This window comes from Hyphomicrobiales bacterium, assembly GCA_039973685.1.
In the GTDB taxonomy this organism is placed as follows: domain Bacteria; phylum Pseudomonadota; class Alphaproteobacteria; order Rhizobiales; family JACESI01; genus JACESI01.
On the sequence record JBDWKL010000021.1, the window covers coordinates 1 to 103,262 of the forward strand.

The 103,262-nt window shown below is 48.0% G+C and carries 101 protein-coding genes and 1 tRNA gene; 57 read left to right on the top strand and 45 right to left on the bottom strand.

The window, feature by feature from the left end; translation table 11 throughout:
* From ABJO30_06760 to ABJO30_06810, 11 genes are all read left to right on the top strand, one after another.
* Positions 1-494 (top strand): erythrose-4-phosphate dehydrogenase (locus ABJO30_06760; GenBank protein ID MEP3232511.1); only part of this gene is annotated, 494 nt, incomplete at its 5' end.
* A gap of 83 nt (positions 495-577) precedes the next feature.
* Positions 578-733 (top strand): hypothetical protein, encoded by a 156-nt coding sequence (locus ABJO30_06765; protein ID MEP3232512.1) that lies wholly within the window; start codon positions 578-580, stop codon positions 731-733.
* A 45-nt stretch (positions 734-778) separates the two neighbouring features.
* The gene (locus tag ABJO30_06770; protein ID MEP3232513.1) at positions 779-1,972 is read left to right on the top strand and encodes a phosphoglycerate kinase; all 1,194 of its coding nucleotides are present in this window, start codon (positions 779-781) and stop codon (positions 1,970-1,972) included.
* The gene (locus ABJO30_06775; GenBank protein MEP3232514.1) at positions 1,972-2,250 is read left to right on the top strand and encodes a hypothetical protein; all 279 of its coding nucleotides are present in this window, start codon (positions 1,972-1,974) and stop codon (positions 2,248-2,250) included. Before ABJO30_06770 ends, ABJO30_06775 begins: the two co-directional genes overlap by 1 nt.
* 194 nt (positions 2,251-2,444) lie before the next feature.
* Positions 2,445-3,512 carry a class II fructose-bisphosphate aldolase gene (gene fbaA, locus ABJO30_06780; protein ID MEP3232515.1) on the top strand — a complete coding sequence of 356 codons (1,068 nt, stop codon included), beginning with the start codon at positions 2,445-2,447 and terminating at the stop codon, positions 3,510-3,512.
* A gap of 218 nt (positions 3,513-3,730) precedes the next feature.
* Complete coding sequence (locus ABJO30_06785) at positions 3,731-4,468, top strand: alpha/beta hydrolase (GenBank protein MEP3232516.1); 738 nt, start codon at positions 3,731-3,733, stop codon at positions 4,466-4,468.
* A 133-nt stretch (positions 4,469-4,601) separates the two neighbouring features.
* Complete coding sequence (locus ABJO30_06790) at positions 4,602-4,952, top strand: nuclear transport factor 2 family protein (protein ID MEP3232517.1); 351 nt, start codon at positions 4,602-4,604, stop codon at positions 4,950-4,952.
* Positions 4,953-5,077: 125 nt separating this feature from the next.
* A complete protein-coding gene (locus tag ABJO30_06795) occupies positions 5,078-5,746 on the top strand; it encodes a thiamine phosphate synthase (protein MEP3232518.1) in 669 nt (222 codons plus the stop codon).
* A complete protein-coding gene (locus ABJO30_06800) occupies positions 5,739-6,830 on the top strand; it encodes a tetratricopeptide repeat protein (GenBank protein ID MEP3232519.1) in 1,092 nt (363 codons plus the stop codon). Before ABJO30_06795 ends, ABJO30_06800 begins: the two co-directional genes overlap by 8 nt.
* Positions 6,831-7,009: 179 nt before the next feature.
* Positions 7,010-7,738 carry a hypothetical protein gene (locus tag ABJO30_06805; protein ID MEP3232520.1) on the top strand — a complete coding sequence of 243 codons (729 nt, stop codon included), beginning with the start codon at positions 7,010-7,012 and terminating at the stop codon, positions 7,736-7,738.
* A 1-nt stretch (position 7,739) separates the two neighbouring features.
* Positions 7,740-8,594 carry an alpha/beta fold hydrolase gene (locus ABJO30_06810; GenBank protein MEP3232521.1) on the top strand — a complete coding sequence of 285 codons (855 nt, stop codon included), beginning with the start codon at positions 7,740-7,742 and terminating at the stop codon, positions 8,592-8,594.
* 17 nt (positions 8,595-8,611) lie between these two features.
* On the opposite strand, the gene ABJO30_06815 is transcribed toward ABJO30_06810, so the two are convergent.
* Positions 8,612-9,997, bottom strand: coding sequence for a DUF3179 domain-containing (seleno)protein (locus tag ABJO30_06815; protein ID MEP3232522.1), 1,386 nt, complete (start codon positions 9,995-9,997; stop codon positions 8,612-8,614).
* 791 nt (positions 9,998-10,788) lie between these two features.
* On the opposite strand from ABJO30_06815, the gene ABJO30_06820 reads away from it, so the two are divergent.
* From ABJO30_06820 to ABJO30_06840, 5 genes are all read left to right on the top strand, one after another.
* A complete protein-coding gene (locus tag ABJO30_06820) occupies positions 10,789-12,624 on the top strand; it encodes a diguanylate cyclase (GenBank protein ID MEP3232523.1) in 1,836 nt (611 codons plus the stop codon).
* A gap of 111 nt (positions 12,625-12,735) precedes the next feature.
* Positions 12,736-13,299: an elongation factor P gene (gene efp / locus ABJO30_06825; GenBank protein ID MEP3232524.1), complete on the top strand. Its 564-nt coding sequence runs from the start codon at positions 12,736-12,738 to the stop codon at positions 13,297-13,299.
* Positions 13,300-13,347: 48 nt separating this feature from the next.
* On the top strand, positions 13,348-14,148 hold the full coding sequence (locus ABJO30_06830; GenBank protein ID MEP3232525.1) for an inositol monophosphatase family protein: 801 nt from the start codon (positions 13,348-13,350) through the stop codon (positions 14,146-14,148).
* 192 nt (positions 14,149-14,340) lie between these two features.
* Positions 14,341-15,330: a flagellar motor protein MotA gene (locus ABJO30_06835; protein MEP3232526.1), complete on the top strand. Its 990-nt coding sequence runs from the start codon at positions 14,341-14,343 to the stop codon at positions 15,328-15,330.
* A gap of 6 nt (positions 15,331-15,336) precedes the next feature.
* Positions 15,337-16,368: a peptidoglycan -binding protein gene (locus tag ABJO30_06840; GenBank protein MEP3232527.1), complete on the top strand. Its 1,032-nt coding sequence runs from the start codon at positions 15,337-15,339 to the stop codon at positions 16,366-16,368.
* Positions 16,369-16,375: 7 nt separating this feature from the next.
* Here the strand turns inward: ABJO30_06840 and ABJO30_06845 are convergent, their stop codons facing one another.
* Both ABJO30_06845 and ABJO30_06850 read right to left on the bottom strand, forming a co-directional pair.
* A complete protein-coding gene (locus tag ABJO30_06845) occupies positions 16,376-16,906 on the bottom strand; it encodes a DUF1465 family protein (protein MEP3232528.1) in 531 nt (176 codons plus the stop codon).
* A 332-nt stretch (positions 16,907-17,238) separates the two neighbouring features.
* Positions 17,239-17,424 (bottom strand): DUF1192 domain-containing protein, encoded by a 186-nt coding sequence (locus tag ABJO30_06850; GenBank protein MEP3232529.1) that lies wholly within the window; start codon positions 17,422-17,424, stop codon positions 17,239-17,241.
* A gap of 104 nt (positions 17,425-17,528) precedes the next feature.
* Here ABJO30_06850 and ABJO30_06855 point away from each other — a divergent pair, with 104 nt between their 5' ends.
* On the top strand, positions 17,529-18,527 hold the full coding sequence (locus ABJO30_06855; protein ID MEP3232530.1) for an NAD(P)H-quinone oxidoreductase: 999 nt from the start codon (positions 17,529-17,531) through the stop codon (positions 18,525-18,527).
* 75 nt (positions 18,528-18,602) lie between these two features.
* Here the strand turns inward: ABJO30_06855 and galU are convergent, their stop codons facing one another.
* Positions 18,603-19,475: a UTP--glucose-1-phosphate uridylyltransferase GalU gene (gene galU, locus ABJO30_06860; GenBank protein ID MEP3232531.1), complete on the bottom strand. Its 873-nt coding sequence runs from the start codon at positions 19,473-19,475 to the stop codon at positions 18,603-18,605.
* Positions 19,476-19,602: 127 nt separating this feature from the next.
* Here galU and galE point away from each other — a divergent pair, with 127 nt between their 5' ends.
* The 3 genes from galE (at position 19,603) to ABJO30_06875 (ending at position 23,334) form a co-directional block, all read left to right on the top strand.
* Positions 19,603-20,592, top strand: coding sequence for a UDP-glucose 4-epimerase GalE (gene galE, locus ABJO30_06865; protein ID MEP3232532.1), 990 nt, complete (start codon positions 19,603-19,605; stop codon positions 20,590-20,592).
* A 202-nt stretch (positions 20,593-20,794) separates the two neighbouring features.
* Complete coding sequence (locus ABJO30_06870; protein MEP3232533.1) at positions 20,795-22,021, top strand: lytic murein transglycosylase; 1,227 nt, start codon at positions 20,795-20,797, stop codon at positions 22,019-22,021.
* 101 nt (positions 22,022-22,122) lie between these two features.
* Positions 22,123-23,334 carry a hypothetical protein gene (locus tag ABJO30_06875; GenBank protein ID MEP3232534.1) on the top strand — a complete coding sequence of 404 codons (1,212 nt, stop codon included), beginning with the start codon at positions 22,123-22,125 and terminating at the stop codon, positions 23,332-23,334.
* 27 nt (positions 23,335-23,361) lie between these two features.
* Here ABJO30_06875 and ABJO30_06880 read toward each other — a convergent pair whose 3' ends face one another.
* The 3 genes from ABJO30_06880 to ABJO30_06890 all read right to left on the bottom strand — a co-directional run bounded on the left by ABJO30_06880 (position 23,362) and on the right by ABJO30_06890 (position 30,567).
* The gene (locus ABJO30_06880; protein MEP3232535.1) at positions 23,362-24,804 is read right to left on the bottom strand and encodes a glutamate synthase subunit beta; all 1,443 of its coding nucleotides are present in this window, start codon (positions 24,802-24,804) and stop codon (positions 23,362-23,364) included.
* A gap of 45 nt (positions 24,805-24,849) precedes the next feature.
* Positions 24,850-29,565 carry a glutamate synthase large subunit gene (gene gltB / locus ABJO30_06885; protein MEP3232536.1) on the bottom strand — a complete coding sequence of 1,572 codons (4,716 nt, stop codon included), beginning with the start codon at positions 29,563-29,565 and terminating at the stop codon, positions 24,850-24,852.
* A gap of 534 nt (positions 29,566-30,099) precedes the next feature.
* Positions 30,100-30,567, bottom strand: a complete 468-nt coding sequence (locus tag ABJO30_06890; GenBank protein MEP3232537.1) for an Hsp20 family protein — start codon at positions 30,565-30,567, stop codon at positions 30,100-30,102.
* Positions 30,568-30,904: 337 nt separating this feature from the next.
* Here ABJO30_06890 and ABJO30_06895 point away from each other — a divergent pair, with 337 nt between their 5' ends.
* Positions 30,905-31,408 carry a hypothetical protein gene (locus ABJO30_06895; GenBank protein MEP3232538.1) on the top strand — a complete coding sequence of 168 codons (504 nt, stop codon included), beginning with the start codon at positions 30,905-30,907 and terminating at the stop codon, positions 31,406-31,408.
* A 198-nt stretch (positions 31,409-31,606) separates the two neighbouring features.
* The gene (locus ABJO30_06900; protein MEP3232539.1) at positions 31,607-32,671 is read left to right on the top strand and encodes an alpha/beta hydrolase; all 1,065 of its coding nucleotides are present in this window, start codon (positions 31,607-31,609) and stop codon (positions 32,669-32,671) included.
* Positions 32,672-32,679: 8 nt separating this feature from the next.
* Here the strand turns inward: ABJO30_06900 and hisN are convergent, their stop codons facing one another.
* Both hisN and ABJO30_06910 read right to left on the bottom strand, forming a co-directional pair.
* Positions 32,680-33,462, bottom strand: coding sequence for a histidinol-phosphatase (gene hisN, locus ABJO30_06905; protein ID MEP3232540.1), 783 nt, complete (start codon positions 33,460-33,462; stop codon positions 32,680-32,682).
* A 15-nt stretch (positions 33,463-33,477) separates the two neighbouring features.
* On the bottom strand, positions 33,478-34,371 hold the full coding sequence (locus ABJO30_06910) for an N-formylglutamate amidohydrolase (protein ID MEP3232541.1): 894 nt from the start codon (positions 34,369-34,371) through the stop codon (positions 33,478-33,480).
* Positions 34,372-34,590: 219 nt separating this feature from the next.
* Here ABJO30_06910 and ABJO30_06915 point away from each other — a divergent pair, with 219 nt between their 5' ends.
* From ABJO30_06915 to ABJO30_06935, 5 genes are all read left to right on the top strand, one after another.
* Complete coding sequence (locus ABJO30_06915; protein MEP3232542.1) at positions 34,591-34,953, top strand: response regulator; 363 nt, start codon at positions 34,591-34,593, stop codon at positions 34,951-34,953.
* A gap of 115 nt (positions 34,954-35,068) precedes the next feature.
* Positions 35,069-35,143: transfer RNA gene (locus ABJO30_06920), tRNA-Val, on the top strand.
* Positions 35,144-35,212: 69 nt separating this feature from the next.
* Positions 35,213-35,338, top strand: coding sequence for a type B 50S ribosomal protein L36 (ykgO, locus tag ABJO30_06925; protein MEP3232543.1), 126 nt, complete (start codon positions 35,213-35,215; stop codon positions 35,336-35,338).
* Positions 35,339-35,496: 158 nt separating this feature from the next.
* Positions 35,497-36,246 (top strand): tetratricopeptide repeat protein, encoded by a 750-nt coding sequence (locus ABJO30_06930; protein ID MEP3232544.1) that lies wholly within the window; start codon positions 35,497-35,499, stop codon positions 36,244-36,246.
* A gap of 33 nt (positions 36,247-36,279) precedes the next feature.
* Positions 36,280-37,284: an alpha/beta hydrolase gene (locus tag ABJO30_06935; protein ID MEP3232545.1), complete on the top strand. Its 1,005-nt coding sequence runs from the start codon at positions 36,280-36,282 to the stop codon at positions 37,282-37,284.
* A 3-nt stretch (positions 37,285-37,287) separates the two neighbouring features.
* Here the strand turns inward: ABJO30_06935 and pyk are convergent, their stop codons facing one another.
* The gene (pyk, locus tag ABJO30_06940) at positions 37,288-38,724 is read right to left on the bottom strand and encodes a pyruvate kinase (GenBank protein MEP3232546.1); all 1,437 of its coding nucleotides are present in this window, start codon (positions 38,722-38,724) and stop codon (positions 37,288-37,290) included.
* A gap of 4 nt (positions 38,725-38,728) precedes the next feature.
* Positions 38,729-39,256: a DUF1036 domain-containing protein gene (locus ABJO30_06945; GenBank protein ID MEP3232547.1), complete on the bottom strand. Its 528-nt coding sequence runs from the start codon at positions 39,254-39,256 to the stop codon at positions 38,729-38,731.
* Positions 39,257-39,378: 122 nt separating this feature from the next.
* Here ABJO30_06945 and ABJO30_06950 point away from each other — a divergent pair, with 122 nt between their 5' ends.
* From ABJO30_06950 to ABJO30_06960, 3 genes are all read left to right on the top strand, one after another.
* On the top strand, positions 39,379-40,182 hold the full coding sequence (locus ABJO30_06950; GenBank protein ID MEP3232548.1) for an N-formylglutamate amidohydrolase: 804 nt from the start codon (positions 39,379-39,381) through the stop codon (positions 40,180-40,182).
* Between the two features lie 74 nt (positions 40,183-40,256).
* Positions 40,257-40,562 (top strand): DUF1244 domain-containing protein, encoded by a 306-nt coding sequence (locus tag ABJO30_06955; protein ID MEP3232549.1) that lies wholly within the window; start codon positions 40,257-40,259, stop codon positions 40,560-40,562.
* Between the two features lie 96 nt (positions 40,563-40,658).
* Positions 40,659-40,928 (top strand): DUF2312 domain-containing protein, encoded by a 270-nt coding sequence (locus ABJO30_06960; protein ID MEP3232550.1) that lies wholly within the window; start codon positions 40,659-40,661, stop codon positions 40,926-40,928.
* A gap of 85 nt (positions 40,929-41,013) precedes the next feature.
* Here the strand turns inward: ABJO30_06960 and ABJO30_06965 are convergent, their stop codons facing one another.
* The 3 genes from ABJO30_06965 to ABJO30_06975 form a co-directional block, all read right to left on the bottom strand.
* Positions 41,014-43,212 carry a DUF882 domain-containing protein gene (locus tag ABJO30_06965; GenBank protein ID MEP3232551.1) on the bottom strand — a complete coding sequence of 733 codons (2,199 nt, stop codon included), beginning with the start codon at positions 43,210-43,212 and terminating at the stop codon, positions 41,014-41,016.
* Between the two features lie 318 nt (positions 43,213-43,530).
* A complete protein-coding gene (locus tag ABJO30_06970; GenBank protein ID MEP3232552.1) occupies positions 43,531-45,297 on the bottom strand; it encodes a L,D-transpeptidase family protein in 1,767 nt (588 codons plus the stop codon).
* A gap of 176 nt (positions 45,298-45,473) precedes the next feature.
* Positions 45,474-46,988, bottom strand: a complete 1,515-nt coding sequence (locus ABJO30_06975) for a sigma-54 dependent transcriptional regulator (protein ID MEP3232553.1) — start codon at positions 46,986-46,988, stop codon at positions 45,474-45,476.
* Positions 46,989-47,234: 246 nt separating this feature from the next.
* Here ABJO30_06975 and ABJO30_06980 point away from each other — a divergent pair, with 246 nt between their 5' ends.
* Positions 47,235-49,070, top strand: a complete 1,836-nt coding sequence (locus tag ABJO30_06980) for a M3 family oligoendopeptidase (protein ID MEP3232554.1) — start codon at positions 47,235-47,237, stop codon at positions 49,068-49,070.
* A gap of 10 nt (positions 49,071-49,080) precedes the next feature.
* Here the strand turns inward: ABJO30_06980 and ABJO30_06985 are convergent, their stop codons facing one another.
* Both ABJO30_06985 and phaR read right to left on the bottom strand, forming a co-directional pair.
* Positions 49,081-49,413, bottom strand: a complete 333-nt coding sequence (locus tag ABJO30_06985) for a hypothetical protein (GenBank protein MEP3232555.1) — start codon at positions 49,411-49,413, stop codon at positions 49,081-49,083.
* Between the two features lie 126 nt (positions 49,414-49,539).
* Positions 49,540-50,118, bottom strand: a complete 579-nt coding sequence (gene phaR, locus ABJO30_06990) for a polyhydroxyalkanoate synthesis repressor PhaR (GenBank protein MEP3232556.1) — start codon at positions 50,116-50,118, stop codon at positions 49,540-49,542.
* Positions 50,119-50,358: 240 nt separating this feature from the next.
* On the opposite strand from phaR, the gene ABJO30_06995 reads away from it, so the two are divergent.
* Both ABJO30_06995 and phbB read left to right on the top strand, forming a co-directional pair.
* Positions 50,359-51,537 (top strand): acetyl-CoA C-acetyltransferase, encoded by a 1,179-nt coding sequence (locus ABJO30_06995; GenBank protein ID MEP3232557.1) that lies wholly within the window; start codon positions 50,359-50,361, stop codon positions 51,535-51,537.
* A gap of 36 nt (positions 51,538-51,573) precedes the next feature.
* Complete coding sequence (gene phbB, locus ABJO30_07000; protein MEP3232558.1) at positions 51,574-52,305, top strand: acetoacetyl-CoA reductase; 732 nt, start codon at positions 51,574-51,576, stop codon at positions 52,303-52,305.
* Positions 52,306-52,349: 44 nt separating this feature from the next.
* Here phbB and ABJO30_07005 read toward each other — a convergent pair whose 3' ends face one another.
* Positions 52,350-53,270: a response regulator gene (locus ABJO30_07005; GenBank protein MEP3232559.1), complete on the bottom strand. Its 921-nt coding sequence runs from the start codon at positions 53,268-53,270 to the stop codon at positions 52,350-52,352.
* Between the two features lie 314 nt (positions 53,271-53,584).
* Between ABJO30_07005 and ABJO30_07010 the strand changes: the two genes are divergently transcribed.
* Both ABJO30_07010 and ABJO30_07015 read left to right on the top strand, forming a co-directional pair.
* On the top strand, positions 53,585-55,438 hold the full coding sequence (locus ABJO30_07010) for an ATP-binding protein (protein ID MEP3232560.1): 1,854 nt from the start codon (positions 53,585-53,587) through the stop codon (positions 55,436-55,438).
* Positions 55,435-55,851 (top strand): response regulator, encoded by a 417-nt coding sequence (locus ABJO30_07015; protein ID MEP3232561.1) that lies wholly within the window; start codon positions 55,435-55,437, stop codon positions 55,849-55,851. The genes ABJO30_07010 and ABJO30_07015 overlap by 4 nt, the downstream gene beginning before the upstream one ends.
* A gap of 1 nt (position 55,852) precedes the next feature.
* On the opposite strand, the gene ABJO30_07020 is transcribed toward ABJO30_07015, so the two are convergent.
* Positions 55,853-56,305, bottom strand: a complete 453-nt coding sequence (locus ABJO30_07020) for a cupin domain-containing protein (protein ID MEP3232562.1) — start codon at positions 56,303-56,305, stop codon at positions 55,853-55,855.
* A complete protein-coding gene (gloB, locus tag ABJO30_07025; GenBank protein MEP3232563.1) occupies positions 56,305-57,075 on the bottom strand; it encodes a hydroxyacylglutathione hydrolase in 771 nt (256 codons plus the stop codon). The genes ABJO30_07020 and gloB overlap by 1 nt, the downstream gene beginning before the upstream one ends.
* A gap of 168 nt (positions 57,076-57,243) precedes the next feature.
* On the opposite strand from gloB, the gene ABJO30_07030 reads away from it, so the two are divergent.
* Positions 57,244-58,008 carry a class I SAM-dependent methyltransferase gene (locus ABJO30_07030; GenBank protein MEP3232564.1) on the top strand — a complete coding sequence of 255 codons (765 nt, stop codon included), beginning with the start codon at positions 57,244-57,246 and terminating at the stop codon, positions 58,006-58,008.
* Positions 57,999-58,859 carry a metallophosphoesterase family protein gene (locus ABJO30_07035; GenBank protein ID MEP3232565.1) on the top strand — a complete coding sequence of 287 codons (861 nt, stop codon included), beginning with the start codon at positions 57,999-58,001 and terminating at the stop codon, positions 58,857-58,859. The genes ABJO30_07030 and ABJO30_07035 overlap by 10 nt, the downstream gene beginning before the upstream one ends.
* A gap of 90 nt (positions 58,860-58,949) precedes the next feature.
* On the opposite strand, the gene metW is transcribed toward ABJO30_07035, so the two are convergent.
* Positions 58,950-59,579, bottom strand: coding sequence for a methionine biosynthesis protein MetW (gene metW / locus ABJO30_07040; protein MEP3232566.1), 630 nt, complete (start codon positions 59,577-59,579; stop codon positions 58,950-58,952).
* 6 nt (positions 59,580-59,585) lie between these two features.
* Complete coding sequence (locus ABJO30_07045; GenBank protein MEP3232567.1) at positions 59,586-60,776, bottom strand: homoserine O-acetyltransferase; 1,191 nt, start codon at positions 60,774-60,776, stop codon at positions 59,586-59,588.
* Positions 60,777-60,982: 206 nt separating this feature from the next.
* Here ABJO30_07045 and ABJO30_07050 point away from each other — a divergent pair, with 206 nt between their 5' ends.
* Together ABJO30_07050 and ABJO30_07055 are read left to right on the top strand one after the other, a co-directional pair.
* Entirely contained in the window at positions 60,983-62,125 is a 1,143-nt protein-coding gene (locus tag ABJO30_07050) for a histidinol-phosphate transaminase (protein ID MEP3232568.1), read from the top strand.
* Complete coding sequence (locus ABJO30_07055) at positions 62,125-63,069, top strand: prephenate/arogenate dehydrogenase family protein (GenBank protein MEP3232569.1); 945 nt, start codon at positions 62,125-62,127, stop codon at positions 63,067-63,069. Before ABJO30_07050 ends, ABJO30_07055 begins: the two co-directional genes overlap by 1 nt.
* Positions 63,070-63,071: 2 nt before the next feature.
* Here ABJO30_07055 and ABJO30_07060 read toward each other — a convergent pair whose 3' ends face one another.
* A complete protein-coding gene (locus ABJO30_07060; protein MEP3232570.1) occupies positions 63,072-64,097 on the bottom strand; it encodes a DUF2125 domain-containing protein in 1,026 nt (341 codons plus the stop codon).
* Positions 64,098-64,163: 66 nt separating this feature from the next.
* On the opposite strand from ABJO30_07060, the gene ABJO30_07065 reads away from it, so the two are divergent.
* The 3 genes from ABJO30_07065 to ABJO30_07075 all read left to right on the top strand — a co-directional run bounded on the left by ABJO30_07065 (position 64,164) and on the right by ABJO30_07075 (position 66,443).
* Positions 64,164-64,754 (top strand): gamma-glutamylcyclotransferase, encoded by a 591-nt coding sequence (locus ABJO30_07065; protein MEP3232571.1) that lies wholly within the window; start codon positions 64,164-64,166, stop codon positions 64,752-64,754.
* A gap of 92 nt (positions 64,755-64,846) precedes the next feature.
* Entirely contained in the window at positions 64,847-66,229 is a 1,383-nt protein-coding gene (locus ABJO30_07070) for an AarF/ABC1/UbiB kinase family protein (protein MEP3232572.1), read from the top strand.
* Positions 66,230-66,311: 82 nt separating this feature from the next.
* Positions 66,312-66,443 (top strand): aa3-type cytochrome c oxidase subunit IV, encoded by a 132-nt coding sequence (locus ABJO30_07075; protein ID MEP3232573.1) that lies wholly within the window; start codon positions 66,312-66,314, stop codon positions 66,441-66,443.
* Positions 66,444-66,535: 92 nt separating this feature from the next.
* Here ABJO30_07075 and ABJO30_07080 read toward each other — a convergent pair whose 3' ends face one another.
* From ABJO30_07080 to purE, 4 genes are all read right to left on the bottom strand, one after another.
* Positions 66,536-67,363 carry a tetratricopeptide repeat protein gene (locus ABJO30_07080; GenBank protein MEP3232574.1) on the bottom strand — a complete coding sequence of 276 codons (828 nt, stop codon included), beginning with the start codon at positions 67,361-67,363 and terminating at the stop codon, positions 66,536-66,538.
* Positions 67,364-67,541: 178 nt separating this feature from the next.
* On the bottom strand, positions 67,542-67,766 hold the full coding sequence (gene rpsU / locus ABJO30_07085; GenBank protein ID MEP3232575.1) for a 30S ribosomal protein S21: 225 nt from the start codon (positions 67,764-67,766) through the stop codon (positions 67,542-67,544).
* A 181-nt stretch (positions 67,767-67,947) separates the two neighbouring features.
* The gene (locus ABJO30_07090; GenBank protein MEP3232576.1) at positions 67,948-69,060 is read right to left on the bottom strand and encodes a 5-(carboxyamino)imidazole ribonucleotide synthase; all 1,113 of its coding nucleotides are present in this window, start codon (positions 69,058-69,060) and stop codon (positions 67,948-67,950) included.
* On the bottom strand, positions 69,050-69,544 hold the full coding sequence (purE, locus tag ABJO30_07095) for a 5-(carboxyamino)imidazole ribonucleotide mutase (protein MEP3232577.1): 495 nt from the start codon (positions 69,542-69,544) through the stop codon (positions 69,050-69,052). Before purE ends, ABJO30_07090 begins: the two co-directional genes overlap by 11 nt.
* Before the next feature lie 196 nt (positions 69,545-69,740).
* Between purE and ABJO30_07100 the strand changes: the two genes are divergently transcribed.
* Positions 69,741-70,331 carry a GGDEF domain-containing protein gene (locus ABJO30_07100; GenBank protein ID MEP3232578.1) on the top strand — a complete coding sequence of 197 codons (591 nt, stop codon included), beginning with the start codon at positions 69,741-69,743 and terminating at the stop codon, positions 70,329-70,331.
* Between the two features lie 5 nt (positions 70,332-70,336).
* Here ABJO30_07100 and ABJO30_07105 read toward each other — a convergent pair whose 3' ends face one another.
* A complete protein-coding gene (locus ABJO30_07105) occupies positions 70,337-70,543 on the bottom strand; it encodes a DUF465 domain-containing protein (protein MEP3232579.1) in 207 nt (68 codons plus the stop codon).
* A 329-nt stretch (positions 70,544-70,872) separates the two neighbouring features.
* On the opposite strand from ABJO30_07105, the gene ABJO30_07110 reads away from it, so the two are divergent.
* The 5 genes from ABJO30_07110 (at position 70,873) to ABJO30_07130 (ending at position 75,814) form a co-directional block, all read left to right on the top strand.
* Entirely contained in the window at positions 70,873-71,052 is a 180-nt protein-coding gene (locus ABJO30_07110; GenBank protein ID MEP3232580.1) for a DUF465 domain-containing protein, read from the top strand.
* 293 nt (positions 71,053-71,345) lie between these two features.
* The gene (locus tag ABJO30_07115) at positions 71,346-73,232 is read left to right on the top strand and encodes a propionyl-CoA synthetase (protein MEP3232581.1); all 1,887 of its coding nucleotides are present in this window, start codon (positions 71,346-71,348) and stop codon (positions 73,230-73,232) included.
* 44 nt (positions 73,233-73,276) lie between these two features.
* Entirely contained in the window at positions 73,277-74,071 is a 795-nt protein-coding gene (locus tag ABJO30_07120; GenBank protein ID MEP3232582.1) for an SDR family NAD(P)-dependent oxidoreductase, read from the top strand.
* Between the two features lie 45 nt (positions 74,072-74,116).
* Positions 74,117-75,172 carry an FAD-dependent oxidoreductase gene (locus ABJO30_07125; protein MEP3232583.1) on the top strand — a complete coding sequence of 352 codons (1,056 nt, stop codon included), beginning with the start codon at positions 74,117-74,119 and terminating at the stop codon, positions 75,170-75,172.
* A 15-nt stretch (positions 75,173-75,187) separates the two neighbouring features.
* Positions 75,188-75,814, top strand: a complete 627-nt coding sequence (locus tag ABJO30_07130) for a hypothetical protein (GenBank protein MEP3232584.1) — start codon at positions 75,188-75,190, stop codon at positions 75,812-75,814.
* A 64-nt stretch (positions 75,815-75,878) separates the two neighbouring features.
* Here the strand turns inward: ABJO30_07130 and ABJO30_07135 are convergent, their stop codons facing one another.
* Both ABJO30_07135 and ABJO30_07140 read right to left on the bottom strand, forming a co-directional pair.
* Positions 75,879-76,631 carry a cell cycle transcriptional regulator TrcR gene (locus tag ABJO30_07135; protein MEP3232585.1) on the bottom strand — a complete coding sequence of 251 codons (753 nt, stop codon included), beginning with the start codon at positions 76,629-76,631 and terminating at the stop codon, positions 75,879-75,881.
* 161 nt (positions 76,632-76,792) lie between these two features.
* Positions 76,793-78,382 (bottom strand): outer membrane beta-barrel protein, encoded by a 1,590-nt coding sequence (locus ABJO30_07140; GenBank protein ID MEP3232586.1) that lies wholly within the window; start codon positions 78,380-78,382, stop codon positions 76,793-76,795.
* A 176-nt stretch (positions 78,383-78,558) separates the two neighbouring features.
* Here ABJO30_07140 and ABJO30_07145 point away from each other — a divergent pair, with 176 nt between their 5' ends.
* The 3 genes from ABJO30_07145 (at position 78,559) to ABJO30_07155 (ending at position 81,400) form a co-directional block, all read left to right on the top strand.
* Entirely contained in the window at positions 78,559-79,548 is a 990-nt protein-coding gene (locus ABJO30_07145; protein ID MEP3232587.1) for a KpsF/GutQ family sugar-phosphate isomerase, read from the top strand.
* A 187-nt stretch (positions 79,549-79,735) separates the two neighbouring features.
* Positions 79,736-80,509, top strand: a complete 774-nt coding sequence (locus tag ABJO30_07150) for a MotA/TolQ/ExbB proton channel family protein (protein ID MEP3232588.1) — start codon at positions 79,736-79,738, stop codon at positions 80,507-80,509.
* A gap of 30 nt (positions 80,510-80,539) precedes the next feature.
* On the top strand, positions 80,540-81,400 hold the full coding sequence (locus tag ABJO30_07155) for a flagellar motor protein MotB (GenBank protein ID MEP3232589.1): 861 nt from the start codon (positions 80,540-80,542) through the stop codon (positions 81,398-81,400).
* 90 nt (positions 81,401-81,490) lie between these two features.
* Here ABJO30_07155 and ABJO30_07160 read toward each other — a convergent pair whose 3' ends face one another.
* The 9 genes from ABJO30_07160 to ABJO30_07200 form a co-directional block, all read right to left on the bottom strand.
* On the bottom strand, positions 81,491-82,114 hold the full coding sequence (locus tag ABJO30_07160) for an SH3 domain-containing protein (protein MEP3232590.1): 624 nt from the start codon (positions 82,112-82,114) through the stop codon (positions 81,491-81,493).
* 459 nt (positions 82,115-82,573) lie between these two features.
* Positions 82,574-83,014 carry an NfeD family protein gene (locus ABJO30_07165; GenBank protein MEP3232591.1) on the bottom strand — a complete coding sequence of 147 codons (441 nt, stop codon included), beginning with the start codon at positions 83,012-83,014 and terminating at the stop codon, positions 82,574-82,576.
* 9 nt (positions 83,015-83,023) lie between these two features.
* Positions 83,024-84,010, bottom strand: coding sequence for an SPFH domain-containing protein (locus ABJO30_07170; protein ID MEP3232592.1), 987 nt, complete (start codon positions 84,008-84,010; stop codon positions 83,024-83,026).
* A gap of 227 nt (positions 84,011-84,237) precedes the next feature.
* Positions 84,238-85,302, bottom strand: coding sequence for a ferrochelatase (gene hemH, locus ABJO30_07175; protein ID MEP3232593.1), 1,065 nt, complete (start codon positions 85,300-85,302; stop codon positions 84,238-84,240).
* A 150-nt stretch (positions 85,303-85,452) separates the two neighbouring features.
* Positions 85,453-86,535 (bottom strand): nickel/cobalt transporter, encoded by a 1,083-nt coding sequence (locus ABJO30_07180; protein MEP3232594.1) that lies wholly within the window; start codon positions 86,533-86,535, stop codon positions 85,453-85,455.
* Positions 86,532-87,212: a DUF1007 family protein gene (locus tag ABJO30_07185; GenBank protein ID MEP3232595.1), complete on the bottom strand. Its 681-nt coding sequence runs from the start codon at positions 87,210-87,212 to the stop codon at positions 86,532-86,534. Before ABJO30_07185 ends, ABJO30_07180 begins: the two co-directional genes overlap by 4 nt.
* Positions 87,206-88,111, bottom strand: a complete 906-nt coding sequence (locus ABJO30_07190) for a LysR family transcriptional regulator (GenBank protein MEP3232596.1) — start codon at positions 88,109-88,111, stop codon at positions 87,206-87,208. The genes ABJO30_07185 and ABJO30_07190 overlap by 7 nt, the downstream gene beginning before the upstream one ends.
* A 3-nt stretch (positions 88,112-88,114) precedes the next feature.
* Positions 88,115-89,296 (bottom strand): amidase, encoded by a 1,182-nt coding sequence (locus tag ABJO30_07195; protein ID MEP3232597.1) that lies wholly within the window; start codon positions 89,294-89,296, stop codon positions 88,115-88,117.
* Between the two features lie 21 nt (positions 89,297-89,317).
* Positions 89,318-90,094, bottom strand: coding sequence for a creatininase family protein (locus tag ABJO30_07200; protein ID MEP3232598.1), 777 nt, complete (start codon positions 90,092-90,094; stop codon positions 89,318-89,320).
* 163 nt (positions 90,095-90,257) lie between these two features.
* Between ABJO30_07200 and ABJO30_07205 the strand changes: the two genes are divergently transcribed.
* Positions 90,258-90,497: a peptidoglycan-binding domain-containing protein gene (locus ABJO30_07205; GenBank protein ID MEP3232599.1), complete on the top strand. Its 240-nt coding sequence runs from the start codon at positions 90,258-90,260 to the stop codon at positions 90,495-90,497.
* Here ABJO30_07205 and ABJO30_07210 read toward each other — a convergent pair.
* The 5 genes from ABJO30_07210 to ABJO30_07230 form a co-directional block, all read right to left on the bottom strand.
* On the bottom strand, positions 90,481-91,818 hold the full coding sequence (locus ABJO30_07210; protein MEP3232600.1) for an 8-oxoguanine deaminase: 1,338 nt from the start codon (positions 91,816-91,818) through the stop codon (positions 90,481-90,483). The two genes, ABJO30_07205 and ABJO30_07210, sit on opposite strands and share 17 nt — an antisense overlap.
* A 56-nt stretch (positions 91,819-91,874) precedes the next feature.
* On the bottom strand, positions 91,875-94,181 hold the full coding sequence (locus ABJO30_07215) for a molybdopterin cofactor-binding domain-containing protein (protein MEP3232601.1): 2,307 nt from the start codon (positions 94,179-94,181) through the stop codon (positions 91,875-91,877).
* A gap of 2 nt (positions 94,182-94,183) precedes the next feature.
* Entirely contained in the window at positions 94,184-94,645 is a 462-nt protein-coding gene (locus ABJO30_07220) for a (2Fe-2S)-binding protein (protein MEP3232602.1), read from the bottom strand.
* Positions 94,646-94,731: 86 nt separating this feature from the next.
* A complete protein-coding gene (locus tag ABJO30_07225) occupies positions 94,732-95,499 on the bottom strand; it encodes an SDR family oxidoreductase (GenBank protein MEP3232603.1) in 768 nt (255 codons plus the stop codon).
* A 29-nt stretch (positions 95,500-95,528) separates the two neighbouring features.
* Positions 95,529-96,446, bottom strand: coding sequence for a DMT family transporter (locus tag ABJO30_07230; protein ID MEP3232604.1), 918 nt, complete (start codon positions 96,444-96,446; stop codon positions 95,529-95,531).
* A gap of 274 nt (positions 96,447-96,720) precedes the next feature.
* On the opposite strand from ABJO30_07230, the gene ABJO30_07235 reads away from it, so the two are divergent.
* Positions 96,721-97,878: an iron-containing alcohol dehydrogenase gene (locus tag ABJO30_07235; protein ID MEP3232605.1), complete on the top strand. Its 1,158-nt coding sequence runs from the start codon at positions 96,721-96,723 to the stop codon at positions 97,876-97,878.
* Here ABJO30_07235 and ABJO30_07240 read toward each other — a convergent pair.
* On the bottom strand, positions 97,875-98,750 hold the full coding sequence (locus tag ABJO30_07240; protein ID MEP3232606.1) for an EamA family transporter: 876 nt from the start codon (positions 98,748-98,750) through the stop codon (positions 97,875-97,877). The two genes, ABJO30_07235 and ABJO30_07240, sit on opposite strands and share 4 nt — an antisense overlap.
* 138 nt (positions 98,751-98,888) lie before the next feature.
* On the opposite strand from ABJO30_07240, the gene ABJO30_07245 reads away from it, so the two are divergent.
* From ABJO30_07245 to ABJO30_07255, 3 genes are all read left to right on the top strand, one after another.
* On the top strand, positions 98,889-99,443 hold the full coding sequence (locus ABJO30_07245) for a GbsR/MarR family transcriptional regulator (GenBank protein ID MEP3232607.1): 555 nt from the start codon (positions 98,889-98,891) through the stop codon (positions 99,441-99,443).
* A gap of 92 nt (positions 99,444-99,535) precedes the next feature.
* Positions 99,536-100,915 carry a cytochrome ubiquinol oxidase subunit I gene (locus ABJO30_07250; GenBank protein ID MEP3232608.1) on the top strand — a complete coding sequence of 460 codons (1,380 nt, stop codon included), beginning with the start codon at positions 99,536-99,538 and terminating at the stop codon, positions 100,913-100,915.
* A gap of 13 nt (positions 100,916-100,928) precedes the next feature.
* Positions 100,929-101,939 carry a cytochrome d ubiquinol oxidase subunit II gene (locus ABJO30_07255; GenBank protein ID MEP3232609.1) on the top strand — a complete coding sequence of 337 codons (1,011 nt, stop codon included), beginning with the start codon at positions 100,929-100,931 and terminating at the stop codon, positions 101,937-101,939.
* Between the two features lie 11 nt (positions 101,940-101,950).
* Here the strand turns inward: ABJO30_07255 and ABJO30_07260 are convergent, their stop codons facing one another.
* Positions 101,951-102,772 (bottom strand): PHB depolymerase family esterase, encoded by an 822-nt coding sequence (locus ABJO30_07260; GenBank protein MEP3232610.1) that lies wholly within the window; start codon positions 102,770-102,772, stop codon positions 101,951-101,953.
* 166 nt (positions 102,773-102,938) lie between these two features.
* Here ABJO30_07260 and ABJO30_07265 point away from each other — a divergent pair.
* On the top strand, positions 102,939-103,262 hold a 324-nt coding region (locus ABJO30_07265), incomplete at its 3' end, for a 2-hydroxyacid dehydrogenase (GenBank protein MEP3232611.1).

A 103,262-nucleotide genomic window follows, 5' to 3' on the forward strand; every position in this document is an offset into this window, starting at 1 on the left:
AAAAAGGCTACATGACAACAATTCACTCTTATACGGGTGATCAGCCAACATTGGATACAATGCACAAAGACTTGTATCGCGGTAGAGCGGCTGCAATGTCTATGATCCCAACATCAACAGGTGCTGCAAAAGCTGTTGGCCTCGTATTGCCAGAGCTTAAAGGCAAACTTGATGGTGCTGCGATCCGTGTTCCAACACCAAATGTTTCTGTTGTAGACCTCAAATTTGTGCCATCGCGCGATGTAACAGCTGAAGAAGTCAATGCAGCAATCATCAAAGCCGCTGACGGTCCTTTGAAGAACGTCCTTGGCTACACAGATGAACCGCTTGTAAGCCAAGACTTCAACCATGACCCACGGTCTTCAATCTTCGCTTTGGATCAAACCAAAGTGCTTGAAGGCAACCTTGTTCGTATCCTTTCTTGGTACGACAATGAATGGGGTTTCTCTAACCGCATGTCTGACACTGCGGTGGCTCTCGCCAAGTACATTTAACCATTTATTAAGAAAGCCGCCCCTCAAGGGCGGCTTTCTGCTAATATTACCGTCGATAAACGTTCAACAAATAAGGATACGTTATGTTCGACGATGTTTGGAAATTTGCTCTTATAGTCGCTGTTACTGCAGCGTTGGTTTCTGGGTATGATGCATTATTCAACAATGGAGAATGGGTTCGTTACGCCATTGTCGAACTTGATGTGCCAGACTTTCCAGATCTATTCGCTAGCCTCTAACTAACAAGGCGGCGATGAGGGCACTTGCAAGATCAGGTAAGCTGCATGACCGCTTTTAAAACACTCGACGACATCGACGTAACCGGCAAACGCTGCCTTGTTCGCGTGGATATCAATGTACCCATGAATGATGGCGTCGTGACGGATACAACCCGCATTGAACGGGTTGCTCCAACAATCAAAGAAATCTCTGACAAAGGCGGCAAAGTTATTTTGCTCGCTCATTTTGGACGCCCTAAAGGTAAGGTCGTGCCAGAAATGAGCCTTGCGCCTGTTGCCCCAGCATGTGCAAAGGTTTTTGGAAAACCTGTCGCTATGGTCGGCGCGAACGGACCGCAAGAAGTGATGGAAATGCTGTCTGCCATGCAAGACGGTGACATCGCACTGTTAGAAAACACACGCTTTCACCCAGGTGAAGAAGCAAACGATCCTGATTTTGCGAAAGCAATCGCAAGTATGGGCGACATCTTTGTTGCAGATGCTTTCTCAGCCTCTCACCGTGCTCATGCAACAACTGTTGGTCTGGCAAGTCATCTTCCAACTGTTGCTGGCCGCACCATGCAGGCAGAAGTTGAAGCACTAGAAGCAGCCCTTGCAAGCCCTGAACGCCCAGTGGTGGCCGTTGTCGGTGGTGCAAAAGTCTCTTCCAAAATCGACCTTCTAGAAAACCTCGTCTCACGGGTTGATAGCCTCGTAATTGGCGGCGGCATGGCAAACACCTTCCTTGCAGCCCAAGGCGTTGATGTTGGCAAATCCCTGTGCGAACACGACCTCGCACCGACTGCCTTGAAAATTTTTGCCGCAGCCGAAAAAGAAAACTGCGAAATCATTCTTCCAAGCGACGTGGTCGTTTCCAAAGAATTTGCAGCCAATGCGGACAACGAAGTGGTGGCTGCTGGAAACGTTCCATCAGACACAATGATCCTAGATGCAGGCCCAGACGCAGTAGCGCGGGTTGGCGTTGCCATTGATCAAGCCAAAACCCTCGTATGGAATGGTCCACTTGGCGCCTTTGAAATTTCACCTTTTGACAAAGCAACCGTTGCCGCAGCTCAACACGCGGCAAAAGCAACCAAAGACGGCAAGATCATGTCTGTTGCTGGTGGCGGCGATACGGTTTCTGCCCTCAACCATGCAGGTGCTGCGAAAGACTTTTCTTACGTTTCCACCGCAGGCGGCGCATTCCTTGAATGGCTAGAAGGCAAAGCCTTGCCAGGCGTTGAGATATTGCGGAACTAATGACAGACCTCACCATCATAGACATCGCTGGCATTCTCGGCGCGTTTTTGGTGGTTGGCGCATATTTCCTCAATCAAATCGGGCGCCTTCGTTCGGAGAGTTTGATTTTTCCAATCGTCAATATGGTCGGTTCTAGCCTTATTGTTTGGTCGCTCGTGTATGAATTTAATGCGGGCGCTTTTGTTATCGAAGCTTGTTGGGTGCTGATAAGTCTTATCGGCATTATCAGACATTTGATAATCCGACGAAGAAAGCCGTCACCAGATGAGACGCACTAAAATGCGGCACCATAATCGTGAGCACCAAAATAATGATATTAAAAAGGCTGCTCGCAAAAACGGCACTGGAAATTTGAAGAAAAAAAAGCTAATCATCATCTAACAAATTCAAACGCTGCCCCGCAGATTTCGGGCTGTAATTTGGTGATTTAAAGGCGTTTTTTGAAACCGCAATTATGTAATGGGGGATATAGATGACTAAACTCAAACCTGGTGTCGTAACCGGCGAAGAATATGTAACTTTGGTAGAGGCTTGTAAGAGCGGCGGATACGCCCTTCCAGCTGTCAATGTTGCAGATGTTAACTCACTGAATGCCGCGCTTGAATCAGCCGCAATGACCAAATCGGACATCATTATTCAAATGTCGAATGGTGGCGCTGGGTTTTTCGGTGGCCCATCAATTGGAACCATTGATATGAAAGTGAAAGGCGCAGTCTCTGCAGCCCGTCACGTTCACATGATGGCAGAAGATTACGGCGTTGCAGTTATCCTGCATACCGACCATGCGAACCGTAAGTTGTTGCCTTGGATCGATGGCATGATGGATTACAATGAAGCCGCTAAAAAAGAGACCGGCAAGCCGCTCTTTTCTTCTCACATGATCGATCTATCTGAGGAAGAACTCGACGATAACATTGGCACATGTGCCGATTATCTGAAACGTATGGCACCGTGCGATATCTCACTTGAAATCGAACTCGGCGTTACCGGCGGTGAAGAAGATGGCGTTGGGCATGACCTAGATGAAGGTGCTGATAGCGCTCACCTCTACACCCAACCAGAAGATGTTTTGCAGGCTTATGATGCGTTGAAAGACCTCGGTCACTTCACGGTTGCCGCGTCTTTTGGCAACGTGCACGGCGTTTACAAACCGGGCAATGTACAGCTTCGCCCAGAAATTCTGATCAACAGCCAAAAACTAGTTGAAGCCGAACGCGGCACTGGCTCTTTGCCATTGCATCTCGTCTTCCACGGTGGTTCAGGCTCTGAGAAAGAAAAAATTGCTGAAGCCTTGTCTTATGGCGTGTTCAAAATGAACATCGACACCGACACACAATTTGCATGTGCGAAAGGTATTGGCGATTATGTTGATGCCCACCCAATTGCCTTTAAGCATCAAATTTGCCCAGAGACCGGTGCGCCGCAGAAGAAATTCTACGACCCACGCAAATGGAACCGCGCGATCCAACAATCAATGGCCGCTCGTCTCGAAGAAGCCTTCCACGACCTACAAAGCCACGGTCGTTCTGTTTGTAATTAAAGCCGATAAGAATATTAATTTAAAACCCCCAGCCCTGTCTGGGGGTTTTTCTTTTTAGAGCGCCAATTGCCTCCTCCAATTTCACTTCTTGTATGAAAGCCAGATGATCACTACTTACCAATGTGAAATTTGCCTCGATCAAGAGTGGAGCTTTGCCTATTTTTAATTTTTCTCTCTTCACCCTCTTTTTTCTATTTGCAGTCGCATGCTGCGGGGTGATGGCAATCTACTTTGTGCAAGAACGCCTTATCTTTCCCGCACCTAATATTGCTGTTGAAGGGTTTGAAGATGAGATATTTGAGCGGGCCGCAATAACAACGCCAGATGGAGAAGAACTCTTTGCCCTCCATCATCCATCTGAAAAGGAAGAAGCTACAATCCTTGTTTTTCATGGAAATGGCGACGCAGCAATTTTTCAAAAAGAAAAAGGTGCGCATTTAGCCGAACAAGGGTTTGGCGTATTACTCGTTGAATACCGAGGCTATCCAGGAAGTTCAGGTGAACCATCTGAAACTGGTTTGTTCATTGATGGACAGGCTGCCTATGATTTTATTATCAATCAAAAACCCCAACGCGTTGGATTATACGCCCATTCCCTTGGAACAGGCGTTGCCGTAAACCTTGCAACGGAGCGGGACGTGTTTGCTGTTGTTTTGGAATCACCGTTCGATTCCCTTATGGCTGTTGCCCAAGACAGAATGCCGTGGTTGCCCGTTAGTTTGCTTCTTAAACACAAATTTCGATCAGATTTACGCATCCAAAATGTCACCGCACCCATCTTGATCATGCATGGTAATCGAGACGGTGTCGTCCCGATCAAACATGGCAAGCTATTGCATGATACAGCTTCATCAAAAGCTATTTTTGAAGAAATAAAAAATGCCGGACACAATGATTTAGCCAATTTTGGAACCGTTGAAAAAGCAGTAAAATTTTTCAAACATGGTTTGAAGTAAGACAATTGTAAAACAAAAGATTATCCAAGGCTTGAAACCTCAAACTTGATCCCAACACGTGCACCTTCATCTATAGCTTGCGATATTTTTGGCCAACGATTACCCTCACTCTAAAGGCTCAAAGGAGATTGTTATGAGTGAAGAAGTGGCTATCCGAGAAATGCTGGACGCGTATATTGAGAGTGGGCGAAAAGCAGATTCCGCCATCATGCGACCGATCTTTCATGCAGATGCCACAATGTATTGGGCAGCCGACGGCCAGATTGAAGGCGGTGGCATTGAAGAGTTATTTAAGCGTGTGGATGCTAGAGACCCCTCCCCTGATGTTGTCGCTGAAATAGGCCCCATTGATGTAAGCCATTCGACGGCAACCGTCCGTGTGGAATTGCATAATTGGGGTGGGAATAGGTTTTCAGATCAATTTACTCTCATCAAGACAAATGATGGTTGGAAGATCATGCAGAAGGTTTTTCATAAACACTGATGAAGGTGTTCATGGTGGATCAACTAGCGACATATATCTTCTGCGAAACAGGAAGTGTTCGCCAATTTTAATACAGTTTATGGCGCAAACTTGATCCCAACCTCATAGACGCCTAATAAGGCGTTATGACCAAAAAACATGACCCAGAAATTTATCGCACCCGCCTTTTCCTCATCACGCCAGCTGACTATGAAACGGCGGCGTTTGCGAAGGTATTATCCGAAACCCTTGCAGGCGGTGACGTTGCTTCGCTTTTGATCCTTCCGCCCAAAGACGGTAATTATCAAGAAGCGGCAAAAACGCTGATCCCGATTGCACAAGAGCACGAGGTCGCGACACTTATCCACAATGATAGCCAAGTGATGGGCCGCTCAGGCGCTGATGGTCTTCATCTTGATGGTGCGACCGAAGACATTGTTGAAACCGTAAAAGCCCATGCTGGCCGCGAGGTTATGGGTGTTGCAAGCGCCCCCACGCGCCATGAAGCAATGGAAATGGGTGAAGGTCCAATTGATTATCTTTTCTTTGGCCGCCTTGATGGTGACACAAAGCCGGATATCTTTCCAAAGATGTTCAAACTGGCTGAATGGTGGTGTTCGCTGTTTGAAGTTCCAGGTGTCGTTATGGGTGGAAGTAGTTTGGAAAGCGTCGAGCAAGCATCAAAAGCCGGCATTGATTTCGTCGGCCTTCGTACAGCAGTTTGGGATGCAGACGATCCCAAGGCGGCACTCGCGCAAGCAAACCAATTACTCGACACAGATTTTAAAGCCCGAAAGGCTGCTTTGGATGCGTAATTTTCGTTTATTCCTTCTTCCTCTTTTCACACTGATGTTTGCAGTCCCTCATGCGATTGCGCAAAGTGATGAAAAGGCCAACGTGGAAGCGGAAAATGAAAAGCCTGCGACAGTAAAATCAAATCCCAGCACACCCAATCCCGCTTTAGCAGAAAAAGCAAAAGAGGATACCGAACGCCGCCCTTCGCCTGGGGAAGTTGAACAAAAAATTCTAGATCGCGCCCGCGCATCCCTTGGTGAACTGGAGCCCGATGCTGATGTTGCCTATGGTTATTTTCAACGCGGCCTCTATCTCTCCGCCCTTGCCGTTGCGACCGATCTTGCAGAGATTGGCGACGGTGCGGCACAGGCTTTAATCGGCGAACTTTATCGCCAAGGGCTTGGTGTTGTAAAAGATCAAAAAATTGCGTTTTCTTGGTTCAAGTTGGGTGCAGATAACAATAACCGCGAGGCAGCGTTTCAATTGGGTTTCATGCATTTAGATGGCATTGGCACTGAACGAAACAAGCAGGAAGCCGCAAAATATTTTACCATTGCTGCCGAACAAAATCATGTACTCGGCCTTTATAATATAGGCCTCATGCGCCTTACTGGCGAAGTGCTAGAAAAAGACATCGAGCTTGCAGCGGATAGTCTTTTGAAAGCAGCAAAACTTGGTAATCATGATGCGCAATTTGCCATCGGCGAACTATACCGTGAAGGCCATGGCGTAAAGAAAGACCAAATTCTCGCAACCATCTATTTTGGACAAGCAGCCCGTGGCGGCCATGATACGGCACAAATAGAATACGCCACCCGCCTTTTAAACGGCATCGGCATTGGCAAAAACGAAGATGATGCAGCAAGATGGTTCCTTGTGAATGCGCGCGCTGGCAATGCCATTGCGCAAAACCGCCTCGCACATCTTTATCGCACAGGCGCTGGCGTTCCCTTAGATCCTCTCAGTTCAGCCCGTTGGCATCTCATCTCGAAGAAACAAGGTTTCAAAGACAAACACCTCGATGTCTTGTTCAATGAATTGGATGACGAAGCTAAAGCTGCAGCAACTAAATTGGCTGAAAAATGGGTGCCGACAGCACGCTGATCGAAGCCCATAAATTCCCACATCACAAACAATTTGGTTGATGCAAAACACCAAAGCGCAAATGATCTCTTATCGAAAAATTCCCTTAAAGGTATTCCATGCGCTTTCTGCTTTTATCTCTCGCTCTCTTATTGCTTCCAGCTAGTGCACACGCTTGCGGTGCAGAAAGCAGGTGCGAGGTGGAAGATGGATATTACCTTGCCGCTGAACCAGAAAATTGGGACGGCAAAACGCCCCTTCGCTTAGTTGTTTATTTCCATGGCTGGAATGGGACACCTGAGGGCACGTTTCGCAATCGTGGCATGGTAAGGGGTGCCACAACCAGAGGCGCGCTCTTTGTCGCCCCGTTCGCACAAACAGGTTATTGGCGCCAAATCGGCAAAGGCCGCGCGGAAAGTGGGCGTGATGAGGCGGCCTATATTCGCGACGTGATGAAAGACATCAAAAAACGCTGGCCAATTGACGAGAGCCAAACCCTCGCCTCTGGCTTTTCGCGTGGGGCTTCTATGGTGTGGAATGTTGCGTGTTATACAGGCGACCTCTTTCGCGCTTACGCCCCCATCGCAGGTGGCTTTTGGCGTTCCAACCCAGATACATGCGCAACTGGTCCTGTGAACCTTCGTCATATTCATGGTCTCAAAGATCGCGTCGTCTCCTTCGATGAAGTGGGCGTTTATAACTCCATGCCAATCCCTGAAGGTTTCGATATTCTCACCCGCGTCAACGGTGCATCAAACGATGCTCGCACCGTGAAAAGCGGTGACAAACGTCTTTCGTGTGAACGCTGGGATAAAAGCAGCAGCGGACGTGTTTTAGAATTATGCTTGCATAAACGCGGGCATTCCATTCCAGCAGAATGGGTCGGCCACGGGCTTGATTGGCTCGCCGCCTTGCCGGAAGGAAGTTAGCATGGGCATCGTTTCAATGAAGAAGATGAAATGGTCCTTGCTTCCCTTTGCTACCACTTTCATTTCGCTCAGTGCGAGCTTACCCCTCAACGCCCAACAATGCGGGCCAGAGGCTCCTTGTGAAATCGAGGGTGGAAGTTACCACATGCGCGTGCCTGCAGGAGACGGCCCTCATCCAGTTTTAATCTGGTATCACGGACACCGTGGCAATGGCGCATCCATTCATCGAAGTGGCGGCTTACAACGGGACTTCCTCAATCAAGGCTATGTCTTAATCGCACCAAACGGTTATCAGCGCTCGAAAGACGGGCCACGTTCCTACCCCGCCCGCGACGGGACACCGCGCGATGATGTGGATTTCACTTTCAAAGTTTTGAAAGCCGCCGGAAAACGCGCAAAGCTCGACCCCAACAAAATCTTCGTTGGCGGCTTTTCGGCTGGCGGTTCTATGGCTTGGCTTCTTGCCTGCAAGCAGGGCGAAAAACTTGCTGGAATGGTCAGTGTTGCAGGCGCATTACGACGACCGAATACAACCAATTGTGCGGGCCTCAAATCTCTGCCGATCATGCAAATACACGGCTTTGCCGACAGCCAAGTGCCGTTTGAAGGCCGCATCATACGTGATTGGCACCAAGGCAGTATTTGGGAAAGCCTTGACCGCGCACGCCAAGCAAATGGCTGCAGATCAAACCCTGATGAGATCAAAATTGACGCAGATTTTAGAAGCCGCATTTGGAACGCCTCTTGTAAGCACGCACCCGTAAAGCTCGACATTCATAATGGCGGCCACGGCTTACCAAAAGGCTGGACGGAACGCGCCCGCTCTTTTTTAGAGCAGGCGACTAATCCTAAATAGCGAATGTGGCGGTTAGCTTATCCGCCCCAAAGTTCTGTTGTTGGGTGAAACTGCGACCATGCGAACCAAAACGCTTGGTGACTACCAAGGTCTGACCCGTCTGTACCAACGGCACGAATACCACCAGCATCAAGTTGCAAACGCACATTTTCAACCGCGATCTCGTCTCCACGCTTCAAAGCAATAAGCGCCTTGCTACGTTGGAACGCGACAGGTTTGCCAGAAGCCGTGATCACACCAATAATATCTTCATGCACTGACAAGCGCGGATCGACATCACCTACAGGGAAGATCGGACCATTGGCATCGCGGTTATTGCGGAAGTCAAAGTCTTGACCCAGCGCATATTTTTCTTTGAGCACAGTGGTGTTTGGATGTTCTTTTTTCCAAGTACCCCAATCCGTTGTAATCACTGTTGCTTGCTTCAAAGTCACTTTCTTCTTCAAAAGCGGACCTGTTACAGCATCACCACGAAACGTGTCAAAGACCGAGTGAGAGGTAATGTCATACATTACTTTATTGGAGCGAATGAGAAGTCCTGATGTACGCAATATTGGACGTTCAACACCTTCTGGCACGCGGTCCGTGAAGTATGCCTGCGCAGCGCCACATAGGGTACAATAAGGAATACCAAGATGGCGACCACCCAATGTGTCATTCACCATCTCACGCACTTCCATGATCTGGCGAGGATAAGCACGCGATTCACCGTTTATCGTAACGCCAAAGACGATGTCTTCGTCTTCTAACCATTTTGCATCTTTAGCGCTTTCAACTTCAGGGTTGTCAGCAGCAGGGATGCAATTGCAGCGCTCGTCTGTCGTATCGTACGCACGATCGTCAATCAGCACACCGCCCCAAGAAACAAGGCGCCAATCAATATCACCTTCAACGAAAATCTTATCCCAGCCCGGCACAACCGTTGTGAATATTGCGCGTTTCGCTTTCAAATATTCTGGCGGTGCAGGAATATCCCACGCAATCAGGTGGTCAGTGACCGATCCCCAATAATTAGCTGGTGGCAATGTTTTACCCAAAAGTTTGGAAGCCGCATCACCAAGCACCGAATCCAATTGACTGCTTGAAGCAAAACGCAACAAGTCTGCAATGATCCAAACAAGGCGTGGGTCTTTCGCTTCAACAATTTTGTTGAGAGCCAATGTCTGTTCATCCGCCCAATTGCCCTGCTCCATGCTTTTGACAAAAGCCACATTAACAGCATCTTTAATCTCAGACGAAAGAGCGCCCTTGGGGGTGGCAGGTGGTTTGCCAAATTGTTCAATTACATATTGCGACACTTCCTCTTTCGCCTGCACATGTGAACTCACACCAATTAAGGCGGCAATCAACACAGCGGCAAAAAATAGAAATCCACGCGAATGCTTGTAATAATTCAACTCCATCAACGAGCCTTCCTCACACTTAAATCAAATAAAATTAAATGCCCCAACTGAGCATATGGATAAACGATTTTCCCAATGTTGGACTATAACGCGAACAAAAAGCAATATGGATCACGATGTCATCAGATTTCAGTGAGCAGCAGCCTTTATTGCCCCATTAAATAAAAGCGTCACGCAAAATCGCCGGCCATCGCCAGCTTATGATGAACAAGCCGTTATAAATTGAACTCAAATTGAGCATAAATTTTCACCTGACTTTAAAAACAATCAAGTACAAGGGTATTGAACATGGATTTTGACAAATAAAATTTCACTATTACATGAACCATTTATTCGGAAGTTTTACGCTTATGAAAAAAATATCATCAGTAAAAACGACAAAGACTAAACCATCAGTCTTCAAAAGATTCTGCCGCGATAACAAGGGCAGTATATCAATCGAATATGGCATGATTGGCTCTCTAGTCGCTGTGGGAATTGTCAGCGGTGTTAGCTCTAGCGGTGAAAGCATCGGAAACACCTTCGCTACCATTTCAAACACTATTTTAGCTGCAACAGCACCCGCGCCGTCTAATCCTTCATCCCCTGCGGCTTCACTTAAATCACAGCCTCCATCCTCTGCGTCTTCTTTTTAAGCTTCACTTACGGCAAATTAATAGATTTGATTTACAGTTGGTGGCTGAAATAAGCCATCAATGAATGCGGTATCAATGTTGTCAAACATACCAAGGTATTTTAAAAAAAATACAGGATTAAAGGTCACATACATTGCAGTATATGGCTTGTTTTGTTTGGCGATTTTGCTTTCACCGCAAACCCAAATTTTCAATTTAAGAATTGCTGATTTCCTACAATTGATGGAGCGAACGCCAGTTAGCCAAGATATTCTCATTGTGGATATCGACCGCAAGACTATTGATAAATCTGGATCATTCCCCGTCTCGAACCAATTTTATGCAAAGCTTTTAAACCACCTTGAAGGTGCGGGCACTCAACGAATTTATCTCGATCGTTTGCTATCAGTCAAAACCAACGCTGCAGACGATCAGGCACTCGCTGATGCATTAGCAAAGCTTGGGCCAGAGAAAATTGGGATCCCAGCGTATAACCCAACACCCACGCAAGCTCTTTCTAAACCGAATGAAAAATTTGCCGGTACGACGACCGTTCTCGGCAGCAGTTTCTTCCCGGATACCGATAATAGATACCGTAAATTCTCCACTTACGCAGGTAACGGCGCGGTATACCCTAATGCAGCACGATGGTTGAATGGTGAAACCAGCTTCCGCCCTATCGCCTTGAACCAGCATTTTGATTTGGAATCATTAACTCATATTTCAGCTTGGGATGTGCTCTCCTTGCCTGCATCAGAACTGGCAAATAAAACAATCCTGATCGGCATTCCAACGTCCGTCACCTCTGATGGTTTAACCTATACCAACAACTCTAAAATTAACCGCGTAACTCTTGTTGCGCTGGCTTATGAGTCCGTGAGAACGCAAACTGATACAAAAGCTTTTTCACGCTTTTGGGAATTCATCATTCTTCTTGGCATAGGTCTTTTTTCGATAAGCTTGTCGATTGCTTTGGACGTCACAAAAAACAAACGTGTTGGGCGGGTGGTCTACGCACTGTTCGGTATTTTCAGTATTTTTTATGTAAGCTATTACCTTCTAAGCACGCACTACTTATATCTTCCGATCGTTTCAATGGTTTTTGCTTTCGGTCTGGCTAAGCTCGTATTTTCTGCCTTTAAAATTCGACTGCTAGAAATGATTTTCGAGCTCTATTCTGGTGACCTCTCTCCTGAGGAAGCATGGGCATGGCAAACCGTCGCAAGACAGAAAGAACCGCTGGTTCTGATCGGCTTTAAAGGCCCCAAGCGCTGGAACGATGCAGCAAAGCAAGCAGGCTTCTTCGACGAAGACAATCCCAATACGGATAAAAACAAAGTAATCATTCAAACAGCCCTCAATGAGAAGAACAACGAAGGGTTTACTGTTGATTTGCATGACTTACACGAAATCAAAACCGTGGAATGTTCATTTCCCTTCGCGCACATCCCCCTCATTCGCATAGAAGATATTACAGCAGAGCAAAACGAAAAGAAGCGGCTAGAAAAAGCACTTCACACCGACCCCCTTACAGGATGTTTGAACCGCGCAGGTTTCTTTGCAGCCGTCGGTGAGGTTGAATCCAACTATGCAACAATTATGATGGACCTTAATGGGTTTAAAACGGCTAACGACACTTTGGGTCATGCGGCTGGTGATGAGTTATTGAAAATTGCAGCGCGCCAGTTTGCAAACGTCTTGAGCGACGATCAAACACTAGGCCGACTTGGTGGCGATGAGTTTTGTGTCATGTTGCCGACTGTTGAAACACCTGAAGCCGCGCAACACGTTTGCGATTTATTGGAAAACGCATTCAAAGGGCAAATTGATTTAAGCGGTGGCCTTCAAGCTGAAATGTCCGTTGCTGCTGGTTTTGCCATTGCCAAAGACGGCAACAAGATTGATTACGTCTTAGATCAGGCCGATCAACAAATGTACAAACGAAAAGCACAAATCAAAGCTGTGCCAAAAACAGCCCCACACGACAACCATTTCAGGACGCGAACGCCTTAACCTAAAGGGCAAGCCATTCGCACATCTAGGCGACATTCATCGCCTCACCCCTTGCATAATCGCTACAATAATGGTTCAAGCGGCAAACCACATTTAACACGGTGATGTCCCATGAAAATCAATGGCAACGAAATCCGACCTGGCAATGTTATCCAGCACCAAGATACAATCTGGGTTGCGGTCAAAACACAGCATGTAAAGCCTGGTAAAGGCGGCGCGTTTGCGCAGATCGAATTTAAGAATTTGATCGATGGTCGCAAGCTCAATGAACGCTTCCGCGCGACGGAAACTGTTGAGCGTGTGCGTCTTGAGCAAAACGACTATCAGTTCCTTTACGAACAAGGCGAAGCGCTGGTTTTCATGGATATGGAAAGCTATGAGCAGCTTGAGCTTCAAAAAGATTTTGTTGGTGAACGCGCTGCCTTCTTGCAAGACGGCATGGAAGTAACCGTGGAAAGCCACGAAGGTCGTCCAATCGGCATTCAATTGCCAGACCAAGTGACTTTGGAAGTAACAGACACCGAGCCGCACATTAAAGGCCAGACGGTTTCTTCCTCTTACAAGCCAGCCCTTCTTGAAAACGGCGTCAAAACTGGCGTGCCACCCTTTGTTGTGGTTGGCGATAAGATCATCGTTGATACCAATGAAATCACCTACGTAAAGCGCGCTGAATAGTTTCACCGCTTATCGAACTGACTTTAAAACCTTGAAAGGTTCTTGAACATGGCGCAAATGTCAGCGCTCCTCAACGTTATGGTAGCAGCCGCGATGAAAGCAGGCCGCAAGCTGAAACGTGACTTTGGTGAAGTAGAAAACCTTCAAGTGTCAGTTAAAGGCCCTGCCGACTTTGTTACCAATGCGGACAAACAGGCTGAAAAAACGCTTTATGAAGAGCTTAAAAAAGCACGCCCAAAATTCGGTTTTCTGATGGAAGAAAGCGGTGAGGAAATTGGCTTTGATAGACAGCACCGCTGGATTATCGACCCGCTAGACGGCACCACCAATTTTATGCACGGCATCCCGATGTTTGCGATCTCCATCGCCCTTGAAAGCCAAGGCGTGTTGCAAGCAGCTGTGGTTTATAACCCAATCACGGAAGAACTCTTCACGGCTGAACGCGGCGCAGGCGCTTATATGAACGATCAACGTTTGCGCGTTGCCAATCGTCGCAACCTTTCTGAATGTGTCATTGCAACAGGCATCCCGCATATTGGCCGTCCAGAACACGGCAAGTTTCTACTAGAGCTTGCAGACCTTATGGGCAGCACTGCTGGTATCCGCCGCATGGGTGCTGCATCTCTTGATCTGGCTTATGTTGCTGCTGGTAGATTTGACGGTTTCTGGGAACGTGGCCTCCAGCAATGGGATATTGCAGCTGGCATGTTGATCATCACTGAGGCGGGCGGTTATTTGTCAGACCTTGATGGCGGCAAGAAAATTTTCGAAAAAGGCGAAATCATCGCTGGCAATGAAAATGTTCACAATAAGCTACGTAAGGCACTGAAAGAAGCGCGCACAAAATAGCGCTTGTCTCAATTCGCTTACTACTTATTCAAGCCCAGCGTAGAAAAATCGGAAAATATGCCGATCTAACTCGATTGTCCCACAGCAATCTGTGCGCGGTCATGCCTTTGACATAAACTAGGGCTTCTCTCTTCCCAAATTTTCGTTAAGAATAAAGCTACAATGCGGTGGCTTGAGGGGAGAGTCTTGCCAATGGCGTCAGAATACGATCCATACAATATCGAAAAGCCAAACAGCTATTTGATTATCATGGTGATCTTTTTGATCATCGTCGCCTTTGCGACACTCATACTCTATCAGCAAATCATCACAGCTTATTTTGCCAATGTGGGCTTAAACAGCATCATTGGTATGGTTTTGCTTATCGGGATATTTTTATCTTTCGCGCAAATCCTGCGGCTTTATCCTGAAATAAATTGGGTCAACACCTACCGGATTGATCGCGCTGCTGTGGCTGTCAAACGGGGACCAAGATTGTTGGCGCCAATGGCAACCCTTTTAGGGGATGCTTCCAATCAGTCTAACATCTCCACACAAGGTATGCGCTCCATCCTTGATTCCATTGGCCAACGCCTTGATGAAGGCCGCGACACATCGCGCTATCTGATCGGCCTCTTGGTATTCCTCGGTCTACTCGGCACCTTTTGGGGCTTACTGCAAACCGTGAACGCGGTTGGATCTACCATCCAAGCGCTGGATGTGGGTTCTGGCGATTCATCACTCATATTCGAAGATTTAAAAACCGGCCTTGAAGCGCCACTCACAGGCATGGGCACCGCGTTTTCATCTTCCTTGTTCGGTCTATCCGGCTCGTTGATCCTCGGGTTCCTTGATCTTCAATCTGGTCATGCGCAAAACCGGTTTTACAATAACCTTGAAGACTGGCTCTCAACCTTCACTGATTTATCGGGTGATTTGAGCGATCTTAAAAACGCATCGTCTCCTGCAGAATTTGCAACCGCAATCGAACGCCTTGCGCGTGTGGTGCAGCAAGGAAATCGGTCTTCTGAAGCAGCAAGCGAACAAAACACATCTGCCACGTCTGATCTTGCCGAAGGCATTCAGGGTCTCGTGCAAAATATGAGATCAGAACAGCAATTGGTTCGAAACTGGATGGAAGCACAAAGCGACCAGCAGGGAGAAATCAAAAAGTTCCTCGAAACATTATCCAAGAAGAGCTAACGCAAAATGGCCCTCGGCAGATATAGAAGACAAGAAAATCGCGCGGACTATTGGCCGGGCTTTGTGGATGCAATGGCGACATTGCTCCTCGTGATGATCTTCTTGCTGTCGGTTTTCATGCTGTCACAGTTTTTCTTAAGCCAAGAAATCAGCGGCAAAGATACGGTTTTGAACCGACTAAATGGCCAAATTGCCGAACTCACCGAACTGCTCGCATTAGAACGTGCCAACACAGGCACGCTTACAGATTCCGTGGCTGACCTTCGCGCGAACCTTTCCAACATCGAGGCAGAAAACAGCCGTCTACAAGGATTGCTGTCAGCGGGTAGTGGCTCACAAATTGCCGCTGACGAAAAAGCCGATACGCTTGAAAATGCATTGGATACAGAAAAAGCGGTTTCCCAACGAGCCCTTTCTCAAGTTGAGCTTTTAAACAAACAGATCGCAGCCCTTCGCAGACAAATTGGGGCGCTTGAAGATGCACTGGATGCCTCTGAAAACCGTGACCGCGAGAGCCAAACGAAAATCGCTGACCTTGGCAAACGCCTTAACGTCGCCTTGGCTCAAAAGGTGCAAGAACTCTCTCGTTTCCGCTCTGACTTCTTTGGCCGCTTGCGCGAAATCTTGAGCCAGCGCTCCGACATTCGCGTGGAAGGTGATCGCTTTGTGTTCCAATCAGAAGTGCTATTCGGCTCCGGCTCTGACAGTATTGGCGATGACGGGAAACCGGAACTTGATAAATTAGCAGAAGCAATTGTTGAGCTTGAAGGCGAAATTCCAACTGAGATCAATTGGGTTTTGCGTATTGACGGCCATACAGACAACATCCCGCTGTCTGGCGCTGGTCGCCTTCGTGATAACTGGGATTTGTCAGCAGCCCGCGCTAACTCCGTGGTGCGCTATTTGGTTTCGCGTGGCGCATCGCCCAATCGCTTGGTTTCAGCAGGCTTTGGTGAGTTTCAACCGCTCGACACAGCAGACACACAAGAAGCCCGCAATCGCAATCGACGGATAGAATTAAAACTGACGGAACGGTAGAAGCAGCTTATCTGCCAAATGCTTCTTCAAGCAGGTTGATATGGCCAGCTAGCGGATTGCCATCTTGCACCGATACTTTTTCGCTTGTTGAAAGCGCGTCATCAAAATGCAGAACCTGTTCTTGCAAGCGAACTGAACGTTCGATCATGCCTTTCAGTTCCTCCGGCAACAACTCCCAGCTTTCGCCTGACGTTGAGACTGCTTGCTTTTTGATTTTAACTTTCTTCTGCTCTTCTTTGGCCTGCTCGACGGTCATTTCGCCCTCGCTGACAGCCCGTTGTAAGAGCAACCAAGAGGCAAGTTGCATCAAACGCGTGGTAAGGCGCATGGATTCTGTTGCATAAGCGAGAGACTCAGAACGCTCCATCGCTTTAGACTGCTCACGGCCAATTGTATCAAGATAATTAGCGGCTTCTTCAACCAGCGACATGCCACGTTCAAAAAGTTCTAGGAAAGCTGGCGATTCAATGAGGCGGTTACTGAAAGACACCAACCCACTCGTCTCATCCAAATCAACTAAATTAGAATTATCAGTCATTTAGAAAGCCACCCTATACAAACGCTTTACCGTGCCTTGATAGCACAATAGGACCATAAGCCCTAAAAGACAGCTTGTAAAAGATGTCTATGACACTGTGAACAATTAGCGCAAATTAAGGTTAAAAAAAAGCCGCTTACGAGAAGCGGCTATAAAGTCTAAACAGGGAGCGTCAAACAGAGTGGTAGGAGCCACTCGTCCAGAATTTCACGAGAGACCCGCTCAAATTCCTTTAACAGCCTTAGTAATAACTTAGAAAGATTAACACCGCGTTAAAGTAAGGTTTTGGAAAGCCTGTTCATTTCCTTAGTTGTAAGGATAACGATCAACACTCACTTCTTAAAAAAGCTCTCAGCCGAAGACATACTTGCCCGCTTCATGGCGCCTGCTTCTTCAAGACGAATGATTTCATCTTTCAATAATCCCACCCGTTTTTCCAGCTCCTCAATTGAGAGGGCTGAGAGGTCTTGGCCAATCTCATGGCTTACCGGTTTCTTTTGCGGTTCATCATCAAACATGGCTTTGCTCCTTTTCTACTTTAGTAAACCATAGACGAGGGGTGGTGAACAATTCTATACCTAAGATAAGGCCCTATTTGAGAGCGAAATGAAGGATTAATGCCATGAGTGAAACACCTGCAATGATGAAAGCCGTAGAGATCACCGAAGCCGGTGGGCCCGATGTATTGGTTGCCCGCGATGTAGCAACGCCGCATCCAGAAGGCAGCGATATTCTCATTCGTGTCAAAGCAGCAGGCATTAATCGACCTGACATCTTACAGCGCAAAGGGCTTTATCCCGCACCAAAAGACGCCTCCCCTCTCCCCGGTTTAGAGGTTGCTGGTATTGTGGAAGCCGTTGGCCGTGATACTTCAAAGTTCAAAGTGGGCGATGAAGTCTGCGCGCTTACACCCGGTGGCGGTTATGCAGAGTTTTGTCTAGTCGATGAAACCAATGCACTTACCATCCCCAAAGGTTTGAGCTTTGAACAAGCTGCCTGCGTGCCAGAAACCTTTTTCACCGTTTGGCACAATGTGTTTGAGCGCGGCGGATTGGGCGAAGGCGAAGTACTGCTCGTTCATGGCGGCGCATCTGGCATTGGCACGACAGCCATTCAATTGGGCAAAGCCTTTGGCGCAACGGTTATTGCGACAGCCGGCAATGATGAGAAATGCCAAAAATGTCGCGACCTCGGTGCCGACCTTGCAGTCAATTACAACACAGATGACTATGTAACAGCCGTCAAAGAATTCACGGGCAAAAAAGGCGCAAACGTTATTTTAGATATGGTTGGTGGTGACTACATCGAACGCAACTATAGTGCCGCCGCACCAGATGGCCGCATCGTCCAAATCGCCTTCTTAAACGGCCCAATTGCTGAGGTGAACTTCACCAAACTCATGTTAAAACGCCTGACACATACAGGTTCGACACTGAGAGCGCGTTCAGTCGCTGTGAAAGCGGGCATTGCCAAAGAGCTAGAAGAAAAAGTCTGGCCATTGCTTGAAGCAGGCACGGTTGGCCCCGTTATGGATTCTAATTTTCCATTAGATAAAGCCAATGAAGCCCATGCGCGTATGGAAAGTTCTGGCCACTTTGGGAAGATTGTTCTCACCGTATAAATCGACGTAAAGTCATGGCACAAATAAAAAAGCCGGAGCAATATGCTCCGGCTTTTTGATGTCTTTAAGCAATGCTTATTTTAAAATTTTAGCAAGCTCTTCTTTAAACTCTGGCGCAATATCAGGGCGCTTCATTGCGTAAGCAACATTGGCTGCTAAGAAGCCAACCTTGGTGCCACAATCATAAGCCTCACCCTCAAACTTCACGCCTGTAAAACGCTGATCATTTGCAAGCTTCACCATAGAATCGGTCAGTTGAATTTCATTACCAGCGCCCGGCTCTTGGCTTTCAAGATAATCGAAGATCTCAGGCTGCAAGATGTAGCGGCCAGAGATAAACAGATTTGATGGTTCTTGACCCTTTGGTGGCTTTTCGACCATCTCAGTTACTTCAAAACCAGACATATCGCCTTCACCAACACCAACGACGCCGTATTTAAAGGCTTCTTCTGGCGGGCATTCTTCAACAGCGATAACATTTCCGCCGTGTTCTTCGTAAGCATTCATCATCTGCTTCAAGCAGCCCGGCTCACCATATTTCAGCATATCAGGCAGCAGTAGCGCGAATGGTTCGCGGCCAACGATTTGGCGAGCACACCATACCGCATGTCCAAGACCAAGTGGCGCTTGCTGGCGGGTAAAGCTGGTGGTTCCTGCAACTGGCAAACAAGTTGCAAGTTCAGCCAGAGCGTCCGTTTTACCGCGTTCTTTCAACGTGGTTTCAAGCTCATAATGAATATCAAAATGCTCTTCAATCGCGCCTTTATAGCGACCTGTCACAAAAACAATATGCTCAATACCAGCTTCAAATGCTTCTTCAGCCACATATTGAACAACTGGTTTATCAACAACGGTCAGCATCTCTTTCGCGATTGCCTTTGTGGCGGGCAAAAAGCGAGTTCCCATACCTGCAACAGGCAAAACAGCGGTTTTAATTTTTTGGCTCATCTAGTCAGTCCCTCTAACGGCTACCAAACAATTACACTCTAAGTTCCGGTTTCTTTACCATTCATGTCTAAAGGTGGAGTGAACAGAATTAGGAATTTTACCCAAACGTTCCAAAAGGGGTTTGAAGATGACGGTATTGGTAACAGGTGGCGGCGGTTATATTGGCAGCCATATGGTTTGGACACTTTTAGGCAAGGGCGAAAAGGTCGTTGTTTGCGACAACCTCGTCACTGGTTTTGAGTGGGCGATTGCGCCCGAAGCGAAGTTCGTCAAATGCGATATTGGCGATATGGACACGATGAAAGATGTCATCTCGGATAATAGTGTCGATTCGATTATTCACTTTGCAGGCTCCGTGGTTGTTCCTGAGTCAGTGGAAGACCCGCTCAAATATTACCGCAACAACACAGCCAACAGCCGCAACTTAATTGAAGCAGCCGTTGCAACTGGAGTTGAAAACTTCATCTTCTCCTCAACCGCTGCTGTTTATGGTTCACCAGAAGTGATGCCGGTTATGGAAGACATGCCTTTGGTGCCTGAATCGCCCTATGGCACATCAAAATTAATGACAGAGATGATGCTACGCGATGTATCAGCGGCTCACCCGCTGCGCCACGGCATTTTGCGCTACTTCAATGTAGCTGGTGCTGACCCTGAAGGACGCACAGGCCAATCGACCGCTGGTGCAACCCACCTCATCAAAGTGGCCTGTGAAGCTGCCCTTGGAAAACGAGACAGCCTCAGCGTGTTTGGTACTGATTTTAATACACATGATGGAACAGGCGTCCGCGACTATATCCATGTGACCGATTTGACGGATGCTCACTACGGCATTTTGTCTGAATTGCGCACTGGCAACCCTGGTGTCACGGTAAACTGCGGCTATGGCCAAGGCTATTCTGTTCTCGACGTTGCGAAGATCGTTAAAGAAGTCTCAGGCAAAGACTTTGAAGTGAAAATGATCGACCGTCGCCCGGGAGATGTCGGTGAAGTGGTTGCCGGAAACGGACGCATTACCGAGCTTTTAAAATGGGAGCCAAAGCACAATGATCTTCGTGAGATTGTTGAAACGGCGCTCAATTGGGAAGCAAGCATGGCCAAACGCAACAACAAATAGCTTGTTTGCGAAAAGCTAGATCCCAAGAGTATTTCTTAAAAGCCGCGCCCCAAATGGTGCGGCTTTTTGTGATTGGTTGATAAGTTTTGACTCAAAATGAGTTAATTATCCACGCAACCACAGAAGCGTGACTGTCGAAAACGCCCGTATTCTGCCATATTTAAAGGCGAATCATTTGAGATTGAGCAACTGGAGAGACCGAATGCCCTTTGCACGTTCCATTGTATTAAAAGCATTAAAACAGATGCTTATGCTGTTTGTCGTTGCCTTATTTGCAAATACGGCACAGGCCAACACCGCTTATAATAATTGGAAATCAACTTTCAAACCGCGTGCCATAGCTGCGGGCGTTAGCAGTGCATTATACGATCGATCCTTTCGCGGCCTCACTCCAGATCCAGCCATTTTAAGAGCATCGAAAAATCAGGCTGAATTCGTCAAAGCAATTTGGCAATACCTCGATTCAGCCGTATCAAAAACCCGCATCAAAAATGGCTTAAACGGCAAAGCAAACCTTGCAAGTGACCTTGCCATTATGGAAGAAAAATGGGGTGTCGATCGCAATGTCCTCATCGCAATTTGGGGCCTTGAATCATCTTACGGTCAAATTCTCAACAATCCGAAAATCGTCAAAAACGTCATCCGCTCCTTATCAACACTTGCTTTCAAAGGCGGGAAACGCGCTGAATTTTGGGATCGTGAGCTGATTGCTGCTTTAAAAATCCTGCAAAATGGCGACACCACACCTGATAAGATGACGGGCTCATGGGCTGGCGCTATGGGGCATACGCAATTCATCCCAACAACCTATCTAGCACACGCCGTTGATTACGACGGTGATGGCCGCCGCAACATTTGGGGCTCACGACAAGACGCGCTGGCCTCTGCGGCAAATTATCTCGCCGTTAGCGGCTGGGAACGCGGAAAGGGTTGGGGATATGAAGTTAAATTACCCGCCAATTTCAATTACGCCCACGCAGACGGAAAATCCCGCAAAACGCTAGCAGACTGGTCACAACTTGGCATTCAACGCGTAAATGGCGGCAGCTATCCAAGGCCTGATGACAGTGCTCGGTTATTTTTACCAGGTGGCGCAAAAGGACCAGCATTTTTGCTGCTTAAAAATTTCGACGTGATCAAACGGTACAACAATGCCGATGCCTACGCCCTCGCCATTGGCCACCTCTCCGATCGACTAAAAGGTTTTGGACCGTTCAAAGGAGCATGGCCTCGCCACCTAAAACCACTCACCCGCACCCAACGCAAAGAAATGCAAACACTGCTGACCCGCAAAGGGTTTGACACAGGTGGAATTGATGGACGCCTTGGGCCAAATTCTAGAAAAGCAATACGTAATTATCAACAGGCAATCGGTGCCGTTCCAGACGGGTTTCCGACAACAGCTTTATTGCAAAAACTCCGTTCATAAACAACGTTAGCCTTATCGAGCAAAATGGTGTGCGTGCAGAAAAAAATTAGGTTATAAACCCTATTGAGCACCAATACAGCCAATCTGGATGGCACTAACCTTTGACGCGCATATTTCGGCTTTTATCAATTCTTCTGCTTGCAGCCACTTTTATGGTTGGCGACTTTAAGGTCCCGACCCTTGATGGGCCAAGCATTGCCTATGCACAAAAGAAGAAAAAACAAGGGTTTTTCCAGAGACTTTTTGGCACGCGCAAGAAGAAAAAGAAAATCGAAACTCGTTCGGCGCCTAAAACAACAAAGAAAAAACAAAAACGCACCCGCAACAGCAACAGCAACCGCCGAGCATCAGAAGCTCGCAGCAAAGCCACCGCGGCACTTCCTAAATTGGAAGATTCAAATCGTATTCTTGTGATCGGCGATGTCACGGCAAATGCGTTATCACAGGGCCTGATTGACGCCTACAAACGAACTCCGTCAGTCACCATCACGGCCCGCGTTGACAAAGATATTGGGATAACAAGCACGAAATTTTATGACTGGCTTGATGCCTCCGATTTCACTTTTGTCGGTGAACGTGTTCGCGCCGTTGTGGTTACAATTGGTACATTCGATCGCTTTTCAATAACTCAAAACAATGAGCCCATCGCCTATGGGACAGAACAATGGGACCGCGCTTACCGCAGACGCATGGTCGATATAACGGCGCAACTTCAGTTAATGGGCGTGCCTATCATCTGGATGTTACCGCCACCCGTTATTGATGACAAAAACACGGAGAAGGCGGTCGCTATCGGCAATCTACAGACCAACAGTTTGGCAACAGCAGGCTTTCGCATTGTGAATGCCTTTGGTGGCTTTACAAACCAGCAAGGCCAGTACCGCGCACAAGGAGCAAGCCTGACAGGTGCAAGAGTTCAGCTTCGCACCTTCGATGGACTTGGTTTTACCCGTCGCGGCGCCAACAAATTCGCCTATTACGCACGCAGAGAAATAGACAGAGTCTTAGATGACACACTCGGCCTCAACTTTAGGTTAGAAGCTGGCGCGCAGAAAAAACGCCAAGCAAACCAAGTGGTAAACCTAACTCGGCCTGCTTTAAGACAAAACGCACAACTGTCAGGAAGCAACGGGCGGGTTAGCGCCTTCTTCCGCGATAGCAAAGCACGCAATTATTTTATTGAAGGCAAATCACTTAATGCACCAGTTGGCCGCGCAGATGATTTTGCATGGGGTAAAATTGCACAAAAACGCATTGATGAAGCGGCATTAAACGCATCACGAAGCCAAGACCTTCCCATCGTTCAATGGTAAGCCTTTAAAAGCGATTGAGGGCTCGTCTTAGCGCGGTAGATCTGTGCGGCCCATCAATGCCAAATCGATGGCATGAGCTGCCTGACGCCCCTCACGGATTGCCCAAACAACAAGCGACTGGCCACGGCGCACATCACCTGCAGCATAAAACCCATCGACAGATGTGCGATAGTTTAGCTCATTGGCAGCAACCGCTTTGTTGCCGCGACGGTCAACAGAGATTTCAGGATCAAAGCCTTTAAGATACGTGTTCTCATTTGGTCCCGCAAAACCAATCGCAATAAGCGCAAGGTCAGCTTTGATGAAAAACTCCGTTCCCGCAACAGGCTGACGGTTTTCATCGACCTTTGCACATTTCACATGGGTCAGTTTGCCGGTTTGACCTTTAGAAACAAATTCCAAAGTCGCCGCTTGAAACTCACGCTTTGCGCCTTCTGCTTGTGACGAAGAGGTCGTAAAGCGGGTTGGCCAATAAGGCCAAGTTGCAAGCTTATCTTCTTTTTCAGGTGCAACTGGGCGAATATCCATTTGCGTTACACTCGTTGCGCCTTGGCGGAACGATGTACCAACACAGTCAGAGGCGGTATCACCACCGCCCACAACAACAATATTTTTCGCCGTTGCTGTGATGAGATCTTCTGGAATCTCAGCTTCTTTTCCAACACGGCGGTTTTGTTGAACCAAAAACGGCATCGCGTAATTAACACCCACAAGATCCATGCCTGGGATCGCAGGATCGCGCGGCTTTTCAGCACCAGCACACAACAACACAGCATCGTGGCTCGCTTTTAATTCTTCCATTGATGTATCAACACCAATATTAGCACCAAAATGGAAAGTTGCGCCTTCTGCTTCCATCTGTTCAACGCGGCGGTCGACATGATGTTTTTCCATTTTAAAATCAGGAATACCGTAAGTCAGCAAACCACCCGCACGTGGTTCCCGCTCATAGATATGAACATCGTGACCAGCACGGGCCAATTGTTGACCGGCAGCCATGCCAGCAGGACCAGCACCAATAACGGCAACTTTTTTGCCTGTTTTAGTCTTAGGTGGCTGCGGTTTAATCCAACCGTTTTCCCAAGCTTTGTCAGCAATCGCTTGCTCTACAGTCTTGATGGATACAGGCACATCTTCCAGATTAAGCGTACAAGCCATCTCACAAGGAGCAGGACAAATGCGGCCTGTAAACTCTGGAAAATTGTTGGTTGAGTGCAGGTTGTTCGCTGCCTCTTCCCAATTGCCGTTGTAAACAAGGTCATTCCAATCTGGAATTTGGTTTTCAACTGGACAACCATTGTCGCCCTGACAGAACGGAATACCACAATCCATGCAGCGGGCTGCTTGGTTTTTGATGGAGTTCTCTGACGGCTGCAAAGTGAACTCGCGGAAATGGCGAATACGGTCAGACGCTGGCTCATACTTAAGCTCGCGACGGTCGATTTCTAAAAAGCCTGTTACTTTACCCATATTCTCAGTCCAATCCTTGCAGCAATCCTAATGTGTGTGGTGCGACTACTCAGCCGCCTCGACACCTGACAGTTTGCTATCTTCCATTTCTTGAAGTGCACGACGATATTCAACCGGCATTACCTTGACGAATTTCGGACGGAAGGTTTCCCAATTATCCAAAATCTCTTTGGCTCGCAAAGAGCCTGTATAACGCTGGTGGTTTGAGATTAACTGACGCAATCTCTCATCATCATGCTTCGTCATATTAGCAGAAACATCAACGCGGCCTTTGTGCATTAGGTCGCCACCGTGGTGGTGGATTTTCTCCAAAATATCATCTTCTTCCGGCACTGGCTCCAAATCAACCATCGCCAAATTACAACGTTGCGCGAAGGTTTTGTCTTCATCCAAAACATAAGCAACACCGCCGGACATGCCCGCTGCAAAGTTGCGTCCTGTTTGACCGATCACAACAACCACGCCGCCTGTCATATATTCACAGCCATGATCACCACAGCCTTCCACGACAGCCAAGGCGCCAGAGTTACGAACAGAGAAACGTTCGCCAGCAACACCGCTGAAATAACACTCACCTGCCGTTGCACCATACAATACAGTATTGCCAACGATAATGCTTTCAGCCGCAACAATATTGCTATCATCAGCAGGACGCACAATGATTTTGCCGCCTGAAAGACCCTTGCCGACATAGTCGTTGCCGTCACCGATCAATTCAAATGTAACACCTTGCGCCAAGAACGCACCAAACGCTTGTCCGGCTGTCCCTGTAAGGCGCACGCTGATTGTATCATCATCAAGCGGCTCATCGAAATGGCGTTTTGCGACTTCACCAGACAACATCGCACCAGCAGAGCGATCCACATTGGAAATCGCCGTACTGATACTAAGCGGCTCACGCCCAACAAGCGCTTTTTCAGCACTGGCAATCAAACGACGATCAAGAATGTCGTCGATCGGGTGGTTTTGGCGCTCAGTCCAATAAATTTCATTCGGCTCAGCTTCAACTTTGTAGAAAACGTTATCAAAGTTCAAACCGCGTGCTTTCCAATGCGCAGTCATATCGCGTTGGTCCAAAAGATCTGATTGACCGATCATTTCATCAAAATTCGTATAGCCCATCTCAGCCATGATCTGACGTACTTCTTCAGCCACATAGAAGAAATAATTGATCACATGCTCAGGCGTGCCTTTAAAGCGGCTACGCAATTCTGGGTCTTGTGTGGCGATGCCAACAGGACATGTGTTGAGGTGACATTTGCGCATCATCAAGCAACCTGCCGCAATAAGTGGCGCTGTTGAGAAGCCAAATTCATCTGCACCCAAAAGCGCACCGATAATCACATCACGACCCGTTTTCAAACCGCCATCAACCTGCAAGGCAATGCGGGAGCGAAGACCGTTTAGCACGAGTGTTTGGTGCGTTTCAGCAAGGCCCATTTCCCATGACGAACCAGCGTGTTTAAGCGATGTGAGCGGCGATGCGCCTGTACCACCATCAAACCCTGAAATCGTAATGTGATCAGCGCGCGCTTTCGCAACACCAGCAGCAACAGTACCAACGCCAACTTCAGATACGAGTTTAACCGAAATATCAGCAGCAGGGTTCACGTTCTTCAAATCGTAGATCAGCTGAGCCAAATCTTCGATTGAATAAATATCGTGGTGCGGTGGCGGAGAAATGAGGCCAACGCCTTGTGTCGAGTGCCGTGTTTTTGCAATCAACGCGTCAACCTTGTGGCCCGGCAATTGGCCGCCCTCACCCGGTTTTGCACCTTGCGCCACTTTAATCTGGATCATGTCTGAGTTGACGAGATATTCTGTCGTCACACCAAAACGACCAGAGGCAACCTGCTTAATCGCAGAACGTTCTGGGTTGCGTGATCCATCTGGCAAGTCTTCATAGCGGTCACGCTCTTCACCACCCTCACCCGTGTTCGACTTACCGCCGATACGGTTCATGGCTTTTGCAAGCGTTGTATGAGCTTCACGCGAAATAGAGCCGAAAGACATGGCGCCCGTTGAGAAGCGCTTCACAATATCAGCAACAGGTTCAACGTCATCAATAGACACAGGCTTCTTGCCGACATCTTCCGCCATTTTAATTTTGAACAGGCCGCGAATTGTGTTGAGTTTCTCGCTCTCGCCGTTCACTTCTGCCGCGAATGCTTCATATTTTGAGTAGCTCTCAGAACGCACAGCATGCTGTAGGTTTGTCACCGCTGATGGTGTCCAAGCATGGCTTTCACCGCGCTGACGGAAGGCATATTCACCGCCAACATCAAGAGCGTTTTTCAAGATTTCGACATTACCAAAAGCTGCTTGGTGACGAAGCACAGTTTCTTGTGCAACTTCTGCAAGGCCAACGCCTTCAATTGTTGTCTCAGTGCCAAAGAAGTATTTTTCAACAAACGATGTTGAAAGACCAACCGCATCAAAAATCTGCGCACCGCAATAAGACTGATAAGTCGAAATGCCCATTTTAGACATCACTTTCAAGATGCCTTTGTCGATAGATTTAATGTAGCGCTCAACAACTTCAAACTCATCCACCTCTTCAGGGAATTCACCTGACGTGTGCATTTCAGCGAGTGTTTCAAACGCAAGATAAGGGTTGATTGCTTCCGCGCCATAACCTGCAAGCGCACAGAAGTGATGCACCTCACGTGCTTCGCCTGTCTCAACAACCAGACCGACAGAGGTACGAAGACCTTTGCGGATCAAATGGTGATGAACGGCTGCTGTAAACAACAATGACGGGATAGCAATGCGGCTTGCGCTCACCAAACGGTCAGACAGAATAATGATATTCTTACCCTGATTGACTTGGTCTTCTGCTTTCAAACAAATCGCATCCAGTGCTGCGTCCATACCTTCAGCACCCTTAGAGGCGTCATAGGTACAATCAAGCGTCACCGTCTGGAATTGGTTGTCCGCGATGTCGCCAATGGTGCGCACTTTCTCAAGATCAACATCGGTCAAAATCGGCTGACGCACTTCAAGACGTTTGCGCTTTGCCATGTCTTCAAGGTTCAAAATATTCGGACGCGGGCCGATGAAAGAAACCAAGCTCATCACGATCTCTTCGCGGATTGGATCAATCGGCGGGTTCGTCACCTGCGCAAAGTTCTGCTTGAAGTAAGTAAACAGCGGCTTCGATTTATCTGACATGGCAGAAATCGGCGTATCCGTTCCCATAGAACCGATTGCTTCTTGGCCCGTTGTCGCCATTGGGGTCAACAACAGTTTCAAGTCCTCTTGGCTGTAACCAAAGGCCTGTTGACGATCAAGCAAGGCAACGCGTGATTTACGTGGATGCATATCCAACGCATCAAGGTCTTCCAAAACGATCTGTGTTTCATCAAGCCATTTACGGTAAGGCTTGGTCTTGGAAATATCTTGTTTCAACTCATCATCAGAAATGATGCGGCCTTCTTCCATATCGATCAAAAGCATCTTGCCTGGCTGCAAGCGCCATTTTTTCAAGATGCTCTTTTCTTCAACTGGCAAAGTACCCGCTTCTGACGCCATGATAATGCGATCATCATCTGTGACGATATAACGAGCAGGACGCAGGCCATTACGGTCAAGCGTTGCGCCGATTTGCAAACCATCGGTGAAAGCAACAGCGGCTGGGCCATCCCATGGCTCCATAAGAGCTGCATGGTACTCATAAAATGCACGACGCCCTTCATCCATGAGCGGGTTGCCCGCCCATGCTTCTGGGATCAACATCATCACAGCGTGTGCCATTGAATATCCACCACGCATCAAAAACTCGAGCGCGTTATCAAAACAGGCCGTATCAGATTGGCCTTCATAAGAAATTGGCCAAAGCTTACTGATGTCATCACCAAATAGCTCAGAAGACACAGAAGCTTGACGTGCCGCCATCCAGTTTACATTGCCGCGTTTGGTATTGATTTCACCGTTATGAGCGACGATCCGGTAAGGGTGAGCCAACTTCCAAGATGGGAAAGTGTTGGTTGAAAAACGCTGGTGCACCAAGGCAAGAGCCGAGTGATAGCGCGGGTCGGTCAAATCTGTGAAATAAGGGCCAAGCTGATCCGCCAAGAACATGCCTTTGTAAACAATTGTCCGCGATGAGAATGACACGGTATAAAAACCGCTTTCGCGTGCATCTGTATTTCCAAAAACTTTGTTCGATAGAATTTTACGCGCGAGATATAAAGTGCGCTCAAACACCTCAGCGTCCATCCCATCAGGTCGCGCTACGAACATTTGCATATGAATTGGCTCGGTCGAAGCAATCGACGGGTCTTTGCTCAACATTGAATTATCAACGGCCGGCAAGCGCCATCCAATGACGTCAAAGCCCGCTTCGCGCACAGCAGTCTCTGCAAGGTCGACACATGTTTCCCGCAAGGCTTCCTCGCGCGGCATAAAGATAAAGGCAACGCCGTAATCACCAGCAGCGGGAAGATCAAAATCAACCGTTTCTGCAAAAAGCTGATGCGGGATTTGTGTGAGCATACCTGCGCCATCACCCATCAATGGGTCTGCGCCAACCGCACCGCGGTGTTCAACGTTTAGAAGAATTTGCAAGCCGTCTTGCACAATAGAATGGGATTTCTCACCCTTCATGTGAGCCACAAAGCCAACACCACAAGCATCGCGTTCGCGTGCTGGGTTATAAAGGCCTTGCTTTACAGGCAAACCATTAGAGCCAAGCTTACGTTTGGCACGAGAAGACAATGCACTCGTCTCGTTCTCAACCTTCAAATCAAAGTTGTTATCCATCGTAAAACTCCTTTTAGCGCTCTTTAGCGCGGCTCGTACTTTGCCTTTCGCCAAGTGCTAAGAAAGCACAAGCGACGTAAAGGCCGTTCGGGTCGCATTCAAAAATCAAGAATGCGGCTCGTTGAGCAGACCAATTGGCCGACGCTCTTAAAATGTTCTTCGCCGAGGGTGGATACTCATCTTAAGTGAGCGTCTGACATTTAAATATGTCATCAAATTCCCTAAATGACCAAATCGATTGTCGCCAAAAGCGCCATATCAAGGTCATTCCAGACAAATGGGGGCCGCAACTCGAAGTTTCCGACCCGTCTGATCTGCATCCGGCTAAATTTAGTCAGTATTGCTGCCCTAAATTTGACGCCAAAATGCCAGATTTAACCGACCAGTGCAAGCGACTTAAAGGCAGGGCGGGTAAAACTTTCCTACAATATTGATAAGGCATTGTTTAGAGAGGCAAAAAAATAAAAAATCCCACCCCTATAAACAATAACAAGGATGGGATTCGTTGTTTACAATTAAGAAGTTACGGCGAATTTAGTTCACCGGCGCTCCTTCAATCTGCTTCGTATCGTCTGAGCCACCGCTCGCGATAGAAATTTTACGCGGTTTCATTGCCTCAGGGATCTCGCGCACCAGATCAATGTGCAAAAGTCCATTTTCCAAGGCAGCACCAACCACTTCCACATGATCAGCCACATGGAACTGACTTTTAAAGGATCGCGCGGCAATACCTTGGTGCAACACTTCAACACCTTCGCGCGTATCGTCGCCCTTGCCGCCAGTCACGGTCAAAACGGTTTCTTTAAGCTCAATATCAAGATCGCCTTGGGCAAAACCAGCAACAGCCATCGTAATGCGGTAAGCATCATCGCTGGTGCGTTCAATGTTATAAGGTGGATAGGAATTTGTTGGGGCATCTGCGGTAACACTGTCTAACAGTGAGAACAAACGGTCAAAACCAACAGAATTACGGTATAGGGGTGAATAATCAGCGTGACGCATGATTGTGTCCTTTCATAAGCGACATATTTTGATTTCAGCATCGACATCGGCGTCCATTTGGCCCACCTGCAATGCTCACAGCCCCAATCGGCGACTGCCTAGAAGATATGTGGATTTCCCATCCCAGTTTCAAGATTTTTCACAAAATTGTCGGTTTTCCACCTAAATTTTAAGAAAAAATTCAAGCTAACAAATTGAAATATATAGGAATTTAATACCTCACGATAGAATGAACGCAAACTGAACATCAAATTCTAACCTTGTTCATGCTAGTTCTCTTATTATGTCATCACCGAACAACACACTTAGTGGTCACTCACTAGGAAAAGGAAAAAGTATGTTTAAGCGCCTTTTGATTGCTGCCAGCCTTGTTGCCGCAACTCTGTCTTTTCAGGCACCTGTTCAGGCAAACGATAGTAACAATAGTATCGCAACCAGATACGGGAGCGGCGTTGGACCTCTAAAGCGCTCAGACGGCCGCAACACACTCAATATTTCGGCACGTAAAATCGGCCAAAAAACCAAGAGCTACTATACCCAGCGAAAGGCAGGCCGCACGAACCATAATCGCGCGCAAAAGGATGTTATCGTCAAGAAGTTTGGCAACTACAATCCCAAGTATCCGCAAAATGCACGCAAGCACCGCTTATCTAATAAACAACTGCGCCACCACCTAAGAGCGAAAGGCCTTCGTAATATTCGCTTTGTTGACCGCTATCACGGTGTTGCAAAAGTTGTTGCTCACAACAAACGCGGCTCTATCGCGAAGTACCGTGTAAACACACGCAACGGTCACATACTCAGTGCTCGTGTCATTCGTCACAAAAAACGTTACCGCTAAGCAAATCGGCGAAAGCTGATTAGGTTGGGACTGGCTAAATATCCATCCGCATAAGCCAGATCTGACCTATTTAAGCGGCCTCACGCCCTTGCCTCCGTGAGGTCCGTAAGGCAAGACTGTAATGGAGAAAAATCTTCTCCTTGCGGTCTTGTCGCTTTTGCGGCATGTGGATGAAGACTAAACACATGCAGGCGCACTATGGAAAAACCTGTTCTTTTTGAAAACACTGACAACCCAGCGCCTGAAAACGCCTCCGTGCATACAATTGTTACCCGTGACAAAGTGCCATTACGGGTCGCTTTTTGGCAACCAACACACAATCTAACCCGCGATGGTGAAGCGATTGGGACTGTGTGCCTGTTTCACGGCTTTTCAGAATATATCGAAAAATATTACGAGGTCATTGGTGAGTTGCGCCGTCGAGGCTTTGCCGTCGCCATAATGGATTGGCGCGGGCATGGCATGTCAAAGCGATTTTTCAAAAACCGCGCACGCGGCCATGTCAGCAGTTACAGACATTACCAACGTGATTTGGGTACCTTCATCGAGGAATTCGTCAAACCAAACTGTCCAAAGCCCTATTACGCGCTTGCTCATTCAATGGGTGGGCATAATATTTTCCGCTCCTGCGCCAATGGTCATGGCACCGTGTTTGAACGGGTCGTTCTATCAGCACCCATGCTGCACCTTTCCCCACCCAACTTGATGGGCTTTCATTGGTTAAAAGGCGGCAAAAAGAAATTCAGCAATAAAATCGTCTCACAAAGACCGACGAGAATTGTCAGTGGTTTGGTGCGCTTTCTCGGCCTCGGCTGGATTTTTGCTTCTAGTGGCAATCACCTCAAGGTCCCGTTCGAAGGCAATCGGCTAACGTCTGATGAAAAAAGATATGAACGCAACCAGAAACTTCTCAGTCAATACCCTGAGCTTGGCATCGGTGGGCCAACAATATCATGGCTAAATGCCAGTTGCCGCAGTATGCGAAAAATACTGCGCCCCAGTTTCATCCAAAAAATCAACGTCCCCATTTTAATAATCGCAGCAGGGTCAGACCAAGTGGTGTCGACCGCCGCACTTGAGAAAGTTGGCCCAGACCTTCGCATCGGTCATCAGGTCGTGATTTTGGGTGCTAAACACGAAATTTTGCAAGAGCGCGACGAACTGCGCGAACAGTTTTGGGCAGCTTTTGATGCTTATATTCCAGGCTCTGATCCTGTGAGATCCACCTATAAGTCAGCACACCACAACAATATAGACCGCTAGGGCTGATCTTAAGCCAACGCTTTTAGAAGTTGCTCATGCAAGACCGGATCGCCGCTTGCAACAATGGAACCACCATCAACTGGATTACCGCCATCCCATGTTGTGATGCAGCCGCCAGCGCCTTCAATAATCGGGATCAACGCTGCTATATCAAACGGTTTCAAGCCATCTTCGATGACGATATCAACATGCCCTGCAGCCAGCATAGCAAAAGCATAACAATCAACACCGTAGCGATTGAGCCGCACTTGTTTTTCGATCGCCTGATACTTACGCGCCGCGTGACCCTTCATCAAAGCAGGATCCGTCGTGAATAAAGTCGCGTTCGCAAGAGACGAACAGGTGCGGGTTTTAAGAATTGTTTTTTCCCCACCGCGTGTCATCCAAGCAGCCTGACAATCCCCAACAAAGCGCTCGCCCGTAAAAGGCTGAACCATCATCCCCACATGGGCCTTACCGTCTTGCTTATGACCGATCAACACACCCCAAACAGGCAGACCAGAAATAAAGGCGCGGGTGCCGTCTATCGGGTCTAATATCCAGACATTGTCTGCATCAAGGCGAACATTTTCATATTCTTCGCCCAATATGCCGTGATCAGGAAAATGCTCACCAATGAGCGCCCGCATCGCCATTTCACCGGCTTTATCGGCAACGGTCACAGGGTCAAACCCTGTCCCCTCTTCCTTGTTATCAAGCGCACCAAGCTCATCCATCCGCGTTCTAAAGTGCGGTAGAATGGCTGCACTTGCGGCATCACCCAATGTATCGAGAAAATCAATTAGTTCCATAAGTCGCAGTCTCGCTTATTCAGCAGCAAGAGGAATATCATCGTCGAACAAATCTTGACGATGATTGAATATTTTTTGAAACACTGAGGTCAGATCTTTTTTCACACGACCAAATTTTTCATTGCGTTCAAAGTTTTCTTCATCCGCATAAAGACCACGATTAATCTCAATTTGGATGGCATGAAGTTGCTTGGCCGGTCGGCCATAGTGCTCAGTAATAAACCCGCCAGCATAGGGCTTATTGCGGCTCACATGATAACCTTTGTTGTTCAGATAGGTCCAAAGCATATCGGTTAGATCTGTAGAACAACTGGTGCCATAACGATCACCTAATACAAAATCAGGTCGCGCCATGTGGCTATCGCCAATGCAGCCAGATGGCATGGAATGACAATCAATCAAACAGGCAACACCGTGATCAACGATTGTTTTGGCAAGCATTTGTCTCAATTGTTTGTGGTAAGGATTATAAAGGTGCTCGATGCGGCTAATAGCCTCATCAACGCTCAACTTACCTTGATAAATTTCTTGGCCTTCTGCCACCACGCGGGCAATTGTACCAAGGCCGCCTGCAACGCGGATAGAGCGAATATTGGCATAAGATGGCAAGGGCCCATCAAACATCTTTGGATCAAGCTCATAAGGCTCACGGTTTACATCCAAATAAGCGCGCGGAAAGTTTGCTCGCAACAAAGGCGCACCATATTTTGGCATTTCCATAAACAAATCATCGACAAACAAATCTTCTGAGCGACGAATTGAGAGCGGCGTCAGACGAGAACTTTCCAAAAAGGCCGCCGGATAATGAGCACCAGAATGCGGTGAATTGAAAACAAACGGCAAGTTTTGCTGTTGGGGCGCGATCACATCAAATGCAGCCTCAAAAGTAAAATCAGTATTATCCGTCATGAAAACTCACCGAAGAGAAGGATGGATACCACCAAATGATGATGGCGCTTGTCACCTGTGGGTTTTGTTTACCACAGGATTGCTACTTGTCATAATAATCGCCTGTTCAAAATATTTTTAATGAAAATGCATTGGCACCGATCTTGTTCACCTGATATTTACAGAAACGGACCATAGTTAACCTTCAATTATGATGAGTGGACGGATAAATTTATGAACTTGGCATCTCGTATACTTTTGGCTGAAGATGATAACGACATGCGTCGCTTTCTAGCAAAAGCGCTAGAAAACGCGGGCTACGACGTTATCTCCTATGACAACGGCAAGAGCGCTTATGAAAGACTGTGTGAAGAACCTTTCACGATGTTGCTTACAGATATTGTCATGCCAGAAATGGATGGCATTGAGCTTGCTCGTCGCGCCACTGAACTCGACCCAGATCTAAAAGTGATGTTCATCACAGGGTTTGCAGCTGTTGCTCTCAACCCTGAATCAGATGCACCAAAAGACGCGAAAGTTTTGTCAAAACCTTTCCATTTGCGTGATCTGGTGAACGAAGTTGAAAAACTGATGGCTGCATAGCAGAAATATCCAACCAAATGCCTCCTATGGTCTTGATCAAACCGATCTTAAAGGCTATACGCCACCAACGAAATTGCTGCAGGTGTTAAGACCGAGTGATTTTCGCATGTGAAATGGGCGTATAGCTCAGCGGGAGAGCACTTCGTTGACATCGAAGGGGTCACTGGTTCAATCCCAGTTACGCCCACCACACGCGAAAACATCAGTCGAGCGTGTTAGCATTATCAGTATTGAGATTTAAAACGAGTGGACGTACGTCATGAAAGTCAGAAATTCTCTTAAATCGTTGCGGGGTCGTCACCGGGAAAACCGTCTTGTGCGCCGTAAAGGTCGCCTTTACGTGATCAACAAGACGAACCCTAAATTTAAAGCTCGCCAAGGCTAAGCCTTAAGCGGTTTTAAAACGATTATTTGGTAACCCGCCCACTTGAATGTCGGCGGGTTTTCCTGTTTGTACTTTTTTCGCAAACAATCGGGTAATTGTGACTTCTTGTGAAGGGCGCAAAGCTTGACGAATACGCGCGGTCGCTTACCATCAGACTCATGAAAAACATTTTCCTTCTGATTGCTATGTCTTCCTTTTTGTCGACCAACAGTGCGGGCGCAAACGCTGGCTCCGTTTTGGTGGCGAAGGCTAATGATGCAAATAGCTTCATAGAGGCCCAATCAAAAACGCCAATTCCTGTTCCAAGTCCCGAAGCTGAAGCAGACCGCAACGCACAAAAAGATCGCAACGAAGCAGATGCCCGCGCGCTTGAAGAAGCACAGCGCAAAGCAAGCGGCAACGAACTTCCTCTCCTCAGCGAAGAGCGCGAAGAGCGCCTCGATCAATTGTTTGCCATTTTAAAAGACGCCAAGAACGAACAGTTATCACAAAAGGCCATTCAAGAAATTGAAGCCATCTGGTCAAAATCGGGCAGCGATACGATCGATCTTTTGGTTCAATGGGCAGGTGAGGCTACAAACAACAAAGAATACGGCAAAGCGCTCGATTTTCTCGATAACGTCGTCCGCTTGAAACCAGATTATGCAGAAGGCTGGAACAAACGTGCGACAGTCCATTTTCTCAATAAGGATTATGGCTATTCAATCGCAGATGTAGAGCGCACCTTAGAGCTTGAACCTCGTCACTTTGGTGCCTTGGCAGGTCTTAGCATTATGCTTCTTGATTATAATGAGGATGCCCGTGCGCTTGAATTCATGCGGCGTGCCCTAGAAATCAATCCGTCATTGGAGCACCTCAAAAAGCAAATTGAGACCTTACGTAAAGAAATTGAAGGCCGTGGCGCTTAACTGGCGCTACAGCCTCATTGAAACGGTGGCGGGATGCTAATAGCTTTCATACTGATTTTAGTCCTCATTTGTGTCATTGCGGGTGGCCTGTTTTGGCTGGCCAAAATTACACAACGTGAAGCAGCTAAAATTATCAAAGCATTTCCGCCGCTTGGCGAGATTGCAAAAATCAATGGACACGATGTTCATTTCATCGACACCAAAGGAAATGCTCAAGACAAAGCAACAGGCTTTGCTGTGGTCTTTCTGCATGGGGCAAGCGGTAATCTGCGCGACCCATTGCACGTTTTCAAAGACCGGCTTGTTGATGATGCCCGCCTCATCTTCATCGATCGCCCCGGCCACGGTTGGAGCACGCGTGATGAGACGATGAACATGCCAGATCAACAAGCCAAACAAGTGATCGGCCTGCTGAATGAGATTGGTGTTAAGCAAGCCATATTCGTCGGGCATTCCTATAGCGGTGCATTGATTGCCAATATTGCGCTTGATTACCCAGAACGAGTTGCAGGCCTGCTGTTTAATTCACCTGTCAGCCACCCGTGGCCCGGTGGTGTAAGCTGGTATTACCATCTTGCCTCACACCCGATAATTGGGCCGCTTTTCTGCAATACGCTAACGCTACCAATCGGCCTTCGCCAACTAGAGTGCGCCACGCAAAAAGTATTTTGGCCAAACAACGTACCTGCCGTTTACGCCAATGATATTGGAAACAATATGGTGTTAACGCCGAAACGTTTTCGCGCCAATGCAAATGATATTGCCGTGCTGCGGGACTTTGTGGTGAAACAATCAAAACGCTATGGTGAGATTGCCGTGCCGACTACCATCATCACGGGAGACAAGGATCAAATTGTTCTGCCATGGGTTCATTCAGAAGGTTTGGCGCGGGACATCAAAGATCCACGCACACGTCTGATTTATCTCAAAAACGCGGGGCATATGCCGCATCATGATGCGGCAGAGCTTTTTGCAGAAGAAATTAGGCTATTGGTCGATGACGTTAAGCCAGCTTTCCAAACAACAGCGGCTGAATAGCAATTAGATCCCGCCAGCACCTTGTGAGCCAACGAAGGCAACACGCAGCATATTGGTCGCACCTGGCGTTCCAAGCGGCACACCTGCAGAAATAATCACACGCTCACCAGATCGCGCGAAGCCTTCAGATAGCGAAACGTTACACGCTTTATCCACCATGTCATCCAAGTCTTTAGCGTCTTCACTGATGACACAGTGCAGTCCCCATACAAGAGCTAAACGACGGGCGGTGCTTGGCACTGGAGACAGCGCAATGATTGGCGTCGTCGGGCGTTCACGCGATGCGCGAATGCCTGTTGAACCAGAAGACGTGAAACAGCAAATAGCAGCAAGGCCCAATGTTTCTGCAATCTGGTGTGCAGCGGCAGAAATAGCATCAGCACCTGTTGCTTCCGGCTCTGTGCGTTGTGCGTGCATAATGTTTTCGTAGTTCCCGTCGCTTTCAACTTCAATCGCCACACGGTTCATGGTTGCGACCGCTTCAATCGGGAAATCGCCGACGGCTGATTCTGCAGAGAGCATAATCGCATCAGCACCTTCAAACACTGCCGTTGCAACATCGGAAACTTCAGCCCGTGTTGGTGCAGGCGCTGTAATCATTGATTCCAGCATTTGTGTCGCAACAACCACCGGCTTACCCGCACGACGGGCGGCCCGTGTTAGACGTTTTTGAATACCTGGCACTGCCTCCAAAGGCATTTCAACACCAAGGTCACCACGTGCCACCATAATGGCATCAGACAATTCAATAATTTCATTCAAACACTGAAGCGCTTGAGGCTTTTCAACCTTGGTCATGATGCCGACACGGCCACGAGCGATTTTGCGTGCTTCAGCAATATCATCAGGGCGTTGCACAAATGACAGCGCAATCCAGTCAACCTTTGCCGCCAAAGCAGCGTTAAGGTCTGCCAAATCTTTTTCAGTCAACGCACCAACAGACAGGCTGCTATCAGGCATCGAAACACCTTTGCGGCTTGAAAGCCCAACACCCACTTCAACTGTTGAAACAATCCGCTTGCCGTCATTGCTGATACAGCGAAGGCGCACTTTACCATCATCTAAAAGCAAACGGTGGCCTGCTTCTACAGATTCAAAAATTTCAGGGTGCGGCAAATAAACCCGCGACTGATCGCCAGGGATATCATTTGAATCCAAAACGAATTCATCACCTACTGTTAGTTTAATTTTATCATCCGCAAATGCTGAAAGGCGGTGCTTCGGCCCCTGCAAATCAGCCAAAATACCGATAGGGCGTTGCACTTCAGTTTCGACCTTACGAATAGCATCAACGAGGGAATTGAGTAATTCATGGCTTGAGTGGCTCATGTTGATACGGAATGTATCTACGCCAGCATCAAACAATTTTCGCAGCATTTCCGGGGAAGATGATGCAGGCCCAAGTGTAGCTAAAATCTTGACCTTGCGTTCTCTTCTCATAATTCTATGTTCCGTCTTGTTCTGGATCGGTCAGTTGGATTGTCCAACTTTCCTGTTTGCTGGTATCGACTTCAAAGAAGCCGGTTTGTTCAAAACCACGCGGGATACAATTTTCTATCCCCTCAATGGTGAATTCTTTTTGCTGGGTGCAAAGCAATGCTTTCCCACCCCATTCGCCGCCCTTTGTTATGTCCATTGCATAGACATAATAAAAACGCGAAGTCAGAGGTCCTGGCAATAAAACCTTGCAAGCATTGTCGTCATCAGTTGGACTGAAATTCCACCAACCCTCAGTCTTCCAAGAACCATCGTTTTTGTGGCCTATGGCAACGCTGATTTTGCTCGATGTTTTATTGCACAATCTCAAGTCTGCATGGGCAACTGACGCTGCGCCAAGAGTGAGAGAACCACCAATAAATGCCGTTAGTGTGTTGTAATGGCATAGTGACAGAAAAGTGCAAGCTATTTTTTTCATGTGTCGAATAAAATCGATTCGTTTATCATTAGCCCTATGTATTGCTGTGAGGCTCACCCTTGTCAACGCTCACACAATAGCAGCCAAAGTTGTTCAACCATCTTGTTGAATGCTAATGCAGCAAAACGAAGAAACTGATAAAGACATTTAACGGCAATTCTTCAACTGTTCGGCTTCTTATGACCCTCTCTACTTTAAACGATTATTCCCCCTTCGACCATGTTGCCGGAGACCGCAAAAAGGGACTTTTATTACTCTGCGATCATGCAACAGCAACCATACCAGCTGCTTACAACAAATTAGGGCTGGGCGAAGATCAATTATCACGCCACATCGCTTATGATATTGGCGCTAGAGACGTCACGCTGGCTCTTGCTAAAACCCTTGATGTGCCAGCGGTTTTATCTAATTTCTCGCGATTGTTGATCGACCCTAACCGTGGCCACGATGACCCAACCTTGATGATGCGCATTTCTGATGGGGCATTGATCCCAGAAAACGCGAAGGCAGATGCCGCAGAGATTGAAAAACGCCGCCGCCTTTATCATGCCCCTTACCATCAACGGGTCGAGGATGAATTACTCGCTATTGAAGCCGCAAGGGATGGGCAAGCAGCCTTTATCTTTTCCGTCCATTCCTTCACCCCCAATTGGCGTGGCACCCCTCGCCCATGGGAGATCACAATTTTGTGGGACAGCGACCCAAGATTACCAAAACCACTGCTTGAAGGGCTAAGAGCCGATCCCACGCTTACAGTTGGTGACAATGTTCCTTATGACGGCGCATTGAAGAATGATTGCATGTTTCAGCACGGCACAAAAATGGGCCGCGCCCATGCTTTGGTTGAGTTACGGCAAGATTTGATCGCAACCAAAGCCGGGGCAGAAGATTGGGCAAATCGTCTGACACCTCTCTTAAAAGAGCAATTTAACAACCCTGCATTGAATGAACACACCATCTATCCATCGCGAACAGAGCGATAGAAATCGATGCAAAGTTTCATTGCATGGTCCTTCACCATTTCCTAAACTGACGCAAACAATTGCAGGAAAATACGATGTCAAAAATTGATGAAAAGACACAAACTGAGCTGGAAGCGGCAGCCTTTCGCAGGCTTGTCGCCCACTTTCGTGAACGCACCGATGTTCAAAACATCGATTTGATGAACCTCTCCGGTTTTTGCCGCAACTGCCTATCACGCTGGTACGGAGAAGCAGCCGCCGAACAGGGCATCGAGATGGACAAAGAAGCATCGCGCGAAGTTGTCTATGGCATGCCTTATTCAGAATGGCGCGACAAATATCAAACTGAAGCGACAGCAGATCAAAAAGCCAAGTTTGAGGCCAACCCTCCGCAGCATTGATCGCGTCAACGATAAAACCACAACAATCTATTGACCAAGCCAGCCTCATCTGGCACCCAAGGTCTTCCACATTTATGTAAAGTCAAAGGTAAGAGTATGTCAGATATTGGCGGCGTCGCAGCAGATCAACTTCGCACCATCGTAGAGCGTATTGAACGGCTTGAAGAAGAAAAGAAAGCCATCGCTGACGACGTAAAAGAAGTATATGCCGAAGCGAAAGCAAACGGCTATGACACAAAAACACTTCGCAAGATTGTGACATTGCGCAAAGTCGAGTCAGCTGAGCGCCAAGAGCAAGAAGCAATGCTAGACCTTTATATGCATGCGCTCGGCATGGTCGAACCTTCTTCAAGCGACGACGAATAGCGATCAATCAAACAATCGTTTACGCATAAAAAAACCGACGGCTTACCGTCGGTTTTTTCGTTTTATAAATTGAAAAGCATGAAGCTTAGTTTTGCAACCAAGTAACTTTTAGGCCCGTGCCGACACTAAAGTCGACTGTTGGTGTGATGGCGATTACATCACCCTCAAACTTGGCGTCAAAGCCCTTGTTAGAAGCAACTGTGAATGCGCCTTTGAAGGTACGACTTGGGCTAACAAACAGGCTTGGCATCTTGTTCGGTTTTGGCAATGCAAACTGGCTGTACATTTCATCAAGCAAAGATTCTTTAGCAAGAAGCGCTGTCACGATCTGCTTATGCTCGCCAGCAAAATCCAATTTCGCCGCTGTATCGGTCAATGATTCCGCAAGCTTCGCTGGGGATTCCGCAAGCTTCGCTGGGGATTCCACAAGCTTCGCTGGGGATTCCGCAGGCTTCACAGGTGATTCCAGTTTAGCAGTGCTTATGCGACGAGGCGCTGGAAGTGGTGTTGGCGGTGTAAGGTTTGCATGCTGCGTTTGAAGCAGTTTTTTGCGAAGTTCTGTCGTGTCAGGGACACCGAGAGATTTACGAAGCGCCAAGGCACGACTTGATTCACCTAGCCCCAAATCTTTCAACGTCACCGCAGCTGCTGGCGTCACTGAATCAAAGGCTGCAAAGCGATTAAACTCTGACTTAGGCTCTTCTTTGACTTTTGGCGCAGCTTTCACTTTAGCGACCTGCTTTACTTCAACAGCAGGTTTTACAGGTGGCAAATTACCAGAACGAATATCTGTATCAAAGCTTCCAAAGCGATCATTAAACGAATCTGTGCTTATCGCAGAAGGACGCGCTGCTGGTTGAGTTGCAACTGCATAGGCAAGCGTCGCTGTTGCCGGTTGAACAAGCTCAGGCTTCTTCCTAGGTGTTTCATTCAACACCAATCGCGTTGGATCATTAGCCCCGCCTAGACGGTTTTTAACAACTTCAGGCGCAGGCACATTAAGGCTGTCGCGAGAAAGCGCGGCCGTTTTCGTTGGATCAATCGCAATTGGTCCATCATCTTCAGTACGCGCAGAGTTAGCTGCAATCACTTGCGGCTGACCAACTTCTAAGTTTGTCGGCGCATAATCTGGACGCAATTTCGGCGCTGGTGCTTGAGCAATCACGATTGCAGAAGGAGGAGTAAATTGGTCACGCAGGCCACTCGGCAAAGCGCGAGGAGCTGGCACATTGGCAGCAGCAAGCGCTAGCGGAGCCTTTGGTGCCTCATCAACACGGCCAATACGCGATGGGATCGGCGTTGTATCATTTGGATCAAGCCTATTGGCAATCACAGCAGGTGCGGCAGCAGGAACTTTTTGTTCAGGCGTTGGCGCAGGCGTTGTCTCTAGCACTGGTGCAGGCGTTGACGCTTGCACTCTTTTCACCGGAACTGGAGGGTTCACCGGAACTGAGGGCTTTGCAACTTTTGCAGCAACGACAATTGGTTTCGCCGCTGTTTGCGTAGTTTTCTTTTTCTTGCCAAAAATACCAGCAAGAACGCCGCCATTTTTCTTCTTTTTCTTAGAAGCCGAAGCAATAACTGTGCGTTTCGACTTGCTCAACGGCTGAACAACACGGTTCTTATTCGCATTGTATTCCGCGAGCGCTTGGGAATAACGAGCAAGCTTGCGGCCATTTGTTGACACGTGAATGGTCTTACCTTTTGGAAAGACACCTGCAAGCTGTTTTGGCGTCATACGAGGCCAGTGACGTACACGTCCTGTATCCATGTGAACGAAGGGCGTTCTAGAACCTGGATAATAACCAACACCACCAACTTGCAAACGCAGACCAATTTCGCGCAAGCGGCGCACTGGCACACCAGGAATGAAAAAGTCCATCGCTTTACCGGCTGTATGCTGGCTGGTTTTTGCGACACCGCGCGAACGACGTCGAAGTTGATTGTTGGTTTTCAACGAGCGGAAACCGGATACAACGCGTATCGCCTTTGTCGCTCCAGATTCTTGATAAACAGACCAAATCAGGTCAAACAGACGCGGGTCCATCTTCGTCGATTTCTTACGGCGAAAATCTCTTACAATCCACTCAAGTTCTCTAAGACCTTTTTGGACATAACGTCCATTACGGCGGAAGGTGATTTTCTTTTCTTCGCCCGTATGCGTGAAATGCACCCAGAGTGTGCGCGTGCCGCCTGCAGCATTCGCTTCACTAACACCTTGATAAGGAATTGGAGCAACCAATACGCCAACACTAAGCGCTGCAGAAAGAGTGGCGTTCGCCAATCTTTTCACCGCTTTTGATTTACGGAGAGCGCGAGCAAATGCACGCTGCGCAAAATTCATTACAATATTGTTTCTCAAAAGCGTTGTTCCTACACCGATACTTAGCACAACTTCAGCTTCCCCAGTCCCTATTATCGGTGTTTAGCGTTAACAGACATTTACCAAAAAACACTGCATTATTCCACCCACTTTTGAACCTTGACTATGACAAGATTGGGGCAGCGCCTCACAAATGGGCATAACCCGTCCAATCATGGTTAATCAAAGATTAACAATGAGACGGGATTTAATCAACAAAACTGATCTTGAAATGAAGCTTTACAGAAGTCCGAGCGCACGCTTTACACGCTTATGGTGTCCGTAAAGATCTGATTTATATGAAATTTTTCCATCTTCGTCAGCAACCGCTGTGAAGTAGGTCAAGTGTACTTGAATACGCTCATCACCTCTGAGCTTAATGTATTTTTCTTTGCCACCAACCATTGAACGCAAACGGCCATTTTTCCAGCCTTTAGAGTGTTTCATCAACACATCGCCAAATTTGAATGGGTTATGAATACGCACACACCCATGGCTGTAGGCTCTTGAAACGCGCTGGAAAAGGCTTTTTGACGGCGTATCATGAAAATAAATTGCGTGTTCATTCGGGAACAAGAACTTCACAAGACCAAGAGCATTACGGCCACCTGGTTTCTGGCGAATGCGCACTTTTCTGAAGCTGTTTTCATTCCAATTCACCGACGTTGGATCAACCACACGCCCACCACGAATAATCTCGTAATTGCGGCTACTCACATAAGATGGGTTGGATCTAATTTTCGGCAAAAGCTCTTTAGAAGCGATTGAATACGGCACATTCCAATGCGGATTTACGACCACAAATTCCATGTGGTCAGAAAAAATCGGTGTGGCGTGTTTGGTTTTACCAACCACCACGCGGGTGCGGTGAATATTGTCGCCATTCTTATAAACAGTCGCATTATAAGAAGGAACATTCGCCACCACATGCAAATTGCCCATGTCGCGCGGCAACCAGCGCCAGCGTTCCATATTGGCAACAATATCATGAACCCGATTGCTCGTTTTACCGTTCAAAAATCTCAGCGTTTTTGAACCGACAACCGCATCAGCAATAAGGTGATGTTCTTTTTGAAAGGCACGCACCGCTGCTTGTAGCGGCTTGTCGAATTCTCTCGGATCTTCGTCGTCAATCACCGGCACATTCAATCGCTCGCGCAAAATAGCGACACGGTCACTACGCACACCTTTATAAAGGGTCTTGCCTTCAGGCACGATAACGTTTGGTTCAATGGCCGTGGCAGCTTGCATGCGTTCAAGCTCAGCTTTTAATGCCTTAAATCCCTTATGCGGGGGATTGTAGCTAGAAAGTGCCGCAACTTTGTCGACGCTATTTGCAAGCTTAACCAGCACTTCTGCTGGTTCTGGATAAACAGGCTTATTCTTAAAACCATGGCTTACTTTGCTTGGAACCAACCGGCCACCTTGAGCATGGCGCGCATACTTAAGGAGCGTTTCAGTCAACTGCATTTCTGCACCCGCAACTGAACCAGCATCTTCATAGCCATCAAGCTCATAAACTGGATAATCTGACGGATCCAAACCATCGACTGAAGCATTATTAAGTCGCTCAATCAAAAGATTGGCTTCTTGCGTCAAAACGCCGTCTTTCACCCAAACAGGTTGATAATTGCGCTCACCATAAAAATCGGCAATGGCTTCGCGGTTTTCACGGTCAACAGCATCACCTGTATTGAAAAGCTCACCGACAATGCCCTCAATTGCCACGGCAACGGCACCATTTGCAGCTGTCTCAGAAACAATCGCACCCGCATCATCAGATTCAGGCGCTTGATCAAGCAGCCTTTCAGGGTCAACCAGTGGCGTTGAAAGAGCAGTTTTTTCAGGTGTTTTCAGGAGTTCTGGATGAGCAAGAGTGCTTTCAGCACCTGTCAAAGAAGCCAGTTTTGTTTCCGCAGAAGATTGCACATTCGCATCTGTTGCTAATGCCGCAGTTGCAGTCATGGCAAGTGCGGTGGAAACCCACAAAAATGTTCTCGAAATCATACCGTTTAGACCCAGTCTCAATTTTAAAATTCAAAAACCAAATATCTACGTGATAAGCAATACAAATCCATGTGATTCGTTTCTTTGTAGCCTATTGTGGTTTTTATGCTTCAGTTTCCGTGTTGTATTTCAAAAGATTCACAGTTTTCGGACTAAATCCCACCAATACTGCAAACTTAAGCCGCACTCACTTCTACATCGATGTCGTATTCCTTGATTTTGCGATAGAGCGTTGAACGCCCAATTCCAAGTCTGCGCGCGACTTCAGACATTTGCCCGCCATAGTGTCTGACCGCTGTCTCAATAATTTCAGCTTCCAACTCATCAAGTGGACGCACATTATCGGTCACATCCATCAAATGCATCGCAGCATCTTGCTCGTCTTCAACGCTGCTAAAAAGACCTTCATGCCCTCCGATCATGTTTGGATCATCAAGAACATGTAAGTCAGACATCAATGAGGGTTGTGGCATTGTCGGCAATGCTGGCGGCATGGCTCGATCTGCATTGCCATCAACAACGGTCGCAATTTGCGGAAATTCTGCGGGTGTTAGCTCTGCACTATCACATAGCACCACAGCGCGAAAAACGGCATTTTCCAATTGTCTAATATTGCCAGGCCAAGAATAAGCCATCAACATTTCAATCGCATGTTTCGTCAAGCCACGAATATGCCGCCGACCTTCTTCCACCGCAAACCTTGTGGTGAAATGGCGAGCAAGTTCTGGAATATCTTCGGTATGCTCACGTAAAGGTGGAATGGTGATTGGAAACACGTTCAAGCGATAATATAGATCTTCGCGGAAAGCGCCTTCTTTCACCATATCAAGCAGACTGCGATTGGTGGCTGAAATAATCCGAATATCAACCTTCACTGGCGCTCTCGCACCAACAGGATCAACTTCACCTTCTTGCAAAGCACGCAGCAACTTCACCTGAACATCAAGTGGCAATTCTCCGACTTCATCAAGGAATAGAGTACCGCCATCCGCTTCTTGAAATTTACCGATCTGCTTTTCAACAGCCCCCGTAAACGCCCCTTTTTCATGGCCAAAAAGAATGGACTCAACCAAATTTTCAGGAATGGCACCACAGTTGACTGTGACAAATGGTTTGGTTTGACGGTTGGATGACCCTTGGATCGCCCGCGCCATCATCTCTTTACCGACGCCAGATTCACCTTCCAGCAGGATCGGAATATTGGAAGCCGCCGCACGTTCTCCAAGGTCAATCACCCGATGCATACGCGGGCTGGAGGTGATCATATCTTTAAAGGTCAACTGACCAGAAACCGTACGCTTAGCACGTTGCAACTCAGTTTCTAACGTGTTGATCTTCAGGGCATTTTGGATGGAGACATTAAGACGTTCAGGCGAAAACGGTTTGACCACAAAATCATGGGCACCCGCTCGCATGGCGCTCACCACCGTATCAATACCACCTTGCGAGGTTTGCACGATGACAGGGACAAGGCTGCCAGTTTTGCGCATACGCTCCAAAACGGCCATGCCATCAAGGTCCGGCATGACAAGGTCAAGCACCACCACATCCACATCATGTTCTTCAAGCATAGACAACGCTTCTTCCCCGCCACTTGCGGAGATCACGTCACATCCAAACTTTGTTAAAACACCATCGAGCAAACGTAGTTGTACCGGATCATCATCAACGATCAGAATTTTCGTTTTCATAAAACGCTAAACCTTAGTCCAAATTCCAAGAAGGAGCATAATGGCTCCTAACAGTTCCTCTTTAAAATGAGGGAGAATCGGTTAACGCCCGATTAATATTTACGCTTCATTTCGGCACAAACGGATTTTTTTCACATTCAGACCGCCCTGATTTGAGGCATAGGGAAAGACAATTGTTAATTTGTCACTTGTGTTTCTAAGCAAGCTCCTTATTGATTCAGCTATACGTATTTAGGAGACATTGAAGTGCTTTTTTCCCAGCCCCTTCCGACCCACGCTCAAGACGCAGCTGCCTCACAAGACATCAATTTGGGTAATTTGCCAGAATGGGACCTCACGGATCTTTATCCTGCAATCGACAGCCCTGAGTTAAAAAGGGATTTGGAATTATCGAATAAAGAGGCTGAAGAATTTGCAAGCGCCTATCGCGGAAAGCTTGAAGAGTTTGCCAAGAATTCTCCTGACGCTCTCTTCACCGCGATCAAACAATTCGAAGCCATGCAAGACCGCCTTGGCCGCATTGGTTCATTTGCGGGTCTTTCTTATGCAAGTAACACCACTGATCCTGTTCGCGCCAAATTCTACGGCGACATGAATGAGCAGATTACAGCGATTAGCTCAAATCTTTTGTTTTTCGGCCTTGAACTAAACACCATCGAAGATGAAGCAATTGAGGCAGCCCTTTCCCATGAAGGACTTGCCTACTATCGCCCGTGGTTTGAAGATTTGCGCCTTGATAAGCCTTATCAATTGGATGAGAAAACCGAAGAATTATTCCACGAAAAATCTGTCACAGGTCGCGGCGCTTTTAATCGATTGTTTGATGAAACAATGGCCGGTCTGCGTTTTGACGTTGATGGCAAAACGCTCGCGATTGAACAAACGCTCAATCTTTTGGTGAGTGATGATAGTGCCACGCGCAAGCAAGCCTCTGATGCACTTGCGAAAGTGTTTGGCGAAAACCTGCGGCTCTTCACGCTGATCACCAACACGCTTGCAAAAGACAAAGAGATTTCAGATCGCTGGCGTGGCTATGAAGATGTTGCAGACAGTCGCCACCTTGCAAACCGTGTAGAACGGGATGTTGTTGATGCGTTGGAAAAAGCCGTGAGCGATGCCTATCCGCGCCTTTCTCACCGTTATTACAAACTCAAAGCAAAATGGCTCGGCCAAGAGACCTTGAACCATTGGGACCGCAACGCGCCGCTACCGCGCAAAGACACCAAACCGATCTCATGGGAAAGTGCACAGGAAACCATCCTGTCAGCCTATGGCGCGTTCTCTCCAGAGATGCGCGACATTGCGGCGGACTTTTTCAACAAGGGCTGGATTGATGCACCCGTGCGTGAAGGCAAAGCGCCCGGCGCTTTCTCACACCCAACAGTACCAAGCGCTCACCCTTATGTTTTGATGAATTATCAAGGCAAAATTCGTGATGTGATGACGCTTGCCCATGAACTCGGCCACGGCGTGCACCAAGTACTTGCAGGCCCACAAGGTGCTTTGATGGCACCGACCCCCTTAACACTTGCAGAGACAGCCAGTGTTTTCGGCGAGATGCTCACCTTCCGCTCAATTTTGGATAAAATCGAAGACAAGCAAGAGCGCAAAATCATGCTCGCCTCAAAGGTCGAGGACATGCTCAACACGGTGGTACGCCAAATTGCGTTTTACACCTTTGAGCGACGCATCCACATAGCCCGCCGCGAAGGCGAACTAACATCAGAGCAAATCGGTGACATTTGGATGGGTGTTCAAAAAGAAAGCTTGGGCCCAGCCATTGTTTGCGGCGAAGGATACGAAACGTTCTGGACTTATATTCCGCACTTCATCCACTCACCGTTTTACGTCTATGCCTATGCATTCGGTGATTGCCTCGTAAACTCACTTTATGCCGTTTACGAAGGTGCGGAAGAGGGTTTTCAAGAAAAGTATTTCGACCTTCTAAAAGCGGGCGGCACGAAACACCATTCAGACCTACTCGCCCCCTTCGGCCTTAATGCTGCAGATCCCGCTTTTTGGCAAAAAGGTCTGTCTTTGATTGAAGGCTTTATTGATCAGTTGGAAGCAATGGACACTTAGGGTGCAAGCCCTAAGCCGCATCAGCTAGAAAACTGCCGGTTTCCATACGCACTTGTTTGCGATCTAAGGCCTCGCCATATCCTGCATTTGCAGCAAGTGTTTGGGCAGCATTAAGACCGTTGATCACATTGTCATCTTCACGAGAGACGATGATTTGGGCAAGGATAGCGCTTTGTCCGGCGAAATTATTGGTGCCGGCAAAATAATTGGCAGGCTTGTGGGATGTGGCGCGTTGTTGGCGCTCTTCAAAAGAACCATCATCATTCGCTGCATTTTTGATGAACTCAACAGATTGAACCTGTTTCGTTTCATAATGGTTGTGCCGTTTTGATACAATTCTCATCGTTCAAAGCTACCTTTGCGTCAAAGCGAAACAAAATCCCCAGTTTCGCAGCGTCCCACTTAGGTAGTAGCAAAGGGTGGGCCAATTAAGGGCGGCCCGATCAATTATGTGTCAGTCCCTCGTAAATTACTTCTCAGACATCGACTTAATTGTCGCCTGCATTTCAGCAAGTTGTGCCTTCATCGCTTCTAACTCATCTGAATCTTTTGGTTCTTCAGAACCGCTTGGTGGTGTCGCCTCATCAGCCGCACCTGAAGCAAATGGCATAAACATACGCATCGCGTTTTGAAAAATCTCTGTGTTCTTGCGGGTTTGCTCGGCCATCATGTCCACAGCATTCGAGGGATCAAAACCTGCGCCCATTTGTTCTTGGAAACTCTCGCGCTGTTCGCGAAAGGAGTCCATTGAATGCTCAAGATAGCTTGGAACAATCGACTGTACGCTGTCCCCGTAAAATTGGATGAGGTTACGAAGAAAAGCCACCGGCAAAAGCGTTTGGCCTTTTGCTTCTTGTTCAAAGATAATTTGTGTCAGCACAGAGCGCGTAATATCGTCGCCACTTTTGGCGTCAATTACGACAAAATCATCCTCAGCCTTCACCATCACGGCGAGGTCTTCGAGTGTTACATAAGTGCTTGTACCAGTGTTGTATAATCGCCGGTTCGCATATTTCTTGATGACGATGCTATCTTCTGATTTTGCCACGTTACTCTCCAACCACAACTGTATCTCATATCTACCATAACTGTGTTGTCGCAGAGCACAATGAGATAAGCGCGATTCTTGATGAATTCATCTTGATCACAAATGTTTTTTTGCAAAAATTGCCACTAAACCATTTCCAACGTTTACTTTTTAACGTTAACTATAGTATGTGTCCAAAAATGCTGCACTGCAGCAATTTATTTTTAGTCGATTAAATATACACCCTGAGAGAGGTCTCCCATGAGTTCAAACGACATAGTTATTGTTAGCGCAGGCCGTACGGCTGTTGGTTCATTCAGTGGATCTTTTGCGGCGACCCCTGCCCACGACCTAGGATCAGCTGTTATCAAAGGCGTTCTTGAAAACGCAAAAGTCGAAGCCGCTGATGTCGATGAAGTAATCTTGGGACAAGTGCTAACAGCAGGCCAAGGCCAAAACCCTGCCCGCCAAGCATCTATCAATGCAGGCGTTCCCATTGAAGCAAGCGCATGGGGCCTCAATCAAGTTTGTGGGTCAGGCCTTCGTGCAGTGGCACTTGGTATGCAGCAAATCGCAAACGGCGATGCAAATGTTGTGATTGCTGGCGGCCAAGAAAATATGTCGCTCTCCCCTCACGTTCAACACCTTCGTGCTGGCGTAAAAATGGGCGATTACAAAATGATCGACAGCATGATCAAAGATGGCCTTTGGGATGCTTTTAATGGCTATCATATGGGCACAACGGCTGAAAACGTTGCCAAGGAATTCCAAATCACCCGTGACCAACAAGATGAATTTGCTCTTGCTTCACAAAACAAAGCAGAAGCAGCGCAAGTTGCAGGCCGCTTTAAAGATGAGATTATTCCTTTTGTGGTCAAAACCCGCAAAGGTGAAACCATTGTTGATGCCGACGAATATATCCGTCTAGGCGCAACAATCGATAACATGCAAAAGCTGCGCCCTGCCTTTGATAAAGAAGGCACAGTCACAGCGGGCAACGCATCTGGCCTTAATGATGGCGCTGCCGCCGTCGTTCTTATGACAGCAGCAGAAGCAGAAAAACGCGGCCTCACTCCATTGGCACGCATTGCATCGTGGTCAACAGCTGGTGTTGATCCAAGCGTTATGGGCACAGGTCCAATTCCTGCCTCTAAGAAAGCCCTTGATAAAGCAGGATGGTCTGTCGACGATCTTGATCTTATTGAGGCAAACGAAGCCTTTGCAGCTCAAGCATGTGCCGTCAATAAAGGCCTTGGTTGGGATACAGATAAAGTCAATGTAAATGGCGGTGCGATCGCGATTGGCCACCCAATTGGTGCCTCAGGTTGTCGTGTTCTCGTTACCCTACTCCACGAAATGCAGCGTCGCGACGCTAAGAAAGGTCTTGCGACCTTGTGCATTGGCGGCGGCATGGGTGTTGCGCTGACTGTTGAAAGATAATTTTCAAAAAAACCTTCAAAATTCAAGGATTTCATAATGACAAAAGTAGCGTTAGTAACCGGCGGATCTCGTGGAATCGGCGCAGCCATTGCGGTTGCGTTGAAAGAAGCTGGTTATTCAGTGGCAGCGAGCTACGCTGGCAATGACGAAAAAGCTGCGGCCTTTACCGCTGAAACAGGCATCAAGACATACAAATGGGATGTAGGATCCTATGACGCCTGTAAAGAAGGCATTGCAAGTGTCGAAGCTGACCTCGGCCCAATCGACGTTCTCGTCAACAATGCTGGCATCACGCGCGATTCAATGTTCCACCGCATGACGCCAGAACAATGGCAAGAAGTGATCTCAACCAACCTCAATGGTGTGTTCAACATGACCCACCCGATTTGGCCTGGCATGAGAGAGCGCGGTTTTGGTCGTGTGATCACCATTTCATCAATCAATGGCCAAAAAGGACAAGCTGGACAAGCAAACTATGCAGCGTCTAAAGCAGGCGACATTGGCTTGACGAAATCACTCGCACAAGAAGGCGCGTCTAAAGGCATTACTGCAAACGTGATTTGCCCTGGCTACATCGGCACGGAGATGGTGCGCGCTATCCCAGAAAAAGTGTTGAATGAGAAAATTCTTCCGCATATTCCAGTAGGCCGTTTGGGTGAACCAGAAGAAATTGCACGCTGCGTGGTATTTCTTGCGTCTGATGATTCTGGATTTATTACCGGCTCTGTACTAACGGCAAATGGCGGCCAATATTTCGCTAATGGCTAGAAATCAAACATCAAATTGACGAACAATGCCGGCTTAAAACCAGCTTACTCAGCGTTTTGAGCCGGCAATTCAATTGTAAAAATTGTCCCAGACAAATCCTTCTTTATATCCAGATGCCCACCTAGTTTTTGGGCTGTATCAGAGAGCGTATTCACCCCTTCAACATGGGATGAAGCGGTTATATTATCTGGCAATGCGACATCAATAATCAGCAAATCTTTCTCACGCCGCATCGAGATTAAAGGTTCCTCATCTTCATCATCGAAGAAAAAATATTGGCTCATGTTCTGGAACACGCGAACCAATGCCTGCTCTTCCATCTGAGCTCCTTGAAAGGACGCGGAAGAAATACTTGGCGAAGCTTCGTTAGTTGGTTCCGTATAATCGCCAATCAACTCTTTCAAATCGTTCATGTCTTGGCGTAATGAAACTGGCACATTGTTCACATCACTATCGAGTGTATTCACAAATTCATTCACGACCGCACACAGATCAAAAAATCGATCTTCACGAACAACAGAGGCTGTTTCCACACGGAGCACAAGTTGGCTGAGCTGTTGCTCAATCAGCAATGCGTGTTCGGCTGTATCTATCGCAGTCTCAATCGAGGTTGGTGAAAGATCATCTTTTGACAGAAAAGCTTTAGCCCCAGCGGGAAACCCTAAACGACGAACAGATCGACCGGGCATGCCTGAAAAAAGAATAATCGGCACTGATGCTTTAAGTTGGCGCAGGTTTTTTAAAAAATCCACACTACTGCCTTCGGCCAACGCGAAATCCGAAAACACCATATCCACGTCTTCATAACCGCAAATCGCGATAGCTTCGTCACCATTTTTGGCAGAAAAAGTATTGAATTCGTAATTTTCAATTTTTGCAAGTTGACGCTCCAACAGATGTACATCTGTCTTATCATCATCCAGTATCAGCACATTGAGTTTGCGCGAATCAGTGTCTTTCAACATGTATCGGTCCTCTTGCATGACTCATATAAATAGCCGCATTATCACCAATTGCAATACAATATAGGCCTAAGATAAAGTACGATAAAAAAATGTGCGAATTATCCCAAATTTCGTGCAAATTCTTACATAAATCGGCAAAAAGGTGTGCGATTATGAACCGTAACACGGAACATGTTCCTAATGAAAGGGAATGTCAGAACCTCGGTTGGGTAGATACAGGCCAAGACCCCACGCTCGATCACCTCACGACGCTTGCTTGTTCAATATTTGATATTCCTTTGAGCTTTGTCTCGATAGTGGGCAAGTATCAACCGATGTTTAAATCGCTCAATGGCATCGACTTATCAAAACAACCAACCAAACATTCATTTTGTTCGCATGCGGACATCGACAGCGACATATATGTTGTTGAAGACGCAACCAAAGACCCGGCGCATAAAGACAATCCGCAATCTTTTGGCTCGACAAAAATTGTATTTTACGCTGGCTACCCACTGACCTCCCAAAATGGCCTGAAACTCGGCGCATTGTGCTTAATCGATTCCAAGCCGAGAAAATTCTCAAAAGCTGATGAAGAAAAGCTCGCGAACCTTGGACGGATTTGTCTCGCAACGCTTGAAAACAGTAATTTACGCGCTCAAACAGTTGAACATACGAAAACATCGAAACGCCTGCATGACGCAGAAGACCGAACAGCTCATTTGGGCAGTATGATTGAACGGTCAAGCAATGAGTTTTACGTTATCGACGGGGCGACATTGAAATTTAAATACGCCAATCAACGCGCGCTCAATAATCTTGGATATAACCATGATGAATTGTTGCAGAAGACCCCCCTCGATATAAAGGGCGATATGACATTAAAAGAATTCGCGCCACTTTTAAAAAAGCTTCGTTCAGGCAAGGAAACACAGGTGCTATATGATGCGCTTCACGAACGAAAAAATGGAGAACTCTATCCAGTCGACATACGTCTTGAACGAGACTTCATAAGGACAGAAGAAGTATTCATTGCAATCGGCATGGATGTTACGGAGAAAAAGCAGCAAGAAGAAGAAGTTAAGAAACTTTCTGATTTAAACCAAGCTATCTTTGATTCATCTGAAACCGGCATTTTGAGTATGCAGGCAATTTATGACGCGACAGGGGAGATCTTCGATTTTCAGTTTGTTGCGGCTAATCTGACTGTTGAGAGAATTCTGGGTAAATCTACAGAATCTCTCATTGGCAAAACAATCCGTGAGGATTTCCCACAGCGAATAGAGCAAGGAATTTTCGAGAAATATAAGCAAGTTGTAAAAACAGGTGAACCGATTGTTTTTGAAACTTATTTGCAGGAGACTAATTTTCACGGATGGCATCGAGTTTCTGCCGTGCCAACGGGCAACGATGCCGTAACCATCTCTTTCATCTCAATCAATAAAATCAAATCGACCGAAATTCAGCTTCAAAAGACCAATTCTGAATTGCGCCAATCAAATGACCTCCTAAACCAATTCAATTCTATCGTTGCTCATGACCTCAAAAGGCCCCTGCGACACATGAATTTATTTGCCGAACTACTATTGGAAGACATCGACAACCCTGAAAAAACAGCAGAAGCAGCTCATAAAATCCTAAGTAGCGCGCAACAAGCGCAACACATGGTGCGAGCCCTCACCGAATTTGCAAGTGTGGGACGCCACAGCTTGATTTTTAAGACTGTTTCAATCAGCAAAACGATCAAAACAGTCAAAGCCGAGCTCAAAGATAAACTTGATCTTTCAGGCACCCTCTTTCCTGTTGGTGATTTACCTTCAGTGAAAGGAGATGAAAGCCTAATCATTCAGCTCTTCACCAATCTCGTTGAAAATTCAATCAAATATCGATCAAACACGCCCCCTCTCCTTAATCTGAGCTATCGTGAAGACGTAGCGATCATTTACTTCCAACTGTCCGACAATGGTATTGGTATTCCTCCAAATCAAGCAACAAATGTCTTTCGCATGTTCCAACGGCTACCTGGTGGGTTACATCAAAAAGGTGACGGCGTCGGGCTTGCAATTTGCCAGCGCATTATTCAGGCACACGGCGGCAAAATTTGGGTTGATACAGATTATTCAGAAGGAACCAGCATCCATTTCAGCTTACCAAAAGTAATCCCAAATGATGAAATTTTAGAAGCATGAGTATTCGTATTTTACTTGTCGATGATGACGATATAGATGCCGACTTTTTACAAAGGGCGTTAGTAAGGTCCAATTCAGAAATCGAAATTACAAGAGCATCAGACGGACAAAGAGCGCTCCAACTATTAAATGATCAAACACCCGATCTAATCATACTTGATCTGGTTATGCCTGGTATTCACGGTTTTGACGTTCTGCTCGAAATACGCAGCAATTCGACCTATGCCACCATACCCACTTTGGTTTGTTCAGGGTCGGATGCTAGAGACGATATTATAAACAGCCAAAAAATGGGCGCAAATGCCTATATCGTTAAGCCGCAGTCACCGGCTGAATATAGATCACTCGCAGAGAGTTTGAATAGCTTTTGGTTTACGTGGGCGCAAAGTGCTCGACCAGATCGCCCACGCTAGGCTAGCGTTGAAGTTGAGGGCGCCAATCTTTTGACGCCATTTCAAAACTTGAAAACTCAAAACCTGGGGCCACAGTGCAGCCGACCAGTGTCCACTCGCCTAAGCTTTCAGCTGTTTGCCACCAATTAGCGGGAACAACCACTTGCGGGCGCTCGCCAAAATCAATGTTTGGTCCCAAACGATGAGCTTCAGCACTCTTACCATCGCTCGATAAGGTGAGAGCAAGCGGCGCGCCAGCATAATAATGCCAAACCTCGACTGCATCCGTAACACGGTGCCACTGTGAGCAATCATCCACCTCTAAAAGGTAATAGATAGCCGTCGAGTGCCCGCGTTCACCGCCAGCTTCATCGCGGTAGGTTTCAGTGTAGTAGCCACCTTCTGGATGAGGCTTTAGCCCTAATATTCGAATGATGTCTTTTGCTGATTGAGTTTCCGTTGAAACACCCAACATTAAGACACATCCTTGCGGTGACGAATTTCAGTGAATACCGCCTCATCACTGGCATCAGCCATACCAAGGCGCGCCCTAATTGCTGCATCATCGGGGCGCAAAAATGGGTTCGTTGCGAGTTCAATGGCCATGGTTGTTGGCAAGGTTGGCTTGTCTTGTGCTCGAAGAGCCTCAATCTCAGCCACACGCTCAACAAGTGCCGAATTGTTCGGGTCTATTGTCAAAGCAAATTTAGCATTGGCCAATGTATATTCATGGCCGCAATAAATTGTCGTATCAGCTGGCAATTTCTTGAGCTTCACCATCGAACCCCACATTTGTGCTGGCGTGCCTTCAAAAATACGGCCACACCCAAGCGCAAATAACGTGTCACCCGTAAAAGCAACCTTCGCCTCAGGTAGAAAATAATTGACCTGACCAAGCGTGTGCCCCGGTGTTTCAATCACCTCAACTGAGAAGGAGCCAAACTTAAAGCTATCCCCTTCACGCACCGTCTCATCAATACCGGGAATTTTTGACGCTTCAGCCTCAGGCCCAATGATGTGAACCTTATATTTCTCCTTCAACATCAAATTCCCCTCCACATGGTCGCCGTGGTGGTGGGTTGTAATGATATGCGTCAGTGTCCAACCTGTATCAGCAAGTGCGCGCTCAACGGCTGCCCCTTCAGGCGCATCGATTGATGCTGTAACACCTGCATCTGCATCATGAATAAGCACGCCAAAATTGTCAGATCGGCAGGGGAATTGATGAATTTCGAGAGAAGCCATAATACGTTTCACTTTGGTTAGATAAACTTTGACAATGAGTATGGTGCTTTACACATTAAGGTCAACTCCCAGAACTCACTTGCAAAAAGCTTCATAAACAACAAATATTGAATCAAGCGCTGCACCATCCAAAAGCGCGTCAAAACCTAGTTTGGAACCGACTGCTTAATGTATCTTGACGCGATAGATCTTCGAAATTTCTACAACTCGCAACTCGGGCACCAAACGCGCACGAAATTGCAGGAGCAAATCAACCACGTTTGGCCAACGATCAAAGGTGAACGCGTTTTGGGTTTGGGCTATCCAACGCCATTCTTGCGTCCTTTCATGCAAAGTGCAGAACGGGTCATCGCCTTTATGCCAGCCCAACAAGGCGTTTTTCGCTGGCCCTTGGATGAGCCATCGATCACCAGTTTGGTGATGGATGACATGCTGCCCTTAGCAGATGCTGCCGTTGACCGTGTTTTGCTCACTCATTCCCTTGAAATGACCGACAACCCACGTGAATTACTCTCAGAGGTTTGGCGAGTTTTGTCACCGGGTGGACGCCTCTTGATCGTGGTGCCTAACAGAACTGGCTTATGGGCCAGAATGGAAAACACGCCATTCGGCTATGGTCGCCCGTTTAGCCGCGGGCAACTAACCCACCTTTTGCGTGATGCGATGTTTTCGCCCGTTGGTTGGGTGAGCGCTTTACATACCCCTCCCATTGAACGTCGATCGTTTCTAACAAGTCGTTGGATGGAAAACGGTGGCGCGCGATTTTGGACACGGCTTTCAGGTGTTTTTTTGATGGAAGCAACGAAAGAAATGTATCAGGGTATTCCTGCGAAAAAACAACGAGCGTTTAGACCTGCGTTCAAGCCTGTGCTAATGCCTTCCCCACAAGCAAGCCCCTCTTCTTCCCCACGAAAAAGCAATCCATGTCCTTAGTAAAAGATCTCGGCGAATTATCTGGACCTTTGTTTGTTTTTGGAGGCCCTTACAGCAACCTCGAAGCAACTCGCGCGGCCCTAGATGAAGCGGCGATGCTCGGCATTCCAAGTGAGCGGATTATTTGTACAGGGGACGTAACAGCTTATTGCGGAAACCCAGAAGAAACCAGCACACTGATCAGACAATCTGGCATTCATGTTGTGCAAGGAAATTGCGAAGAAAGCCTCGCTGCCGACCGCGAAGATTGCGCTTGCGGGTTTGATGGTGAAAACGATTGCTCAAGGCTTGCTGTGCGCTGGTATGCCCATTCTAAAATTGAAACCAGCACTGAGAATAAAAACTGGATGGGCAACCTGCCCCATCGTCTGACCTTTAATTTTGCGGGCAAGAAAGTGCATGTTCTGCATGGCTCAGATAAACAGATCAACGAATTCATTTTCCAATCAACAGACCCATCGATCAAACAGCGCGATCTTGCGAACACCGGGGCAGACATCATCATTTCAGGCCATAGCGGCCTACCATTTACAGAACATGTCGGTGATGGCATTTGGCATAATGCAGGCGTCGTGGGTGTGCCTGCCAATGATGGAACACCTCGCGTTTGGTATTCACTTGTTGAGGCAACGGATCAAGGCATTCGCTTCTCCCATAAAAGCCTCACCTATGATCACACAACGGCGATTAAAACCATGTTGAAATACGGTTTGGATGATTATGCCACTTCGCTCGAAAGTGGCATTTATCCGTCACAAGATACCTTTGCCGTGGCTGAACAGCACGCAAAGGGCGTCGCGTTGCAAGAGCAAACAATTGTTTACAATCACCACGCCCTGGCAAACACCTGATAGGCTGCATTGAAACGCCTCTATAAAATAGAGGCGAAATGCATCACAGCCACTTAATGGGAGAAAGCTCCCACAAAGCTGAATTTCAATTTATTCAGAAATCACGAAGATCGCTTCACGCGCGAACATATTCCAAAGCCAAGGGTGCCGGAATGCAATCGGTTTTCCATCGGAGCGAAGAGCGTGATGGTCCTCGGTTTTCAGATCTAATTCTTCCAACAGATCGCGAAAATCTCTGATGGTGCAAAAATGGATATTCTGCGTTTCATACCATTTTTCGGGCAAATGCTCGCTCATCGGCATCTGGCCATTAACACCAACCTGCCAACGAATATGCCAATGGCCAAAATTAGGAAATGACACCACAGCCTTTTTGCCGATGCGTACCAATTGTTTCAGCACGGCTTTGGGGCTTTCAACTGCTTGTATGGTTTGGCTCAAAATCACAAAATCAAAAGATTTATCAGGATAGGGATCAAGATCAGAATCTGCATTGCCTTGAATAACGGACAAGCCTTTTTCAAGACACTGGGTAACACCCGCATGGCTAATTTCAATGCCGCGCGCATCGACATTTTTTTGTGCCTCTAACATGCGAAGAAGCGTGCCATCGCCGCAGCCAATATCAAGCACACGTGAGCCTGGGTCGATTAGCTCGACAATGACATCAAAATCAGAGCGACGCACATGAGTAATAGGTTGTGTTACTTGATCCATCATTCAGCCTTATATTCCACGCGCACGAGCAGCAGACTGCAAAAAGCCATCAACGGTTTCAAACATTTCAGGCATATCAAGCAAGAAGCTATCGTGCCCTTTGTCGGTTTGAACTTCCACAAACGAAACACCCGCCCCTGCTGCATTCAAAGCATGAACGACAGAACGGCTTTCTTCGGTTGGGAACAACCAGTCTGATGAGAATGACACCAAACAGAACCGTGTCTTCGTGCCCATAAATGCCTTACCAAGCACACCATCATAATCTGACGCTAGGTCGAAATAATCCATGGCCCGCGTGACATAGAGATATGAATTCGCGTCAAAGCGATCAACAAAAGCCATGCCTTGGTACTGGAGATAACTCTCAATTTGGAAGTCTGTGCCGAAAGTAAAGCCAACCTCTTCTTTGTCTTGAAGATTGCGCCCAAACTTTCGCTGCAAGCCTTCTTCAGACAAATAAGTAATGTGCGCAGCCATGCGGGCAACGCCAAGTCCTTTTGAAGGAACAAGCCCTTGGTCAGCATAATTACCGCCAGACCAATTTGGGTCCGCCATAATCGCTTGTCGACCTACTTCATGAAACGCAATATTTTGCGGGCTGTGGCGTGCGCCTGTTGCAATGGGGACTGCTGCGAAAACATGCTCAGGATAGCTCGCTGCCCATTGCAGCACCTGCATGCCGCCCATCGAGCCGCCAACAACCGCAAACAAAGTATCAATACCAAGCTCCTCGATCATAAGCTTTTGCCCATTGACCATGTCACGAATGGTAATCACAGGCAGGTCCAGCCCATAAGCGCGACCCGTATCAGGATTAATCGACAGCGGTCCTGTTGAACCAAGACATGACCCCAATACATTCGGACAAATCACGCAGTAACGATCGGTATCAAGCGCTTTACCTGGTCCAATCATCGTGAGCCACCAGCCTGGCTTGCCAGTTACTGGATGCTGTGAGGCTGCATATTGGTCACCTGTTAGCGCCTGACACACCAAGATTGCATTTGTGCGCTCTTCATTCAGTTCGCCATATTGCTCATAGGCCATCACCAATTCTGGCAACATTGCCCCACAATCAAGCCGCAATCCTCTTGAAATATGGACAGATTGACTGGAAGGCGTGCGCGCTTCACGAAGCGCAAGTTCACGCACCGTGTCGGTGTTATCATTCGTTGGTGGCGGGGTTTCGCGTCCCATTTATGGTTCCGTTTGCAAATGCAGGCTGTTAGAAGAGCCGTTATGTCAACATTTGCGTCTAGTTTCAACGTTGAAACGACGCACTTTTCTTTTGCGCTTATTCAAGTCCTTGATTATGAATAGCGGCTTGAACCCATATTTAAGCGCTTTGACATGGTTTTTTCATGGCAAAATCGCCCAAACAACAAATTGTGCAGCAATCCGTTATGACGACACAGGCCGATAATTCAACATCAACCAAAGCCACCCGCCCTCAACCAAGAGCGGGCGTAATGGACATTGCGCCTTATATACCGGGCAAAACGAAAGCCTCCGGTGGTGTTGAAACACAGCACAAGCTCTCATCCAATGAGACACCGTTTGGTCCAAGTCCAAAAGCTATAGAGGCTTATAAACAATCGGGCGACGCCCTTGAACTCTACCCAGATGGTGCGTCAAGCGCGCTGCGCGAAGCGATTGCCTCAACGTACGGCCTTCATGGCGACCAAATTATTTGTGGCACAGGCTCAGATGAGATTTTGAGCCTGATTTCATACGCCTATTTGTCTGATGGTGATGAAGCAATCCACACCGAGCACGGTTTCTTGGTTTATGACATCGCCATTCGTGCCGCTGGCGCATTACCTGTTGTGGCAAAAGAAACCGATGCCTGCGCCAACGTCGACGCGATCCTTAGCTGTTTGAGCGAGAAAACAAAAATTGTCTTTTTGGCCAATCCAAACAATCCAACAGGCACCTATTTGCCGTTTGATGAAGTGAGACGCCTTCATGCCGGATTGCCGCCTCATGTTATTTTGGTGCTCGATGCCGCTTATGCAGAATATGTGCGCCGCAATGATTATGAAGCGGGTATTGAACTTGTTTCAAACAACGAGAATGTCATTATGACCCGCACTTTTTCCAAAGTGCACGGCCTCGCTTTCTTGCGCCTTGGTTGGGCCTATGGGCCAGATCACATGCTGGATGCCCTCAACCGTATTCGTGGGCCGTTTAACGTAAACGGTGCAGCGATCAGCGCAGGTATTGCAGCGATTAAAGATCGTGAGTTCATGACCAGTGCCGTCTCCCACAACGAAGAATGGCTGCCGCGGCTAACTGCCGGCTTGGAAAAAATCGGCATTAAGGTGACGCCAAGTGTTGGTAATTTTGTTTTGATGCATTTTCCTAATGGTGAAAAATCCGCCGAAGCCGCGGACGCCTATTTGCTTGACCGCGGGTGTATCTTGCGCCGTGTTACAGGCTATGGATTTCCTAATGGCCTACGCATGACCGTTGGCACTGAACAAGCAAACCGCGACGTGGTTTCTCATCTTGCAGACTTTATGGGTGTCGAAGCACCAGTTTTATAATGCCGAAAATCACCCCTCGCCCAGAACCTCTATTTAAAAAGCTCACCCTGATTGGTATCGGGTTGATTGGCTCTTCCATTGCCCATGCTGCAAAGCGTGCCAATTTGGTGGAAACGATCAGCATCACCACACGGCGCGAAGAAACGTTGGCAGAGGCGCAAAGCCTCTCGCTCGGTAATCAATACACCCTTGATGCAGCAGAAGCCGTAAAAGGTGCCGACCTTGTCATCGTCTGCGTGCCTGTTGGCGCGTCGCAAGCTGTCGCAAAGTCCATTGCGCCACACCTGAGTGACGGTGCGATTGTCAGTGATGTTGGTTCGGTCAAACAAGCAGTCATCGATCAAATGGCGCCGCACTTACCAAATACTGTGCATTTCATTCCGGGCCATCCAATTGCAGGCACAGAATATTCTGGACCGTCGGCTGGTTTTTCAAGCTTGTTTGAAGATCGCTGGTGCATTCTTACGCCGCAAAAGGGCGATGATGAAACGGCAACTGCAAAACTAACCGAGTTCTGGGAAGGATTGGGATCAAACGTCGAGTGTATGAACCCAACCCATCATGATTTGGTGCTCGCCACCACATCGCACCTGCCACACCTTATTGCTTACAATATTGTCGGCACGGCAGACGATCTTGAGCAGGTGACAAAATCAGAAGTCATCAAATATTCTGCCGCAGGCTTTCGTGATTTCACACGCATTGCCGCATCAGATCCCACCATGTGGCGCGATGTTTGTCTTCATAACAAAGAAGCACTTCTCGAAATGCTATCGCGGTTTTCAGAAGACCTATCGTCCCTACAACGTATGATTAGATACGGCGAAGGCGATAAACTGTTTGAACTCTTCTCTCGCACCCGCGAAATCAGACGTTCCATCATCGATGCAGGCCAAGATGTCGCTAACGCCAACTTTGGCCGTAGCGACGGTGATGACGACTAGCTTTATTTAAAGCGCGACAGATCGAACTGACGAATTGATCCAAGCGGGATGAAGCCGATTTTGACAAAGCCGCGTCTGATTTCAACACGCACCCGTTTTGCAGGCTGACCGTTTAACGTTGAATCCGTACCGAAGCCTTCCATTGCCCCAATCACAGCACGCGCTACAGATTGAATTTGCACAAGCTCTGGCCCCATCGCGTCAACAAATTCATTGAGATTGGCGCTATCAACATCAAGATCAGCGTTCAAAAAACCATCGAGATCAAGCTTCACCCAGCCCTTGGCGAATAGTTCAGCGTTTCCTGACAACAGACTGATGCCTTGAATGTCTGCCTCACCACCTTTTTGAATCCACAAATGAAACGGTTTGGCTTTGCCACTAAAGGCAGGCGCGACATCATGGGCAACGACTGATCCTTCAACATCAATCGGAGGAAGTTTGTACTGCGAACCCAGCATTTCAATTGCCTTAGTGATGGTGCCGAAGACGACGGAATCGGGCTGTTCATCACCCGTGGTGCGTCTTGCACTTAGCATCACCGATCTTGCAAAAAGCGATGTTCCAGCCACTTCTGGCGGTGCATCAACAAGACTTGCTCGAGCATCTTCAACGCGAACAGTTGCAGCACTTACACCATCTGTATGAAGCTTGGAGCCAAGCCGCGCCTTCTTCCACGTAATCTCAACAGTGCCTAACCGGCCCGCCTTAATACGTGCAGGTGATTTGAAATTGACCACTTGATGATGCGGGCGATAAACAAAAGCCTGCGCGTCAAGGCCTGCAAAATTAACGGCAATATCGCGTCCTCGCTCAAACACTGTTTCATCACAAGAAACCACAAGGCGAAAAGGAAATCCGCTAGAACGACGATTGTCACAGCTAAGTTTCCGGTCACCCGTATTCACTTGGGCCAATGCCTTATCAAGCTGCTCTTGCGCTTTTGCCGAAACAAAATTCCAACCAAAGCCCCAACCAACAGAAGCGAGCAACACAACAGCAATAAGAAATTTAAAGCGAGTTTTCATAGACAACCTTCAATCTTTATAAACAGCGTTCTTGTACCCAAGATGGGCACTTGCTAGGACATCATCATGACACTCTATACGACGACTTTGCCCGATGAGGAACTCTTCAACGACAATCGTGACGACTTTTGGGTCTTTGCTTACGGTTCTTTGATGTGGAAACCAGATTTTGAGTTCACAGATCGCCAACCGGCAGTCCTTTCAAACTATTGTCGCGCCCTTTGCATTTATTCGTGGGTTCATCGCGGCACGCAAGAAACACCGGGTTTGGTATTCGGCCTTCATCGTGGAGACGCCCTCAGTGATATTCATTGTCAGGGCGTTGCTTTCAAAATCCCGCCTCACGCTCAAGCATCTGCCGTTGAAATGTTGCGGGCGCGGGAGCTGGTGACGAATGTTTATCAAGAAGCGCAAGGGTCAATTGAACTCAAAGGCCCATCACCGCGTCAAGTAAACGCCCTCTTTTACACCGCCGTAGAAGATCACAAGCAATATGCAGGCACCCTTTCCCATGAAGCGCTTGTTCGTTTCGTGCGCCAAGGGGTTGGTGGTTCTGGCAATAATATCGACTATGTGCTTTCCACTTTTAATCAATTGGAAGCCGAAGGAATAGACGATCCTGTTCTCGCGAAACTTTGTGCAGATTTGCGCCGTTAGGGTTCCGCATTTTATTGTGAACAAGCGTTGGTATACGAGCCAAACCGACCTATATAAATAGAAGTAAAATAAACGCTATTTCGAGCATCAACATGGCCGCAGACGATTATAAATCTGAAGACAACCGAATGTCAGGCCGCCTGTCACGTTATGCAAAAGTGGGCACGGGCGTTGGTGGAATTGCCGCAAAGATGGCAGGCAAACGCTTGTTTGGCCTTAATGTCGATGACGACAAAAACGCCGCAGCCCTCGCCGCAGCCCTTGGCAATCTCAAAGGCCCGATCATGAAGGTCGCGCAATTAATTGCCACCATTCCTGAAGCCGTACCCGCTGAATATGCCTCTGAACTCAGCCAACTCCAATCTGATGCGCCACCAATGGGTTGGGTGTTCGTCAAACGTCGCATGCGTTCTGAACTTGGGGCCGGATGGCAATCACGGTTTGAACATTTTGACAAAGAACCCTCCGCAGCCGCTTCACTTGGCCAAGTCCACAAAGCAACGGCCCTTGATGGCAAACAGCTTGCCTGCAAATTGCAATATCCAGATATGGCAAGCGCTGTAGAAGCGGACCTTAATCAGCTGCATCTTATTTTCTCGCTCTTCCGCCGTGTTGAACGCGCTATTGATACCAGCGAGATTTCAAAAGAGATCGGCGCGCGGTTGCGCGAAGAATTGCAATATCTGCGTGAAGGCAAACACATGCAGATGTATGCCAACATTCTCGCCCATGAAGATTTGGTCCGCGTTCCAACATATAATGCGGAACTTTCATCTGATCGTCTCCTGACGATGGAATGGCTACAAGGCAATAAGATGCTCACCTATAAAGAGCATTCTCAAGAAGACAGAAATCGCCTTTGTACCGCGATGTTCAAAGCGTGGTGGTACCCGCTTTATAATATTGGCGTCATTCATGGTGATCCACATCTTGGCAATTACACCGTTTTTGAAGAAGACGGGCAGCCATCAGGCATCAACCTGCTTGATTTTGGGTGTATCCGTATTTTCGAACCACGCTTTGCCGCAGCCGTCCTCGACCTTTATCACGGCCTTAGAACCAATGATGAAGCACGCGTTGTAAATGCCTATGAGGAATGGGGGTTTAAAGGCTTAAGCAGACCATTGATTGATGCCATGACCATTTGGGCAAAATTCATCTATGGCCCGCTGCTTGATGACCGCGTGCGAGAAATTGCAGATGGTATCAAACCGGGTGATTATGGCCGCAAAGAAGCGTTTAATGTTCACAAAGCTCTGCGCGAACATGGGCCAGTGACTATTCCGCAGGAATTTGTGTTTATGGATCGTGCCGCCATTGGGCTTGGCGGTGTATTCTTACATATGCGCGCAAAAAAGAATTTTTATGAGCTGTTTAATGAGCAAATTGAAAACTTCGACATCGATGTTTTGAAAAAATCACAAGATGATGCTTTAAGCCGCGTTGCACTTCCTGCCATGGAAGCAGCAAAATAACCATCAAACGTTACGTCATAGCGCTTGCCTAATTTGGGCCTGTTCGCTATAGCGGGTAAAATTCAAGTTCGAGGGAAGCGCAATGGCTGACAAAGATACAGTTATGGATTATCCAGAGCATAACAAAACATACGCAATGTTTTTAGGCATGGCGAAATGGGGCACGATTGCTGTGATACTCATTTTGGTTTTGATGGCATTTTTCCTGCTCTAATCGCAGGTCTCAATAAAAAACAAAAAAGGCGGTTCAAAACCCGCCTTTATTTCATTTAGCATTGATAATTTAATGGCGCTGAAAAGTGCCATTTAAGCATCTTTAGGTTTTGCGCTTACACGCGCCAATCCGTCTACAGCTGGCTTATGTTTTGGTTTCACGCGCAAAGCCCGCTGAAAAGAAGTTTTCGCAGAGCGTTTATCGCCAAGCTGCTCTTCCGCAAATCCTCTATTCGTCCAAGCCGTGTGCGAGCTTCTGTCCCGTCGCAGCGCTTCATTGAAGTCGACCAGCGCACTTTTCACATTCCCAATCGCCAAATAACTTGCGCCACGGCCATTCCAAGGCGCAGCAGCACGGGGAGCTAATGAAATTGCGGTTGTAAAATCGTCAATGGCTTCATTGTTGCGATTATTAATCTGGAACAATAATCCACGGTTATGAAATGCTCTCGGATCTGTTGTGCCTAAAGAAATTGCTTGATTGTAATCTCTAAGCGCATCATCAGCTCTGCCTTGCGTACGATATAAATTACCGCGCCCAATATAAGCCACATCATAAGAGCGGTTTATTCGTAGAGCCTTGTTGTAGTCTTGAAGAGCGCCTTGCTGATTGCCTGTTGCACGCAGAACAAGCGCACGGTTTGCATAAGCTTGATAAAAATCATTATCAATGCGCAGGGCTTCATTGAAATCAGCCAAAGCAAGTTTAAAACGAGTCGCTGAACCATAAGCAGAGCCGCGTGTGTTAAACGCTGCTGCATTATTGGGACTGTTACGAATAACTTCAGTTAATGACGCTATATTGCCAGAAGACGCTGTCGCTGGATCAACCGCTTCAAGTTCAATAAATGAACTATTACTCTGACAACCAGCAATAACCAAGCCAAGCAAAAGCGGCCATGCGGTTCTAAGTTGTTTCATTTGCAACGCCATCTCTTCTCGTCCAATTAAGACAGGACCTTATCACCACGAAGATGTCTGCAGGTCAAATCATAAGTAGTGTTGAATCATTAATACACGTTACAGTTACAAATAAATAGAGCCGGGATACGCTTTGATCAACGTCCCAGCCCTGAATATTCATTACTTCGCGAAAATACTAGCGGCGAGGCTTGCTTGGCAAGAGACCTTCGCGCTGCATCTTTTTGCGCGCAAGTTTGCGCGTGCGGCGAATGGCTTCAGCCTTTTCACGCGCTCTTTTTTCAGACGGCTTCTCATAAAAATTACGAAGCTTCATTTCACGGAAAATGCCTTCACGTTGCATTTTCTTTTTCAGCGCACGAAGCGCTTGGTCAACATTGTTGTCACGAACCAGTACTTGCACTCGTTCTTCCTATCTTTGTTAATTTTTGCGAAAGGCGCAATAAAAAAGGGTCTTCACAGCCCGATAGCGCCATCAAGTGGGCGGTTGATACCAGAAAGCACAAGGCCTGTCTATGGCACAGGTGTGAAAATTCGCGAAAAAATCGCGAAAAAACCAAGGCAATTCAACAAGATTTGAATCCTTATCTAATAGGGCTCAAACGGTTGATATGTCCCATTTTACGCCCTGCCTTAACCTGATGCTTGGCGTAATCATGGAAATGAACGTTACGTTCCTTGGCATAGTCAGCCCAATTGTGAATATCATCACCAAGCAGATTGGTCATCACCACATCTGCATGACGATCACAAGGCTGCAAAGGCCAGCCAGCGACGGCGCGCATGTGCTGCTCAAACTGCGAATAAGAGCAAGCATCCATCGTCCAGTGACCAGAATTGTGAACCCGTGGCGCAATTTCATTGACTAGCAATCGAGTTTCGCCACCTTCATCAACCACAAAGAACTCAACGCCCATTGTGCCCACATATTCAAGTTCGCTCAGAATTTTCTCAGCAATAAGCCGTGCGTCAGCTTTTGCTTGATCTGTGAGGTTGGCTGGTAAAGTGGATGTTTTTAGAATGTGATTTTCATGCACATTTTCTGCAACATCATAACTACAAGTTTCACCATTCAATCCACGCACAGCAATAACAGAAACTTCACGGCTAAACGGGATGAGTTCTTCCAATATTAGCGGCACACTGCCTAACTCATTGACGGCCTCAACTGCAGGCATTGGTTTTTCAGCGCGGAGCATCACCTGCCCCTTGCCATCATAACCAAAGCGTCTGGTTTTCAAGACCCCATTTCCACCAAACTCAGCCAGCGCCTCTTCAAGCTCTGCACCCGTTTCAATAGCTGCAAATCCTGCAACGGTGGCACCACATTTTTGTAAAAACTGCTTTTCAACCAAACGGTCCTGAGACACTTCCAGCGCCCGTGGATTAGGCCTTACAGGGCAAAACTGGGATAAGAATTCAACGGTAGAAACCGGAATGTTTTCAAACTCATAAGTGACCACATCAACGCTTTTGGCAAATTCTGCCAAGGCGGCGCGGTCCTCATATTTTGCGGTCATTCCTTCAACGCAAACATCAAAGGCTGGGCCTGTCGTTGCGCTGTATACATGGCAGCGAAATCCAAGAGGACTTGCCGCTAAAGCGAGCATCCGGCCAAGTTGTCCGCCGCCCAAAATGCCGATTGTGCCTCCAAGTGGAAGCGCCTCATCATCACCAATGCGCGTCTTATTCATCATGCGGCTCTTCCGCAATTTTTGCCGTTTGGGCCGCACGCCATTGATCGAGCTTCTCAGCTAAATCACTATCTTGAAGGGCCAAAACAGCCGCAGAAAGGAGTGCCGCATTGGCCGCCCCCGCTTTGCCAATGGCAAGCGTACCAACAGGAATGCCCGCGGGCATTTGAACGATCGATAAAAGACTATCTTGACCTGAAAGCGCTTTTGACTGAACAGGCACACCGAACACAGGCAATGGCGTCATGGCAGCACACATACCTGGCAGGTGGGCTGCTCCCCCCGCACCCGCGATGACAACTTGATAGCCTGCGTCTTTCGCCCCTTTGGAAAATTCCACGAGGCGATCTGGTGTTCGGTGGGCTGAAACGATCTTCGCATCATAGCTCACACCCAACTCATCAAGGATATCCGCGCCATGCTTCATGGTTGGCCAATCAGACTGGCTACCCATAATAATTGCAACTCTTGGGGACTTATCACCCATATCATGTCTTTCGTTCAACTATATCAGGAGAAGGCGCGACTATACTCAGCATCCTTGGCGACGCAAGGAAAAGCGTAAAACTTTGTGCGTAAACTTAAGATTTGCCACACGATGAATGCAAAATGGCTGGCTCAGTTAATTTTTGACCAGCGCTTCCACACTATAACCGCGCCTCTAACATGGAGCACATAGTGTCATGATGGCTGTTGACATTAACGACCTATCACCGGAAGCGCAGTCCCATATTTCTGCCTTGGCTGAAGAGAATGATCACCTCAAAAAGCAGATAGAAAAGCTCGCAAAAATTGCTGTTGAAGACGAGTTAACAGGGCTTTTAAATCGGCGCGGGTTTTCGCGCTCACTTAATAGCGCCGTCTCTTATGCCCACCGATATTCAGTACCCGCTTGTCTTTTATATATAGATCTCAACGAATTCAAGCAGATCAACGACACATATGGCCATCAAACAGGCGATTTTATGCTAAAGACGGTTGGCTATCGACTACAAAGGCAAGTTCGTCAATCAGACATCGTGGCCCGATTAGGCGGCGATGAGTTCGCGGTTTTGTTGTGGCATGTCAATCACGAAACAGCCCAAACTCGCGGCGCTAAAATCATGGATGGCATTTGCAAACCGCTTGTAAAAATATCCAAGCAAGTTGAAACGCACATTAAAGCCTCAGCGGGTGTCACTATTTTAGAAAAAAACGATACAGCGGAAACATTGCTAGAGCGTGCCGACCAAGCCATGTACAAAGCAAAGCGCCGATTTAAAAGCGCGGGCTAAGCTGATTAAGCAATAATATCTGGAAAGAGGCCATCTTCCATCGCTGTGATTTTATCACGCAATCGCAACTTTTGTTTTTTTAAACGCTGGACCCTAAGCGGGTCAGACTTACCCGCTTCCATTAACGCATCAATCGCTGCGTCTAAATCACGGTGCTCTTGTCGCAATTTTCCGATTTCAATTCGGATTTCTTTTTCTTCATCGTCTGTCACGCAACAAGCTCGATTCGTTTTTTTGTGATGGCCTTTTAAGGTGGCCCATAAGAATACAGCCTAGCCTTCCCATATTTTACCACGAATTACCGCTTTTTCCACAAATTGACTGTGGAGAACAACTAGAATTTCAATTTCAACAAATTTTTAAAAACTTATCATTGCGCTTCAGACTTCATTTGCTACGCTATCAGAATTGTCATTGTGTGTTGTAAAACTTGCTGTTGTTTCACTCTTTGTATGGCATCCTTTTCAAACGCATAAAGACAATAATCTTGTCAGGTTGTCTGACGAGCTTACATTGTTGCCAACTTGAAAGGGATACATGAATGTCGATGGAATCGCATCTTGAAGAACTAAACAAACGGCATAGCAACCTAGAACAGCAGATTAAATCTGCTGGTATGCATCCAAGCCAAAATCCGCTGGAAATTGCTGCCCTCAAAAGAAAAAAACTACATTTGAAAGATCAAATTCATCGTCTTTCCGTAGAAGAAGTGCACCATTAAGGGTCGAAACCAGTTAGAAATCGATAACCAACACTGAAACCGCAGCGGCATGCGGTTTCACTTTAATCTTATCGCCTCCCCCCCCAACATCACGCCTTACCCAAACACTCATTACCCAAACGCTCATCGCCCAAAGAGTGCAAAGTTACTTTGCAAACATCCTCAATTGGCGGGTTTTGGCCGTTTCTTCCTGCATTGATCCAACCTCATCCAATTTATTGATTCCTGTATGCGGCTTTATTGGCTATACCTGCATGGAACTAGGGCGTTAGTAGCGTCTGGAGGAGGATAGAATGTCGGGTACATACCAATCAGTTTATAATCAGTGGAAAGCTGCCCCAGAGAAATTTTGGGAAGAAGCAGCTCAAGCGATAGAATGGTCAAAACCCTTCGACAAAACCTTTGATCCAGATGCAGGCATTTATGGCCGCTGGTATGTCGGTGGCGAATGCAACACTTGTTACAATGCCGTCGACAGACAAATAGCTGACGGACGTGGCGAACAAAACGCCATCATCTATGACAGTCCAATGACCGGCAGTCAGAAGAAATTCACCTATAACGACCTGCGGAGCGAAGTCTCTGCCATGGCAGCCACCTTGCAAGACCAAGGCGTTGAAAAAGGTGACCGTGTCATCATCTATATGCCAATGGTGCCTGAAGCAGCTTTTGCCATGCTCGCTTGCGCCCGCATCGGAGCAGTGCACTCTGTAGTCTTCGGTGGATTTGCTGCGCGCGAACTCGCGATCCGCATTGATGATGCCAAACCAAAAGCGATCATATCTGCATCATGCGGCTTAGAGCCCGGTCGCACCATTGCCTATAAGCCCCTGCTTGATGAAGCAATTGAACTGGCAACAAACAAGCCATCTTATTGCCTGATCTTACAGCGCGAGCAATTGACTTGCGATTTGATTGAAGGCCGTGACGAAGACATGAAAATCGCAATGGATGCAACCCGCGGACGCGATGTGCCTTGCGTTCCAGTTAAGGCGACAGATCCGCTTTATGTGCTTTACACCTCCGGCACAACAGGCGAGCCAAAGGGCGTCATTCGCGACAATGGCGGCCATATGGTCGCGGCCAAATGGTCGATGGAACATATCTACGACATCAAACCAGGTGAAGCCTTTTGGGCGGCATCTGATGTTGGTTGGGTCGTCGGGCACTCTTACATTGTCTACGCGCCTTTAATGCATGGTTGCACGACTATCTTGTTTGAAGGCAAGCCCGTTGGCACACCCGATGCTGGCACCTTCTGGCGTGTGATTAGCGACCATAAAGTGGTCGCCCTGTTCACCGCACCAACAGCCTTTCGTGCGATTAAAAGAGATGACCCAAATGGCGATTTCATCAAAGATTATGACCTCAGCCATTTCAGAACTCTTTTCCTCGCAGGCGAACGCGCTGACCCAGACACGATAGTTTGGGCGCAAGATAAGCTTGGCGTGCCTGTGATCGATCATTGGTGGCAAACAGAAACAGGCTGGACCATCGCAGGCAACCCAATGGGGATTGAACCACTGCCTGTCGTGCTTGGTTCGCCAACGGTTCCAATGCCGGGTTACGACCTACAGGTTTTAAACGATGAAGGCGTAGAAGTTAAAACGGGAGAACTTGGCAATATTGTTTTGAAACTCCCCCTACCGCCTGGTGCGTTTCCAACTCTTTGGGAAAACGACGAACGCTTTAAAGAAAGCTACCTCGCAGAATTCCCAGGCTACTACCAAACATCCGATGCAGGCTATGTTGATGAAAACGGTTATGTCTACATCATGGCCCGCACCGACGACATCATCAACGTTGCAGGCCACCGCCTTTCAACAGGCGGCATGGAAGAAGTGGTCGCAGGCCACCCAGATGTGGCTGAATGTGCCGTTGTTGGCATCGCGGATAAATTGAAGGGTCAAATTCCAGCAGGCTTCCTTATCATCAATTCAGGCGTCAATCGTGACACTTCAGAGATAGAAAAAGAAGTCGTCGCATTGGTGCGTCAAGAAATTGGACCTGTTGCAGCCTTTAAAAAAGTAGTGTCGGTTGCTCGTCTGCCGAAAACCCGATCAGGCAAAATTTTACGCGCTACAATGCGAGCGATTGCCGATGGTGAAGACGTTGCAATACCTGCCACTATTGACGATCCAGCCATTATTGATGAAATACGCGAAGCGCTGTCTAAGTAATTTGCAAAGCTGCGTGCTGAGTTAAAAACATAAAGGGTTTGAACATGGCTGAACATCAAAATCGCGTGGCGATTGTAACCGGCGGTGCACAGGGCATTGGTTATGCAATTTGTGAGCGTCTTCTTCGTGATGGCGCCCGCGTGGTTATCGCCGACATCAACGATGATCTGGCAAGCGAAGCCGTTCAAGCCTTGGGCGAATATGGGCCTGTGCGCTATGTCCATTGCAATGTGGCTGAGCGCCTTGATGTTCACAACCTTGTGGCAAGCACGCTCGATGCCTACGGCGACATTGATATTCTGGTCAACAATGCAGGCGTTGTGCATGGCGCATCGTTTTTAGAAATTACCGAAGAAGATTTCGACCGTGTAATGGACATCAACCTCAAAGGTTCGTTCCTCGTGTCACAAGCCGTTGCAAAACACATGGTGGAGCGCGCGGAAGCAGGTTCTAAACCAGGCTCAATCGTCAACATGTCGTCGATCAACTCAGTGGTCGCGATTGAAAACCAAATTCCCTATTCCGTCTCAAAAGGTGGCGTGAACCAACTGACAAAAGTCGCCTCCCTCGCCCTTGCCAAACATGGCATCCGCGTAAATGCTGTCGGTCCCGGTTCCATCATGACGCCAATGCTAGAGGCCGTGAACCACGACCCAGAAGCCCGCGCGCGCATGCTCTCTCGCACTCCAGCATCGAGACTAGGCGACCCGAAAGAAATCGCCTCTGTGGTGTCATTCCTAGCATCCGATGATGCAAGCTATATCACCGGTCAAACCATCTATGCAGATGGTGGTCGGTTGGGCCTCAACTATGTTGTGCCTGTGCCAGACGAAGCGTAAGTTCAAGGCCAATTAAACAGGCAAAAACGGACCAATGAGGCAACGATGAAAACCAATATTGCCATCATTGGCGGCGGACTTGCGGGCCTTTCACTGGCGCGTCATTTGCACAAGGCAGGACTTGATTTCCAGCTTTTTGAAGCGCGCGGCAGGCTTGGTGGTCGCATCAAAACCCATCAATTAGAAGGTGCAAGTTATGATCTTGGTCCTGCATGGTTTTGGTCTGGTCAAACAAGAATGGAAGCACTCATTTCTGATCTAGGCCTTACGTGTTTTAATCAATTCGCGACAGGCATGCAGCTTTATGAAACAGAAGATGGCCGTGTCATTCGGGACCAAGGCTTCGCCTCCATGCAAGGGTCTTGGCGGGTTGATAGCGGCATGGGGAAACTCACTGAAGGTATTGCAGATGCCTTACCCAAAGATCGTATCCACACGCAATTTATAGCCGAAACGATAGACCATGACGCTGGCATCACCTTCACCAATGGCAACATGTGCCAAGCGCAACAAGTGGTGTTCGCCCTACCCCCTCGATTGATCCAAGACCTCACGATCGAACCTCCTTTGGATCAAGTTCAAATAGACAGTATGCGTTCCATCTCAACATGGATGGCGGGTCACGCAAAAATTTTGGCGCTCTACGAAAAACCGTTTTGGCGGGAAGCGGGCCTTTCAGGAGATGCGTCAAGCAGGCATGGCCCAATGGTTGAAATTCATGATGCATCGCCCAACACCCCGCAATCCTCTGCTGGATTGTTCGGCTTCCTTGGTGTCTCTGCCCAACATCGGGGAAACAATAAACAAGCAATTTTAGCCGCTGTTCAAGCGCAGCTCATTCGCCTGTTTGGTGAAAAGGCTGTAAACCCAATTGAGCTGATTTATGAAGATTGGGCATTTGATCCGCACACAGCAAACACCCTTGATCATGCCCCGCTGATGCACCATCCAGATTATGGATTGCCAGCAGCCCTTAAAACTCTTCCAGACCGCAACATCCACCTCTGTGTCACCGAAGTTGCACCAGAAATGGGCGGATATTTAGAAGGCGCATTGGCTGCTGCAGAAGCAACCGCAGATGCGTTGATAAAACTTAATTAGAGCAACAAACAAACCGTGCCCATCCAGTTCCACCCTCTTACCGCCCCAACAAACCAAGCAGCCTTTGATTTGGTAACACAGGTATTTGTAAACGCGAGCACCCTCCACAAAGCACTCAACATTAGTCTGGAAGAATACCGTCCCTACTTGCAAACCTCCTTTGATGAAATGGTGTTAGAGGGGTTATCGATCGCCGCGATTGATACCAAAACAAACCACGTGATTGGTTGTTTAATTGCGTGCGATTTTCATCACCACATCCACGCAAAAAGCACCGTACCTGAAAAATTCGCACCACTATCAGCTTTATCAAAAGCGCTTTGCCATTCTTTCATCAAACAACGCGCACCCAAAGTGGGTGACATTGCCTTTCTGGACATGGCAGCCATCGCACCCGATTATCTTGGTCAAGGCATCTACCAAGAAATGAGAACATACGCCCATGCTCATGCGAAACAACGGGGCTTCCATTCAGTCATCGGCGAATTATCATCCGCTGTCACACAGCATTTTGTCTTGAATAAAATGGGCCATACCAAACAAGCTGAAGTCTCGTTTGAGCATTTTGAGTATCAGGGAAAAAAACCGTTTCAATCCATCCAAGAACCCGCAAGCATCATTTTGGCTGAGGGGCGATTATAGATTGAATGAATAAAAAACCCGGCTCAAAAGCCGGGTTCTTAAACATTCAATTTAAAGGCAATAACTAAGCGTCGCCGCCTTCGTCACCTTTAAGTTCAGCAAGTTTGCCGAAAACGCTGTCCACATCATAATGTGGTTCTACATCTTCTTCTCTCGGCTGCGGAGGCTGCGCTGGTGCACCAAACACACTGTCGTGGCTTAGGTCAGGCTGCGGCGCGTCTTGTGGATAAATTGGCGCTGTTTCTGCAACAGGGATCAATGTTTCACCCGCTGGCAATTCAGGCTTAGGCGGCAGATATTTCTCTGCTTTCGTCACTTCAGCATCAAGCGCGATTTGCGTACACAGACCAAGGATCACAGGATCAGACGGTGTCAAATTAGCTGAATTCCAATGAGTGCGGTCTTTAATCGCTTGAATGGTTGGCTTGGTTGTACCCACCAATTTGATGATTTGAGAATCTTTCAATTCAGCGTGGTTACGTGTAAGCCACAAGATCGCATTTGGGCGGTCTTGGCGACGGGAAACAGGCGTATAGCGCGGCGCTTTCTTCGAGCGTTCTGGCACCAAAACTTTTGGCTTTGATATGGTAAGCTTGCGGTTTGGGTCTTCTTGCGCTTTTTCGATTTCTTCGCGAGTCAATTGTCCCGTTGAAATCGGGTCCAGGCCTTTAATGCCTTGTGCGCTATCACCATCAGCAATCGCTTTCACTTCAAGTGGGTGAATTGTGCAAAATTCAGCAATCTGATCAAACGAAAGACCTGTATTATCAACCAACCAAACGGCAGTCGCTTTTGGCATTAAAAGAGCTTGAGCCATGCATAGTTTCCTTGTTCTTTGTCCGCCAGCATTCAAGCTGGGAGCGGGACAGTCTTGTCTTTGACAATGACGGGAATTGAGCAATGATATACTTGCTTTGCAGCACTATATCAACCGATCATTTTGTTATAGGCGATTAGTGTAGGAACAGACCGCAAAGCCTAGCGCTCAAGACGCAAACCAACCGCTATGCTGTTGGATGTAAAGTCACCCAAACCATCTGCTGAAAACTCGCGGGCAAAGGTGTAATCTGCCGTCAACGCAACATTTCGGTTAAGAGAATAAGCAACGCCTGCATTGGCTGAATAGGTAACGTCAGTTCCACCTGGTCCCCCATCAACCTGCACCAACACGCCGCCGCCAACACTGGCTTCTAAGTTCTCTTTAACTTGGCGTGTGCCCAAAACCGTGAAGTTATAGGTTGTATCACCAGGCGTTGCGACAGAGGGGAACGCATCAAATGCGGTTGCAGCGTTGAAAGTGATTGTGGATAGGCGTTGCGGCGACCAAACGAGATTTGCTTCAGCAATAATGCCGCCAAAATCTTCGATACCTGCTGTATCAACGTAGTTTTGCCCATACCCGATCGAGATCTCACCATTGAGCTTATCGCCACGCGCAATCTCTGTACCAATAACGCCACGGAGTCCGGTAACATCTGGTCCTTCACCAACGCCACCTGCACCTTCGTCAAAAAACTCGCGGGATACATCGCCCTCAACAAACGGCGAAAAAGTGCCGCCTCGACGGAGAGTGCCACGGAAGTTAAACCCAACCAAATACGAGTTTTGATCGTCTTGACTGAACGAAACTCCCGCACCGTCCGTAAACGATCCATTGATATTTCGGCTACCACGCACTTGCGTTCTGGTGTCAAATTGGCGCAGGCGATGATCAAGCTGAAGGGTACCAATCACGGTGCCTTCCAACGGATCATCCGCGATCCCGTTCAAATCATCTTCGCCGATATTAACTGACAACAATCCAGTAACTGACGTGTCATTATCAATATCATAGCGCACGTTACCGTTGATATTGATATCAATATCTAGGGAGTCTTCACCGCTTTCGAAATGATCAACATTTGCGTCAATTTGCAATCCAGCTGCATGACGCGCCAAATCAGTTTCAATCGCAACGGCTGCCTGATTGCTAATAAAAACAGAACCAGACCCACCCGTATCTTGAATGCTGTTACTTGTATAACCAACAGCCGTCTGAAGGGACGGGCGCAGAATGAAACGTCCAGCGCGGATACCTATTGGATCGAACGGAGCTGGATCTGCTGTGATACCGCCGCCTTGCTGGGCCACCACAGAACCGACAGTCGCCTGATCAACGCCTTGTGGCGCGACAGGGCCAACAGCTCCTTGGCTGGTCACTGCGACCCCAGTTCCTGGAAAGAAGGTATTTGCGCCATTTTGTGCAGCCTGCTGTTGCCCACCTAATTGAGATTGCTGGGCTGCGGCTTGGTTAGCTTGGCGATCTTGATTAAGACCAAACCCTTGGATGCGTGAATTATCCGCTTGGCCTTGGTTGGTCACAGTGTTCTGGCTTTGCGTATTAGCATTTACAGAACCAGCCGCTGTGCCTGCTGTACCTTGTGTCCCCAAAAGCGCTGGGTTCAAACCGCCAATGGTTGCCGATTGGCTATAGGCACTTTGGTTGGCTGAAATACTAACGATGAACGCCGTTGAGGCACAAAGAAGCTGCTTACGCCAAACATTTGTCTGCGCAACATTCCGTTTCATCGGCTGGAATCGCCAGATGGTTTTGCAAGCTTTCATCAGTACCCGCTCAAAATAGGTCTGAAGGGAAAGTAAATTCTTATGGTAAACAAATGGTTGCGATATCTATCTTTGACCTTGAGAAATAAAGGAATTTTACTCTATTTTTCTAAAGCCTTTGCGTGTTAGAAGCTCTCCCCATGACAAATGTTGACCCAGATACAATCACAGCCTCGGCAATCAAAACTCTTTTGAGCGAGAAAAGCGGCATTTTAGAGCTCATAAACGCGCTGGAAAATGACCTAAGCGAGCCTTTTCGTGAGGCCGTTCAAAGCATTTTGAAGGCGAAAGGCCGTGTGATTGTGACCGGCGTTGGCAAAAGTGGCCATGTAGGCGCCAAAATAGCGGCGACACTAGCGTCAACAGGAACCCCTGCTTTCTTCCTTCATGCCGCAGAAGCTGGTCATGGTGATTTGGGGATGATCACAAACGAAGACATTATTATCGCGCTTTCTTGGTCAGGAGGTTCGTCAGAGCTTCATTCGATCCTCAATTACAAAGCCCGTTTCGCCATTCCATTGATTGCAATCACATCAAAGCAAGCAAGTCCATTGGGTGAACAATCCGACATTTGTCTCACTATGCCGAGAGCTGCAGAGGCCTGCCCGCACAATCTAGCGCCAACAACCTCGACCACCATGCAGCTTGCAATTGGCGATGCTTTATCGATTTCCCTCTTGGAAGCACGCGGGTTCTCGTCAACCGATTACGGCACATTTCATCCAGGCGGTCAGCTTGGCGCACGTCTTAAAACCGTTGGCGATATTATGCACAAAGACGATGCATTACCGTTGGCAAAAGACACTGTCAGCATGGCCGACGCGATCATCACTATGAGTGAAAAAGGGTTCGGCTGCCTCGGCATCACCAACGCGAAGGGCGCACTTGCAGGCGTCATCACGGACGGAGATCTACGCCGCCACATGGGGACAGACTTACTTTCCAAAGCCACGGGCGATGTAATGACCCCAAATCCTATCACCACCACCGCAGAAAAACTCGCCGTTACGGCTCTTGAAACCATGAATAATTCCGGTTTCGGTGGCATCAACGCGCTGTTTGTGGTTGAGGACGAAAAGCCGAGAGGCATCATTCACATTCACGACCTACTGCGGATAGGCGTTGCGTGATTTCACGTAACTAATTGAAATTCATACAAAAACACTCCGACAGCATGGTTATCAAAACCTTGCATCAATAGTCTAAAATTTTAGGCATAGTTTAGCGATATCTTACGCTTCCTCTCGTATGCTTATGAGCAATGGGGAAAGGCTCCAAAGAGGGCCACAGTGTAATTTTAGCGTCCGGTGGTGGGATATGGATTTAGCAACTTTAATTGGAATTTTAGCTGGTTTTGGCATTATTGTCGCCGCGATTTTGGTCGGTGGCGAGCTTGGAACCTTCGTTGATGTGCCTTCTGTGCTCATCGTGTTTGGTGGCGGTATGGCCGCAACACTCATCCGCTTCCCTCTTTCAGGTATTATGGGTGCCTTTGCGTTAGGCGGTAAAATCGCTTTTACCCATAAAGCAACACCACCTGCAGAAATCATCGAGAAATTGACAGAGATGTCAGAGTTGATGCGTAAAGAAGGCCCACTTGGTCTCGAGAACGTAGAAATTACAGATGATATGCTCGCGAAGGGCACACAGTTTGTGGCCGATGGTTATGATGCTGATTTCATCAAAGAGAACCTAGAGCGCGAACGTGACCTTGGTCTTGAACGCCTTGAAGAAGGTCAGCGTGTTTTTAAAGCGCTTGGTGATGCGGCCCCTGCTTTTGGTATGATCGGTACACTGGTTGGTCTCGTGCAGATGTTGGCGACAATGGATGATCCAGCAACCATTGGTCCCTCAATGGCGATTGCGCTTTTGACAACTATGTATGGCGCGGTCATCTCAAACCTTATTTGTCTTCCGATGTCTGATAAAATGGCTGCAAAGTTTGCGGTAGACTCCATGAGACAATCGCTCATCATTGATGGCATCCTTCAGCTTCGCGCCAATAAGAGCCCAGCTGTGATGAAAGAAATGCTCATTGCATATCTGCCAGAAAAACAACGTGCGCCATTTATGGAAGAGGCGGTCGCTTAAGCGATCGTTTCCTTCTCAGGAGATTGACCAATGGCTGAAAAATGTAAATGTCCAGAACCAGAAGCAGGCGCACCAGCATGGATGGTGACCTTTGCGGACTTGATGTCCCTCTTGGTATGCTTCTTCGTTCTTATCGTATCATTTTCAATTCAAGACAAAGAAAAGCTGCAAGTTGTGGCTGGTTCTTTAAAAGACGCTTTCGGTGTGGTTGAAGTCAAACGCGTGAACGGTGTTTTAGAACTTGATGGCAACCCAACCCGCGATTGGCTTAAACAAATTGCAATCTTGGATACAGACCGCGACGCTGACTATGAACCGGTCAAAAACGACGATTCTCGTAAGCAGGGACCAGAAGCTAATACTCACGAATTTGAGAAAGCAGACATTTCACGGCCTCGTCAATTTGCATCAGCGGCTGCATCATTGCGTCAAGCTTGGCAAGATCTACCGGAAATTTCTGAACTGTCAAAAAGCGTGATCATTGAAGAAACACCAGATGGTCTCAACATTTCATTCGTAGACCAAGACGGCCGTTCGATGTTCCCAGAAGGTTCAAAGCGCCCCTTTGAAACAACACGTCGCCTTATGGAAGCTGCCGCCCCAGTTCTACGTCGCATGCCAAATCGCTTGAAGATTACAGGCCATACGACAGCTGGCAGCATTACAACTGATCCAACCTATACTGGATGGGAATTATCCGCTGACCGCGCCAATTCAACACGTGCAATCCTTATGGCCTCAGGTCTTGGCCGAGATCGCATCTTCTCTGTGGTTGGCAAGGGTGACGCAGAACCCCTCTTCCCGAATGATCCGTTCTTGGCTGCAAACCGCCGTATCGAAATTTTATTGATGCACGAAGAGCCGCCAGTATCGCCAGAGCACAGGCTGTAGTTTGAGCTGCATGATCTAAATTGGCCTTTGAACACAAAAAGCCGCGCTGGGTTCTCCAACGCGGCTTTTTTAATGTCGCAATCTCGTTTTCTAATTCAACGCTAAATATTGAACAGGCATCCAACCAGAAAAACCACCACGCTGAACGCGAAGCCAAAGTTCACCACCGCCTCTACTGCGTTCACCAAAATACTCGACCACATGGCCACGCGGCACTGTGGTAAGACGTCTTGCAGAGCGGTTTGGAGAAGCGCGCAAGCTTGCCCAATTATTCACGTTCACAATGCGATATTGCCCTGTTGGGTAAGCGCCATTTCCACCCGTACCAGCCGTTGGTGGATTGTTTTGCGGCACCAAAACACCAGCCTTGCCGAGATATCTGGAAGGCATCCAGCCATGAATACCACTGTAAGAAACACTCAACCACGTCAAACCACCTGCTTGCACTTGCTGGCCTGTTGTCACAACAATCGCCCCACGTGGAACCCGCGCTAATCGACGGGATTGCGCAGAGTCTCCCTGTCGCAAACTCGCCCAATTATTCACATTGATAACATTATAACTGATGCCGCTTGCGACATTCGTTACCGGGTTCGGTACCCTGCCTGAATCCTGACGAATGAACCGTTCATCGATCCAACCTACCGCCCCATTATAATTGACTTGTAGATATATCCCCGTCGCTGTGTTCCTAAAACCACTGGTCGCGGTCATCACGGCGCCTCTTGGAATCGCATTAATTCGTGGAGCCCCCTGTTCAAAAGGGTTGCCCCATAACGGAGTAGATTGGACCACGGTCCACGACGTACCAACCGGCGCGTGGCTATCAATAAGATAACCATGAAACCTGTCCTGCGCTGACGCGGATTGAAAACTAGAAATTGCCAAAATAATGGCGAGAAAAAATAGCGTAAATAGCCGGTGAAACATTGTAAGTTCCAATATGTTGTTTAAAAAAAATTTTAATATATTGAAACAGTCACTCAAAAATCACTCAGGATCAAGCTGTATATTCTTCAGCACCAGCAGCGAAAAGCCAAATGACATTGTCATTTGGCGGCCTATGATCATCGTAAAATTAGTAGATTTTTTGACCCACATTCTAACCTATATTCTGGCCACTCCAATTAATGGGGCCAGAATTTAGGCAGACATCAGCTTAAGAGCCGATTTTTATATTTTCAGGACTGAACTATCAACGCCAACAATGTTCACTTCACTGCCCGCCGTTTTGTTCTCTTGTCCTTTGACAATCCAATAGGTATCACCAATTTTAACGCGGCCCTGCCCGCCAACCATATCATCGACCAATGTGAATGTTTGACCAATAAATTGGCGACCCCGCTCATTAAGACCTTCATTATCTTCTGGTGTCGAATTCCCAGCATAAAACCTGCGTCCAGCAATCGCCAGAACAAGCGACAAGCCAGCGAAGATGGCAAATTGAGCAGCCCAACCCATAGGCGCAATAAGAGCGATTGTACCTGTAATAACCGCTGCAAAACCGAGCCATAAAAAGAAAACACCAGGCACGACAATTTCAAGCGCTAAAAGGATAAAACCAACAACCCACCAAGACCATGGGCCAAGTTCAACGATTAGTTTTTCAAACATGCATACCTCCTAGCTGCGGCCTGTAGGTGGCACCATTGGACGAGTGGAACCACGCGGTGGGTTACCACCGTCATCGCCAAAAGTAGCCTTCGCAATTTCACCAATACCTGAGAGTGAACCGAGCAACGATGTCGCTTCAATTGGCAACATCAAAACCTTCTGGTTCTTCGCTGTAGCAAGCTGTTCGATAGCACCAACATATTTATTGGCCACGAAATAGTTGATCGCTTGCACATCGCCCTCAGCAATCGCTTTTGAAACAGACGCTGTTGCCGCCGCTTCAGCTTGCGCTTCACGCTCACGCGCTTCCGCGTCACGGAAGGCTGCTTCTTTACGACCCTCAGCTGCTAAGATCAGGCCTTGCTTTTCGCCTTCAGCTTTCAAAATTTCAGACTGACGTAATCCTTCGGCTTCAAGAATAGACGCACGCTTTTCACGTTCAGCCTTCATCTGGCGGCCCATCGCTTCCACAAGGTCACGCGGCGGATTGATATCTTTAATCTCGATACGGGTGATCTTAACACCCCAAGGTTGAGCCGCTGTATCCACCACAGTCAAAAGCCGGGCGTTAATCTCATCACGATTAGACAAAAGCTCATCAAGATCCATAGAGCCCATCACGGTACGAAGGTTCGTCATGGTGAGGTTTAAAATGGCAAGCTCTAGATTGTTCACTTCATAGGTGGCAGCCGCCGCATTTTGAATTTGGTAAAACGTAACGCCATTGGCTTCAACCGTCGCATTATCACGGGTAATTACCTCTTGGCTTGGCACATCAAGCACCTGTTCCATCATGTTCAGCTTGTCGCCAACACGATCAATAAACGGCACGAGAATACTTAAACCAGGCCCCAAAGTCCTAGTGTAGCGCCCAAACCGCTCAATCGTGTAGTTCATACCTTGCGGAACAGTTTTAACCGCAGACAGAACAACAATAAGAAGTAAAAAAGCTAAAAATATTAAAACAACATCTAATGGCTGAACATTTAAAAACATCAACATCCCCTTTAATTTTCAATACTATACATGTAGTAACAAAATTTTTATTTACAATACCTAGAATTGTATTTTGAGGCACTTACAAATAAAAATTGATTCGCTTGTTAGGATGATAAAGCAACAATCCGCCAATACAGATGGTAACGACGGCATCGGCGCATCGCTCCACAAAAAAGGCGCTCAATGCGCCTTAATTAAATTCGATTAGGTTGGGTCAGGTGTGACTAAATCCAGCCAGCCAACTCGCGCCGCACAAGGTTTTCAATCACATCCATGCCGTAGTCACTATCGTTGAGGCAAGGAATGACAGCAAATTTCTCGCCACCATTTTCTTCGAAGAATTCACCTGCTTCGCCTGAAAGCTCTTCCAGCGTTTCAACACAATCAGCCGAAAAGCCCGGTGCAATAATGGCGAGCTTTTTAACGCCATCTCTTGCAAGTTGTTTCACCGTTTCATCGGTATAAGGCTGCAACCATTCTTCCTTACCAAATCGAGATTGGAAGGTGATTTTGAGTTTCTCACCATCAGCGCCCCAACCCAAATATTCACGCATCAATCGCGCGGTCTTGTGGCATTGGCAATGATACGGATCACCTTTTTGAAGATAGGACAAAGGAACGCCGTGGAAGGATGCTAAAACCAAATCAGGTTCAAAATCCAGATTGGCGATGCCTTCTTTCAAGCTCTCACAAACCGCTTTGATGTAGGCTGGATCATCGCCATAAGGGGCCGCAGTCCTAACTGCTGGTTGCCAGCGTTGCTTCATCAAATATTCGAAAACTTTGTCATTCACCGTCGCAGTGGTTGCGGCTGCATATTGCGGATAGAGCGGCACAACAACAATACGATCGCAACCCTGCTCTCTCAGATAATCAAGACGAGAATGGATAGATGGGTTGCCATAGCGCATGGCCCAATCAAAGACCAAATCTGGATGGCCCTCTCCCATGCGCTCTTTCAAGTTCTCGAACTGTGAACGTGTGATAGTGCGCAGCGGGGATTCGTCTAGTTCTTTATTCCAAATTTCGTCATAGGCTGCGCCCGACTTCTTAGGCCGCGTTGTCAAAATGATACCGTTCAACAAAGGCCACCAAATAAGGCGTGGCACTTCAATAACACGACGATCGGACAAGAACTCTTTGAGATAGCGACGCATAGACCAATAGTCGGTCGCATCAGGTGTTCCCAAATTAACAAGCAACACACCCGTGCGACCAAACTTTACGTCTTTGTGGTCTGACGGCAGAGCATCGGTAGAAGATCGCGATTGAGATGCGGAAGTGGTCATAGGCTCAAACTTTGCTTGATGGGTATTTAAGCGCAATATAGAGCTATTCTAAACAACCGCCAGTGCTTTCACACGCAAGAGTGCTTATTTTAGGTGCGCCGCGCCATATTCTGAGACAACTTTATTTGAAAAAACGCAAACCGCTCGAATTTAGCCCTGAAAAGAGGCCGCTAAAAGCGTAGCACCAAGCAAAAACACTAAACTAGCACCAAGTAATTCGACAGACTTAAACATCCAGCCAGATGAACCGCTAATGGTGAGATAGCGTGTTGCAAGCCCTTTAGCCCACAGCGCAATCGTCGCCAAAGTTGTCACTGTAATCGCTGTTCCAAGCGCCATCGCAAAGGTAGATGCGACACCAACCAAGAACAAACCTTGAGCGGACGCGAACACCAAAACAATCAAAGCGCCAGAACAAGGTCGCAAGCCAACAGACACAATGGCTGCCCAAGCAGAGCGCAAGGATAATGGGGCTTGCATGGTGCTCGGATCAACCGCATGACCGCCACAACCACATTCATGATCGTGGTCGTGATGATGGTCGTGGCCATGGTGATCATGATTATGACTGTGTGCATGATCATGGTGATGATGGGCATGTGCTTCATGGTGGTGACAATCATCTTCATGGACAATCGGCCCAACATTGGTGACCAGTACCGTTTTCGACTTCAAATACGGCTGCACCCCTTTTTGCCACAACAGATAAACACCAAGTAGTGCGATGAGCGCATAACTTGCGCGTTCAAACCAATGGGTTGCCTCAGTGATCGCAAAACTCGTCAGGTTGAATACAAAGACAGCTGCGCCAATAAGCACAACCGCCACAAGCCCCTGCATAAAAGCCGCAAGGAATGAGATGATCATGCCTCGCTTAGCGCTCTGTTCATTGGCCAGCACATAAGAAGAGATCACCACCTTGCCGTGACCGGGACCGGCTGCGTGAAATATGCCGTATAAAAAACTGAAACCCATCAGCAACCAAACGGCACTACCGTCTTCTTTGGCATCTTTCACAATACCAGTTAGCCTCTTATAAAAAGCAGCCTGCTGCTCATAGACCCAGCTTAAATTCTCGCGAAGGAACCCACCGCCCACTGGCGTTGGTGCCTGCGGTGCGGTTACACCGAAGGGAGATTTTTGTTGCGCGATGCCGCCTTCATTGAGACTGAAGAACAAAAATAATGTAAGGCAAACGAGCGTAAGGCTATAAACAAAACGATTTGATATCATGAGGTTGGGCAATTAACTCTGATTGTGTTGGAAAGTTCGCCTTCTTGCCAATCGAAATTTTCTGGCACAGATTCATCTGGACCAATTTCTGACAAAAGTTGGCTTTTAATTGGATCAATTTCTAGTGGTCGCGTCAAATCCGCCGAGCAATCTGATGCTTCGTCATTAGGGCCGAAAAGTGCGACTGCTTTTTCTTTTTCAAATTCCACCGCCACAAAAAATGTTGCATCAAACACTTCAATGGTGAGGTCCTTGAAACCAGTTTTTGGGTCAGGCTTTACAGGTTCAGCCATTGGCAAGGTATAAAACAAGGTCAGCAAACCTTCTTCGTACTCAAGCCAATAATCTTTCGGCTTGCCATACTTCGGGTCCGCAGCGCCCATTTGAACAAAAGTAAAATATTCAAAGTCAGCAACAGATTCGACATTAACCTGCGCAAGTTCGGCAAGTTCCTCGCGGCTATATTTACCGTCACCATTCACGTCCAAGCCTTGGGTTGCAAAAGCGGCAAAGCCCTCGTCAAATTCCCATTTGTGGCGGATGGCAGTAAAATTGTTATTCGCGTCAAAAATCAGATCAGCTTTGGCTTTAATCCAAACATGCGGGTGAGCTGCGGCAGAATGAATGCCCGCAGCGATTAAAGCTAACAACATGATCGAACGAAACAAATTCAGCATCCCAGCTTTACCTCATTATGCGCGAACCAATCCGCGATAAAATCAACGAACACGCGCGTCTTGTTTGGTAGGTGACGACGATGGGGATAGACCACGTGTACCGTGCGATCTTCCTCCACAAATCCTTCTAAAACCTCAACAAGATGCCCTTTTTCCAAATCACTGTTGATAAATATACGCGGAATTCGGGCAAAACCAAGACCAGCGAGTGCAGCAGCGCGCACCGCATTGGGTGAATTGATCTCTATACGGCTTTTAACCGACACGTTTATTTTTTCACCGTCATCCAAAAACGACCATGTATTGCGCGGCCTCATATTGAAATCAATAATGCAGGGCTTATCGCTAAGATCTTGAGGAACCTGTGGTTTTCCGTGCGCAGCCAAGACATCTGGAGCAGCACAGGTGATCACTTGAAAGGTACCAATCTTGCGGGCAATGAGGCTTGAATCTTCCAAGTTGGCAACGCGAATGGCCACATCAAAACCATCCTCAACTAAGTTTACAAATCGATCATCCAGCGACACAGATAATTCCACATCTGGATAAGCTTTAGCAAACTCAACCAGCGCATTCCCCACAGAACCATCACCCATCGTGCGCGGTAGGCTCACTTTTAATCGTCCACGTGGAGCAGCGTTGGTGTCTTGCACCTGCACCATCAAATCATCGATACGACCCAAAATATCTTGTGAATCGCGATAATAATGCTCACCCGCCTCCGTCAATGAGATCTGCCGCGTCGTCCGGTTTAACAAACGCACGCCAAGCTCATCTTCAAGCTCACTCACATATTTCGAGACAAGCGCTTTCGAGCGCCCAGCCGTTTTGGCAGCCGCCGTAAATCCACCAGCATCGGCCACCTGCAAAAACGTCCGCATTCGGGTTAAAGTGTCCATCAACTAACCTTTAAAAGACGCGAACATCTCAAGCGCGACTTGTGTGAGCTGCCTGTCTGTCCCACGCGGTCCAATCAAACTAAGCCCCATCGGCGCATCGTGAAGGGTTGCCATTGGCAATGTGATTTGCGGCAAACCTGTGAGGCCTGACGTGCAAAGCAACATCAAGGCGCGGTTTCTGAAACTATCCAGTGTTGAAAAATCAATCTTCTTCAAAGGCGCAACGCTTGGCACGGTTGGTAAAACCAACACACCATCATCACCAAGCAGTTCTTCCACATGACGTGTGATAGCCGCCCGTTCCGCTGTTCCCTGATTAAATTCTTCGGTGGTGATTTTCGATGAATAATCAAAACGCTCCCGCACACCAGGACCAAGTTCAGGATTACACTTTGTAATCCAATCACCATGCGCCTGCCATGCCTCATAGGCTTGGCACCGACGGAAGGTCCAATACCAGCTCTCCATATCACCACCAGCAAGCGACACATCATCTGTGCTAGCAAATTCAGTTACATGATTGATTGCGGGATCAAGCGCACGAGCTTCATCAATGCCCATTAAAAGGGTGAGGCAATCTTCTGCAACAAGCACCCGTTTGGGTTTAAAGGTTGGTTCATCACCATCAAGCATGACATCGCTCACACGTTGATAGAGCTCCGCATTGGGTGTGAACCACCCAAAGGTATCGAAGCTCTCAGCAAGCGGCATGGTGTTTTCAAGCGAAAGACGGCCATGAGTAGCGCGAAGGCCAATTAGCCCGCAATAGCTGGCAGGCGCCCGCACAGAACCGCCCGTATCTGACCCTGTTGCAATATCAACCAAACCACCTGCAACAGCAGCAATAGAACCGCTAGACGATCCACCTGTGAGGCGATCAGGGGCTGCAGAATTTATCGGCTGCGGATAATGGACATTGTCACCGTTGAGGCTGAAGGCGAGTTCTTCGGTGGTCGTCTTACCAACAAAGCGAGCGCCTGCGTCCAATAGCTTTTGAACCGAAGGGGCCGTCTTCAACGCAGGCTCTGCTTCAGCCATTTTAACCGGCGACCCACACCCTGTTTTATATCCGGCGACATCATAGATGTCTTTGACCGCAAGGGTTAGTCCAGCAAGCGGGCCACTTTCAGCATTAGCAACAGGAACGTCGGGATGATCCATGAAGGCATTGACGTGATCTTTCATCTTAAAACTCCTGTTAGGCCCTCAACCTTGGTCCTTCCAAAGTCGGGACACATTGAACCGATTAACATCATCACATAGGGCGACAAAACCCGCTGCTTGATGGGCGATCAGCTTGTCGCCTTTTTGCGAGGTTGCAATCGACGCATCGCCGACCGTTCCTTCAACATTCAAGTCTTGCGCTTTCCAGCCAAACGAAACCGGACCATGTGCTCGCAAGTAGGAAAACTCTTCCATCAAATCAAGTTGTGAAGAATGAAAATCTTTCGCTTCATCCATATCAACAAGATCAGGCCGCAAGGCAAGCATCAATGAGGTTTCAATGTCGCCGCCATGAATGCCATAGGTTTTTTCATGGTCTGAGAACAGACCGTCAGGCTCTCCAAACTTCGTCCAGCTCGTCGCCACCACCAACATGTCAAAGCGCACGCGTAACTCTACAGCAACAATATCAATCAAAGCAGCATTGCCGCCGTGAGAATTGATGATGATCATTTTTTGAATGCCCGCGCGATGCAAGCTCTCACCAATTTCGATCCAAGCTTTAATGGCCGTTTGCCAATCAAACGTCAGCGTACCGGTTGAGGAAATATGCTCATTTGATTTGCCGATCGTCTGCGTGGGCAAAACAGTGACGGGCAACTCGCTTGGCATCACGTTAAGGGCCGCATCAATCAACCCTTCGCCAATCACCGTGTCTGTGCCGAGCGGCAGGTGCGGTCCATGCTGTTCAATCGCTGCCACTGGCAAAACGGCAATCCAACTGGAGACATCCGACACGGCGAAGTCACCTGTCTTCATATCCTGCCATCTTCGCTTTGGTCGCGGCATAGAGCACCTTTTCAAAAAGTCAGCCTTCACCCCCATGATCTAACAGATGCGGGGATAAATACAAATTTGCAACCGCTGCTTCTCAATACCCCAAACTCAACGGCATTCATGTTACAGTTGGGGAGTAAAAACATTGGATAAAATTTTAAGACGCGGCGACAATGGTGAGAGTGTTCGAGAACTTCAAGAACGCTTAAAGCGTGAATACATTCCAATTAAACCAGACGGCAATTTTGGGCCTGCGACAGAACTCGCGGTCAAAATTTATCAACTTGGCCAACAAATCGACGCTGACGGCGTTGTCGGCTCCAAAACATGGAACCGATTTGATGATAGCAACGGCTACAAACTTCTGGCTACAAGGTATCGATAAATTGCTTGGCGGCCTCACCGTGTTCTGCGCGTAGACGTGCAACATCAACACCAACGGGCATGCCATCTTCCACGGTCCACTTGCCAGCAACCATCACACGGTCTGCTGAATGGGCGCCGCATAATACAAGCGCTGCAAGTGGATCGTGAGCACCAGAAAAGCGCAACTCATCAAGCGTGTAAAACGCAAGGTCAGCCTGTTTGCCAACCGCGATCTTACCAATATCAGTGCGGTTCAAACAGGCAGCAGATCCTTCTGTCGCCCAGCGATAAGCATCCAAATGCGTCACGCTTTCTGCATCATATGTCAGGCGGTTGATCATCAAGGCGTGGCGTAAGCTTTCCATCAAATTGGAATTATCGTTAGACGCTGATCCGTCTACACCAAGCCCAACGCGCACACCTGCTTTTTCCATCTCTTGGGTCCGGCATTGACCAGAGGCAAGCGTCATGTTCGAACTTGGGCAATGGCACACGCCAACTTTTGCTTTGCCAAGCCGCTTAATTTCATCATCATTGAAATGAATACCGTGGGCCAGCCAAACCCGCTCGTTCATCCAGCCCACATCTTCCAAATAGTCGACGGGGCGGTGGCCATATTTTTCAAGACAGAAAGCATCTTCATCATAGGTTTCACCCAGATGGGTATGGCAGCAGCAATCATATTTATGCGCCAAATTCATGCTTTCAACCATCAAGTCCTTGGTGTTGGTGAAGGGAGAACACGGCGCAAGGGCCACTTGCAACATCGCGCCGTCAGAGCGGTCATGGTACTTTTGCAGCACCCGCTCGCTGTCTGCCAAAATTGTATCCGTATCTTGAACAGCCCCATCAGGCGGCAAGCCACCATCCTTCTCGCTCAGGTTCATCGAACCACGGGTAAGCGTCATGCGGATGCCAAGTTTCGCTGCTTCTTCCGCCTGCACATCCATCGCATCTTCAATGCCAGCGGGATAAAGATAATGGTGATCTGACGCACATGTGGCGCCCGACATCATCAGTTCGGTCAAAGCAAGCCGTGTTGCAAGGCGGAACGATTCTGGATTTACATTGCGGGTCCAAATTGGATAGAGCGACACCAACCAAGGAAACAGCTCTTTGTTGATTGCGCTTGGATGGGCACGGGTCATGGTTTGGAAAAAATGGTGATGGGTATTGATCAAGCCCGGTATCACCACATGGCGTGAGGCGTCCATTACTTGATCAACTTCAGGTGTGACACCAGACGCCACGAGTTCAACAATGCGGCTACCTTCAACGACGATACCGTCTTGTGCATCATCAGCCAAAATCGCCAGCGGTTGTTTAATCCAAGTTCTCATCAACTATCCCAAACTTTCAATGCTAAATTTTGCTGCAAGCTCTTGGCAATTTCACCTTAAACGGTGACAAAGTCTACGCTTTTTCCAAGAGGTAAAACTCTTTCGCGTTTTCCAAGCAAATCATAAACCGCATTAGCAAGAGCCGGCATGGAAGGCGGCACACCTGGTTCACCGACACCGCCAATATGGCCAGTTGATTGCAAGATTTTCACTTCCACTGGCGGTGCATTACCGATGCGGAGCGCGTCATATTCGTCAAAATTACCTTCAACCACTTCGCCGTCTTCAAAGGTAATGTCGCCATAAATCGCGGCACTCAAGCCATATAAAATGGCGGATGTCACCTGCGCCTCAATGATGCTTGGATCAAACGCGGTGCCCACATCAATCGCACACCAAACTTTGTCGATTTTGACACCGTCTTCTGTCTGGCTCACATCAATAATCTGCGCCGTTGGAGAACCAAAGGAATAACAAAACGCAACACCGCGCCCAAAGCCATCACCCCGACCACGGCCCGCACCTGTTGGCGCACCCCAGCCTGCAATATCGCCGACCGCACGCAATGTATCAAAAGAAGATTTATCAACGTCTTGCATAAGTTTCAGGCGCATCGCCAATGGGTCTAACCGTTTCGCAGCAGCCAACTCATCAAGGAAGCTTTCAAGGAAAAAGGAATTATAAGAATTACCAACCGAGCGCCAAGAACCAACGGGCACATCCACCTCAGATAAATAACCGTTCACTTGGAAATTGGGAATGCCGTAAGGCTGATCGAAAGCTCCTTCAACCAACAACTTATCTGGACCTGGCGGTGCAATACCCAACACCCGTTTTGCTTGGCTTCGATAAACAGACGGCGCGGCAATATCGAGTTTCAACGCGCTCGGTCCATCCTCGCTAACCAGACCCTTCATGCGGGCGAGGCTTGCTGGACGATAAAAATCATGGCGGACATCTTCTTCCCGTGTCCATGTCATCTTGATGGCACGCCCTGGCATGGCCTTAGCCAATTTTGCGGCTTGCACAGCGCTGTCATATTCTGGCTTACGTCCAAAACCACCACCAAGATAGGGCGTGTGAACGCGAACGTTTTCAATGCTCAAGCCAACAGCTTTTGCCACGTGTTCTTGAATAACTGTTGGGGCTTGGTTTCCAACCCATACATCAAGCTCACCGTCTTTGAGTAAAGCAGTCGCATTCATCGGCTCCATAGGAGTATGGGCGAGATAAGGAACGCGGTAGCTTGCTTCAATCACATCTGGTGCAGCAGCTAATGCCTCATCAATAGTGCCATCATTGCGTAGAACCGAATTAGGCTTCGCATCAAATGCTTTTTCAATCTCGGCATAAATGCCATCATTGTCCGAAGGGTAAGGCGCATCGCCCCACTCAATTTCTACCGCTTCGGCTGCTTGGAAGGCGGTCCATGTATTGTCAGCTATGACGCCAATCCCGTCCCATAAATCGACGATTTTCTCAACGCCCTTCATCGCCGCTGCTTTTGACCCATCGAAGGATAACATCTTGCCGCCGAGCTTTGGATTGATCCGCACGGTTGCAAACAGCATGTCATCTTGTTTGACATCAATGCCGAATTCAGCTGTTCCCGTAACTTTGCCAACCATATCTTTGCGCGGCATGGCTTTGCCGAGATAGCGCCACTGGGATGGATCTTTCAAAGGCGGATTTTGCTCAACCTTTATCGCGGATGCATCAAGCGCTAAATCTTGATATTTAAGCCTGCTGCCATTGGGCGCGATCACTTCCCCATTGCTGGTTTTAAGTTCGCTTGCAGGCACATCAAATTCATAGGCTGCAGCTTCCATGATGGCGAGACGGGCCGCCGCACCTGCTTGCCGCATTTTCATAAAGCCATCACGAGTGGTCGTCGAACCACCCGTAATTTGTTGGCCCAAAATTTTACTCGCAACATCCGTTGCGCCTGAAACAACATTCTTCACCGCGCTTTGCGAATATTCAGCAAACGGAAGACCGAGTTTCAAAACTTCTTCATTGTAATAGGTGGAACTGGCTGGCCCGTGGATCACCTCAACATCATCCCAAGCAACATCCAATTCTTCAGCCACCATCGCCGCCAACGTGGTGTGAACGCCCTGCCCCATTTCAGCGCGCGGGGCGATAACTTTGACGCCCGCAGCCGTTATGAACAAATATGGATTAAGCGTGATTTCATCATCTGAATCGTGAAGCGGATTTTTAAGCGGCTTCTTATAGTGATAAGCGCCGAAGGCCACGCCACCTGCAACGGCCATTGATCCAAGCATAAAGACACGGCGCGTTAGGCTGCGTTTCTTTTTCGGCTTTTGATCTTCAACGTCCTTAGTATCCTGCTTCGCCATAATCACGCATCCTCTTTCAGCATTTTAGAGGCTTCGTGAATAGCGGCACGAATACGGGGATAGGTGGCGCAGCGACATAGGTTGCCTGACATTGCTTCATCGATATCTGCATCTGTTGGTTCTGGGTTTTCTTCCAGCAATGCCGATGCGCTCATAATTTGACCGGACTGGCAATAACCACATTGAGCAACTTGGTGTTTCAACCAAGCCTTTTGCACCATACCTAAAGAGGCGGGCGTACCCATGCCTTCAATCGTGGTGACCGCACCTTCAACATCGCCAACGGGTGTCACGCAAGAACGAATAGGCTTACCGTCAAGGTGAACAGTGCAGGCACCACACGCAGCGATGCCGCATCCAAACTTAGTGCCCGTCAAACCGATGACATCCCGCAATACCCACAAAAGAGGCATCTCAGGGTTCACATCAATTTCGTGCTCAACTTTGTTGACTGTAAGCTTCATGGCTTTCGTCATCCCAACCGTTCATTGTTAGAGCGACATGTAATCGTTTAGCAGGGTTTTACCACCCCAAAAATGAACCAATATTATTAAGTCCTTAAGGCAGGCAATCCAATGCCAACAGCCTCAAACCCGCCATCAGCAGCCAGCGTTTGGCCTGTAATATAACTTGCCTCTGGGGAACATAGAAAACAAATCGCCTGCGCAATTTCTTGTTCGCTACCATAGCGGTTTAATGGCAAGGCATCGTGATACGCCGCGCGAATTTCAGGGGTATGAACAGCAAGCGCAAGTTTCGTATCAACCGGGCCGGGTGCCACCGCGTTCGCCCTGATGCCAAGCTCGCCAAGCTCTGCTGCTTGTTGCAGGGTAAGTTGAATGACCGCCGCTTTTGAGGTGCCGTAAGCAACCCGCAATGTGCTTGCTCGAAGGCCAGAGATGGAGGCAATGTTCACAATCGCTGCCCCCTCTTTACCCGCTTCCTTCGCGCCTTTAACAAGCAAATCCGTCATGGCTTGCACCATCAAAAACGGACCATCTAAATTGGTCGCCATAACCCGCCGCCAACGTTCAAAACTGGTTTCTTGAATAGGGCCAAAGTCTGCAACGCCTGCATTATTAACGAGCGCATGAAGCGTGCCAAGTTTTTCTGAAATTTGCCCAGCAAGTGTTGCCACCTGATCAGGGTCAGAAACATCCGTCACAATCGGCACAACATCTGCAAAACCTTCAGAGGCGAGTGCCAGCTCATCGCCGTCAATATCAACCATTGCAACACGCCAACCTTTGCCCAAAAGCAATTGCGTTGTCGCCAAACCAATACCGCGCGCGGCACCAGTGACCAAAGCTGTTTTCATCTGTCTTACCTCAAAATAAAATTTGGTTGTTACTTAGCCCGATTTAACAACCGTCCGTCAATCACGACGAGCGCTAAACCAATGAAGCCCATGCCAATAATATGCTTGGTTTCCAGGCTCTCATTTAAGAACCAAATTCCCAACAAAATAGCACTTGGTGGAATTAAAAACGTCACCAACGAAAGATTGGTCGCACCCGCGCGCGCGATAATGTTGAACACAAGCACATAAGCAATCGCCGTTGAAAATACGGCAAGGGCAATAAGAGAAAGCACGGTGAATTGAGATGGCAGGGCAAGTGTCCACGGTTGATCAACCAACAACATAACGGGAAACAGCAAAAGGGTAGACGCCGTCACCTGCCCCGTCGCAGACGCCATCGGCTTGATCCCCATCTTGCTAAACCGTCGGCCCCAAATACCAGCAAAACCGTAGGAGACACCAGCACCCAAAATGGCGAGTTGTGCGAATAAATTAACGCCCAGTCCGTCCAACGCATCACCACCAATCAAGACCACAACACCAATAAGGCCAAGCACCACGCCTATTACTTTAAGCGGCGTCATCTTTTCGTCAGCAGTCAAAAAATGCGCGATAATAATCGTAAAAACGGGCATCATACTGTTGAAGATTGACGCAAGCCCTGATGCAATATGAGACTGCCCCCACACAATCAGGGTGAAGGGAACGACGTTGTTTAAAATTGCCATGCCAAAGAAGGCTTTCCAAGCGCTTCCTGTCATTGGCATTTGCACCTTCAAAAGCGGCAACATTAGCCAAAGCACAACGGCGGCAAGCCCAACCCGCGCCACCACGACAGTGAATGTGGGCAGCTCTTGTACCGCCACACCTTGGAAAAAGAACGACCCGCCCCAAAGCACCGACAAGATAATAAGCATGCCCCAAACAAGCGGCGACATGGTTTTCGTGATGGTGTGATCGCTCATATGGATTTCCGTTTAATCTGAACGCCTAGCATTGGCGTAAAAATCAACGAAAGACCACCTGTTTCTTGCGCCCAATAAACAGCAACAACTGAGACCATTTAACCGACGGGGAACTTTGATGTGGTGGCAATCGCAAAGCTCATTCAAGACCAATCAGGTTTATATACTCATAAACTTATCTTGTTTAGCGCCGATTCATCCCGATCATCGCTAGGAAATATCTGCAATTAGCCTATAATCTCGGGTGAGATTGCAGCCATTGGGAGCTCATCAAATGACACCGTTCACATTTAACACATCAGCGAGCATTCGCTTTGGGAGTGGCATTTTAAGCGATCTTGGCGAGATGAGCCAAACAGCGCTTGGGGAGCGCGTTGTGGTTATCACTGACCCTGGCATGATGGCGACTGGTTTGGTTGATCGGGTCATCGAAGCACTCAACTCTGCACAAGTTGAGCATGTTATTTATACAGATGTAAAAGCAGATCCGCCGGAAGAGATCGTGCTTGCAGCAACGGACTTTGCCCTTGATTATGGCGCGACGGGGATAATCGGGTTCGGCGGTGGTTCTTCCCTTGATGTGGCAAAACTTGTCGCCGTTCTTGCAAGAGGCGCACAAAATCTCAAAGACATTTACGGCATTGGCAATGTTACAGGTGGCAGACTGCCTCTTCTCTTGATCCCAACCACTTCTGGCACTGGGTCAGAAGTAACGCCTATTTCTATCATCACCACTGGCACGAACGAAAAGATGGGCGTTGTCTCCCCCGTCATCATTCCTGATATTGCCTTGCTTGATCCTGACCTCACCATCGGGCTGCCAGCACACATTACAGCTGCAACAGGCATTGATGCGATGGTTCATGCCATTGAAGCTTATGCTTCTAAGAGTGCAAACAACAATCCAATTTCTCGCAACCTTGCCAAACAGGCCTTAAGCTTGATGGGCGCATCGCTGGAGATTGCAGTCCACGAAGGCCACAATGTTAAAGCACGCGGTGACATGTTGTTAGGCTCCATGCTAGCAGGGCAAGCCTTTGCCAATTCACCCGTTGCAGCAGTTCATGCTCTCGCCTATCCACTTGGTGGTCATTATAAAATCCCACATGGTCTTTCAAACGCTTTAGTCTTGCCGCATGTGCTGCGCTTTAATGCGGTAACCGCCCCTACCCCATACGCAGAAATTGCCCCTTTCGCCTTTCCTGATTTAGAAGGCTTGGAAAGCCAAGAAGGAGCAGCAGCCTTTGCAGAAGAAATGGCTGGCCTATCTAAGCGATGCGGCTTGCCACAATCACTGCGCGAAGTTGAAGTGACAGAAGACAGCCTGCCGATGCTTGCAAAAGACGCGATGAACCAAACTCGCCTCTTAGTGAATAATCCACGAGATGTAACTGAGGCGGACGCCCTGCATATTTATAAAGCTGCTTACTAAGCGCTCTTCGTTTTCTTTCGTTCAGGCGCAAACAAAATGATCGCGACGCCAAATAAGATGATTGCGCCGCCAGCGAGCTTTGTCAGCGTGGGCAGTTCATTTAAAAACAGAACCCCACCTATCACCGAGAAAACAGGCAGCAAAAGTAAGAATGGTGCGACCTTGCCAACATCATGCCGCCTAATCAGTGTGTTCCAAAAATAATATCCCAAGGCTGTCATCACGACACCCAAGTAGACCACAGCCCACCAAACGATCGGTGCTGCACCTTGAAGGGCTTCAACTTGTCCTTCCTCAAACAGAAACGACATCACCAGCAATTGCGGAAACGCAAAAACGGCGATCCATGCGGTTACTTGCAGCCCATCAATATCTTTCAACCTTCTGATCATCACCTGCCCCAGCGCCCACGAAAACGCGCCACCGACAACCAGAAGCATAGAGGTTACACTGCCGCTAAATTCGTCTTGCTGGGTCATGATCGCCACACCACAAAAGGCGATGATGATGCCGAACCATTTGCGCATCTGGGGTTTTTCACGAAGTAAGAACACACCAAGAAGAACCAAGAACGGCACTTCAAGCTGAACCACCAAAGCGGCAATTCCTGCCTCTAATCCTTTCAAGCCAGTGAAGGTCAAACTGTATTGAATGGCGGCGGCAACAATTGCAATCAGGAACAACGCGCGCAAATTACTCTTGGGAGTTTTGACAAAGAAAACCAAAATGACAGCCGTCAGTGCAAAACGAAGCGCCATCAACAAGATGGGCGGAAAGTGTTCAATCGCGCCTTTGGCAATCACAAATCCCATACCCCAAATCAAGGGGACAGCAATGCCCATCAAAATTTCAACCGGCGTCAGCTTCGACATATTCTAATCCTTCATCAACCCAACACCCCTACACCAAAACCGCGCCTCATCAATGCCTTGATTACGACCTGCTTGACTTTAGTCATTTTCGTTATTACTTTAATTTCAGAAATTACTGAAATAACGGAACTTACGAACATGACACCGCTGGTCCAAAAATTTGTCCTACACTTTGGTGAGATGGGATCACGTTGGGGTATCAACCGCACCGTTGGGCAAATCTATGCTTGCTTATTTGTGTCGGCTGATCCGTTAAACGCGGAAGACATTGTGGAAATGCTTGGCGTCTCCCGCTCCAATGTATCAATGGGCCTGAAAGAACTTCAAGCTTGGAACCTTGTGAGGCTGAAGCATTTGCAAGGTGATCGTCGCGATTATTTTACGACGCCTGATGATATTTGGGAAATTGTTCGCACGCTTTCTGAAGAACGAAAGAAGCGGGAAATTGATCCGACACTCACCATGCTTCGTGAGGCCTTGCTGGAAGAAACGTCCAACGATGGCGACACCTACGCTCAAAACCGCATGCAAGAAATGCACGATCTCATTGAGCAACTAACCGGTTGGTATGATGAGGTCAACAAGTTGGAAACGGAACAGCTTATTGGGCTTTTAAGCCTTGGTTCCAAAGTTCAAAAAGTGCTCGCCTTTAAAGATAAGGTAACTCTTATTCCAGGCGGCAAAAAGAAATAGCGCAAAGCCCCTCCCCCCCTGACTTTGCGCCTGCTCTGGTCTGATGGTTCACCACCATCAGACCAGACGCTCTCATCAAAAAGGATCTGCACATGGACACTCTCCTTCTGTCACGCATCCAATTTGGGGCGAATATTTCGTTCCACATTCTCTTTCCCACCATCACCATAGCGCTTGGTTGGGTGCTTCTCTTTTTTAAAGCAGCCTATATCCGTTCAAAAAATGAAAAGTGGATGGAAGCTTATTTCTTCTGGGTCAAAGTCTTCGCCCTAACCTTTGCGCTTGGCGTGGTGTCTGGCATTACCATGAGTTTTCAGTTCGGCACCAACTGGCCAGGTTTCATGGAACGCGTTGGTAATATTGCAGGACCCTTGCTTGCCTATGAGGTGATGACGGCGTTTTTCTTAGAAGCCGTCTTTCTGGGCATCATGCTGTTTGGTTATCGCCGCGTATCCAACCGTGTACATACGCTCGCAACATTCCTTGTCGCCTTCGGTACCACCATGTCTGCCTTTTGGATTATTGTGCTTAATTCTTGGATGCACACGCCCACAGGGTTTGAAATACGCGACGGTGTAGCCTTTGCAACAGATTGGTGGGCGATCATCTTCAACCCATCTATGCCCTACCGCCTTATCCATGTGTTGCTATCGTCAGGCCTTACAGTCGCGTTCGTCATTACCGGAATTTCAGCTTATCGCTTGCTCCGCAATGACCGTACTGCGTCTGTTCGTGCGGCTTTGAAGACAGGCACCGTGATCGCCGCAGTGCTGATCCCGTTGCAAATTTTCGCCGGAGATTTACACGGCCTCAACACGCTGGAACATCAGCCGCAAAAAGTGGCCGCCATGGAAGGAAATTGGGAAACGGGCGGCAATGTACCCCTGCTACTCTTTGCCGTGCCAAACAAAGATACCCGCACCAACGACTTCGCGCTCAAAGTGCCAAACGGGGCGAGCTTGATTTTAAAGCATGACGTTGAAGGCGTGGTGCCGGGCCTTAATGATTATGTCGCAGCCGATGGAACTGTCCTGCACCCACCTGTCCTGCAGGTCTTTTGGGCTTTCCGCATCATGGTCGGCACTGGCTTTGCCATGCTGGCGCTATCATGGTTTGCAGCCTTCTTGTTTTGGCGTAAGGGAGAGATTGGCCCTTGGACAGCGCGCGCCTTTGTCGCCATGACGTTTTCAGGCTGGCTTGCAACGCTTGCAGGTTGGTACACCACCGAGATTGGTCGCCAGCCTTGGTTGGTAAGCGGTGTGCTTGCGACAAAAGATGCCGTGTCAGATGTTTCAAGCGGCATGGTACTCACCACATTGATTGCCTACCTCGTAATCTATGCAGCGCTCACTTTGGCTTATGTGCTGACACTTCTTTTCATCGCGAGAAAAGCAGGACGTTCAGGCCCAATCCGCCCACTTCCCGCTGACCCGCACCCAAATTATAAACCCGCCATCGTACCGGCTGAATAGGAGAAACCCCATGATGACCCTTTTTGGTGATCCAACTATCTGGCTTCCTATCGTCTTTGCAGGGCTGATGGGTTTATCCATCCTCATCTATGTGGTGCTCGACGGGTTCGACCTTGGTGTCGGCATGTTGGTTTCGCAAGTAGATGATGCGGACAAGGACAAGATGATCTCATCCATCGGCCCGTTTTGGGATGCCAATGAGACATGGCTGGTGCTTGCCATCGGCTTGTTGCTTGTGGCTTTTCCCATCGCGCATGGTGCGATTTTGACGGCTCTCTACCTTCCCGTTGCACTGATGCTCTTTGGCCTCATTATGCGCGGCGTTGCTTTCGAATTTCGTGCAAAGGTCGGGCACGTGCAAAAGAAACACTGGAACCGCCTCTTCTTTCTCGGCTCACTGATCACAGCTTTAACTCAAGGCTTTATGCTGGGCTTTTACATCATGGGCCTTGAATGGAGCGCTCAGAACATTCTCTTCAGTTGCCTCATCGCACTTTGTCTCACAGCGGCCTACATCTTAGTTGGTGCTTGCTGGTTGATTTTGAAAATGGAAGGCGAACTTCAACAACGCGCTGTCAGTTGGGCGCAAAAAACCTTGATGGTGACAATCTCCGGCATGGGCGCTGTGTCCCTTGCCACACCTTTGGTAAGCCCGCGCATATTTGATAAATGGTTCTCATTTCCAGAACTTCTCATCCTTGCCCCGCTCCCCGTGGCAACAGGTGCATTGTTTGTGGTGTTGTTCTTTTTGCTGAAACACATGCCGTTTAAAAACGATCACTATGCATGGGCGCCGCTTATTTTAACGGCGGGAATATTCGTGATGGGCTTTGCAGGTCTTGCCTATTCGTTCTACCCCTTCGTCGTACCAGAAAAGCTGACAATCTATGAGGCCGCCGCAGCGCCTGAAAGCTTGATCATTATTCTGGTTGGAGGCTTGGTGGTAATCCCTGTAATCATCGGGTATTCGATCTTCGCCTATACGGTCTTCGGTGGAAAAGCACGCACGCTTCGATACGATTGATGGGGCAGGCTCTAGCTTGCCTCATGTTCTTTTTGCAATCGCTCAAGCTGGCGTTTCATCCACTCTTTAGGAATGACGTGGCCGCCGTTGTGCAATTCTAATTCAATATCGTGCTGTGTCGTGCAGCCCGTCCAAACACTTTGGTTGAAAGTGGCAACTTGTTTTGTTTGATCAGGAGCCTCTCGGCAGCCAGCAAGTTGCACCCAAGGGTAAACCGAATGAAGCGGATTGCCATCTTGTCCGACAGGCAAATCCATCACCGTGTCTTTTAATCCATGAACATGGCGCAGAGTGATCGGTGAGGCACAACTTTCTAATTCTTCCAAGTTCCAAAGCGTTCCGGCTATCGTCAAGAAGCCAGCAAACTCCGCGCCACGCTCACACGCCAACCGCCATGCCATTGCAGCGCCATAAGAAAAGCCAGATACATAAATGCGCTCACGATCAATTGGAAAACGCTTGGCAGCGTCCTCAATCATCGCTTCAACAAACGGCACATCCCGCGACGGTGTATTCCAAAACGACCAAGATTTCCCCAGCCCATTAGGCGCTAACAAGATCACCCCTGTCTCTTTGGCAGCACCCGCAACCTTTTTATTGTTCGCCACATTCTTACCCGTGCGGCCCCAGCCATGAAAATGAATAAGCAGCGGCATTTTATCTTTGCCACTCCATTGATCTGGAAGCTGCACTTGATACGAACGTCCACTTTCTAGTGTGCATTCACCAGCCGCATCGCACCCTGATTGTTGATTGTCCGTCGCATTGCCATTGAAGGCGAAAAGGGAGCTTGCAACAGAAAGCATGAGAGCGGTAAAGGTGTTTAACTTCATAACAAAAGGCTCGGGTTCGCGAATAATGACCCATCAATAAAGCGCTAGCCACTCGCTTACAAATAAGAACTTTGCGAGCAGTACGTTAACGCCTCAATATTGCCTCTGGTAATCAAAGGCCCCTTGCCTATACTGCAACGTCCAACATTCATTGCCAGAGCCAAACATGACCCAACCAACAATCTTGATGCTGTGCCCTCTTCCAGAAGATCAAGACAATCAGCTTGCCCAACTCGGCACTGTTCATCGCACTTTTAGCCGCGAAGAAACAGAGGCGCTTGATGCAAGCGTGAAGGAAGACGTCACGATCATCACGACCACTGTTAGCGTTAGATGTGATGGCGCACTTATGGCAAAATTCCCTAACCTCAAATTGGTCGCAAATTTTGGCGTGGGATATGATAGTGTTGAAACTTCTTATGCCGCAGCAAACGGTATCATCGTGACGAATACGCCTGATGTGTTGACCGAGGAAGTGGCCGACACCGCC

What these genes read in the sequence shown, in the direction of transcription:
- ABJO30_07135 (MEP3232585.1), bottom strand. Translation starts at nt 76,631, where the DNA reads ATGGCTCAAGCTCTTTTAATGCCAAAAGCGACTGCCGTTTGGTTGGTT.
- hisN (MEP3232540.1), bottom strand. Translation starts at nt 33,462, where the DNA reads ATGGAACTAATTGATTTTCTCGATACATTGGGTGATGCCGCAAGTGCA.
- ABJO30_07155 (MEP3232589.1), top strand. Translation starts at nt 80,540, where the DNA reads ATGGCTGAAAAATGTAAATGTCCAGAACCAGAAGCAGGCGCACCAGCA.
- ABJO30_07250 (MEP3232608.1), top strand. Translation starts at nt 99,536, where the DNA reads ATGGACACTCTCCTTCTGTCACGCATCCAATTTGGGGCGAATATTTCG.
- ABJO30_07060 (MEP3232570.1), bottom strand. Translation starts at nt 64,097, where the DNA reads ATGAAAACTCGCTTTAAATTTCTTATTGCTGTTGTGTTGCTCGCTTCT.
- ABJO30_07065 (MEP3232571.1), top strand. Translation starts at nt 64,164, where the DNA reads ATGACACTCTATACGACGACTTTGCCCGATGAGGAACTCTTCAACGAC.
- ABJO30_07080 (MEP3232574.1), bottom strand. Translation starts at nt 67,363, where the DNA reads ATGAAACAACTTAGAACCGCATGGCCGCTTTTGCTTGGCTTGGTTATT.
- ABJO30_06845 (MEP3232528.1), bottom strand. Translation starts at nt 16,906, where the DNA reads ATGACTGATAATTCTAATTTAGTTGATTTGGATGAGACGAGTGGGTTG.
- ABJO30_06870 (MEP3232533.1), top strand. Translation starts at nt 20,795, where the DNA reads ATGCCCTTTGCACGTTCCATTGTATTAAAAGCATTAAAACAGATGCTT.
- ABJO30_07235 (MEP3232605.1), top strand. Translation starts at nt 96,721, where the DNA reads ATGACACCGTTCACATTTAACACATCAGCGAGCATTCGCTTTGGGAGT.
- ABJO30_07255 (MEP3232609.1), top strand. Translation starts at nt 100,929, where the DNA reads ATGACCCTTTTTGGTGATCCAACTATCTGGCTTCCTATCGTCTTTGCA.
- ABJO30_07195 (MEP3232597.1), bottom strand. Translation starts at nt 89,296, where the DNA reads ATGAAAGATCACGTCAATGCCTTCATGGATCATCCCGACGTTCCTGTT.
- ABJO30_06895 (MEP3232538.1), top strand. Translation starts at nt 30,905, where the DNA reads ATGTTTAAGCGCCTTTTGATTGCTGCCAGCCTTGTTGCCGCAACTCTG.
- ABJO30_06810 (MEP3232521.1), top strand. Translation starts at nt 7,740, where the DNA reads ATGGGCATCGTTTCAATGAAGAAGATGAAATGGTCCTTGCTTCCCTTT.
- ABJO30_07145 (MEP3232587.1), top strand. Translation starts at nt 78,559, where the DNA reads ATGACAAATGTTGACCCAGATACAATCACAGCCTCGGCAATCAAAACT.
- ABJO30_06970 (MEP3232552.1), bottom strand. Translation starts at nt 45,297, where the DNA reads ATGATTTCGAGAACATTTTTGTGGGTTTCCACCGCACTTGCCATGACT.
- ABJO30_07015 (MEP3232561.1), top strand. Translation starts at nt 55,435, where the DNA reads ATGAGTATTCGTATTTTACTTGTCGATGATGACGATATAGATGCCGAC.
- ABJO30_06985 (MEP3232555.1), bottom strand. Translation starts at nt 49,413, where the DNA reads ATGAGAATTGTATCAAAACGGCACAACCATTATGAAACGAAACAGGTT.
- ABJO30_07150 (MEP3232588.1), top strand. Translation starts at nt 79,736, where the DNA reads ATGGATTTAGCAACTTTAATTGGAATTTTAGCTGGTTTTGGCATTATT.
- fbaA (MEP3232515.1), top strand. Translation starts at nt 2,445, where the DNA reads ATGACTAAACTCAAACCTGGTGTCGTAACCGGCGAAGAATATGTAACT.
- ABJO30_07200 (MEP3232598.1), bottom strand. Translation starts at nt 90,094, where the DNA reads ATGAAGACAGGTGACTTCGCCGTGTCGGATGTCTCCAGTTGGATTGCC.
- ABJO30_06770 (MEP3232513.1), top strand. Translation starts at nt 779, where the DNA reads ATGACCGCTTTTAAAACACTCGACGACATCGACGTAACCGGCAAACGC.
- ABJO30_06855 (MEP3232530.1), top strand. Translation starts at nt 17,529, where the DNA reads ATGAGTGAAACACCTGCAATGATGAAAGCCGTAGAGATCACCGAAGCC.
- ABJO30_07005 (MEP3232559.1), bottom strand. Translation starts at nt 53,270, where the DNA reads ATGTTGAAAGACACTGATTCGCGCAAACTCAATGTGCTGATACTGGAT.
- ABJO30_07010 (MEP3232560.1), top strand. Translation starts at nt 53,585, where the DNA reads ATGTTTAAATCGCTCAATGGCATCGACTTATCAAAACAACCAACCAAA.
- ABJO30_06795 (MEP3232518.1), top strand. Translation starts at nt 5,078, where the DNA reads ATGACCAAAAAACATGACCCAGAAATTTATCGCACCCGCCTTTTCCTC.
- ABJO30_06975 (MEP3232553.1), bottom strand. Translation starts at nt 46,988, where the DNA reads ATGAAAACGAAAATTCTGATCGTTGATGATGATCCGGTACAACTACGT.
- ABJO30_07110 (MEP3232580.1), top strand. Translation starts at nt 70,873, where the DNA reads ATGTCGATGGAATCGCATCTTGAAGAACTAAACAAACGGCATAGCAAC.
- ABJO30_06815 (MEP3232522.1), bottom strand. Translation starts at nt 9,997, where the DNA reads ATGGAGTTGAATTATTACAAGCATTCGCGTGGATTTCTATTTTTTGCC.
- ABJO30_06790 (MEP3232517.1), top strand. Translation starts at nt 4,602, where the DNA reads ATGAGTGAAGAAGTGGCTATCCGAGAAATGCTGGACGCGTATATTGAG.
- ABJO30_06830 (MEP3232525.1), top strand. Translation starts at nt 13,348, where the DNA reads ATGGCGCAAATGTCAGCGCTCCTCAACGTTATGGTAGCAGCCGCGATG.
- ABJO30_06840 (MEP3232527.1), top strand. Translation starts at nt 15,337, where the DNA reads ATGGCCCTCGGCAGATATAGAAGACAAGAAAATCGCGCGGACTATTGG.
- ABJO30_06785 (MEP3232516.1), top strand. Translation starts at nt 3,731, where the DNA reads ATGGCAATCTACTTTGTGCAAGAACGCCTTATCTTTCCCGCACCTAAT.
- ABJO30_07240 (MEP3232606.1), bottom strand. Translation starts at nt 98,750, where the DNA reads ATGTCGAAGCTGACGCCGGTTGAAATTTTGATGGGCATTGCTGTCCCC.
- ABJO30_07030 (MEP3232564.1), top strand. Translation starts at nt 57,244, where the DNA reads ATGTATCTTGACGCGATAGATCTTCGAAATTTCTACAACTCGCAACTC.
- pyk (MEP3232546.1), bottom strand. Translation starts at nt 38,724, where the DNA reads ATGAGAAGAGAACGCAAGGTCAAGATTTTAGCTACACTTGGGCCTGCA.
- ABJO30_06835 (MEP3232526.1), top strand. Translation starts at nt 14,341, where the DNA reads ATGGCGTCAGAATACGATCCATACAATATCGAAAAGCCAAACAGCTAT.
- ykgO (MEP3232543.1), top strand. Translation starts at nt 35,213, where the DNA reads ATGAAAGTCAGAAATTCTCTTAAATCGTTGCGGGGTCGTCACCGGGAA.
- ABJO30_06930 (MEP3232544.1), top strand. Translation starts at nt 35,497, where the DNA reads ATGAAAAACATTTTCCTTCTGATTGCTATGTCTTCCTTTTTGTCGACC.
- ABJO30_07070 (MEP3232572.1), top strand. Translation starts at nt 64,847, where the DNA reads ATGGCCGCAGACGATTATAAATCTGAAGACAACCGAATGTCAGGCCGC.
- galE (MEP3232532.1), top strand. Translation starts at nt 19,603, where the DNA reads ATGACGGTATTGGTAACAGGTGGCGGCGGTTATATTGGCAGCCATATG.
- ABJO30_07140 (MEP3232586.1), bottom strand. Translation starts at nt 78,382, where the DNA reads ATGAAACGGAATGTTGCGCAGACAAATGTTTGGCGTAAGCAGCTTCTT.
- ABJO30_07075 (MEP3232573.1), top strand. Translation starts at nt 66,312, where the DNA reads ATGGCTGACAAAGATACAGTTATGGATTATCCAGAGCATAACAAAACA.
- purE (MEP3232577.1), bottom strand. Translation starts at nt 69,544, where the DNA reads ATGGGTGATAAGTCCCCAAGAGTTGCAATTATTATGGGTAGCCAGTCT.
- ABJO30_07020 (MEP3232562.1), bottom strand. Translation starts at nt 56,305, where the DNA reads ATGTTGGGTGTTTCAACGGAAACTCAATCAGCAAAAGACATCATTCGA.
- ABJO30_07115 (MEP3232581.1), top strand. Translation starts at nt 71,346, where the DNA reads ATGTCGGGTACATACCAATCAGTTTATAATCAGTGGAAAGCTGCCCCA.
- ABJO30_07090 (MEP3232576.1), bottom strand. Translation starts at nt 69,060, where the DNA reads ATGATGAATAAGACGCGCATTGGTGATGATGAGGCGCTTCCACTTGGA.
- ABJO30_06960 (MEP3232550.1), top strand. Translation starts at nt 40,659, where the DNA reads ATGTCAGATATTGGCGGCGTCGCAGCAGATCAACTTCGCACCATCGTA.
- galU (MEP3232531.1), bottom strand. Translation starts at nt 19,475, where the DNA reads ATGAGCCAAAAAATTAAAACCGCTGTTTTGCCTGTTGCAGGTATGGGA.
- ABJO30_07185 (MEP3232595.1), bottom strand. Translation starts at nt 87,212, where the DNA reads ATGCTGAATTTGTTTCGTTCGATCATGTTGTTAGCTTTAATCGCTGCG.
- ABJO30_06910 (MEP3232541.1), bottom strand. Translation starts at nt 34,371, where the DNA reads ATGACGGATAATACTGATTTTACTTTTGAGGCTGCATTTGATGTGATC.
- ABJO30_06775 (MEP3232514.1), top strand. Translation starts at nt 1,972, where the DNA reads ATGACAGACCTCACCATCATAGACATCGCTGGCATTCTCGGCGCGTTT.
- ABJO30_07220 (MEP3232602.1), bottom strand. Translation starts at nt 94,645, where the DNA reads ATGAAGCTTACAGTCAACAAAGTTGAGCACGAAATTGATGTGAACCCT.
- ABJO30_06765 (MEP3232512.1), top strand. Translation starts at nt 578, where the DNA reads ATGTTCGACGATGTTTGGAAATTTGCTCTTATAGTCGCTGTTACTGCA.
- ABJO30_06995 (MEP3232557.1), top strand. Translation starts at nt 50,359, where the DNA reads ATGAGTTCAAACGACATAGTTATTGTTAGCGCAGGCCGTACGGCTGTT.
- ABJO30_06900 (MEP3232539.1), top strand. Translation starts at nt 31,607, where the DNA reads ATGGAAAAACCTGTTCTTTTTGAAAACACTGACAACCCAGCGCCTGAA.
- phbB (MEP3232558.1), top strand. Translation starts at nt 51,574, where the DNA reads ATGACAAAAGTAGCGTTAGTAACCGGCGGATCTCGTGGAATCGGCGCA.
- ABJO30_07190 (MEP3232596.1), bottom strand. Translation starts at nt 88,111, where the DNA reads ATGGACACTTTAACCCGAATGCGGACGTTTTTGCAGGTGGCCGATGCT.
- ABJO30_07035 (MEP3232565.1), top strand. Translation starts at nt 57,999, where the DNA reads ATGTCCTTAGTAAAAGATCTCGGCGAATTATCTGGACCTTTGTTTGTT.
- ABJO30_07245 (MEP3232607.1), top strand. Translation starts at nt 98,889, where the DNA reads ATGACACCGCTGGTCCAAAAATTTGTCCTACACTTTGGTGAGATGGGA.
- ABJO30_07230 (MEP3232604.1), bottom strand. Translation starts at nt 96,446, where the DNA reads ATGAGCGATCACACCATCACGAAAACCATGTCGCCGCTTGTTTGGGGC.
- ABJO30_06890 (MEP3232537.1), bottom strand. Translation starts at nt 30,567, where the DNA reads ATGCGTCACGCTGATTATTCACCCCTATACCGTAATTCTGTTGGTTTT.
- ABJO30_07160 (MEP3232590.1), bottom strand. Translation starts at nt 82,114, where the DNA reads ATGACCGCGACCAGTGGTTTTAGGAACACAGCGACGGGGATATATCTA.
- gloB (MEP3232563.1), bottom strand. Translation starts at nt 57,075, where the DNA reads ATGGCTTCTCTCGAAATTCATCAATTCCCCTGCCGATCTGACAATTTT.
- ABJO30_07100 (MEP3232578.1), top strand. Translation starts at nt 69,741, where the DNA reads ATGATGGCTGTTGACATTAACGACCTATCACCGGAAGCGCAGTCCCAT.
- ABJO30_07260 (MEP3232610.1), bottom strand. Translation starts at nt 102,772, where the DNA reads ATGAAGTTAAACACCTTTACCGCTCTCATGCTTTCTGTTGCAAGCTCC.
- ABJO30_07215 (MEP3232601.1), bottom strand. Translation starts at nt 94,181, where the DNA reads ATGGCGAAGCAGGATACTAAGGACGTTGAAGATCAAAAGCCGAAAAAG.
- ABJO30_06800 (MEP3232519.1), top strand. Translation starts at nt 5,739, where the DNA reads ATGCGTAATTTTCGTTTATTCCTTCTTCCTCTTTTCACACTGATGTTT.
- ABJO30_07055 (MEP3232569.1), top strand. Translation starts at nt 62,125, where the DNA reads ATGCCGAAAATCACCCCTCGCCCAGAACCTCTATTTAAAAAGCTCACC.
- ABJO30_07165 (MEP3232591.1), bottom strand. Translation starts at nt 83,014, where the DNA reads ATGTTTGAAAAACTAATCGTTGAACTTGGCCCATGGTCTTGGTGGGTT.
- ABJO30_06955 (MEP3232549.1), top strand. Translation starts at nt 40,257, where the DNA reads ATGTCAAAAATTGATGAAAAGACACAAACTGAGCTGGAAGCGGCAGCC.
- ABJO30_06950 (MEP3232548.1), top strand. Translation starts at nt 39,379, where the DNA reads ATGACCCTCTCTACTTTAAACGATTATTCCCCCTTCGACCATGTTGCC.
- efp (MEP3232524.1), top strand. Translation starts at nt 12,736, where the DNA reads ATGAAAATCAATGGCAACGAAATCCGACCTGGCAATGTTATCCAGCAC.
- ABJO30_06850 (MEP3232529.1), bottom strand. Translation starts at nt 17,424, where the DNA reads ATGTTTGATGATGAACCGCAAAAGAAACCGGTAAGCCATGAGATTGGC.
- hemH (MEP3232593.1), bottom strand. Translation starts at nt 85,302, where the DNA reads ATGACCACTTCCGCATCTCAATCGCGATCTTCTACCGATGCTCTGCCG.
- ABJO30_07225 (MEP3232603.1), bottom strand. Translation starts at nt 95,499, where the DNA reads ATGAAAACAGCTTTGGTCACTGGTGCCGCGCGCGGTATTGGTTTGGCG.
- ABJO30_07210 (MEP3232600.1), bottom strand. Translation starts at nt 91,818, where the DNA reads ATGAGAACTTGGATTAAACAACCGCTGGCGATTTTGGCTGATGATGCA.
- ABJO30_07125 (MEP3232583.1), top strand. Translation starts at nt 74,117, where the DNA reads ATGAAAACCAATATTGCCATCATTGGCGGCGGACTTGCGGGCCTTTCA.
- ABJO30_07180 (MEP3232594.1), bottom strand. Translation starts at nt 86,535, where the DNA reads ATGATATCAAATCGTTTTGTTTATAGCCTTACGCTCGTTTGCCTTACA.
- ABJO30_06935 (MEP3232545.1), top strand. Translation starts at nt 36,280, where the DNA reads ATGCTAATAGCTTTCATACTGATTTTAGTCCTCATTTGTGTCATTGCG.
- ABJO30_07120 (MEP3232582.1), top strand. Translation starts at nt 73,277, where the DNA reads ATGGCTGAACATCAAAATCGCGTGGCGATTGTAACCGGCGGTGCACAG.
- metW (MEP3232566.1), bottom strand. Translation starts at nt 59,579, where the DNA reads ATGATGGATCAAGTAACACAACCTATTACTCATGTGCGTCGCTCTGAT.
- gltB (MEP3232536.1), bottom strand. Translation starts at nt 29,565, where the DNA reads ATGGATAACAACTTTGATTTGAAGGTTGAGAACGAGACGAGTGCATTG.
- ABJO30_06880 (MEP3232535.1), bottom strand. Translation starts at nt 24,804, where the DNA reads ATGGGTAAAGTAACAGGCTTTTTAGAAATCGACCGTCGCGAGCTTAAG.
- ABJO30_07045 (MEP3232567.1), bottom strand. Translation starts at nt 60,776, where the DNA reads ATGGGACGCGAAACCCCGCCACCAACGAATGATAACACCGACACGGTG.
- ABJO30_07050 (MEP3232568.1), top strand. Translation starts at nt 60,983, where the DNA reads ATGACGACACAGGCCGATAATTCAACATCAACCAAAGCCACCCGCCCT.
- ABJO30_07170 (MEP3232592.1), bottom strand. Translation starts at nt 84,010, where the DNA reads ATGTTTTTAAATGTTCAGCCATTAGATGTTGTTTTAATATTTTTAGCT.